Genomic DNA, 115343 nt, shown 5'->3' with positions numbered 1-115343 from the left:
ATTCAGATGAAGCTGGAGTATTTATCCTATCTAATTTAGATGGAAGGGAAATATATATAACAGGACATCTTGAATACGATAAAGATACTTTAAAAAATGAATATATTAGAGATAGAGAAAAGGGAATGAATATAGATGTCCCTAAAAACTATTTTTTAGATGATGATCCAAGGAACTCTCCTATAGTAACTTGGCGTGGAAGTGCTAATATTGTATTTTATAATTGGTTAAATTACTGCGTATATCAAAATACACCATTTGATATTAATGATATTAAATAAATTTATTGTATAAACTATAAAATTTACGTATAATTAGGAATTGTGACAAATTATTATTTTAGGGGGACAAATGATCAAACAAAGAAATTTTTGGATTCTTATACTTTTAAATTTAGTGACATGTGGAATATATGGAATAGTATTTATGTACCAGTACACACAAGATTTAAATAGAGTATGTAAGAATACAGGTAAAGAAAGTATTAACTACTTATTAGTGATATTATTATCAATAATAACTTGCGGAATCTACAATTATGTATGGATATTTCAACAAGGTAATAGAATGCAAGAAACTGGATTTAAAAATCATTTAAATATTCAAGAAAATGGTTCAATATTAGTGCTTTGGAATATACTAGGTTCATTCTTATGTGGAATAGGACCATTTGTAGCTATGTATATTATGGTTAAAAATATGAATATATTAGCGGATGCATATAATGATGGGATATTAATATAAAATAAGATAAGGCATTGCCTTATCTTATTTTTTCTCTATACGAATGGAAAGTTTTAAAAAATATATAAAAAAATTATAACAATTAATAAAAAAGAGGTGTTTTTTTGCAAAAAATAAAAAAGATTTTCGAAAAACATACGATAATTATAATTATGGCACTTACAATTTTTTTAACAGGTGGAAGATGCTTAATTAAATCTACTATAGGGATACCTTGTCCAAGCTGTGGACTAACAAGAGCATGGAAGGCATTTTTATCTTTTGATTTAGAAAAAGCATTTTATTATAATCCACTATTTTTGTTTATACCTATAGTTTTGCTTATATTTATATATTGCAAAAAGCCTTTGTTTGGAAGTGAAAAGTTTCAATATATATTTATAATAATCGTATGCTTAATAGTACTAGGGGTTTACGCATACAGGATGTATTTATATTTTCCAAATGTTTCACCTATGGATTTTAATCATAATTCAATCTTAGGAAGGCTTTTGGATAAAATATCCATGATAAAAAGTTAAAATAAAAGAGATAATTTATAAATATTGATATATAAAACATTTACGAATAAACAAAATTAAATAAATTAGCTGTAATTGTCAAAATGATTGAAAATACGACAAATTTCGTTATATAATCATTAAGTGATTTTAAAAAAGATGGGAGAGGATGGCATGGAGCCAAATAGAGAGAAATTTTCCTCAGGACTTGCAGTGTTTTTTGCAACATTAAGTTCAGCAGTTGGTCTAGGTAACATATGGATGTTCCCGTATGTTGTTGGAGAGAACGGTGGAGCAGCATTTATAGTAGTTTATTTAATTTGTATTGCACTTATAGGATTACCAACATTAGTAAGTGAGTTTGCATTAGGTAGAAATTGTAGAAAAAATATTTACGGGGCAGTAGCTAGTATAACTGATAAAAAGTTTTTTAGACTTATAGGTTTTATAGGAATTACAGCATCTTATAGTATGTTATTTTTCTATACTGTAGTTGTAGGTTGGGTTTACTCATATGTTTTTAAAGCAATTACAGGAGCTTTTAACGGGATAACAGCTAAAGGGGCAGCTGAAATGTTTAATAGCGCAAGCCTTGGACCTGTATCGCCGGTTTTATGGCAGTTTGTTGCACTTGTTGTAGCTTGTGGTATTTTAGCTATGGGAGTTAAAAGTGGGATAGAGAAGTTAACAAAGACTTTAATGCCTGTTTTAGTTATACTTTTAGTAGTTTGTGCTATAAGAAGCGTTACATTACCTGGAGCTTTTGAAGGAGTTAGTTTTTTATTAAAACCTGATTTCACGAAAGTTACATTTAGTGTAATACTATCAGCACTTGGACTGGCTTTCTTTAAGTTATCAGTAGGAACTGGTTCGATGATTACATATAGTAGTTATTTTACAGATGATAATAATTTAATAGCAACAGGTGCTAAAGTATCTATAGCAGATACAGGGGTATCTTTACTTGCAGGACTTGCTATTTTCCCAGCTGTATTTTCATTTGGATTAACTCCAGGTGAAGGTCCTGGTTTATTATTTAATACAGTACCTTTAATATTTGGTAAGATACCAGGTGGAATGATTTTAGGTATAGTATTCTTTTTATTAACTGCTATGGCTGGAACTATGGCTATGATATCAATAATTCAAGTATCTATAGCAACATTTACAGAGCAGTTTAAAATTAGCACTAAAAAAGCATTAATAATAAATATAATTATAATAATGGTTATAGGATCTTTAACAGCTTTATCAGCTAATGCACATGGTTTACTTTCAGGATTTACAATTTGTCATATGACTTTATTTAATTTATTTGATGCTTTAGTATCTAAGATATTATTACCTATAAACGGAATTTTAGTTACTGTTATGATGGGACACTTTGTAAGTAATAAATTAGTTAAAGATCAATTAACTAATAACGGAACAATAAACGGAAAATTAGTTAATGTATTTATGATATTAATTAAGTATATTACGCCTGTTTTAATAGCTATAGTATTTATTAAATCTTTTATTTAGATATTAAAATTATGTTATAATATAAAAAGCCCTTTTATAGGGCTTTTTTTTAATGTAAAATTGACAGTAAAGAAAACAATTAGGGGTGATGTTTTTGACATATAAAATATTAGTATGTGATGATGAAAAAGAAATAGTAGATATTCTTTCAGTATACTTAGAAAAAGAAGGATTTGAAGTATTTAAAGTTTATGATGGAGTTGAGGCTTTAAATTTCTTAAAAGAAAATAAGGTTCACCTTGCACTTATAGATATAATGATGCCAAAGATTGATGGATATAGAGTAGTAAATGAACTTAGAAAAGACTCTAATATTCCAGTAATTATGATCTCAGCTAAAAGTAGAGATGATGATAAGATATTAGGACTTGATATAGGTGCAGATGATTATATAACAAAACCTTTTAATCCAAGAGAAGTATCAGCTAGAGTTAAGGCTATGATAAGAAGGGTATATAAATTATCAGAAAGCAATGAATTAAAAGATGAAATAATAGAAATAGGCGATTTAAAATTAGATAGCTATAACGTTAAAGTTCATTTAAGAGATGAAGAGTTAGAACTTACTTCAATAGAATATAAAATACTAAAATATTTAATGGAGAACTCAGGTAGAATACTTACTAAAAATCAAATTTTTGAAGCAGTTTGGAATGAAGCTTTTTTAGGTGGAGATAATACTATTATGGTTCACATAAGTAGACTAAGAGAAAAGATAGAAGATAACTCTAAGTCTCCTAAATATTTAAAAACTATAAGAGGATTAGGTTATAGATTTGAAAAAGAAAAGTGATAAATTAGTAGTTGCAGTTTTTAAACAGTATATAGTATTTGTACTTATACTTGGACTTATTTGTTTAGGGTCTTACGTATTTTTAGGCTTTAGACTTACAGAAGTCTTAAATAAAAATAGTATTCCACTTATGGATATAGTATCAGGAGATTATATTGACTACACAAAACTAAACGTAAATGATCTTGAAAAGATAGATGCAGAAGTAGAAATAGTCAATAAAGACGGAGAAGTTGTAAAAAGGATAGGAAAAGAAATTTCAACTAAAAACTCCTATACTCCAAAAGAATTATTAGATTTAGTAAGTACGAAAAACGAAGCGAAGTATCAAACTATAATAAATAACGTAAGTGATAACTCTAATAATGAATATTTAGCTATATTTAGAATTCCAAACGATAAAATAGAATTAAACGTAAATCTTTTAAAGGTTCCCTTTAGTGTTGGGAAACCTTTATATAAAGAATATGGAATAGTTATAGCCTTTGCAGCTATGATGGCTTTAATATGCATAATAATATATTCAGCTTGGACTGCAAGAAGGATTCAAAAACCTCTTAAAGAGATCGATAACGCACTTTTAAGCGTAATTAATGGTGACTTTGAACAAAGACTTAGGTTTGATGGAGAAGAGGAATTAGAAGGTGTACGTGATACCTTAAATTATCTATTAGTTAAACTTAAAGAAAGTGAAGATGAAAATAAAAGATTAGAAGAAAGTAAAACTAAGCTTTTATTAGATTTATCTCACGATATTAAAACTCCAATGACAACAATAAAAGGATATTCAGCGGCTCTTTCACAGCACGTTATAACAGACGAAGAAACAAAGGAAAAATATTATAACATCTTATACAAAAAATCAGAGAGAGTAAGTGAACTTATAGATGATTTCTTTGAATTTGTAAAACTTAGTAATAAAGAAAATAAAATAAATAAAGAAAAAACAGATATAACAGAGTTTTTAAGAAGAATAGTATTAGATTATTATGATGAAATAGAAAGTGCAGGACTTGATTTAGAAGTAGATGTTCCAGATGGACCTATATTTATAGGTATAGATAAAAGACTTTTTAAAAGAGTTATAGGAAATCTTATAGAAAACTCATTAAAATATAATGGCTCTGCTAAATATATAAAACTTAAAGCAAGAGAAGATAAGGGTTATTTTTATATAACTGTAAGTGATGATGGAGTAGGTATACCAAACCACATAAGATTAAATCTATTTGATGAATTTGTTAGAGGGGATGAAAGTAGAAAAAGCGGAGAAGGTTCAGGGCTTGGACTTTCAATAGTTAAAAAGGTTGTAGAGAGACACGGGGGAAAGGTTCAATTACTTAACACGAAAAAAGGTTGTTCTATTATGATTAAACTTAATAAATGATTAATAAGGTGATAAAATGATAAAACTATCAGTAATAAATAATATAGAAACGTTTAGGTCCCTTTCAGATAAAACTAAAGAATATATTTGTACTTTTGGAGAACTTTTAAGCTTAAAAAGAGATGAACATGTGTTTCGTGATAAAGATTACGTAGATTATCTATATATACTAGTAGAAGGTAAGGTAGCATTATATAAATTAAACGAGCATGCACATAAAAAAATAGTATTTATTTTAGGGAGTGGTGAAATACTAAACGAAGTTATATTAGATGATTTACAAGAGTCTATAAACTGCTAAGTATTCGAAAAATCTAAAATAATATCTATAAAAAAAGATAAGCTAAAAGAAATAATGGAAGAGGATTTTGAATTTTCAATGATGATTATAAGCTCTCTTTCAAGAAAAACTAGAAGGCTTTATAGACAAATTAAAAACACTACTCCAGTTAAAGTAGAAAAAAAGCTTGCAGCAAAGCTCTGGAAACTTGGTAAAGATTATGGAATAGAAACAGAAGAAGGTCTTAAAATTAATTTAAAATTAAGTATTACATACCTTTCAGATATGTTTGGAATGCCAAGAGAAACTATTTCAAGGGCTTTTAAAATTTTAGTTCAAAAGAAATTAATAAAAAAAGAAAAAAGCTTTATTTATATAATAGATAAAGAGGCTTTATCTATATACTTTAAGTCATTGTGATAATTATCACAGACTAAATGCTCCTTCGTAAATATAATTGTTTATATATTAACAATTAAGTTTACGAAGGAGTTTTTTTATGGGAATAAAGTTAAGAGTGAGTGACCTTAATAGTGTGTTTAATAAAATGTCACCTAAATTTAAAGTTTTTGCACCTAAAAATTTTGAAGGAAAAGGAAGAAGTTCTGATACTGATATGGTAAGATACGGTGAAGTTAAAGATGTATCAGAAATAGTTTTTGATAAAAAGTCAGCATTTTCACCAAAGGAAGTTTTACTTCCTATAACTCAAACCATTTTCTTTTTTGCAGAAGATAAATGTTTAGAGCCAAATGAGGAAACTCATGCACCTATCATATTTTTAAGAAGCTGTGATATACACGCACTTAAAAGATTTGATGATATATATTTAAGAAATGGATTTGAAGATCCATATTATAAAAGAATTAGAGAAAAAGCTAAATTCATTTTAATTGGATGTAATAAAAGCTTCGATTCATGTTTTTGTGTTTCTATGGGGACAAATAAAACAGATGAGTATGATGCATACATCAAAGTAGATGAAGATTTTGCTTATTTAGATATAAAAGATAAAGAGTTACTTTCATATTTTGAAGATATAAAAAAGGTAGATGAAGAAGTTATACCTGAAATAGTGACTTCTAATGATGTTAAAGTTAATGTTCCAAGTGATTTAGACCAAAGGATATTTAAATCAAAAATGTGGGATGAATACTCAGAAAGATGTATAGCTTGCGGTAGATGTAACTTTGTTTGTCCTACTTGTACTTGTTATAGTATGCAAGATATATTTTCAGACGATAACCCAAAAGTCGGTGAAAGAAGAAGGGTTTGGGCTGGATGTCAAGTTCCAGGATTCACAAGCATGGCTGGTGGACACGAGTTTAGAAAAGCAAACGGCGAAAAGATGAGATTTAAAATAATGCATAAAGTATATGATTATAAAAAGAGATGGGGATACCATATGTGCGTAGGCTGCGGAAGATGCGACGATATATGCCCAGAATATATTAGTGTAGCTGGATGTATTAATAAATTAAAGGATGCAATGGACGAGGTGAAAAATTATGACTAATCATAATGAATATATACCATTTTCATCAAAGATATTAGAAATAACTAAACATACTGATATAGAGTATACTTTCAAAATGGAATTTAAAGGTGATGTAAAACCAGGTCAATTCTTTGAAGTATCAATACCAAAGTTTGGGGAAGCTCCTATATCAGTTAGTGGAATTGGCGAAGGCTTTGTAGATTTAACTATTAGAAGAGTTGGTAAAGTAACTAACGAAATATTTGAAAACTACGAAGGTGATTCTTTATTTATGAGGGGGCCTTACGGAAATGGCTTTGATATAGAAAATTATAAAGGCAAAGAACTTGTTATAGTAGCTGGAGGAACAGGACTTTCACCAGTTAGAGGAGTAGTTGATTATTTTGCAAGAAATAGTAAAGAATCAAAAGGAACAACATTAATAACAGGATTTAAAAGCCCTACAGATATGTTATTTAAAGATGATTTAAAAAGATTTGAAGAAACAATAGATGTAATAGTTACTGTAGATTCAGCAAAAGAAGGATATGAAGGACATACAGGACTTGTTACAAAGTTTATTCCAGACCTTAAAATAAAAGATATGGAAAATGTTCAAGTTATAGTTGTTGGACCACCTATGATGATGAAGTTTACCGTTTTAGAATTCTTAAAAAGAGGATTAAAAGAAGAGAATATTTGGATATCACAAGAGAGAAAAATGTGTTGTGGTATAGGTAAATGTGGTCACTGTAAAATAGATGATACTTATATTTGTCTTGATGGACCAGTATTTAATTATACTAAAGGTAAGCTTTTAATTGATTAGGAGGACAAGTTTATGCAAATGGATATTAATACAAAAAAGCTAAAAAAGAATGCTTTTAGAGTTACTAAGCATAGAGGAATAACAGCATCTAGAGTAAGAGTTCCAGGCGGACATTTAGATGTTAAATATATGGACTTAATTAGCGATATTGCTAAAAAGTATGGAGATGGAAATGTACATTTAACTACTAGACAAGGTTTTGAAATTACAGGAATCGATATGAAAAATATCGATAAAGTAAATGAAATGCTTCAACCAGTAATAGAAGGCCTTGAGATAAATCAAGTAGATAAAGGGACAGGATATACAGCAGCTGGAACTAGAAATATTGCAGCTTGTATCGGAAATAAGGTTTGTCCTTTTGCAAACTATAATACAACTAAGTTTGCAAAAAGAATAGAAAAAGAGATTTTCCCAAATGATCTTCACTTTAAAGTTGCATTAACTGGTTGTCCAAATGATTGTTTAAAAGTAAGACAACATGACTTTGGAATAATTGGTATGACAGAACCACAATATGAATACTCAAGATGTGTAAGCTGCGGCGCTTGTGTTAAAGCGTGCAAGGCAAAAGCTACAGGTGCTTTAAGTGTTAAAAACTATAAAGTAGTTCGTGATGCTTCAAAATGTATAGGTTGTGGAGAGTGCGTTATGCAGTGCCCAACTAGCGCTTGGACTAGAAGTGAAAAGAAATATTATAGATTAGCTATAATGGGAAGAACAGGAAAGAAAAACCCAAGACTTGCAGAAGATTTCATAATTTGGGCTGATGAAGATAGTATAGTTAAGATTATAAACAATACTTATGACTATGTTAAAGAGTATATAGATAAAAATGCTCCAGGTGGAAAAGAGCATATAGGATATATAATAGACAGAACAGGATTCATGGAATGGAAAAAATGGGCTTTAAAAGATGTAAATCTAGATGATAAAGCTATATTAAAACATAATGTTTACTTTGGTGGAATAAAGTATCCTAATACACAAAATTATTAATTTATAAGGTGTTTCATAGTTTATGAGACACCTTTATTTTGAATATAAGAAAAAATAATAGGAATTATAATGAATTTATATTTAAAAATCTCATATTAATATAAATCTTTTAACAAGATGTGATAAAATAAAGGTTATAAAAATAATATGGAGTGAGATAATGTTAGGACTAGTCGGGATAAAGAAAAGTGTTCCAGTAAACATAAGAGAAAAATTTTCTATTAATAATGACAATAAAGAAAAAATAGAAAAAAAATTAAAAGAAAACTTTAGTGAATTTCTAATATTAAATACATGTAACAGAACAGAAATATATTTTAATCATTCATTAAAAGAAGATGAAGCATTAAAAAAGATTTTTAAACTTTTAAATTGGGATATAAATCTAAAAGATTGTATTTTCTATTTTAGTGAAGAAGATGCAGTAACTCATTTATTTAAGGTTTCTTGCGGATATCACTCAAAAATATTTGGTGAAGATCAGATTTTAGGTCAGATAAGAGACTCTTACTTTTATTCAAAGGATAAGGGATTTATAAAGAAAAAATTTACTAGACTATTTGAAGACGCTATAGCTTGCGGGAAAAAATTTAGAAAAGAATCAAAGCTTTATGAAATTCCGGTATCATCCTCTTCAATAGTAGCAAGAAAGATTTCAGATTTAAGGCTAAATAATATAGTTATATTAGGTTTTGGAGAAGTAGGTAAACTTATATTTAAATACCTTTATTCAAAACATATAGAAAACATAACTATAGTAGTTAGAGATAAAAATAAAGTTATTATTGAAGATTCAAATGTTAAAATAATAACATTTAATGAGTTAAAAGAAAATATAAAAAAAGCAGATTGCATTATAGGTGCAACATCATCACCTAAAGCTATACTTTATAAAGATGATTTTAAAGATATAAAATCAAAAATAAAAATATTTGATCTAGCTATTCCAAGGGATATAGATGAAAAAGTATCTAAATTACCTAATATAGAGATACTAGATATAGATGAAATAAGTAAGATAGATGATGAAAACAAAGAACTTAGAAAAGATAGAATGAGAAAGTATAAGTACATAGTAAAAGAAGCTATAGATGAATATATAGCTTGGGAAAAATTAAGAGATCTATCTAATGTTATTAAGGAATTAAATATAGCTGGAGATGAGATTTATAAAAAAAGATATACTTCTTATAAAAATAAAGCAAATGAATCTAATAAGCACGCAAAAAAAATGATGAAGAGCATATCAGATGCTTATGTTCATAGTGCTATAGAGGTTTTAAAATCAGAAACCCTAGAAGGTAGAGGAAAAGAATGTTTAAGTATAATAGAGAAGATATTTTTAAAAAAGAATTAAATAGGATGAATTTAAGTGTCTTTAGCTCTAAGATAAATACTTGTATAATAGGGGGCGGAAAAGGCGCTTTAATTAAGCTTAAGGGGTTACTAGATAGGGGCTGTAAAGTAACTTTAGTTTCAAAAGATATAATTAAAGAAATCTATGAAATTAAAAATCCGAGTCTTAAAATAATTAAAGATGAATATAAAATAGAATATATTTATGATAAACATTTAATTTTAATCGCTATAGACAATGATTTAGATAGAGAATTAATAAAAAAAGATCTAGATAAAAATTATAAATTATATATAGATTGCAGTAATTTTAAAGAAGGAAATACTATCATTCCTATGCAAGGAAATGAAAAGGGAATAAATATATCTATAAGCACTTCAGATGGAAACCCAAAGGGTGCAAGGTTTCTATATTCAAAAATTACAGAGACTATTTTAAAGTATGGGGATTTTATAGAATTTTCAAGCAAAATAAGAAATTCTATAAAAAATAGAGAAGAAAAAAATGAAGTTTTAAACTTTATTTTAAATGATGATTTTAAATTTTATTTTGATAAGAAAAAAGAAAAAACAGTACTAAAAATGTTTTACAAAAATTTGTTTAGGTAAGGTGGATTATGAAATATATTATAGCTACTAGAAAATCAAAATTAGCAAGAGCGCAGACTGAAACAGTTATGGGCTTACTTAAAAATAAAGGAATACAAAGTGAAAAACTTCTTCTTATGACAGAAGGGGATAGAAGGCTTGATGTATCTTTAAATAAAATAGGTGGTAAAGGACTTTTTATAAAAGAAATCGAATATGCACTTTTAGACGGGCGAGCACACCTTGCAGTTCACAGTATGAAAGACGTACCTTATGAGTTAGATAAAGCTTTTAAGCTTATAGCTATGCCAGAAAGAGATGATATAAGAGATGTGTTTGTAAGTTCTAATGAAGTTCACTTTGATGAATTAAAAAGTGGAGCTAAAATTGGAACTAGCAGCATAAGAAGAGCTGCTATGCTTAAAGAAATAAGAAGTGATTTAGAAATAGTTCCTATAAGAGGAAACGTAAATACTAGATTAGAAAAGATGCATAAAGAAAATATGGATGGAATAATCTTAGCAGCGGCAGGTCTTAAAAGATTAGATATGGAAGATATTATAACTGATTATTTTGACCCTGAAATATTTTTACCAGCGGTTGGACAAGGGGCACTTGGAATAGAGTGTTTAAGTGACTTTAAAGATAAAGAAATAATAAAAGAATTAGATTCTATTGAAGTTAGAAGAAGAGTTATAGCAGAGAGAAGTTTTATGAAAGAATTAAACGGAGACTGCCATAGCTTAATTGGAATTTTCTCAAAAGAAGAAGGAAGCGATTTATACCTTAAGGGAACTTACAGCATAGCTGGAGAAATAATAACAAAAGATATTATAGGTGATAAACTAAATGGCGAAGAATTAGGAAGAGAATTAGCTAAAAAAATAATAGCTAGTGGGAGGTAAGTTATGAGTAAGGCTTATATAATTGGAACAGGTCCAGGAGACGAGGAATTATTAACTTTAAAAGCTGTTAGAGTTTTAAAAAAATGTACAGCTGTAATGTATGATAGGTTAGGTGCTTCTAACATATTAAATCATATAAATGATGATTGCTTAGTTTATTACTGTGGTAAAAAGCCAGGTGCTCATTCTATGAAACAAGAAGAGATAAATGAGCTTTTAGTTAAACTAGTAAAAGAAGGCCATACAGTTGGAAGAATAAAAGGGGGAGACCCTTATGTATTTGGAAGAGGTGGAGAAGAAGTACTATCTTTAAGAAAAGAAGGATTAGACTTTGAAGTAGTGCCTGGAGTTACATCACCTATATCAGTATTAAATTATGCTGGGATTCCAATTACTCATAGAGGTATTGCACAAAGTTTTCATATAGTAACTGGAATGTCAGCTAAAAGCTTGAATGTGGATTTTGAAGCTTTAGCTAAAGAAACTGGAACATTAGTATTTATGATGGGTCTTGAAAATTTAGAATTTATTAAAGATAGCCTTATAAAAAATGGCAAAGATAAAAATACTAAAAGTGCAGTAGTTATGAAAGGTACATCATCTAAACAAAAAAAGGTTGTAGCTACTTTAGAAAATATAGTAGAAAAAGTTAAAAAAGCAAAGCTTGAATCTCCTTGTATTATTTGTGTTGGAGAGGTTGTTTCTTTAAATGAAGATTTAGATTGGTATGAAAATAAGCCTTTGTTTGGTAAAAATATCTGTATAACTAGATCTAAAAAACAATCAAAATCTTTAAAAGAGAAGCTTTGGGATTTAGGTGCAGAAGTTACTGAAATTAATACTATAAAAATAGAGAAAAATTTAGAAGAGCTTAATAAATTAAAAGATTTAGATAAATATACTCAAATATTATTTACATCAGCTAATGGAGTAGATATATTTTTCGATTATCTAATATCAAAAGAAATTGATTTAAGAAGTATAAAGGCATCTATTTCCGTTATAGGAAATGGAACTAAAAAAGCTTTAATTAAGAGAGGGATATTCCCAAACATAGTTTCTAAAAGATTTATTCAAGAGGGACTTTTTGAAGCTGTAAATGATATAATTAAACCTACAGATAAAGTATTATTACCTACATCTAAAAAGGCAAGAAATTATCTAAAAGAAGAGATAGAGACTTTAGGATGCAAAGTAGATAGAGTAGATATATACGATACTGTTTCAGGTTCATTTTATCAAAATGATAGATTTAATGAAGTTGATTATATATTATTTACAAGTCCAACTACAGTTATTAATCTAATAGAGATGGTAGGATTAGAATCTATTAAAGAGAAAAATATTATAGCTATAGGACCTCAAACTGCAAGAGAACTTGAAAAAAATAATATTAAGCCTATAGTTTGCAAAAAACACTCAGAAGATGGGTTTATAGAAGAAATTAAAGACATTATAAAATAGATAAGGAAGTGTGTACCGTTGTTAAAACGTGGTAGAAGATTAAGAAGAAACGAAAGTGTAAGAAGTTTAGTTAGGGAGACTGTATTAACTCCAGATGATTTTATTTTACCTTTATTTGTAGTTGAAGGTGAAGGAATAAAAAGAGAAATAGAATCAATGCCAGAAGTTTATCATTATTCATTAGATAAATTAGAAGAAGTTATAAATGAAGTTTTAGATTTAGGAATAAAGGGAGTTATACTTTTTGGAATACCAGAAAATAAAGATTGTTTAGGTTCTGAAGCTTATAATGATTTAGGAATAGTTCAAAAAGCTATAAGAAAAATTAAAGAAATAAATAAAGATTTATTAGTTATAACAGATGTTTGTATGTGTGAATACACAGACCACGGTCACTGTGGAATTTTACACGGAGAATACGTAGATAACGATGAAACTTTAAAATATCTAGATAAAATTGCAGTTTCTCACGCTAAAGCTGGGGCTGATATGATAGCACCATCAGATATGATGGATGGAAGAGTTCAAACTATTAGGGAATCTTTAGATAATGCAGGATTTAAAGAAGTTTCAATAATGAGCTACTCAGCTAAATACTGCTCAGCGTTTTACGGACCATTTAGAGTAGCTGCAAATTCAGCACCAAGCTTTGGAGACAGAAAAACTTATCAAATGGACCCAGCAAATAGAAGAGAAGCTTTAAGAGAAGTTTTTGAAGATATTGAAGAGGGTGCAGATATAGTTATGGTTAAACCTGCTATGTCTTATATGGATATTATTAGAGAAGTTAGAGATAACACTGATATGCCAGTTGCAGCTTATAACGTAAGTGGAGAATACTCAATGGTTAAAGAGGCAGCAAAAAAAGGTTTAGTAGATGGAGACAGAATAATAATAGAGTTATTAACTTCAATGAAAAGAGCAGGCGCAGATATAATTATTACTTACCATGCCCTTGAAGCTAGTAAGCTTTTAAAAAGATAGGAGTTTTTAAGGATGAATAATCAAAAGATATTTGAAGAATCAAAAAAATATATGCCAGGTGGAGTTAACAGTCCAGTTAGATCATATAACGGAATGGATATAGACCCTCCAGTTATAAAATCAGGTAAAGGCGTAGAAATAGTTGATGAAGATTTAAAAAAATATACTGACTTCGTTTTAGCTTGGGGACCTATGATACTTGGTCATTCAGATTATGATGTTGTAGAGGCTATCAAAACTGCATCAGAAGAATCTATAGCTTTTGGTGCACCAACTAAAAGAGAGTTAGAAATGAGTAAATTTCTTTGTGATAATTTAGATGCAGTTGAAATGGTTAGAATGGTTAATTCAGGTACAGAAGCTACAATGAGTGCAATAAAACTTGCTCGTGGTTATACTAAAAGAGATAAAATAGTTAAATTTGCAGGTTGTTATCACGGACATTTTGATGGTTTCTTAGTTGAAGCAGGTTCAGGAGTTTTAACAGAAGGGATTCCGGGGTGTCTTGGCGTTCCAGAAGGAAGCGTATCAAACACTTTAATTGGAAGATATAATGATTTAAATCAAGTTACAGAGTTATTTAGAAAGTACGGAGACGAGATAGCTTGCGTAATTATTGAACCTGTAGCTGGAAATATGGGAGTAATTAAAGCAGAAGATAGTTTTATGGAAGGCCTTAGAGACTTATGTGATAAATATGGTTCACTTTTAATTTTTGATGAAGTTATGAGTGGATTTAGAGCTGCATTTAAAGGTGCTGAAAGTTTATTTAAAGTAACGCCAGATTTAATTACTTATGCAAAGATTATAGGTGGAGGACTTCCTTGTGGCGCTTATGGCGGAAAAAGAGAAATAATGGAATGTTTATCACCTTTAGGAGGAGTATATCAAGCTGGAACTATGTCAGGAAATCCTATAGTTATGGCAGCTGGTATAGAAACTTTAGAAAAGCTTAAAGCTAACAAAGATACTATTTATCCTAAAATAGAAAAACTATCTAAAATGCTAAAAGATGGTGTTTTAGAATTAGGTAAAAAATATAATGTTCCTCTTTCTGTAAATAGAGTTTGTGGAATGATGACTATTTTCTTTGTAGGCGGAGAAGTTAAGTTTTATGAAGATGTTAAAAAGGCAGATGAAGGTAGGTTTAAAAGATACTTTAAACATATGTTAAATGCAGGATTTAACATACCACCTTCACAATATGAAGCTTTATTTTTATCTTCTTGTCACGAAGAAAAACATATAGAAGAGTTTTTAAAAGCCTTTGAAGAATTCTTAAAAAAAGAAAATTAAAATAATAGACGCACTAAATTTAGTGCGTCTATTACTTTTATAAATCATCTGCATCTTGTTCTTCTCCGTATCTAACAGTTCCTTCTTGCGAAAAAGAACTGTCACTTGGAGAGATAAAAGTTCCATCGTTTGGAACTTTAGATTTAAGTTCGTTGTCATTTTTACAAGTGCAGCCTTTAGTTTTCTTTTTATTTTTCATAACAAATTACCTCCTTTAGCTTTATGAAAATAGTTTGTACGAAAGGTTTTACTATTATACATAAAGTAAAAACATAAAGACAAATTAGGGATAATATGTTAATATAATGTAAAGGGTTAATAGTGCTATAAAGATTGTGGAGGGATTAGTTTTAATGAGTATTGAAATGATGATATATTCAGCTATCATGATGATAGGGAATTATGTATTAATGGGACTAGCTATATATAAAATAGCTACAATTCAAAAGCAAGAAAAACCTTGGCTTGCTTGGATTCCGATAGGGAATGTATATATGTTAATTAAAATATCTAAAGGTAAGATGTGGTTTTTAGCTGCACCTATAATACTTTTCTTTGTTGCAGGGTACCAAAATATCATAACACAAGTGATTACAATAATTGCAACTATTGTATTTGTATTAACGCTATTATATATGTATAAAACTCTATGTGAAGAGTATGACGGTAGCTTTTGGATGCTTGTTGTAGGATTATTTCCACCTGTTTTTTTCATTAACCTATATGGACTTTGGAAATTATATAAAGGTGCTGTAGAAACTGAAAAGAATCCAAATAAAAGAAAGATTCATTCAGAAGTTAGAATTAAAAAAAATAAAAAGAAGAAATAGAAAGTGGCTTATGCCACTTTTTTTACGTTAAAAAAAGCAGATATAATTAAAATAAGTATTAAGGAGGATCAGAGGAGAAAGTATTATTTTAAAAAGTTATTGAAAAAATTATTAAGTAGTATATAATTATCAAGGAATAATAATTATTAACAGGAGGAAAGTTATGTTAAAAAAACATAAAATAATTGCACTTTTAACTACAGTTTTTGTAGCTTCAACTATTTTTATAGGATGCAAAAAAGAAACAGAACCTGTAACTTTAAATTTCTTTAACTGGGCTGAAAACATACCTCAGTCAGTAATAGATGACTTCACAAAAGAAACAGGGATAAAGGTTACGCAATCTACTTATGCAGATATGGGAGAAATGTATACAAAACTTACATCAGATGCTGTAAATTATGATTTAGCTGTACCGTCTGATTATATGGTAGATAGATTAATTAAAGAAGATAGACTTCAAAAATTAGATTTTAATAATATACCAAACTTCAATAAAATAGATGATAGTTTTAAGAAGACCTCAGTAGACCCTAAAAATGAATATTCAGTTCCATATATGTCAGGGACTATTGGGATTTTATATAATAAAGATCTAGTAAAGGGCAAAATAGATAGTTGGAATGACTTATGGGACCCTAAATATAAGGGTGAAGTATTTATGCTAGATGATAAGAGAGATGCTTTAGGGGCAACTTTAAAGAGCTTAGGTTATTCTTTAAATACAACTAATAAAAAAGAATTAGATGAAGCTTCAAAAAAACTTAAAAACCTTAAAACATCAGGGAACCTTTTAGCTTACGGAAGCGATGACCTTTTAGATAAGATGGTAGCTAAAGAAGCAAGTCTTTGCGTTTTATGGTCAGGAGAAGGATTAAACTTAGCTGATGAATATGATTATTTAGATTTTGTAGTTCCAAAAGAAGGGGCAGATTTTTGGGTTGATTCTTTAGTTATTCCCAAAAATGCTCCTCATAAAAAAGAAGCTGAAATGTTTATAAATTATTTATGCAAAAAAGACCAGGCTTTAAAAATAGCAAATGAAATAGGATATACTACTCCTCAAAAGGAAGCAAAGGAAGAGCAAAAGGATTCTATTAAAAATAATCCAAATGCATATATGCCAAAAGAAATACTAGAAAAATGCGAAACTTATAAGTTTTTAGGTGATAAAGAAAAACTTTATGAAGAAGCTTATATGAACGCTAAAGATAATTAAATTAAGTTAAGCTATTCTCCATTGTAGTTTAAGGTTATTTTTTATATAATATAGAAAATAGGGAGAAGAAAAGGAGAGTGTTTATTATGTCAGATGAAAGAATAATTGATTTTAATGAATTAAAAAATAGAGTTAATGAAAAAGATATAGATAAATTTGAAGGTTATATGTATGATTTATTTTATAAAACTCAAACTGGTGCTATGAATATGGCTGACTTTACAAGAGAGATAACTAAATACATGCAAGAAAATAACGTTTCAGAGTCTAAGCTTCTCCAAATCCAAAAAAAGATGATGGAGAGATATGGATTTGACACTTCTAATATGGAAGAAAGCTTAAAATCATTAGGAATAGATATGAGTAATATCAAAAACGCAAACGAAGGATATGAAGATATCAGAAAAAAGATGAGCTTTAGAGATAAGTATAATGGAAAAATAAAAGAAAAATTAAATGAAGAGTATTTTATAAGTAACGATAGAAATGATGTAAGAATCATATTAGAAAAAGAGAAGGTAACTTTAATTAGTGAAAAAAATATTGACTTAACAGATAATGAGTTAAATGAATTTTTATGTTCATATAAAAAGATGTTTGAAGGTAAAACTTTAAATGTAAGTATTTCAGAAAATATAAAGATTTATGAATATTAGAAGGTAGATTAATTTCTACCTTTTTTCTTTTTAAAATAATTAATGTATAGTAGAATGTAATTAATAAAAATGATATAATAAATCCTTAGATGAGGTGATTTAATGAGTAATATAGCGGGAAGATGCGAAAGGCTAATTCCATCAGAAGAAAAAAAACCTTTAAAAGAGATTGAAAGAAGTATAGATAAAAAATATAGAAAACATCTTTGGTCTAAATTCGTAAAGGCTGTAAAAAAGTATGAACTTATAAAAGAAGGAGATAAGATTGCAGTTGCAATTTCTGGAGGAAAAGATTCACTTCTTATGGCAAAACTTTTACAAGAATTACAAAAACATGGACAAATAAAATTTGAATTAGATTTTATAGCTATGGACCCTGGTTATCATCCAGAGATTAAAAAACTTTTAATCGAAAACTGCGAGCACTTAGGGATACCGGTATACATATATGAATCAGGAATATTTAACGTTATAGATGAAAAGGCAAGTGATTATCCTTGTTATCTTTGTGCTAGGATGAGAAGAGGTTCTCTTTATGCAAAAGCACAGGAGCGAGGCTGTAATAAATTAGCTCTAGGGCATCACTATAACGATGTTATAGAAACAACTCTTTTAAATATTTTATATGCAGGAAACTTTAAAACAATGCTTCCTAAACTAAAATCAACAAACTTTGAAAACTTAGAACTTATAAGACCTATGTATCTTATAGAAGAAGAGTGGATAAAAAGATTTATTAATAATAGCGGAATTTGGCCACTTAACTGTGCTTGTATGGTTGCAGCTAAAAAGGTTGGTAATAAGAGATTTGAAATTAAAGAACTTATAGGAGAACTTAAGAAGAATTTTGATGGCGTAGATAAATCAATATTTAAATCAGCTGAAAATGTTTCTTTAGATTCTATTATAGGTTGGGAAAAAGATGGAGAAAAGCATTCTTATTTAGAATACTTTGACGACGGATTTGAAATTAATAAATTAGATTAAAAAACTTTCCAAAGTTTAACTTTGGAAAGTTTTTTTTATAAGTGATAATCTATAGCATGAGCTACGCCATGATTATTATTATCTAAAGTAACAAAAGATGCTATTTCTTTAATATCTGAATGTGCATTACCCATAGCTACACTGATTTTTGATTTTTTAAGCATAGATACATCATTAAAGTTATCTCCTATAGTCATTATCTCTTTAAGAGAAACACCTAAACTTTCAGCTACAATCTCTAGTGCATTTCCTTTTGAACAATTTTCATTTATTATTTCAAAGTTATTTGTATTAGATGAAAAAATAGAAATACCAGGAATATCTCTAAAGGCACGTTTACCTTCATTTAGCTTATCTATATCAAAGGATACAGAAACTAAATTAAATACATCTTCATTTAACTTAAAAAATTCATCTAAAGAATCGAATTTGTGAATTTCAGATTTTTGCTCCTTATTAAAAAAATTTAATAAATCATCTAATTCTTTTTCAGGAATATCTTTTTTTATCTTTGATTTATAAAAATCAGCAATAATCCTTTCGTTTGAATCCTTTGGTTCAAAAAGCTTTGTAGCACCAAATAAAGCATAGTAATAATTATTTCTTTGAAGGAAAGGTAAAACCTTTTTTAAAACATCCTTATCTATAGGAAAAGAATGAATTTCCTCACCAGAATAATTATGAATCATAGAGCCGTTAGAAGATATTATATATGGAATATCTAAATCAATATCTTTAAATATGTTTTTAGCGTCATTAAACATTCTTCCTGTAGCTAATACTATCTTTACCCCTTTTTCTTGTGCCTTTAATAAAGCTAATTTGTTTTCACGGCTTATCTCACTTTTTGAATTTAATAAAGTACCGTCTAAATCAGTTGCAATTAATCTCATAAAACCCCTCCCTAAATACAAGATAATATTACCAAAAAAATAATATTATGTATATAGTTGTGGAATTATTGAAAATATAAGTAATAAAATATATAATTTAGTAAAATAAAAAAGATAATATAGGGTTTAGAATTTTTTTGGAGGAAAGATGGATAAAAAAGTTGATTTACTAAAAGATGATTTATTTTCTCTTATAATTAAATATATGGTTCCTAGTATATTTGGAATGCTAGGGCTAGCTTCTTGCATATTTTTAGATACTATGTTTATAGGATGGGGAATAGGTAATTTAGGACTTGCATCTTTAAATATTGCAATTCCAACATTTAATCTGTTTAACTCTATAGGTGCAATTTGTGGAGTTGGAGGTGCGACTGCTTTAGCTATAAGTATAGGGAGAAAAAAGTATGAAAGCTTAGATGAAATATTTACTTTATCTATTTTTATTGCAACAATCATAGGAATTTTGTTAACTATTTTTGGAACGGTATTTATTGATGATATAGTAAATATATTAGGGGCGTCTTCTGATACTTTTTCCTATGTTAAAAGTTATCTTTTAGTCGTTTTAAGTGGAAGTTTAGGATTTATATTACAAAATGCTATGAACGTATTTGTACGAAATGATGGAAATCCTAAATTATCGATGTGGTCTATAATTTTTTCAAATTTAACTAATATTGTATTCGACTATATATTTATTTTTCCATTAGATATGGGAATGAAAGGCGCAGCACTTGCAACTGTTATTGCACAGTTTGCAGGACTTTTTGTTTTATCTTTTCACTTTATAAAAAAGAAAAATACTATAAATTTTAAATTTAAGAAATTAAAATTTAGATTTTTGAAAAGAATAATAACAAACGGACTTCCAAGCTTCGTTTTAGAAATATCATCAGGTCTTGTAATATTTATGTTTAATATAAAAATTGGAGAAATAAGTGGGGATTTAGCATTATCAGCCTATAGCATAATTGCAAATGTTGCACTTATATTTATTGCAATATTTAATGGTATCTCACAAGGGCTTCAACCTATTTTTGGTGTGAACTTTGGGGGAGGCAAAACTCATAGAGTTTTAAATTCTTATAAAATTGGAAGAAATATTACACTTGGATTTGGATTATTATTCTTCTTAATTGGATTTTTAAAGCCAGAGTGGATTGTAAATATTTTTTCTAAAGATACAGAAACTCTTATGGAAATTTCAGTTAATGGAATTAGAATTTATTTTATAGGTTTTATTATTATGGGAGTTAACATACTAAACGTTGGACTTTTACAAGCTATTGAAAAATCAAAAATATCAACTATTCTATCTCTTTTAAGAGGACTAGTTTTGATAGTTATTATTTTAAACTTATTTAGTAAATTTTTTGGGTTAAATGGTGTTTGGATGACTATACCTATAGTTGAAGGAATCACTTTTATTATATCTACGTTACTTATAAAGAGAGATAGAGAAATATACGGCATAAATTAATAAAAAGTGATATAATTAAAATGATTACAATAGATAAGGGTTAGGAGAGGGATTATTTATGAAATTAATTATTAATGCAGATGATTTTGCACTAACTAACAAAGTTACAGAGGGAATTATAAAAAGCATAAAATTAGGTGTAGTTAGGGATACTACTATAATGGTAAACACTGATTCTTTTAATGAAAGCGTAAGACTCTCTAAAGAAAATGGTATTTTTAAAATGGGTATTCACCTTAATTTAACTTGTGGAAAGCCTCTTTTAAAGAGAGAAGAAGTTAAAACTATTTGTGATGAATCTGGAAACTTTTTTAGAAAACCTAAGCTTATTCCAAAGGATATAAATCTTTTAGAAGTAGAAAAAGAGTATAGAGCTCAAATTAAAAGGTTTAAAGAAAGTGGTTTAAAATTAAATCACATAGATTCACATCATCACACGTATATCTTTAATGATTCACTATTAGATATAGTAATTAAACTAGCACTTGAAGAAGGCGTTCCAATTAGATGTCCTTTAAATGAAAAGCTAGATTACATAAGAAAAAAGGGAGTTAAGACTCCAGATTATTTTGAAAAGAGTTTTTATGGAGATAGTTTAGATGGAGACCATCTTATAAAAAGAATAGAGGAATTAAAAGAAAAATATGATGTAGTTGAATTTATGGTTCACCCAGCTATAGTAGATGAAAAGTTAAAAGAGATAAGCTCTTATAGCGATCCCCGCGAAAAAGAACTTGAAATATTAACTTCAAAGGAAGTTAAAAATTATATAGATAATAATAATATAGAATTATGTTCTTTTGACATATTAAAGGAGGACTAAAATGGACGTTTTAAATATGGATCCAAATATTTTACTTAGTATTATAAATTTAAAGCTTAGAGATTATTATAGTAATTTAGATTCTTTATGTGAAGATATGGATATAAATAAAGAAATTTTAGAAAAAAGATTAAAAGAAATAGATTATATCTATGATAGAGATAAGAACCAATTTAAATAAGAGGAGTGATTTTTATGAATTTAAAAAAGACTGGGAAATTAGCGGTTTTATTAGCTGCAAGTACTGCATTAGTTGCAAGTTTATTAAATGATAAAAAAAGAAAAGAAGAAATGAATAAAAGTGAATAAATAAAAAAGACTTATCTTAAAGGTAAGTCTTTTTTATTTGAAATTTAAAGAGTTTTTTATGTATTTATGAAAAAAAAAATTTACGAAGAATTAATGGGAAAAAGTGTAAAAAACTAGCAATTCAAAGATAATGCTAGTAATTTAAAGCTTTTAAGGAATAAAAGATATGAACATTGTAATTTAAGGTTAAAAAGACAAATATTAAAGTAAAAGGGAATTTAAAACAAAAGATAAATACCTAAAATTATTATATTATAAATATATAATAATTAAAGAAAGGAGAGAGTCTTATGAAAACAGGAACAAAGGCGCTTTTTATAATAGAAGGAATTCTATTAGCAATTGTAGGAATTTTATTTTTTGCATACCCAGCAGAGTCATTAATTAATTTTACGCAAGTAATTGGTGTACTTATAATTATTTCAGGGGTAATATCTTTATTTAAAGGTGGAGAGTTTGATAGAAGAGGATTATTTATACTTATGGGGATAATTAATATCCTTTTTGGATTATTATTAGCGTTTAGCCCTATAACATCTATAGAAGCTTTAGTATTGTATTTTGGTATTTGGTGCATAATTAGAGGAATTATCCTTTTATGCGGAGAATTTAAATACGGTTCATTTGGATTTAATATTAGGACTATATACACTATACTTTTAGTTGTTGCAGGTGTAGTTATAATAATATACCCAATCACAGCATTAATAATAACACCTTATATAATAGGAGTTTACTTTATTTTAACTGCTGTATTTGAAATAGGTTTAATGTTTGAATTATAAGATAAGAGCAGGTCTAAATAAGACCTGCTTTATTTTATGTAGTGGTATAACTCTTTAGTGTCAGAATTAATAGTTTTGAATTTGTAGTTATTATCTTTATAGTATTTAATTATTTCTTTAAGGGCTTTAGGTGAATTTTTATTTGCAGTTCCACAGTGCATTAAAAGAATTATTGAATCTTTTTTTGATTTAGAATTTTTTATAAATAAACTTTCGTTTGCATTATAAAATTCTCCATCTTTACTATCTACATTCCAATCGTAGATTTTTAAATTATTTTTGTGAAGTAAATCTACTAAAGATTCTTTTAGTTTATAGGTGTTATTATTACAGCCAAAAGGAAATCTAAGTGCAGTTGGCTTTATTCCAACAGTTTTATATATTAATTCTTGAGTAGTTAGCATCTCTTTTAAAAATTTATTGTTGTCATTATAAAGGTTATTCCTTTCGTGAGTAAAACTATGAAGCCCTAAACTATGCCCTTCTTCGTAAATCCTTTTTAAAATATCCTCCCTACCATTTATTTCTTTTCCGACTATAAAAAAGGTCCCCTTAACATCTTCTTCTTTTAAAATATCTAAAATTTCTGAAGTGACATTTGTTGAAGGTCCATCATCAAAGGTTAAATAAATTTCTTTATCTTTTTCACTTAAGTTAAAAACATTTAAATCAGTAGATACGTTAAAAAAGATAGAGGTAAAAAAACTTAAAAATAGTATAAAATATCTCATAAAATCTCTCCTTAAAATCAAATTTTATTTATTTTGCCCAAATTAAATTATAAATATATAAAAAAACATAGATTTAATATTTTGAATATGTTATAATTTAAAAAAATAAATCTCTTTAAATTAGTCCAGAGAGACTAGTAAGAAGTTAATTGTGATTTAGAAATATTTTATATATTTCTTAAAAGTTTAAGATAATTAATTCAAGTTTGTACGTAACTTCTTACTTAAAAGTAAGAAGTTTTTTATTTTTTTAAATACAAAAAATAAAAAGAGACCTTTTAAATGCAGTCCAGAGAGGCTGACAAAGGGAGAGTAAAAGCTCTCCTAAAATAGGAGTGATATTTATATGGAATTATTCGTAAAAGAAGAAACTTTAGAAAAGAGAAGTTTAAAAGAAAAGGTTATAAGAGGGGTGCTTGCACTTCAACACTTAATAGCTATGTTTGGAGCGACGGTTTTAGTGCCGATGCTTACAGGGTTAGACCCGTCAGTTGCATTATTTACAGCAGGAGCGGGAACGTTGATATTTCATATATGCACAAAAGGTAAAGTACCAGTATTTTTAGGTTCATCATTTGCATTTATTTCAGTTATAAACGCTGTAAAAGCAGATTATGGAGATCTAAGGTATGCACAAGGTGGAATGCTAGTTGCAGGGTTACTTTTTGTAGTAGCATCATTTGTTATTAAAAAAATAGGTGTAGATAAGGTTAAGAGAATACTTCCAGCACAAGTTGTTGGACCTATGATTATGGTAATTGGTTTAAATCTAATTCCAACTGCTATAGGAATGGCTCAAAAAGGAGTACTTCTTGCAGCTATAACTTTAGGAACGGCATTAATTGTAAGATTCCTTGGAAGAGGGTTTACAAGACAAATATCTATATTAATCGCAGTTGGGGTAGGATATATTCTTGCACTAATTATGGGATACGTAGATACAAACGCTATAGGGGAAGCAGCATTTTTTGCAACTCCAAACTTTACACTACCTAAATTTAATATAGGGGCAATAATGATAATTGCACCAGTAGTTTTAGCAGTTTTTATGGAACACGTAGGAGATATAACAACTAATGGAACAGTAGTAGGTAAAAACTTTATAGAAAACCCAGGATTAAATAGAACTTTCTTAGGAGATGGACTAGCTACTATTATGGCATCATTTCTTGGAGGACCTGCAAATACAACTTACGGTGAAAACACAGGAGTTCTTGCAGTTACTAAAAACTATGACCCATCAATACTTAGAATAACAGCATTATTTGCAATAGGACTAAGCTTTATTTCAAAGTTTGGAGTAGCAATTAGAACAATACCAGAACCAGTTATGGGTGGAATTAGTATTATGTTATTCTCTATGATAACAATAGTTGGACCAAAGACTATTAAAAGCGAAAAAGTAAAAATGAATTTGAAAAATATAATAGTTATGGGATCTATAATATTTGTAGGACTTATAGCACCATACTTAAATCCAATGTTACAAGAAAATTTTGGGTTTATAGTAGGAATAAATATTACAGATACAGTTTCAATTTCAGGGCTAAGCTTAGCTGCAATAGTTGGAGTAGTTATGAATTTAATTTTAAATGGAATAAATAAAAAATAAAATAGAAAAATATCACCACGCTTTAATAAGCGTGGTTTTTTTATTTTTATATAAAGATTATACATAACGATAAACCAAAATATATATATATTCAATAAAATATGGTAAAATATAGGTAAATAAAAGGGTAAAGTAGGGGGATTATGAAATCAAGATTTATATATAAAAGAAAATATAAAAATTTAAAGTTCTTATTATTGGTTAGTGTAATAGTTTTATTATCTGTAATTATAAAATTAGAGGATTATATATATATAGTATATTCAGCGCTATTACTTTTAATTATAGTTATAAAGAATGAACAGGTAGAATCACTACTAGAAAACGAACTAGAATCTTCACTCCATAAACAAAGATATAAATTAGCCGTTGAAATTCTTGATGCTGCTATTTGGGAGTGGTATGAGGATGAGGGGTTGCTTTATTTAAGTAGTAGAATGAGAGGGATATTAGAAACAGATGAGGTTATAGATAACTTTAAAAAATTAGAAAAGTATATTTTTTCGAAAGATTTAGAGAAGGCTAAGAAAATATATTGTGAATTTATTAAAAGCAATAAGATTGGTGATATTGAGTTTGAACTTAGATTGCAAAGCCTAAGTGGGAGAATAATTCCATACAAGATAACAGGTAACTCAAAGATAGATGTAAAGGGATCATATTTTATAAATGGGGTAGCGATAGATCAATCTTATAGAAAAGAACAAGAAAAGAAATTAGAAGAGAGTGAAAAAAATTATAGAAGAGCACTTTTAGGAACAAAAGATATAATGTTTTGTTTAGATATAAAAACTGAAAATATGATATTAAACGGAAATGTATTTAGTTTATTTAATAAAGGCGAAAAAGCGTTAAGTAAAAAAGAATTATTAAAATACATTTTAGAAGGTGATAGAATTAAAATAAAGAAACTTTATAATTCCTTTGATGAAAAAGAAGGGGCTTATTATGAAACTGAATTTAGAATTAGAGTAGAAGATAAGATTAAGTGGGTAAGCCTTAGAGGAAAAACATTTATAGAGGATAACAAATTTTTAATATTTGGTTCTTTAAGCGACATTAGTGATAGAAAAGAAAAAGAAGATAAAATAAATTTTATGAGTTATTATGACGAAGTTACAGGTATTCCAAATAGAAGATATTTTAATGAAAAGGTAAAGAGAAGAATAAGTATATGTTTAGAGAAAAAAAGAAATTTAGCTATAGTATTTATAGATTTAGATAATTTTAAATATATAAATGACACTTACGGTCATGATATAGGAGATGAACTGTTAAAAAATATATGCAATTCAATATATAAAATTATTGGTATAGACTCAGTTATAGCAAGGTTTGGAGGAGATGAATTCGTTTTATCAATTGAAAACTTCAAAACTAAAGATGAACTAGAAGGTATTTTAGATAACATTATAAAGGTCAGTAATATAAAGGTATCTATAGATAATAGAAATATATATTGTACTTTAAGCATGGGGGTAACTGTACTTAGAGTAGATGGATACGAACTTAAAACATTACTAAAGAAAGCTGATGTTGCTATGTATAATGCTAAATCTTTAGGTAAAAATCAGTATAATTTCTTTGATCGCGATGTGTCGGAAAAAATTGATAGAGAGTTTAAGATTAAAGAAGGTTTAATACATGCAATAGAGGAAAAGGAACTTTACGGAATGTTACAACCTAAATATTATTCTAAAGATCAAACTATTGAAGGATATGAATATCTAGTAAGGTGGGAAAGCTCTGAACTTGGAATAGTACCCCCTTTTGAGTTTATTCCTATAGCTGAAAGCTTTGGTCTTATAAATGAAATAGGGGAATATGTTATAGAAGATGCTTTTTCTATGATAAAAGAATTAGGTAGACTATCTAATAAAGATTTCAAAATAGCAATAAATATATCAGAAGTTCAAATAAGGGATGACGCTATAGTTAACTTTATTAGAAAGAAAATAGAGGAATATAATATTGATACAAGATATATAGAAATAGAAATTACTGAAAGCGTAATAATGAAATGTGCAGAAAAAAATATAGATACACTAAGAAAATTAAAGTCTCTTGGAATTACAATAGCTTTAGATGATTTTGGGACTGGATATTCTTCTTTAAGTTATTTAAGGGTATTACCTATAGATGTCTTAAAGATAGATAAAAGCTTTGTTGATTATATAAATAAAGAAAAGAAAAGTGAATATATAATAGAAAAAATTATAGAACTTTCTCATAGCTTAAATTTAAAAGTTGTAGCAGAAGGAGTAGAAACCAAAGAACAATTTAAGTATTTAAAAAATGTAGGATGTGATTTAATTCAAGGGTATTATTTTTCTAAGCCTAAATCTTATGGAGAAATACTACAAAATGAAAAAGATATTATAAAAAAAGTTAACGTTTAACTGATGCTTGAAGGGTGAATGGTATAAATTATGAGAGTTATAAATGGTAAATATAAAATAATTGATAAGATAAGAGAATATGGGGGAGTTTCAGAATATAAAGTGTCTGATACAGAAAAAGATACTTATTGTACTTTAAATATTTGTAATAATGAAATAATGAATTTAAATTTAAGAAATTATCTTTGTAAGAACTTTAAAAGTATAAGGAATTTAAATTGTGTAGGTGTTTTTAATATTATTGACTTAATAAATATTAAGTCAATAGACGGTATAGCACTTGAAAATAAGCAATATGGCTTTTTAGGTGAATATTTTTCAGATATTATAGATGTAAATGAGAGATTAAGTGTTTGCACTAAGGAAGAAAAGATAAAGGTGTTTATGAAGGTAGCTGCAAATTTAAATACTATAAATAGAAAAGGGTATGTTTATAAAGACATAACTTTAAAAAATATCAAGATGGTAAGTTTAGACGATAAAAGATATATTATAAAACTTCCAAGCGTATTATCAGTTGAATTAAACAATATGGAAAATCTGATTTTAGAAAATTCAAGTAATGACTTTAGAGAAAATATAATACTTAGAGAAAAAGAAAATAACCTTTTAGAGTTAATGAAAATATATAAAGAGATATTTATAAATGAAGAGATAGATAGGGAGTTAGATAATATTATAAAAGATCAAATAAATGATAAATATAATATTGACAGGTTTTATACAATAGATGAGTTTATAACATTTATAAATAAAAAGCTCGGTAAAAGGTTTCCAAGATTTCATTATAAAAGCATAAATAAAATAATAGAAGATATAGACGTTGCAGGTAGAAATATTGAGATAGATAATATAATGAAAAAGTTTTTAAACTCAAGTGAAAGCGGATTTAAATCAAAATTTATGATATATAACGGAGTTTTAGGAATTGGTAAGACTAAATTTTTAGAAGAAATAAAAGATAGACTTAAATTTGTTTATAATATACCAGTTCTCCAAATCCCTAAAAAGAAGAACTTAGAAGAGATGCAAAAAACAAAAAAGGCTATAATAAACGAAGTGGATAGAGTTTTAAATATAGATATAAAAGATAATATAATAAGATTTGTAGATAATCTAAGTAATAAAAATGAAGATTACAATTTAGAGGAAACTAGAACAAATTATCAAATAATGAATGATGGAATTAAACTACTTGAAAAATACACTAAAAATTCAAAAGTTGTAATTCTTATAGATAATTTAGAAAAACACAATATGTTTTTAAAGATGTATGTAAAGCATCTAGCATCTAATTTAAATAGAATAAATAATATTTTAGTTATAGCAACTATTGAAAGCTATGAAAGAGATACTGAACTTGAAAGAATGGTAGCTAGCTTAAAATCAGAAGTTGATATTTCAGAGTACAAATTAGATTTATTTAATGAATATTACACAAGAGATATGGTATCTAAGATGCTAAACAGCAATAAAGATATTGATAAAATATCAAAACTTATACATGAAGAGAGTCTTGGAAATCCAGGGATGATTTCAGAGAGAATAAAGGATTTATTCTCTAAAGGAAAACTTTATGTTTCAGGAAAAACAGGATATTGGATAAGTGAATTTGGAAGAGAAATTGAAAGGATACCAAAAAGGTTTGAAGTAGATTATAAAGATAAACTAAATATTATGGAAGAAGATGAATTTTTAGTTTTAAAAAGACTCTCAACATTTAACTTTCCAATATCAGAAGAACTTATTTTAAATGATATCTTACCTAGAAAGGAAGAGTATGTTTATGCATACTATAGAATTAAAGAAGAAAATATATTAATTCAAAACTTTACAGATTTAGGCGTTACAATTGGATTTAAAGATTATTTTTATAAGAGAATGATTTATAAAAATATTGATAAGATTGGAAGAAAAAAAATACATAGACTAAACTTACTTTCCTTAAAAAATTATGAAAATAGCAACAATTATTATATAGAAGAAGTTATATATCAATTAGAACAAGCTGAAGAGTTTGAGTCTATGGTAGAAAAAGGTTTAGAGTATGGTGAAAAACTTTCAAAAGAAGGTGATGAATCTAAAGCTATAGATGTCTATAAAAATATATTAACCCACACTAAAGATAGGGAGAGGTGTATTTTATGTTATAAAATAGCAGCACTTTATAGAAAGGTTGAATATTATAATGAATCATATATTTTCTATAGTGACTCAAGAAATTTAGCTAAAGAGCATGGGCTTAAAGATATAGAAATAAAATCTATTATATTCATGGCTTATATTCAAATAGAGAGAAGAAGATTTGAAAAGGTAAGCGGACTTTTAAATGATATAAAATACCTTTTAAATGGGTATGATTACCCTTTAGGGAAAGCGTATGTTTATTATATTAAAGCACTTTATATGTATAATTTAGGACTTAGAGAAGAGGCTTCTGATATATCTAAGATAGGACTAGAAGTCATAAAAGGAGATGGACTTGAAGTAGTTAGAGCTAGGTTATGTTCATTTTTATTTAGATATAATATAGAGTCTTCTAGAAATGAGAGAACTTTAAAAGATATGGAATATTGCTTAGATATATTCTTAAAAAATGGTGATTGGCAGGAGTATTTAAGTGCGCTTATAAATACTGGAATATATTTAGCGGAAGTATCTAGAGATTTTAAACAGGCAGAAATGATTTTTAAAAAGGCAAACAAAGAAGGAAAGAGTAGAAATATTATAAGAGTTCAGTTTAAAGCCCTTATTAATTTATCTCATTTAAAAATTTATGAAGGTGATTATAAAGAAGCTGAAAATCTCACAGAAGAAGCTATATCTCTTATAAAGTCCTCTAAGGTTTTAGAAAATTATATATTAGTTGCGTATTGGAACCTTATTTATATTTCAGCATTATCAGGTAAGATAATAAGAATGATAAAGCTTAGAAAAATGGTAGAAGGACAAGAAGATATAAATAAATTAACTAATAGATATGTGATTAATCTAGAATTAGTTAAATCTAATTACTACTTTTATTTAGGTGACTTTGAAAAAGCTAGATTAGAAGCTAAAAAACTTTCAAATGAGGATAGCCTTAATACAGTTAGTAATATTTTATATAATTTAAAATATAAATTAATGCAAATAACAGAAGAAACAGATGAAGAGGAAATAATTGAGACTGTTAAATCTATTATGACTTTAAAAGAAGATGACACTTTAAAAAGAATAATAGCTAGATATTTCTCAGAAGTAATAGTAAATTTATATAAATTAAATAGGATTGATTTAGCAAAGAAATTAATAAGTATAATAGGAAGACACTCTATAGATATAACAACACTTGATGAAGCAAAATACGTAGAAATTCAATTTGTTTATAGAGAATATGGACTAAATACTTTAATAAATAGAGCCCTTAGGATAATTGGATTTACTAAAAGTGAAAATGATAAATTGAATTTAAATTATATGATTGGTAAATGCTATGAAAATATAGGCTCAAGTAGAAAATCAATTTATTATTACTATGAAGCCTTTGTTATTATTACTAAAAGAATAAACAGTCTTAATGATAGCAAGCTTAAGTTTATAAATTTAAAATCTAATCTTAATATATTTAATTCTTTAATTTTATGTATTAAAAATGTTTTAGGGAAAGATTTTAAAATGGTTGAAGTAGATGAATTTAGAAGTCTTAATGATTATTATGAATTTATAAACGAGATGAGTGTAAATAATCTATTTAAAATAAAGAATTTTAGAGAAACCGTAATAGAGGATTATCAAAACACTTATTACAATTATAATAATGATATTAAATATGTTTTAAATTCATTTAGTGATAATATTTTAAACAATATAGAATTGATTTTAAAATATATTGCAAATAAAACCTTAGGAACCTCAGCACTTTTAACTTATAACGATTCAAATGGAGAAAATAAAGTATTAGCTTCTTATAGAATAAAAGAAGAAAAATTTTTAGAAAAGAAATTAAATAAAACTATAAAGGTTGATGAAGTAATAGTTAATGAAAGTAGTTTAACAGAAGAATCATTAGGAGCATATACATTAAACGATGATATAAAATCTTGCCTTTATATAAATATAAAAAGTAAGATAGGAAGTAGAAATAAACACGTAGGCCAGCTTTTAGTTTTAGCTGATAAAGCTATAAATAACATAAACTATGAAAGCAAAAAAGAGATAAAAGAACTTGAAGCTGTATTAATATTTTTAATAGAACAATATAAAATAAACTTAGCATCAACTAGAGACAAGCTTACAGGGGCATATAATAGAGCTTATTTTGAAAAAGCATACTCTGATATTATTGATTATTCAAATTATAAAAATTCCTACTTTTCTTTAGTTATATTTGATATAGATAATTTTAAAGGGGTAAATGATAAGTATGGTCACCCTGTAGGAGATGTAGTTTTAAAAAAGATTTCAGATATTGTTCGCAAAAATAAAGCTAAAGACGATATTTTCTGTAGGTACGGGGGAGAGGAGTTTGTGCTTATACTTCCTTTAAAAGATGAGAAATTAGCCTTTAGTCAAGCTGAACTTATAAGGCATAAAATAGAAGAAGCTGATATTTTAAAAGGTAAGAGAGAATTAACTATAAGTCTTGGAATAGCAACATATAATGTTCATTCAAAAAACAAAAACGACCTAATTAAAAGGGCTGATGAGGCCTTATATGAAGCAAAGAAGACTGGGAAAAATAAAGTTAAGGTTTGGGAAGCTGAATTTAGTAAGCAATCTGAATACAATGACAAACTTGCAGGGATACTTACGGGAAATGCAGCTTATGATTATGATAAAGTTTCTTCTATGATTGAAATGCTAAATATAACAAAGAGTAAAAATGATAAGATAACTAAAATATATGAAATGATGAAAAAGTTAATTATTAAAACTGATTCTACAGAGTCTTATATATTCTTTGTAGAACATGATAGGATTTTAGATATGAAAAGGGTAGTTAAAGATTTTGAAGGGTTTTCTGAAATCGGATACTTTAACAAAGATATAATAAGAGAAGTTAGAATAAATAGAGAAGGGATCTACACTATAGATTGGGAAGAAATAAAAGAAGTAGGTTCTTTAGAAACTATTCCAAAATGGCACTCAATTTGTGTGTTGCCTTTAATAAATGGTGAAAAACTTAAAGGTATTTTATACTTTTCAGCACCAGCTTATATAAAGGAATTTGATTTTAAAGATTTTAACTATATCCAAACACTTTCAGATTATATATCTATTTTATTATAACGTATAACAAAAAAACCTCCTTAAACATAGGCTATATAGTGCTTAAAATTTAAGGAGGATTTTTTTATGGAAGCTCAAAATAAAAATAGTGGCAAAATAAAGGTTTACACAGTTTTAGATTCAGTAGATGGGGAAAAGCTTAAAGGAATTAAAATAAATTTATATAGAATAAATGGAGTTTCACCTAGTTTAGAAGAAAGTAAATATACAGATGAGAATGGATATGTAGAATTTACTTCTATTCCTGATGGTAATTATAGAATTATAGAAATTATAGATAAAAGGAAATTTTTAAAACCTTCTTATAGAAAGTGGAATGAAGTTAATATATCTAAAGCTTTAAGAGAAGCAGAAATTTTTATAATAAATAAAATTAGATAATATTAAATATTTTTGTTATACTTTAATAAAAGTTTTAAAATAGAGAAGGAATTGATACAAGATGGAAATTAGAATAAAATATTTCGAAGGTGCAGTTAGACTTAAAAAAATAGCTAAAGGAAACTGGATAGATGTATATGCAAACAAAGATATGTTCATAAAAGAAGGGGAAAGAGCTATGATACCTTTAGGCTTTGCTTTAGAATTGCCAAAAGGGTATGAAGCTCATTTAGCACCTAGAAGTTCAACATTTAAAACATGGGGAATAATTCAAACAAACAGTGTTGGAGTTGTTGATGATACTTATATTGGGGATAATGATCAGTGGCATATGCCAGTTTTTTGTCTTCAAGGAAAAGATTTAAATGAAGACGTTAAAGGTACATTTATAAAAAGAGGAGATAAAATAGGCCAATTTAGAACTATGGAAGTTATGGGAGATATAGAACTTTTAGAAGTAGACTCTTTTGGAAATGAAGATAGAGGTGGTTTTGGAACTACCGGGAAAAAATAATAGGAGCTAAATTTAGCTCCTATTCTTCACTTAATGCTTCTGTTAGTTCTTCCCATTCATTATAAAGTTCTTCTATTTTATTTTGAGTTTCTGATATTTCATTATTTACCCTTACAGATTCAGGAGGGTTTGAATAAACTTCTTCTAAACATAAACTGTTAGTTAATTTATCTAAAGTTTCTTCACTTTCTGAAATTTCTTTTTCAACTTCACGAAGTCTAGTTCTCTTTACTCTTATTTCTTTTTGTTGTAGTTTTACTTTTTTCTTTTCCTCTTTTAATTTTGTTTTAGTTTTGCCATTTTGGATTGCATCTAAAGTTTCGTATCTTTGAGGATTTTCTTTTTTATCCATATAATAAGAATAATTTCCAAGGTATTCAGAAATTCCATTTTCTTTAAGTTCAACTATTTTATTTATTACCTTATTTAAAAAGTATCTATCATGGGAAATTATAAGCATACTTCCATCATACTCTAAAATAGCATTTTCTAAAGCTTCTCTAGATATTATATCTAAGTGGTTTGTAGGTTCGTCAAGAAGTAGAAAGTTTGATTTTGAAAGCATAAGCTTTAAAAGATTTATTCTACATTTTTCTCCACCACTTAAAGTTTCTATCTTTTTAAATACATCATCACCTGTAAATAAGAATGAGCCTAGTGCAGTTCTTATATGAGTTGTAGTAAGTTCAGGGTATGTATCCCAAATTTCATCTAGTATGCTTTTATCAGGGTCTAAATAAGCTTGTTCTTGATCATAATACCCTATTTCTACGTTTGCGCCTAAAACTACGCTACCTGAATCAGCTTTTATTTTATTCATTATTATATTTAATAAAGTAGTCTTACCTCTACCATTTTCACCTATTAAAGCTATCTTTTCTCCTCTTTTTAAATCGAAGTTAACATCGTTAAAAAGGTGAGTGTTTCCAAAAGACTTACTTAATTTTTCTACATGCAATACATCATACCCGCTTTTAACAGTAGTATTAAAAGATATTTTAGAAGCTCCCTTTTCTTTGTCGGGGGCATCTAGTTTTACCATCTTTTCTAATGCTTTTTCACGGCTCTCAGCTTTTCTAATGCTTTTTTCACGGTTAAAAGATCTAAATTTTTCGATTATTTCTTCTTGTCTTTTAATTTCTGATTGCTGAAGATTATAAGCTTTTAATTGAGTTTCGTAATCTTTTTTTCTAAGGTCAAGATATTTAGTATAAGATGCGTTATAGCAGTTAACGTGTCCGTTTATAACTTGAAAGGTTCTATTAGTTACAGCATCTAGGAAAAATCTATCGTGGGATATTAAAAGAAGAGTTCCTTTATAAGAGTTTAGGAATTCTTCAAGCCATTCGATAGCTTCTAAATCTAGGTGGTTTGTAGGTTCGTCTAGTAGTAGTATATCAGGAGATTGAAGTAATAATTTACTTAAAGCAATCCTTGTTTTTTGACCACCGCTTAAATTTGTTATGCATTTATTAAAATCTTCTTCTAAAAATCCAAGCCCTTTTAAAACCCTAGATATTTCACCTCTAAAGGTATAACCACCTCTATGTTCATAAAGGTCTTGAGAAGTTGTATATTTTTTAATAAGCTCATCGTGGTATGAGGAATTATTTTCATCATACGGTTCATTAAGCTTCCATTCTAAATCCTTTATTCTTTCTTCAAGCCTAAGTAAATCAACAAAAACTGTAGAAGCTTCTTCATAAATAGTGTTAGAAGTTTCTAAGTTTAAATGCTGGTCTAAATAACCTAAAGTCTTATTTTTATCTAAAAATATTTCTCCATCATCAAAAGAAAGTCTTTTTGCTAATATTTTAAATAGAGTTGATTTACCTTCTCCGTTTGGTCCGATAATACCAACCTTATCACCTTCATTTACAGCAAGAGTAACACCTTTTAAAATTTCATCTATTCCATAGCTTTTTTTTATATTTTTACAACTTAAAACTATCATTTTTATCCTCGCTTTATCCTTTTCTTAAGTCTTTAGTTTCTATTATACTATGTAAAAAAATTCTTATCAATTTTAAGATAAATAAAGAGAAGCTTAGACTAAGATTATAATCTTAATATAAGCTTCTCTTTAAAAATAAAATATTTTAACCGTCAGTTTGCAAAAGATATCCAAGTTGAGGTTCTCCATTTAATAAACCAATTACATAAAGTGATTGAAATTCTCCTGGAAGTAAAACTACATCTTTTATAGTTTTACTAATTGCATTTGCCCCTGAAAAACTTATTTTAAAGGTATAAACACCAGGGGATAGAGGATAATAACCAGTTGTTTCAACGTATTCAACATCTTTAAATAATACTTTAATATTTTGAAGGCTTAAAGTCATTAAAGGAGCGTTTGGCGAAATATTTAAAAATCTTAAAAAAGAAATTTCTTTTCCACCTTTACTACTAGAATCTTTTAACTTAAAAAGATCTGTCTCCCCATTATTTTTTACTAATGAAAGAGTTTCTATAGAATTTGGAACAACTTCTATATTTTTTTTGAAAATAGGAGAGTCGTATGTTCCACTTTTAAACACTTCTAAAATATAAGAAGAAGGGCTAAAGGTATTGTAATTTGTTATATCTCCAAACTCTATATTTGAGCCAACTAAGTTACCACTTACATATATGTCTACAGAACCTAAACTTGGGTTTCCATGAAGAAATCTAAGCTTTGAGTCAAATTTAGGTAAGCTATCTCTAAGTAACATCTTTTTCACCTACTCTCTATCTTTATTACAATAGTTAATAGTTGAATTAACTATTCTATTTATTATTCTCTTAGCTATTGGAATTGGGATTTTATAAGCTTTTAAAACATTTAAAATTTGTGGTTCTTCATTAATTATCTTTTCTAAAACTTCATGAGGATTACATTTTTTCTTATTTCTGTTTTGGTCTAAATCATCTAAATTAATTTCATCAAATTCAGCTTCACTAAGTTCTATAGTTCTTAAAATATCTGTTTGAAGCTCATTTGTTTTATCTTCTCTTAAATAATTATTTTTGTTATATGAATAAAGAGTGTCATCACTTCTAAAACTAGAGATATTAAGAGTATCAGAAATGTTTTTAAAAGAGTATTCAATATCTACAAAAGAATTATTTAATTCTAATGGTATAAAGTCTAAATCATCATTGTCTTTTAACATATATTTTCTATCAGGTTTCATAACTTACCTCCAAACCTTAGTACTATAGTATAAAGTATATGAGCGCAAAACATTCTTGTTACTTATTATTATTCATATTTATATTCCTTTAGAACTAAGAAGAACACTAAGAATTAGTGGTGAATATAATAAAGTGGAGGAGATACTAATGGTTAAAAATAAAGATACTTTAAGAGATAAATTTGTAGGCGTTGATTGCGATATTAAACTTCCTAGCGGGATTTTAGTTAAAGCTTGTAATTTTGACAATGCAGCTACTACACCTCCGATGAAAAATGTAATTAGGAATACATCAATCCTTTATAAGTGCTATGGGTCTATAGGTAGAGGAACAGGACAAAAGCAATCTATGACAACTCATTATTTCGAAGAAGCAAGGGAGTATATTTTAGACTTCTTTAATGCAAGATATGAGGATAAATATACTGCAATATTTGTAAATAATACTACTTGTGGAATAAATAAAATAGCTAGTACACTCTTATATGATAAAAGAGTTATTTTAACAACAAGGATGGAACATCATTCTAATGATTTGCCTTGGAGGAAAAAGGCAGTTGTAGATTATGTTGAAGTTTTAAAAGATGGAAGAATCGATTATGAATCCCTTAAAGAAAAGCTAAAAGAACATGAAGGCAATATTAGATTTTTATCTATTACTGGCGCTTCAAATGTTACAGGATATATAAATGATATCCACAAAATAGCTAAGATGGTTCATAGAGCAGGCGGTAAGATTGTAGTTGATGGAGCGCAATTAGTTCCTCATAAAAAGGTTCAAATGTGCGTTAGTGACCCAGAAGAAAATATAGATTTTCTCGTATTTTCAGGACATAAACTTTATGCACCCTTTGGTAGTGGTGTGATTGTTGGATTAAAAGATGAATTTAATAAATGCTGTCCTGAAATGGAAGGGGGAGGAACTGTTAAATTAGTTAATGACTTTAGCGAAGAGTATTTAAATTCACCTGAAAAAAATGAAGCTGGAACTCCAAATTTTTTTGGTGCTATGGCTTTAATGTATGCCTTAAAAGAAATTGAGAGCATTGGGTATGATACTTTACTAAATCATGAGAAAAGTCTTTTTAAAGATCTATTAAATGGATTAAGGCGTTTAGATAAAATAACAAATTACGGAGATATAGAAAATATAGATGATAGACTTGGAATTGGAGTTTTTAATTTAGATGGAGTATTTCATGAAGATTTAGCTAAAGCTCTAGCTGATAGAAGAGGAATTGCAGTAAGGCACGGCTGGTTTTGTGCTCACCCTTATTGTAGAAGACTTATGAATTTAACAGAAGAGGAAAGTTCTAGATTTTTATATGATGAAAACTATAAAATGTATGGAATGGTTAGGGTAAGTATAGGTCCATACAACACAAAAGAAGAAATAGATATATTATTAAATGAATTAGAATATTTAAATAAAAGGTAATTGATTTAAAGTATTTTTTAAGGTGGTAATAATGAAAAGATGCGTTTATTGTGATAGAGAAATTACCTATGAATATTTAGAAAAACAAAAAAACAAGGAAGAAATAAGGTGTCCTATCTGTTATAAAAAACTAAAGGTAAATGAAATTAGTAGATTAGAATTTGTATCTATAGTCTCACTAATATCAATATTACTTCTATTATTACCACTTAAAATTTTATCTAGGATAATAGTCGTAAGTTTATTTATATATCTTTCTTTTAAATATTTAAAGGTTAGGATATATAAATACGAGGAAATAAAAAAATAAAGCAAAGAGAAATTTTTCTCTTTGCTTTATTTTTTTGATCATATAAACAAGTTAATTATTAAAAACATTATACTTTGGAAGATTATCTTCAAAGCATAAAGAAGGATTACCGTTTAATAATGGGTTAAAGTAAGAGATAGCTTCTTCTTTTATGTTATTACCTTCTTCATTTACCCATTCAGTTGGAAGATATTTTACGTTGTTTGCAACTTTAGAAGCTTCGATTTCGAAGAATTCTGTAGTATATTTAGAATCTTTATAAACTCTCTTTATAGCTACCATATAACCATTCTTGCCATCTTTTGCATATTTTAAAGCTTCATAGCCTGCATTATATGCCTCCTCAATATCAATATCAGAAGCGCAGTGCATAGCACATCTTTGTAAAATACCAAGTTCTAAAGCTTTTACTCTAGTTGAAATACCAGAGTCTAAAATTATTTGTCTTAAGTAGTTACTAACTCCACCTAATTGTGCATGTCCAAAATTATCTTGTGATACACAATCAAACTCAGAGACAAATCTACCAGAAGAATCACGAATACCTTCTGATACTACTATGTATACTTTGTTATTTCTTTTAAATCTTTCACGTACATCTTCTATAAACTTGATTTTATTAAATGCAACTTCTGGTACATATATAAAATCAACTACAGATTTTCCGTTTAACTTAGCTGCGCAAGCTGATGCTGCAAGCCAACCTGTATCTCTTCCCATAGTTTCAAGAATGAAAATACCATTATTTATATAAACAGAAGAGTCTAGGTATGTTTCTAAGATTGTTGTATTTATAAATTTAGCAGCGCTACCAAAACCTGGAGTGTGATCTGTATGCATTAAATCATTATCTATAGTTTTTGGTATTCCAATAAATTTTATATCTAAATTATTTTCTTTTGAATATTTTGAAAGCTTTGCTATAGTATCCATTGAATCATTTCCACCTACATAGAAGAAAGCTTCAATATTTAATTCTTTAAGAATATCTAAAAGCTTATCGTATTCCTCAGTTGATTCTTCTAAAGGTTTTAATTTATATCTGCAAGAACCTAGTCCTGATGAAGGTGTGTATTTAAAAGTATTTAAATCTTCGTCTGAAACATTTGAAAGATTTATTATATTTTTATTTAAAATACCTTCAACGCCATTAACACCTGCATAAACAGTATCATATAATTTAAAATCCTTATTTGCTTTTATTAGTCCTACTACACTTGAATTTATAACTGAAGTTGGTCCGCCCGATTGAGCTATTATACAATTTGCCATTAATATACTCCTTTATTATGTGAAATTTACTAATTATGATATACTAATTAGATATTTGATATACTCTATTTAATATAATACAACACTTTTTTATGTAAATAAAGACTTTTTTTCATATTTGGAATAAAAAATTTACCTTTACATCATATTAATATGGAGATATGATTTAAATGTTATATTTTAAAAAAAGGAGAATGTTAATGAGTTTAAGTGTAGTTGTTTTGTTTGGAATAGCACTTGCTATGGATGCTTTAGGTGTTACCCTTGGAATTGGTTTAAATAATAAAATCAAATTAAAAGAAAAGCTTATGTACATATTATCTTTTGCTTTCTTTCAATTTCTATTTACTTTTCTTGGTGGGAGTTTAGGTAACTTTTTTACAAGTAAGTTTATAGCCTTATCTAATGTAATAGGAGGCCTTATAATAATAGGTGTAGGGCTTTACATGATTTTTTCAGGTGAAAAGAAAGAAAATGAAGATGATAGCAAACTTATAATAGGTAAAAAGTCTGCTTTGCTTCTTGGGATTTCGGTAAGTATTGATGCTTTAGTCGTAGGGTTTACAGCTTTTAATTCATTTGGAATGTTTCATTTAACTTTTTATTCTTTTATTATAGGAACTGTAACACTTTTAATATGTTACATAGGGTTTATACTATCTGATAAAGTTAAAAAGCTAAGTATAGTTGAATCATATTCAAATTACATAAGTGGAATTATACTTATAATAATTGGTATAAAAATAATATTATCACTATAAAGACAAAGGATGTTTAATTACTTTAATTAAACATCCTTTATTTTTATAAATTTATAATTTTAAAATTTTCTTTTGATTCTATAATTGAGTGAGTTTCTTTAAGTAGAGGTATAAAGTAGTCATAGGCTTTGGAATTTATATTATTATTTTCTTTATTGATCCAATTACTTGGTAAGTATTTAGTTTTATTTGAAACCTTATAAGCTTCTACCTTTTCTATTTTAGTTTTGTATGGATAACTTGAAATCCTATTTAAAGCTACCATAAACCCATTTATATCTTCATTAGATAATTTTAAAGATTCAAAGCCTAATTTAAAAGATTCTAAAATATCTATTTCTGAAACGCAGTGCATAGCACATCTTTGAAGGGTACTAAGTTCAAGGGATCTTATTTTAGATTTAACCCCTGCTTCTGTAAGTAGAACTTTTAATTTATTTGAAACTCCTCCAAGTTCTATGTGACCGAAGGGGTCATTTTCTGCATATTTAAATTTTGATATTAAATTGCCGTTTTTATCTTTAATTCCTTCTGAAACAACTATATAAACTTTATGCTTAGTTTTTAAAAGGGACTTTACAGAAGTTATAAAATCTATAGAGTCAAAAGGAACTTCAGGTACATAAATTAAATCTACTATAGGGTTTCCTAAATAACTACAAATACAAGTAGAAGCTGCAAGCCAGCCTGTATCTCTTCCCATAGTCTCTAATATAAAAATACTGTCATTATCGTAAGAGTTAAAATCTAAAAAGGTTTCAACTATTGAAGTATTTATATAATTACAAGCACTTATAAATCCAGGGGAGTGGTCCATATAAAATAAATCATTATCTATAGTTTTTGGAATTCCAATAAACTTAATATCATAATTATTTTCTAGTGCGTATTTTGAAAGTTTAGCTACAGTATCCATAGAATCATTTCCGCCTATATAAAATACAGCTTTAATATCTAATTTATTTAAAGTAGATATTAACTTTTCATAAATCATAGGTGAAGTTTTAGAACATGGCATTTTATATCTGCAAGTTCCGAGAAATGATGCAGGTGTATGTTTAATTTTTTCGATTTGTAGTTTATTTAAGTTTGTTAAATCAACTATAGAGTTATTTAAAATACCTTCTATTCCATTTAAACCCCCGTAAACCTTATCATAAAGTTTAAAAAATTTATTACCTTCTAAAACTCCACAAAGGCTTGAGTTAATAACTGATGTAGGACCACCAGATTGAGCAATTATACAATTTTTCATAAAAACCTCCTAATAGTATATACTAAATATAAATATAATGTATATTAATAGTATAATAATTGATTAAAGTATATACAATTAACAAATTGTAAACAATAGCTTTTAAGGATAGTTCACAAAGGTATTTTAAAATGATATTATATAATTAAATACAGAAAATATGAGCATTTGTGGAGATGAGCAAAATGAATAGCACAAATTTTTTAAAAGATAAAAAATTAAAAGTCACTAAGGGTAGGGAAATTATCTTAGATATAATTTTTGAAAGTTCAGAGAGTTTAAGTGCAGAAGAGATTTTTAATAAATGCAAAAGAAAAGGACAAAACATTAATTTAAGTACGGTATATAGAACTATAGATATTTTTTTAGAAAATAATATTATAGATAAGTTTATCTTAGAAAATGGAATATCTACATATAAACTCCACAAAAGAAATCACAATCATAAACTAGAATGTGATCTTTGTCATAAAGAAATTGAACTAGAATGCCCTATAAAACAAATTGAAGAAATTATTTTAAAAGAAACTGGATTTAAAGTAACAAATCACAGTTTAAAAATAAGTGGAATATGTAAAAAATGCGAAAAGGAAACTCAAAAATAAAATTCTTGAGTTTCCTTTATCTTTTAGAAAAATTTTTAATTAAGATTACTAATAAAAGTGTTGTTACAGATATTATTGCAATAGTTCCGCCTGGTGCTGTATTTAAATAGTATGAAGAAACTAATCCAAACATTATATCTATAAATCCAAAAATAATCGAAAATACTAGTGTCTTTTTAAAACTTTTATTAAGTTGAAGGGCCGTAGCTACAGGAACAACTATAATAGAAGAGATTACTAAAATCCCCATTATTCTTATAGACATCGAAATTGTAGCACCTACTAATATTGTAAAAATATAATTTATAAATTTTACTTTAACTCCAGAAACTTTAGCACCTTCTTCATCAAAAGTTACATAAAGTAAATCATTATAAATAAAAGATAAAATAATTACAGATACTATACCAGTTATTGCAATTATTAAGATATCTGCTTTAGTTACAGTTAGCATACTTCCAAATAAAAATGAGTTAACATTTGCAGAAGCTTTTCCGCTACTTATAAGTATTATTGCTATACCTAAACTTAAAGTTAGAACTATAGACATAACAAGCTCTGCGTATCTTTTATAATATCCTCTTAAAAATTCAATTATTATTGCACAAATAGTAGTAAATAAAAATGCTGTTATAAGAGGGTTTACTCCAATTACAAGTCCAATTGCAACACCAGCAAAAGAAGAGTGTGATAGGGTGTCGCCTATCATAGAATTTCTTCTTAAAACTAAGAAAAGTCCAATTAATGGACAAAGGACTGAAATAATGGCACCTGCAAAAAAGGCATTTCGCATAAATTCAAATTCAAACATAAAGTGTCACCTTTCTATATTACAAGCTTATTACTTTTTTTAAGCTCTCTGTTCTATGTTTCATATATTCACTTGTCGTATAAAGCGTAGGGGTTCCATCTACTACTTCAACTATATGAGATGAATATTTTAAAGCTAAATCTATATTGTGTTCAACTGATATTATAGTTTTCTTGCAGCTTTTATTTAATGTATATAATAAAGAATAGATTGAATGTTGATTTTTGTGATCAACTCCAGTTGAAGGCTCGTCTAAAATAATAAGTTCTGGGTCTCCAATTAGGGCTCTAGCTATAAAAACTCTTTGCTGTTGTCCGCCTGAAAGACCACCGATTAGCCTATTTTTGTAATTTAACATATCTACATGTTTTAAAGCGCAAGTTATATCAGATGCATCTTTAATTCCAATTGCACGGCTGTGCATTTTTAATACTTCATTTACTGTTATAGGAAACTCTGAATTAAATCCTTCTACTCTTTGAGGAACATAACCTATTTTGTTAGAATTAATATCTATACTTCCTTTAGAAGGTTTTAATAGGCCAAGTATTAGTTTAAGTAGAGTCGTTTTACCACTTCCGTTTTCACCTACTATAGATAAATAAACACCTCTAGGGATATCTAAATTAATATTATCTATAAGATAAGGTGAAGTTCCAGTATATGAAAAGCATAAATCTTTGATATTAATCAAAATAATCAACTCCTAAAATTATCTATCTAACATTATACACATATTCGCAAATGATTTGCAACATCTATAAAAAGAACATTATAAATTTATAATAAAAAATATAGTTATAAAAAGTATTATAGAAGAAGTGAAAATTATAGATAAATTTTTTTTCTTTTTAGTTTTTAACCTTCTTATTCTAGTTACTCTTCTTTTCAATGTATTTTCCATAAAAAAACCTCCAAAACTAAATTATAGGATAATATTACCATATATTTCCAAATAATAAAACATAAAAGATATTTTTTAGTATAAAATAATAGGTAAGGTTGATATTTACATAGTTTTCAAACTATAATTGACTTATAATATTTGAAAGACAAAGGAGAAGATAAAAATGGATTTTTCAAGCTTAGTATTAATGGAAAGAGAAAATGAAACAGGATTTGTAAAAAAAGAACTAGGAAGCTATAAAGTTTCAGAGGGAGCTTTATTTATTAAAAAGTTATATATGATAGATGGAGTAGTAAACGTATTTTTTGATACAAACAAAGACGTAGAAGAGTGGGAATACTCAGCTATATATGATTTGTTTAATGTAGATTGCTTTAAAGAAAAAGGTTATGAAATTACAGAAGAATTAGAAGAATATAACCCAAGCTTCATATTAAAATTTGAGTACGTAGACGATCATAACGTAATGCAAGAGAAGATATCAGAAGTTGTTGATTTAATAGATCAAAGCATGAATAAAGTATTTAAAGATATAGAAGGTAAAGAAGAAGAGTATAAAGAAGATTAAATTAGAGTATAACTAATTTAAGAGAATATAGGAGGTGTATAAATGAGTACAGAACTTAAAAGTAGAGAATCTATAAAAGAAGAGTTCAAGTGGGATATAGAAAAGATTTTTAATTCATCTAAAGAATGGGAAGAAGAATTTGAAAATATAAAAAAAGATAGTTTAAAGCTTAAAGAGTATAACGGAAAATTAAATAAGCCTAAAGAATTACTAGATTTTTTAAACCTTGACGAAAATATAAGTAGAAGGTCAGAGAAATTATACGTATATGCTCATTTAAAAAGCGATGAAGATACACAAAATAACGAAAACCAAGGAAGAATGAATAGAATAGATAGTTATATATCTGAAATTTCGTCTTATAGCGCTTTTTTTGTGCCTGAAATTTTAGACCTTGGTGAAGATTATATAAAAGAAGCTATAGAAAAAGAAGAAGAATTAAAGATGTATTCTTTTATGTTTTTAAACATTTTAAACGAAAAGGAACACGTTTTAACTAAAGAGATGGAAGAATTACTAGCACAAGTTTCAGATTGCTTAGATTCGCCATCTAATATTCAAGGAATCTTAAGTAATGCAGATATGACTTTTCCTAAAACTATAAATGATGATAATGAAGAGGTTACTTTAACAGAAGCTAATTATTCATCTTTTATTAAGTCTAAAGATGTAAAGGTTAGATCCTTCGCCTTTAAAAAGTTATTTAAAGAATACGACAAATTAAAAAATACCTTTGCAACAACTTTAACTGCATCTTTAAAAAATTATATATTTTTATCGAAAACTAGAAAATATAAAGATTCTTTAGATATGGCACTAAAACCAAATAAAATACCAAAATCAGTTTATGAAGGTGCAATAGAAACTATAAACAATAACCTAAAATCCCTTCATAGATATGTGAATATAAAAAAGAAACTTTTAAACTTAGATGAAATTCATATGTATGATTTATACGTCCCTGTAATAGATACTCCAAAAGAAGAGATAGATTTTAATTCTGGTGTAGAAACTATACTTAAAGCATTAAAACCTCTTGGAGAAGAATATTTAGATATATTTGAAAGTGGAATAAAAAATAGATGGATTGATATATATCCAAACAAAGGTAAAAGAGGTGGTGCCTATTCTTGGGGATGCTACGATACTATGCCATATGTTCTTTTAAATTACACTAAAGAATTAAATGACGTATCAACTCTAGCACACGAGATGGGTCACTCAATTCATAGTTATTATTCAAGATTAAGTCAGCCTTATATTTACGCTGGATATACTATATTTTGCGCAGAAATAGCATCAACTACAAACGAAAAGCTACTTATTAATTATCTTATAGAAAATGAAAAAGATAAAAATAAAAAGTTATATCTTATAAACCAAGAACTTGAACAAATCAGAACTACAGTATTTAGACAACTAATGTTTGCAGAGTTTGAGCTTTGGTCACATAGAGAAATCGAAAGTGGAAATTCTTTAACTGCAAGTGAGTATTCTAATAAGTGGTTAGAACTTAACAAAAAGTACTTCGGTGAAGATATAATAGTAGACGATGATATAAAAGTTGAGTGGGCTAGAATACCACACTTTTATTCAGATTTTTATGTTTATCAGTATGCTACAGGATATGCAGCTGCATCAGCTTTTTCTAATTCTATATTAAATAATAAAAAGAATGCAGTAAATAAATATATCGATTTTCTAAAAAGTGGTGGAAGTGATTATCCTATAGAGATCCTTAAAAAAAGCGGAGTGGATATGACAACTTCAAAACCTCTTTTAGAAACAATAAAAAGATTCGATGAACTTTTAGATATGTTAGAAGAGTTATAAAATTTTAGGCGCATTTTGCGCCTAATTTTTATTAATAAAGATTATTTATAATATTTACGTTTAATTTAAAAGTAAATATTTAATGCTATGATATAATTTATATTAAATATTTTAAATTTTAGAGGGTTTTGTATGGTAGAAAATAAAGAACTTTATTCATTTTTAGTAAAGAATGAAGGCTTTTATATGAATCAATATGAAAGTGAAATATATAAAGAAGAAAAATGGATATGTATTAAAAGGCTTAAAGAAGGTTTATATACGTTTATAATAACAAATGAAAATGAGGAAGATATAAATATAAAAGAAGCTAAGGATTTTTTAAATAAATTAAACCAGCCTTATATTTTAAATGTTTTAGTTTTAACTAAGGGAGGGTATATAGAAGGAATAGATAAAAATGTATCTAGAGTTATATATAATCCTTATAGTGATTCAATTTTAAGGGTTGATGAAGGCTCGATAAATATAGCTAATATAATAAAATATTTAAATGGTATTTCAAAAGAAAATGAAAAAAAATCAAAGTTTAGTTTTTTAAAAGAATATCCTGTTACTTCCCTAATAATACTAATAAATGTTTTAGTATTTTTAATTACAGCAATATTTTCAAGAAGTATTTTAGATATTGACCCTAGAGTGCTTTTAATATTTGGTGCAAAAGAAGGATATCTTATAAATAATGGAGAAGTTTATAGGCTTCTTACAGCTGCATTTTTACACGGGGGATTAATTCATTTAGTTGTAAATATGTATTCTTTATATGCTGTAGGATGCATAGTTGAAAAAGTATATGGATATAAAAAGTATATAGGAATATATTTATTTTCAGCTATCACTTCAAGTTATTTAAGTTATAAATTAGACCCTTTAACTATTTCAGTTGGAGCATCTGGTGCTATCTTTGGTGTTTTAGGTGCAGTTTTAGTCTTTGCGATTAAAGAAAAAGACCGTTTAAATAAAGGGTTTATGGGAAATATCGTATCTGTTATCATATTAAATTTATTTATAGGTATGACAAATTCTAATCTTGATAACTTTGGGCACATAGGAGGATTTATAGGCGGGTTTATAATTTCTTTATTACTTTACAAAAAGGACAAGAGGAGCAAAAGTATATGAAAAAGATAAGTTATGACAGATTAATTACGTTTGCATTTTATATTTTACTAATCGGAACTGCAATTTTTGATGGAATTTATAGAGATGGAGTAAAACTACCTAGAATTGCATTAATATTTGTAACTATAATAGGGCTTAGAATTTTGTTTACGCAAACATTTTTAAAAAAGAGTAGAGCTATGTATGTTGCAATTTTAGTGTTTGTATTTTTATCTATGTATCTAGCTAATGTTATGAATTTTTACAATATAGAATATTATGATAAAATGCTTCACTTTGCATCAGGTTTTTTAATAGCTATACTCGGCTTTATAGTATTTGTATATTTATTTAAAGATAATAGAAATAAGGCTATAAAACCAATTTCAGCTTTGATTTTTGTGATTATGTTTTCAGCATCTTCAGCTGCTATTTGGGAGATTTGGGAGTTTACAACAGATAGCCTTTTTAATCTTCAAGCACAAAACGGTTTAGTAGATACTATGTGGGATATAATTCTTGGGACTTTAAGCGGAGTAATAATGAGTATACCAATTTATATGTACGCTAAAGGAAAAAATATAAAATTTATAGATAAAATAGCAAAAGAAATATTAGAATAAAAAGGAACCTTAGGGTTCCTTTTTTATTTAAAAGAGATGAAAATAATATGAAGATAAAAGGCTTTGAATTTCTTTTTTTAATGCTAAGGTAATTAAATATTTCTTTGCTTTAAAATAATCGTTTGTTTTAAGGTACTTGTTATAATGGTTTATTTCAGATGGTTTTAAATAAGGAGATAATTTTAAATAAGCTAAATTTAAAGCTTCCTTAAAAGAATTTAAATCACCTTCTTCATAAAAAACAGAATCTAAGTAACTATAAAATTCTTTTAAAGAAATAGAAGCTTTTTTTAATGCATTATCATAAATAGAGTTTCCCTTTTCAATTAAAAAAAGCTTATATCTTTCTATTTCAGTTTCTATTAAACTAGTATCATTTTTAAAAAGGTTTATAAGCTTTATAGAAGAAAAATCCTTATCTTTTACTTCTGTCATTATATCAATATCATAATCTAAAGAGCTTATATCATTTAAATAACTTAAAAATGAGTTTGTATTTATAGTTTTTGAATGTGAGCCTATCCTTTTAAAGGGGTCTTGCTCGCTATAATGGACCTTTATATTTAAAGAGTCTTTTTTCCAAGTGCTTTTTATTTCGTTTAATACTTTAATTGGATTTGGCTTTGATTTTTCAAAACAGGCGTAGTGCAGGTTATCAAATACTATTGGAACATCTATTTTTTCACTTATTTTTAAAAGATCAGAAATATTAAAGTTTTTCTCATCATTTTCTATAACTAATCTTTTTTTTATATTAGAATTTAAAGACTTATAATTATCTATAAATCTATTTATAGATGCTTCTTTATCATTATAGATACCTCCAACGTGAAGGATTATTTTTGATGAAGAGTCTAAATTAAGTGCATCTAAAAACTTACAGTGATATTCTAAATCTCTTATTGAATTTCTTACTATATTTTTATCTAAGCTGTTTATTATAGTGTATTGTCCAGGATGCATTGATAAACGTGTATTACTTTTTTCTATTATAGATTGTAAATCTTTAAAATCTTCTTTAAATAAAGATTCAAAATCAAAAGTATTATCTTTATGGCTTCCAAAAGGTATAATATCTGAACTAATTCTAAAAAGATCTATATTATTTTTAGAATTATAGATAAGTATTTTTTTAAAATCATCTAAGTTGCTTTTTGAAGCTTTATAAAAATTATCATAATTAAGATTTTTTAATAAAAACTTTCTAGTTGTTTTATATGAAACTCCAAGAGGAGTACAAGCATAACCAATTCTCATAAATATCACTCCTATTATTTTTAATTTATTATAATATTATTTGTAGAATTATGAAAAAAATTACCCTTTGAAAAGGTTAAAATTAATAAAATGTTAATAAAGTGGAGTAATGAAGGACAAATTGATAAAAAAATCTATGTATTATAAAAAATATAGAAATGCTTTGGAAAAAGATGTATAATAAGAACAATTAAAAAAAGGGAGGTTATTATTTATGAACGGAAAGCAATATGTAGAAAAAGTTTTAGAAGAAGTTAAAAAAAGAAATAATGGTGAGGTAGAGTTCTTAGATGCAGTTACAGAAGTAATGGAATCATTAGTTCCTGTATTTGACAAAAATCCGAAATTCATAGAAAGTGGAATTTTAGAGAGAATTACAGAACCAGAGAGACAAATATTCTTTAGAGTACCTTGGGTAGACGATAATGGTGATGTTAAAGTAAACAGGGGATTTAGAATTCAATTTAATAGTGCAATAGGACCTTATAAAGGTGGATTAAGATTCCATCCTACAGTTAATCAAAGTATTGTAAAATTCTTAGGGTTTGAGCAAATATTTAAAAATTCTTTAACTGGACTTCCTATAGGAGGAGGAAAAGGGGGTTCTGATTTTGACCCTAAAGGAAAAAGTGATAACGAAATTATGAGATTTTGCCAAAGTTTTATGGCAGAACTTTATAAGCATATAGGAAGCGATATTGATGTTCCAGCTGGAGATATTGGAGTAGGTGGAAGAGAGATTGGATACCTTTATGGATATTATAAAAAGATAAGTGGTCAAAACACACCAGGAGTTTTAACAGGAAAAGGCTTAACTTTTGGAGGAAGCTTAATTAGAACAGAAGCTACAGGATATGGATTAGTATATTTCACAGAAGAGATGCTTAAAGCAAACGGTACAAGCTTTAGTGGAAAAGATGTAGTTATATCAGGTTCTGGTAATGTTGCAATTTATGCACACGAAAAAGCAACTGAACTTGGAGCAAAAGTTATAGCTATGAGCGATTCTAGTGGATATATCGTTGATTTAAATGGTATAAACTTAGATGTTATTAAAGATTTAAAAGAAGTAAAGAGAGCTAGAATTAAAGAGTATGTTAATATAGTTAAAGATTCTAAATTCGTAGAAGGACATAGAGGAATTTGGGAAGTTAAATGTGACATAGCACTACCTTGTGCAACTCAAGGAGAAATTAATAAAGATTCAGCAGAAATATTAGTTAAAAATGGTGTTGTTGCTGTTTCAGAAGGGGCTAATATGCCATCTAGCTTAGAAGCTGTTAAGGTATTCCAAAGCGCAGGAGTTTTATTTGGACCAGCTAAAGCTGCAAATGCAGGAGGAGTTGCATGTTCAGCTTTAGAAATGTCTCAAAATAGTATGAGATTATCTTGGACTCGTGAGGAAGTAGACGAAAAGTTAAAAGATATAATGGTAAATATCTATAAAAATTCAAGTGATGCAGCTAAAGAATATGAAATGGAAGGAAATATTTTAGCTGGTGCTAATATTGCAGGATTCTTAAAAGTTGCAGAAGCAATGCATGCACAAGGGATAGTATAAAAAATAGAATATATATTTAAACTTTAGAGCAAAATAAAGGTGATACTAGAATTAGTATCACTTTTTTTTTAGAAATAGCAAATTTATAAATTAAAGTTATCATAAATTAAACTATATCTTTAAAATAAAATTTTCTTAAGTTAAAAAAGTAGGTGATTAGTTTTTTAAAATTTAAAATCAAGAGTTTATTTTTAAAATTAAATTAATAAAGTAAAAATTACAAAATTCTTTAAAAATAAGCTGTATACTTAATTCAATTTATAAATAGATTAAAGGGAGCAAAATCAAAAATTTAAATCTTAATGAAATTTAAGGTTTAACTACTTGATTTTTAAATCCTATTGAATTATATTAAGAAGGACGTACTTAAAAAGAGAAAATAGATATGAATGGGGAATAATTTCCATTTGTCATTATTAGGAGTGAATTTAATGGGAAATGTTATTTTTGCCGTAACAGCTGTATTTCAATTCTTTGTATTCTTTATTACAATGTACTACTTAGTACTTGCAATATTTGGATTATGGAATAAAAAAGAAAAGAAAAATTATACACCTAGCAAAAAATACGCTATGGTAGTAGCAGCTCATAACGAAGAAGTAGTAATAGGCAAATTACTAGAGAGTATGCTTAAATTAAACTATCCGAAGGAATTATACGATGTGTTTGTTATCGCAGATAACTGTACAGATAAAACAGCAGAGATTTCAAGAGAGTATGGAGTTAATGTTTATGAAAGATTCAGCGAAAAAGAAAGAGGTAAAGGCTTTGCTTTAGAGTGGATGTTTGATAAATTATTTAAAATGGATACTCACTATGATGCAATATGTATCTTTGATGCTGATAACTTAGTGCATGAAGACTTTTTAAAAGAAATCAATTCAAAAATGTCAGAAGGATATAAAGTTGTACAAGGATATATAGATTCTAAAAATCCAAACGATTCTTGGATTGCTACAGCTTATTCAATAGCTTTCTGGTCACAAAATAGAATGTTCCAATTAGCAAGAAGAAACGTAGGTTTATCAAACCAACTTGGTGGAACAGGTTTTGCTATAGGAACAGATATACTAAAGGAATTAGGATGGGGTGCAACTTGTCTTACAGAAGACTTAGAGTTTACTTGTAAACTTGTAGCTAATGGAGAAAAAGTAGGTTGGGCACACGATGCTAAAATATTTGATGAAAAACCACTTACTTTAAAGCAATCTTGGTCTCAAAGAAAGAGATGGATGCAAGGTTTTGCTGATGTTGCAACTAGATATTTCTTTAAGCTTACTAAAGCTTCAATAAAACAAAGAAAATGGTATATGTTTGATTGTGCTTTATACGTAATGCAACCTTGTGTAACGTTATTATTAGCAATATCAGTGCTTTTAACATTTGTTCAAGGTCATATAGTAGGTTCAGATATATTTGTAATTAGTAGTGTTTTTAGTGATATAGGGTGGAAAGTATTCCTTATAGCACAATTTTTAATTACACCATTAGTTTTAAGATTAGAGAAAAAGGTATCAAAGAGTTTCTTTGTTGTAATATTCTTATATTCTCTAAATGTATTTATATTACCTATAGTTGCAAGTTATATAAATCAACCTTATGGTTTTACTTTAGCAACTGTAATATATAATGTAGTATTTTTCGTAGCAACTTTCTTGTTACTAGGTAAAAAGAGCGTTATATTATTATTTAGATTCTTATTATATGGATTATACACATTAACTTGGATTCCAATTACTATCCAAGGTATACTTAATAAGAACAATAAAGAATGGAGTCACACAAAGCACGTACGTAGTGTAGAGATTTGTGATTTATAGATAGAATACAAAAGACCTGCTGGAGTTAAAATAACTCTAGCAGGTCTTATATATTTGTTTTTTTACATATTTATTTTTTGTGATAAAATAGAAGAGTTAATAAAATTGTAAGTTGAGGGATTGTTATGTTTAATATAGTTGATTATGAAGAATTAGTAGATGATAATAGTTGTATATTTGTAGATGTTAGAAGTCCAAAGGAATTCAAAGAAGCTACAATTAAAGGAGCTATTAATATTCCAGTTCTACTAGATGAAGAAAGAGAAGAAGTTGGAACAGTTTATGTAAGAGAAAATACAGAAAAAGCAAAAAAAATAGGTATAGAATATATTTCAAAAAGACTTCCAGAAATATTTGAACAAGTACAAGAGCTTTACTCACAAAAAGGTAAGAAGATAGTATTCTTTTGTGCTAGAGGTGGAATGAGAAGTGGAACTGTATATTCTCTCTTTTATTCACTAGGATATAAAGTTTACAAACTTAAAAATGGATATAAAGGATATAGAAAATACATAAATGATAACTTTAAAAAATTAAATGAAGAAGTTAAATACATAGTTTTATACGGAAAAACTGGGGTTGGAAAAACTGAATACTTAAAAGAACTTAGAAAAAGAGGGTATAATGTAGTTGATTTAGAAGGCGCTGCAAATCATAGAGGGTCTATTTTAGGTGGAGTTGCACTTGGTGGTTGTAGAAGTCAAAAAGCCTTTGAAACCGAAGTTTTTGAAGAACTTAAAAATAAAAATTCAAACATAGTATTTATAGAAGGTGAAAGTAAAAGAATAGGAAATATAATTTTACCGACATTTTTATCAGATGCTATGCAAAAAGGTATAAAAGTATGTATGGATGATACTATAGAAAATAGAAGGGATCTTTTAGTTAAAGAGTACACAAAAGATGAAAAGAGTGTAGGAGATATACTAAGATGCCTTGAATATATGTGTAAATATATCAGTAAAAAAAGAATAGAAGAATACAAAACTATGGTTACAGAAGGAAACTTTGATGAGGTATGCGAAGCCTTAATGGTTGAATACTACGATCCGTTATATACAAATGGATTTAAAGAAAAAGATTTCTATAAAGAGCTATTTTGCGATGATAAAGAAAAAACTATAAAAGAATTAATAGATATATATAACGAATTTGTTTAGTTTGGAGGAAAAGATGGGAAAAGAAATCAATGCTTCATATGACGTAAACGCCTTAACTTCTCTAGAAAAACTAGAGCCAGTTAGAGTTAGGCCTGGTATGTATATAGGTTCAACTGGAACTAAGGGTTTACATCATTGTGTATGGGAAATATTAGATAATGCTATAGATGAAGTATCAAATGGATTTGGTACAAAGGCAACTATAATACTAAATAAAGATAAAAGTGTTACTGTTATGGATAACGGTAGAGGTATACCTACAGGAATACATCCTATCAAAAAGAAAAGTGGAGTTGAAATGGTTTATACAGAACTTCACACAGGGGGAAAATTTGATAACAAAAACTACAAAACATCAGGTGGTCTTCACGGAGTTGGAGCAGCTGTAGTTAATGCCCTTTCTAAATGGGTAGAAGTTGAAGTTCATCAAAACGGGAATATATACAAACAAAGATTCGAATATGCGTATGATAAAGAACTTAAAAAAGATATGCCAGGAACTCCTGTAACTCCTTTAGAAGTAGTTGGAAAATGTAAAGATACTGGAACTATGGTTACATTTATGCCAGATAAAGATATATTTTCAACTATAGACTTTAAAGGTGATGTAATAGATGAAAGACTTCAAGAACTAGCATTCCAAAATAAAGGAATGATGCTAGAGTTTATAGATAGAAGAAAAGATGAAGAAGTAGTTAAAGAATATTACTCTAAGAGGGGACTTTTAGATTTTATAGATTACTTAAACGAAAGTAAGACACCTCTTCATAAAGACCCTATTATTTTTGAGGGGGAAAAAGAATTAAATGGATTAAATATGTTTGGTGAAGTTTGTATGCAATTTACAGATTCAACAACAGACAATATTGCAAGTTATGTAAATAATATCCCAACTACAGAAGCTGGAACTCACGAAACTGGATTTAAAACAGGTATGACTAGAGCTTTTAAAGAATGGGGTAGAAAACTTGAACTTATGAAACCTAAGGATAAAGAATTCGAAGGTGATGATTTAAGAGAAGGTATGACAGCTATCGTTAGAATAAAAATCTCAAATCCTGAGTTTGAAGGTCAAACTAAAACTAAGCTTGGAAATAACGAAGCTTATACTATGATGAATGAACTTGCATACACTAAGCTTTCAGAGTGGATTGAAGATAATAAAGACCTTGCATCAAAAATAATAAATAATGCACTTCAAGCAGCACAAAGAAGAGAGAAAATTAAAAAGATAAATGAAGCTGAAAAGAAAAAGATAGGTAAAGGGGCTGCGCCTTTAGCAGGTAAGGTAGCGGTTTGTACTGGAAAAGATAAATCATATAATGAATTTATAGTAGTCGAAGGAGATTCTGCCGGTGGTTCAGTAAAAATGGCTAGAGACAGAAGATTCCAAAGTATAATGCCATCTAAAGGTAAGATAATGAATACTGAAAAGCAAAAACTTGAAAATGTACTTGCTTCAGAAGAATTAAAAATATTTAATACTGCTGTAGGGACTGGGACTTTAGATAATTATAATGAAGATGATTTAAGATATAACAAAATAATAATTATGAGTGATGCTGACGTTGATGGTTATCATATTAGAACATTATGGATGACATATATCTATAGATATATGAGACCTCTTATAGCAAATGGACATCTTTATTTAGCTCAGCCTCCTTTATATAAAGTTTATAAAAAGGTTAAAGGAAAAGAAGTATCTGAATACGCTTATTCAGATGAAGATTTAGATGAAGTTAAAGAAAGAATTGGAAAAGGTGCATTAATACAAAGATACAAAGGGCTAGGAGAGATGAATCCAGACCAGCTTTGGGATACTACTTTAAATCCAGAAAGTAGAACACTTTTCCAAGTTACTATAGATGACGCTGCAAAGGCAGAAAAAATGGTATCTCTTCTTATGGGTGATATAGTAGAACCTAGAAGGAAATATATGTATAAATACGGTGAATTTTAATTAGAAATAGAAAGGAAAAGATTTATGGCTAAAAAAGTTAGTAGTATACCTGTGGATAAAAATATTATAAGAATTCCACTTGAAGAAGCTATGCCAGATAACTATCTGCCATATGCAATAGAAGTTGCTAAAGAAAGAGCACTTCCAGACGTTCGAGATGGGTTAAAACCAGTTCATAGAAGGATATTATATGGGGCATATCAATTAAAGGCATTTCCAGATAGACCTTATTATAAATCAGCTAGAATAGTTGGGGATATTTTAGGTAAGTATCATCCTCACGGAGATACGTCAGTATATGATGCTATGGTTATACTAGCTCAAGATTTTTCAACTAGAGAGCCTTTAATAGATGGTCACGGAAACTGGGGTTCTATAGATGGAGATGGGGCAGCTGCTATGAGATATACAGAAGCAAGACTTGCACCTATTGCTATGGAAATGATGAAAGATATTGAAAAAGATACAGTAGATATGGTTTTAAACTATTCAGATAGTGAGTTAGAACCAAAGGTATTACCAAGTAGATATCCAAACCTTTTAGTTAATGGAGCTTTTGGTATAGCAGTTGGACTTGCAACTAATATACCACCTCATAATTTAGAAGAGGTAACAGATGGAGTTTTAGCGTATATTGACAATAACGAAATAACAACAAAAGAACTTATGGAACATATTAAAGGTCCAGACCTTCCGACAGGAGGAGTTCTTATTGGTAAGAATTCTTTAATATCTGCATACGAAACTGGAAACGGAAAGGTAACATGTAGAGCAAAAACTTCTATAGATAAGTTAGAAAACGGAAGATTTGGAATAGTAATTACTGAGTTCCCATATAGAAGAAATAAGTCAAGAATACTTCAAACAATTTCTGAAATGACAGCAGATAAAAGACATGCTAAAGTTTTAGAAGGAATTACTGATATAAGAGATGAATCAGATAGAACAGGTATTAGAGCTGTTATTGAATTTAAAAAAGCATCAACTGAAGAATCAGTAGATAAGGTTCTTAAATACCTTTTTAAAAAGACAGATCTTCAGTGTAACATAAGTTTTAATATGGTTGCACTAGCTGATGGTAAACCAGAAACTATGGGTCTTAAAACAATAATAGAGCATTACGTAAACCATCAAAAAGAGATAGTAACTAGAAGAAGTAGAAAAGAACTTGAGATAGCTGAAAAAAGATTTCATATAGTTGAAGGATTTATAAAAGCTATTGATGTTTTAGATGAAGTTATAAAAACTATTAGAAGTTCTAAATCTAAAAAAGATGCAAGCGAAAATTTAATAGCTAAATTTGGATTTACAGAAATTCAGTCTAGTGCAATACTTGAACTTATGCTTTATAGATTAACAGGACTTGAAATAGATGTATTTAAAAAAGAGTATGATGAACTTCAAAAGATAATAGCAAAGCTTAAAAAGATATTATCTAGTGAAAAGGAACTGCTTAAAGTAGTAAAAAAAGAGTTACAAGAAGTAACTAAAAAATATAAGAATCCAAGAAGAACTAAGATAATAGAGGATGATAGTAAAGCTAAAATTGATATAGAAGAACTTATAGTTATAGAAGATATAATGATAACTTTATCAAAAGATGGATTTATTAAAAGAATTCCTTATAAAAATTATATAAGATCAAACTCTGACTCTAAAGAAATAGAATATAGAGAAGGAGACGAACTTAAATTCTTAATAGAATCAAATACTTGTGATACTTTGCTTATTTTCACAGATAAAGGTTATATGTATAAATTAAAAGGAATTAACACTCCAGAAGGTAAGTGGAAAGAAAAAGGTGAAAGAGTTGATACTCTAATTAGAGGGCTTAATTTAGATAACGAATCTATAATTAAAGTTATATCAGTTAAATCACTTCACCCAAATAAATATATTCAATTTATAACTGATAAAGGATATATTAAAAAGACATCTTTAGATAATTTTGATACAGCATATACTAAGCTTCAAGCTATAAAGCTTAAAGAAGGGGAAGATGTTATAGATATAACTATGCTAGTTTCAGATGAGAAAAAAGAATTCCTAAAGGTAAGTACAAAGCTAGGATTAACTTTCTCATTAGAAATACCAGAAATAGAAAACAGTCAAAGAAACATCCTTCCAATTCAAATGTTTAACTTATCTTTAAAAGATAAGATAACAGAAGCATCTTATATAGACAGATTAGAAGTAGTGCAATTTAATATTGGAATAACAAACAAAAAAGTAATTAAATCATTAAGTAGGGTAGCCAAAAATGATGATTTAAAAGTCCATACAGATTCTTTAAGTGATTTATTATTATTTACTGATAAAGGTAACTTAATTAAGCTTAAGTCATTTATGCTTAGCGGTGTTTTAGAAAAGGATATAAAACTTGAAGATATGGTTGATTCTTTAGAAAAAGATGAAGAAATTATAAAAGCAATTTCTGTAAATGGATACAATGAGAATCTAGGACTTTATACAATTACAAAAAACGGATTAGTTAAAAAGACTTCATTTAAAGAATTCGAAGGAGAATATTTAAGCGCTCCATATTATAAATTAAAAACTAAGGAAGATAGAGTAGTTAGCACTTTCCTTGGAGATTTAAATTTTGGTGAAATATTACTATTTACTGAAAAGGGAATGGGGATTAGGTTTAGCGTAGATAATGTAAGTTTAATGGGTAAATTTACATCTGGAGTTACAGGAATAAGCTTAAAAGATGAAGATAAAGCTATATGCGGTAGGTATGTAACAGAAGAGGCGGAAAAGTTTAATTTAATATTCCATAACAAAGAAGTTAAAACTTTAGAAGTATCATCTATAAAACTTCAAAACAGAGCAGGAAGAGGAACAGACCTTTTAGTTGGAGAAGTTATAGATATAATAAGAGGGGTACAATTTTTATAAGAAAGAAGGTTTTTTTATGAGTAAAGTATGTGTTTTATTAGCAAATGGATTTGAAGAAATTGAAGCGTTAACAGTTGTTGATGTTTTAAGACGTGCAGATGTTACTTGTGATGCAGTTTCAATATTTGAAGAAGAAGTAACAGGTGCTCACAATATGGTTATAAGAGCAGATAAGTTAATTAAAGATATTAGTGAATATGATGCTGTAGTTTTACCAGGTGGAATGCCAGGAAGCACTAATTTAAGAGATAATTCTGAAGTTATAGATTTAATAAAAAAGATGAACTCTTCAAAAAAAATAGTAGCTGCAATATGTGCAGCACCTATAGTTTTGGCTAAAGCAGACGTAATAAGAGGAAAAGATGTAACTTCTTATCCTGGCTTTAAAGAAGAACTAGGAGATGTTAATTATATAGAAGATAGAAGAGTAGTTATAGATGGAAATATAATAACAAGTAGAGGACCTGCAACTGCATTAGAATTTTCATTTGAAATACTAAAAAAATTAGGAAAAGTAAAAGAAGCAGAAGAAATAAGAAACGGAATGCTTTATAACTTTTAGAAAATAGGTGAATTATGAAAGAGAAGTGGCTTATAAGAGAAAAAAGAGAAGATTTTAAAAGATTAGCTAATAATTTAAATGAGGATAGTCTAATATTAAGACTTTTAGCTAATAGAAAAATATCTGATCCTAAAGCAGCTTCTCTTTTCCTATATGGAGATTTAAATAGTTTTCATGATCCATTTTTACTAAAGGATTTAAATCTTGGAGTAGAAATAATAAAAAACGCAATAATAAATAATAAAAAAATTGCTATATATGGAGATTATGACTGTGACGGAGTATGTAGTACTTCAATACTATATAAAGGACTAAAAAAATTAAATGCAAACTTTATATATCACATTCCAAATAGGGAAAGTGAAGGGTATGGGATGAACAAGGAAAGAATAAAAATCCTAAAAGATTCTGGGGTAGATATAATCTTAACTTGTGATAATGGAATTTCAGCTTTTGAAGAAATAGAATATGCTAAAGAATTAGGTTTAACTGTAGTAGTTACAGACCATCATGATATACCTTTAAAAGAAGTAGATGGAAAGCTAATAAAAGTTATGCCAAACTCTGATGCTTTAATAAATCCTAAAAGAGAAGACTGCCCTTATCCATTTAAAGACCTTTGCGGAGCGGGAGTAGCTTATAAGTTTGTTTTAGGATTATATAAAGAGTTTTCTATAGATATAAAAGAAGCGGAGGAACTTTTACAATTTGCAGCTATCGCTACTGTTTGCGATGTAGTTAATTTAATTGATGAAAATAGGATTATAGTTAAAAAAGGATTAGAACTTATAAATAATACTAATATTATAGGATTAAAAGAATTAATTAAGGTTAAGAATTTAGAAGAAAAAACTATAAATGAAGGTCACTTTGGATTTAGTATAGGTCCTTGTATAAATGCAACAGGAAGGCTTGAAATTGCAGATTATTCTGTAGAACTTCTAATCTCAGAAGATAAGGATAAAGCATTAAACCTTGCACGTAAGTTAAACGAATTAAACGAAAAAAGACAAGAGCTTACTATAGAAAGTGTTGAAAAGGTTGAAGCTTTAGTAGAAAGTGAAATAAAATCAGGGGATAAAGTTATAGTAGTCTATGAAAAAAGTATTCACGAAAGTATTGCAGGAATAGTTGCAGGAAGAATTCGTGAAAGATATAATCTTCCAACTATAGTAATAACTAAAGGAAAAGATATGCCAAAAGGCTCTGGAAGGTCTATAGAAGGATATAATATGTTTGAAGAACTTAGTAAATGCAAAGAATATTTAGAGAAGTTTGGTGGACATCCTATGGCAGCTGGTCTTTCCTTAAAGGAAGAAAACATAGAGAAATTAAGAAAAGAATTAAATTCAAACTGTAAATTAACAGAAGATGATATTACACCTAAAGTTTTAATAGATGCAGCTATACCTCTACAAAACTTAAATTATAAAATAATTGATGATTTAAATGTTATGAAACCTTTTGGAAAGGGAAATAGTACTCCTGTAATTGCTTGTAAGGATGTTTTAGTTAAGAGAGTGATGTTTATGGGTAAGGAAGGTAAATTTTTAAGATTTAAAATGGAACTTCCAGGAGGAAAGACTATAGATGGAGTGAATTTTAATAAGTACGATTTTTTTAAAGAGTCTTTTGAAGAAAAATATGGGGAAGAGGCATTTACTAAACTATTACTAGAAGGATATACTAATTTTAAGATGGATATAATATATTATCCAGAGATTAATGAATTCAGAGGAGACAAAAATATTCAAGTCTCAATTAAGAATTTTAGATTGTAAGGAGAGATAATTTTGAGTAAATATAAAATTATAATGACAGGGGGAGGAACAGCAGGGCACGTTACTCCAAATCTTGCATTAGTTCCAAGACTAAAAGAAGAAGGTTTTGATATAAAATACATAGGAAGTAAAGATGGGATAGAAAAAGATATTATAGGGAATGCTAATATTCCATACTTTGGTATATCATCTGGTAAACTTAGAAGATATTTTGATATTAAAAACTTTACTGATCCTTTTAAAGTATTAAAAGGAATAAATGAGGCTAGAAAAATATTAAATAAAGAAAAGCCTGATGTTATATTTTCAAAAGGTGGATTTGTAACAGTACCTGTAGTAATTGCAGCATCTATGAAAAAGATACCTGTTATAGCACACGAATCAGATATAACTCCAGGTCTTGCAAACAAATTAGCATCACCATTTTGTGATAAACTTTGCGTGACATTTAGAGAAAGTTTAAATTATGTAAGCAAAGAAAAAGGTGTTTTAACAGGAAGTCCTATAAGATCTGAAATATTAGAAGGGTCAAAACTAGTTGGAAAGAAAATATGTGGCTTTGATGATGATAAAGAGATTATTTTAGTTATGGGTGGAAGCTTAGGGTCTAAAGTTATAAACGATGAGATAAGAGAAAATTTAAATGAATTGCTTAAAGAAAACAACATAATTCACCTTTGTGGTAAAGGAAATTATAAAAAAGAATTAGAAAACTTAAAAGGTTATAAGCAGTTTGAGTATGTAAGTGAAGAACTTAAAGACTTACTTAAAGCTTCAGACTATATAATTTCAAGAGCTGGTGCAAACTCTATTTTTGAGTTTTTAGCACTAAAAAAACCTACACTTTTAATTCCATTATCAAAAAATGCTAGTAGAGGAGACCAAATTTTAAATGCAAATTCATTTAAAAAAGAAGGTTTTGCAAATGTTATAGAGGAAGAAGAACTTTCAAATACTGGAATACTAACTGAAATAAAAAGATTAAAGGAAGATAAAGAAACTTTAGTTAAAAATATGAAGTCTAGTAAGATGAATAATGGAGTAAATGGAATAATGGACGTGATAAAGGGTTCTATAACAAGTAAAATGTAGTAGAAAAAGAATATTTATCGTAAATAAGGAAATTTAAAACTTAAATAAGCTTTGAAAACTTGCAAAATATTAATAGTAGTATATAATGAAAGAGATGGACTTTGACTTTTTAATAATATTAAAAAAGGTTTTGTTAATCTCTTTTTTAAAGCTTAAAATCAAAGTCGAAATTTGTAATATATTTTTTGTAGGGGTATGTTAAATAAAAGACAATCTTTTATTATGATTTACCTCATTTAATGTGTAAAAGTGTAAGACACTTTAATTTAATCGATTTAAATAAAATTATATTTCTCACTAATTTTATTTATATATATTGATGTAAAAAGTTTTAATTGTGGAATCTGTATTAAAACTTTTTATATTAAAAAATTTCTTATTTTTTAATAATAGAAAGAGGGGTCACACGATGAGAAAAATGAAAACAATGGATGGAAATACGGCTGCTGCTCATATTTCATATGCATTCACAGAGGTTGCTGCAATCTATCCTATAACACCATCATCACCAATGGCTGAACACGTAGACGAGTGGGTAGCACAAGGAAAGAAAAACATATTCGGTCAACCAGTTAAGATTATGGAAATGCAATCAGAAGCTGGAGCTGCAGGTGCAGTTCACGGATCATTACAAGCTGGAGCATTAACTACAACTTACACTGCTTCACAAGGTTTATTATTAATGATACCAAATATGTATAAAATTGCTGGAGAATTATTACCTGGAGTATTCCATGTATCAGCTAGAGCATTAGCTACATCATCTCTAAGCATATTCGGAGATCACCAAGATGTTATGGCTGCAAGACAAACAGGATTCGCTATGCTTGCAGAAGGTTCTGTTCAAGAGGTAATGGACCTTTCAGCAGTAGCTCACTTAGCAGCTATAAAAACTAGAGTTCCATTCTGTAACTTCTTCGATGGATTCAGAACTTCACACGAAATACAAAAAGTAGAAGTTATAGAACACGAAGAATTAAAAGACTTAGTAGATATGGAAGCTTTACAAGCATTCAGAGATAGAGCATTAAACCCTAACCACCCAGTAACTAGAGGTACTGCTCAAAACCCAGATATCTACTTCCAAACTAGAGAAGCTGTAAACAAATTCTACAACAGCATTCCTGATGTAGTTGAAAACTATATGGCTGAAATCACTAAAATAACTGGTAGAGAATACCACTGTTTCGATTACTATGGAGCAGCTGATGCTGACAGAGTAATAGTAGCAATGGGATCAGCTACAGATGTTTGTGAAGAAACTATAGATTACTTAAACGCTAACGGACAAAAAGTCGGAGTAGTTAAAGTAAGATTATACAGACCTTTCGATATCGAAAGATTAAAGAAAGCTATACCTAGCACAGTTAAGAAAATTGCTGTTTTAGATAGAACTAAAGAACCAGGTTCAGCAGGTGAACCATTATACTTAGATGTTAAGAGCGCTTACTATGGAGAAGAAAATGCTCCTGTAATAGTTGGTGGAAGATTCGGATTAGGATCAAAAGACCCTAACCCAGGACACATCGCTGCAGTATATGAAAACTTAGCTAAAGACGAACCAAAAGATGGATTCACATTAGCTATAAACGATGACGTTACAAACACTTCATTAGAAGTTCACGAAGATATAGATGCTACTCCAAAAGGAACTACAGCTTGTAAGTTCTGGGGATTAGGATCAGATGGTACTGTTGGTGCTAACAAAAGTGCTATCAAAATCATCGGAGACCATACAGATATGTATGCTCAAGGATATTTCTCATATGACTCTAAAAAATCAGGTGGTATAACAGTATCACACTTAAGATTTGGTAAACAACCAATAAAATCACCTTACTTAATAAACAAAGCTGATTTCGTTGCTTGTCACAACCAATCATATGTTTACAAATACAACGTATTAGAAGGATTAAAACCAAACGGAACATTCCTTTTAAACTCAATCTGGACTCCAGAAGAAGTTGAAGAAAACTTACCAGCTTCATACAAAAGATATATAGCTGAAAACAACATCAAATTCTATACTTTAAACGCTGTTAAGATAGCTCAAGAAATAGGATTAGGTGGAAGAATCAACATGATAATGCAATCAGCTTTCTTCAAGTTAGCTAACATTATCCCAGTTGAAGATGCAGTTAAATACTTAAAAGACGCTGTTGTTACTTCATACGGTAAAAAAGGTCAAAAAGTTGTTGATATGAACAACGCTGCAATTGACAAAGGTGTTGACTCAATAGTAGAAATCACAGTTCCAGCTTCATGGAAAGATGCTAAAGAAGAAGCAGTAGTTGAAGCTAGACCAAAAACTGATTTCGTTAAAAATATAGTAGATCCTATAAACAGACAAGAAGGATTCGATTTACCAGTTTCAGCATTCAACGGAATGGAAGACGGTACTTTCGAAGCTGGAACAGCAGCTTCAGAAAAAAGAGGAATAGCTATAAACGTTCCTGAGTGGGAAGCAGATAAATGTATCCAATGTAACCAATGTGCTTACGTTTGTCCACATGCTGCAATTAGACCATTCTTATTAACTGAAGAAGAATTAGCTAACGCACCAGCAGGATTCAAAGCTGTAGACGCTAGAGCATTAAAAACAGAAACTCCTGTTAAGTTCACAATCGGAATTACTCCATTAGATTGTACTGGATGTGGAAACTGTGCTCAAGTTTGTCCAGCACCAGGAAAAGCTTTAGTTATGAAACCAGCTGCAACTCAAGATGTTGAAATAGCTAACTGGGATTACGCTATAGAAAAAGTTTCACCAAAAGCTAACCCAATGAACAAGAAAACACTTAAAGGAAGCCAATTCGAGCAACCATTATTCGAGTTCTCAGGAGCTTGTGCAGGTTGTGGAGAAACTCCTTACGCTAAGTTAATAACTCAATTATTCGGAGACAGAATGATGATAGCTAACGCTACTGGATGTTCATCAATCTGGGGTGGATCAGCTCCTTCAACTCCATACACAGTTAACCACAAAGGTCACGGACCAGCTTGGGCTAACTCATTATTCGAAGACAACGCTGAATTCGGATTAGGTATGTTCTTAGGTGCTAACGCTATAAGAGAAAGAGTTAAAGAAAACGCTCTTAAAGCTATCGCTGACGGAGTTGCTGTAGAAGAATTACAAGCATTCGTTGACGGATTCACAACTGGTGAAGGAACTAGAGATAGAGCTGACGCTGTAGTTGCTGCTTTAGAAGGATCAGATAACGTACACGCAAAAGCTATCTTAAACGAAAAAGACTTCTTAGTAAAACCATCACAATGGATATTTGGTGGAGACGGATGGTCATATGATATCGGATTCGGTGGAGTAGACCACGTATTAGCTACTGGAGAAGATGTAAATATATTTGTATTTGATACAGAAGTTTACTCAAACACTGGTGGTCAATCATCAAAATCAACTCCAACTGCTGCAATAGCTAAATTTGCTGCATCAGGTAAGAAAACTAAGAAAAAAGACCTTGGTATGATCGCAATGAGCTACGGATACGTATATGTTGCTCAAATTTCAATGGGAGCTGATAAGAACCAAACTCTTAAAGCTATCGCTGAAGCAGAAGCATACAAAGGACCATCACTAATCATAGCTTACGCTCCATGTATAAACCACGGAATTAAGATTGGTATGGGTAACAGCCAAGTTGAAGCTAAAAAAGCAGTAGATTGCGGATATTGGGCAATGTACAGATTCAACCCAGAAGTTAAAGAAGCTGGAAAGAATCCATTTGTTTTAGATTCAAAAGAACCAACTGGAGACTTCAGAGAATTCTTAATGGGAGAAGTTAGATACGCTTCACTTGCTAAAGCATTCCCAGAAGCTGCAGATGCATTATTCGAGAAAACTGAAAAAGATGCAAAAGAAAGATTAGCAGGATACAAAAAACTAGCTGCTGATAACTAAAATTCATCTTTAATATAAAAGAAGACTCAGGCTTTGCCTGGGTCTTTTTTATTTATCTTACAAAATATTAAAGAAACTCAATTATAAGTAAGAGAATAAAGAAAATTCGTAGAGAATGAGTGAATAAATTAAAAAAAATAAAGAATTTGCTTTTAATTTAGATAAAATAAGGGTAGAATGAAAATAGACAATACACAATTGAAGGAGGAAAAAGAAATGGATAAAGATTTAAACAAATGTGGATGTGGAAGCCACGAAGAAGGTAATGGATGCGGATGTGGAAGCCACGAGCATGAACACGATCACGAATGTGGATGTGGATGCGGTGAACACGAACATGAACATTTCGTAGTTGATTTAGTAGACGAAGAAGGTAACGAAGTTGCTTGCCCTATTATAGATGAATTTGAATATAACGGTGGAGAGTATTACTTAGCTCAAAATCCTACTGATGATTCAGTATATATGTTCAGATTAGTAGAGGAAGAATTAGTAGTTCCTGACGAAGATGAATTTAATGAAGTTGCTAAATACTACAACGAAGTATTAGTTGAAAACTAAAAATTATGGGAGAGTGAAATTTCACTCTCCTTTTGTGAATATAATTATATTGAATAATTTACTTTAATAGACAATAATGGTATATTCATTATGTGAGTTGGAAGGTGATTAATATGAAATTTTGTGATTTACATATTCATTCTTCCTTTTCAGATGGCAAGTTGACACCAGAAGAGATTGTAAGTACTGCAAGGAGTAAAGGTGTTAAATGCATATCTATAACCGACCACGATACTTTAGACGCTCAATACATTACAAATAACAAATACGAAGATTTAAGTATTATTCCTGGAATTGAACTTAGTACAGAAGTAAATGGAATAGAGATTCATATTTTAGGATATTTTATAGATATTAAAGATGAAAATTTAAATAAAGTCTTAAGTGAACTTAAATTTTATAGAAAAGAGAGAGCTAAAAGTATAGTTTCAAAGCTTAACAAAATGGGGATTGATATTGATATATCAGAAGTTTTAAAAAATGGCAAAGAAACTGTGGGAAGAGCAAATATTGCACTGGAGATAGTTAAAAAAGGCTACGAGTGCAATTATAAGAGTGCATTTAATAAGTATTTAGTTCAAGGGAAACCTGCTTACGAAAAAGGGAAGAAGCTAACTTATAAAGAAGCTATAAAATTAATTCAAGCTTCAAATGGAATAGCAGTGTTAGCGCATCCTGGAAAAATTTATAAAGCACGTGAGATTGAAAATATAATTAAAGAACTAAGGTGTTATGGTTTAAGAGGTATCGAAGTATACCACAATAGCCACACTAAAGAACAGATAAATAAATTTTACAACTTGAGCAAAAAGTACAAAATGGTTATCACTGGTGGAAGTGATTTTCACTGCTGCCTATCTGAATGCGAGATTGGCTCTGAAGGAATAGATAGCGAATTATATGAAAAATTTATAGGAGCAAAGAATAAATAATTAAAGGGGCGAAATAAATATGAACTTATCAAAAAAAGCTAAAGATATAGCGCCGTCAATAACTCTTGAAATAACAGCGAAAGCTAAGAGTCTTAAAGAATCAGGAGTTGATGTAATAAGCTTTGGGGCAGGTGAGCCAGATTTTAATACACCTAAAAATATTATAGATGCAGCTTATAAAGCAATGCTTGATGGTAAAACTAAGTATACTCAAACTTCAGGAATATTAGAACTTAGAGAAGCTATATGTAAAAAGTTTAAAGAAGATAACGACTTAGAGTATAAAGTAGATCAAATTTTAGTAAGTACTGGAGCGAAGCAATCTTTAGCAAATGCTTTTTTAGCTATTTTAAATCCAGAAGATGAAGTAATAATGGCAACGCCTTATTGGGTTAGTTATCCGGAACTAATAAAATTAGCAGATGGAAAACCTGTATTTTTAAATAATTCAAAAGATAATGGATATAAACTAAACAGGGAAGAATTAGAAAAAGCATTAACTTCAAAAACTAAAGCTTTTATAATAAATAGCCCAAACAACCCAACTGGAACTATATATACTAAAGAAGAACTTTATGACCTTGCAAAATTTGCAGAGGAAAATAATCTTATAATAATTTCTGATGAGATTTATGAAAAACTTATTTATGATAATGAAAAGCATATAAGTATTGCAAGCTTAAGCCCTTATGCTTATAAAAATACAATAGTTATAAATGGTTTTTCAAAATCCAGTGCAATGACTGGATGGAGAATAGGATATGCAGCAGCTAATAAAGAAATTATTAAGCTTATGACAAGTATTCAAAGTCACACTACTTCAAATACTTGTTCTGTAACTCAATACGCAGCACTTGAGGCTTTAAACGGTCCTAAAGATGAACTTTTAAAAATGGTTAAAGCTTTTGAAGACAGAAAAAACTTTATGGTCAAATTATTAAAAGGTTTAAAAGATATAGATATAATTGAGCCAAAGGGAGCTTTTTATGTTATGGTTGATATAACAAAATATTTAAATGATGATATAAAAGACTCTCTAGAATTTTCTAAAGAGCTTTTAGAAAAGGAAAAGGTAGCTGTTATTCCTGGGATTGGGTTTGGGTTAGAAGGATATATAAGACTTTCTTATGCGATTTCTAAAGAGCAAATTGAAGAAGGAATAGAAAGAATTAAAAACTTTTTAAATATAATAAAATAATTTATTAAAAAAGCTAACTTTTTTTGAAAAAAGTTAGCTTTTTTTTAGTAAAACTGATTAATATATTATATAATAAATTATATAAATAGATTTTGGAGGATTAGATGGAGAAATTAGCAATATTTGACGTAGATTTTACAATTACAAGAAAAGAAACTTTAATGCAATTTTTTAAGTTTATGATTCATAAGGATAAAAAGAATATTAAATTTTTACCTAGAGCAATATTTAGTGGAGCTTTATATGGACTTAAAATATATGATGAAAAAAAAGTAAAGCAATCTTTCTTAAAATTTATTGATGGAATAGAAGAAAAAGATTTAGAAAATACAGTTAAAGAATTTTATGAAGAAGTTTTAGAAAAAATTTTATATAAAGATGCAATAGATATGATAAAAAAACTTAAAAAAGAAGGATATAAGATATATTTAATATCTGCATCTCCAGAATTTTATTTAAATGAATTTTACAAAATTAAAGAAGTAGATAGAGTGATAGGAACTAAGTTTAAATTTTCAAGTGGAAAATTTACAAGGATGATGGATGGTTCAAACTGCAAAGGTGAAGAAAAGGTTATAAGGTTAAAAGAAGTGTTAAAAAAAGAAAACATCCAAGTTGATTTTAAAAATTCATATATGTTTTCAGATTCTTTAAGTGATAAACCTTTATTAGATCTAGTAGGAAAACCATATTTAATAAATTTTAAAAAGAAAAATGATATTGAAATTCTAAAGTGGAAATAACTACATAAGGGGGATGGCTATGGTTGTTGAGGGGAAGACTATTGATGAATGTTTAAATATAGCATCAAAGGAATTTGGGTTAGACAAAAAGGAAATAGAATATAAAATGCTTAAGATGGATAAGCGTGATGATGGGATTGTGTTTAAGGTTGATATATTAAATGAGGTAAACATTTATGATATTGAGTTAGACGATTTTGACTGTGAAGAAATAGAAGTTATTTCAGATGAAAATGTAATGGTTATTGTAAACGGTCAAAAGATGAAAGATAAAGTTGTAGTATCTAAAATGGATTCTGTAAAGGCGAGGGTTTTAGAAGATGATAATAGCCTTACAATCAATTTAAAGGTATCGAAGGATAATTTAGAAGGGACTCTGGAAGTGAATGGGGGAAATAATAGATTTTCTACGCTTAAAAAAGATAAATTAAAAGATAAGCTTATTTTAAAGAGGGACTTTGGTGATTATAAAGAAATAGATTTTGATAAAAAGAAAGAAGATATTTTAAATTTTATAAAGTCTAAAAATATAATTTTTGGATTAGATTTTGAAGCTATAAACTCAATTATCTTATCTAAAGAAGAGTCTGTAACAAAAGTTATAGCTAAAGGCATCGAAAAAGTAGATGACGAAGAAGATGTTATAGAACTTTTATATAAAACTAAAGAAGATAAAAATAATATAAATTATAAAGTAGATTTTAGAAATTTAAATAAAATAGATAACGTAAAGGCAGATTCAGATTTAGCTATAATACATATCGGAAAAATTGGATCTTCTGGAAAAGATATTTTTGGAAAAGATATCAAAAAGAGAGATAAAAAAGGACTACCTATAAAATTAGGTGAAGGTGTAATAAGAGAAGGCGATATTTTAAGATCTTTAAAAAATGGTAGAGTCGACTTATCAAATGGAACTATAAAGATTATAGATAGTATGGATATTTCTAAAGATATTGATATAGAAAGTGGAAATGTTAATTTCATAGGAGATATAAATATTAATGGTAATGTTAGCATGGGGATGACTGTTTCAGGAGGTAATTTAATAAATATTAATAAAAATGTTGAATCAGCTATTATTAAATCGGGCGGAGATACGATAATAAAAGGTAGTGTATTAAATTCTAAGGTTATTGCGGGAGTAGAAAACGAAGATTTCTTAAAATATGTTGAAAGTCTTAAAGAATTAAATAGTGATATAGAAAAAATTATTATTGTTTCTAAGCAACTTAAAAATTCTAAAAAAGGATCTTTTGAAGCGGGAAAAGCGATAAAGCTTATCATAGATCAAAAGTTTAAAGGACTTCAAAAAAAGATTTTTAGAGTCTTAGCATATAAAGTTGCATATAAAAGTTTATTCCCAAATGACGACGGCTTAATTGAATTACTAAGAAATAAATTAGCAGGTCTAGGTCCATTAAATATAAAGGAACTAAATGAAGTAGATAATATTTACGATATTATAAATAGAGAAATAAAAGAAGTAAATAAGACTATGCAAAGATCATCTAATATATTTATGTCTTACTGTCAAGATAGCACCTTAACTGCAAGTGGAGATATTGTTTTTAATGGAAAAGGGCAATATGTATCTGAAATTAGCGCAGGAGGAGACATAATATTTGATGGAGATAATTGTGTCTGCAGAGGCGGAACGATTTATGCAAATGGAAACATAAGAGCAAAAGTTGTAGGAAGTCCAGCTGGAGTAACTACAGTTCTTAGTGTTTCTGATAAAGGGAAGATTGATGTAGATGAATTTTATCATAATACAACTATAAAGGTTGGAAACAGAAAAAGTGTTTTAGACACTAAGGGTAAAGATTTACATGCATATCTAGATAAAGATGGAGAGTTAATTATTGAAAAATTGAATTTTTAGGAGGATGTAATCTTGGAAGGTAATAATTTAAAAATCTTAATATTTAGTCTTAATAATGAATATTTTGCAACTGATATAGGACAAGTTGAAAGAATTATAGGGTATGAAAAACCTACTGTACTACCTGATTCACCAAACTATATTGATGGTGTTATAAAGCATGAGGGTAAAATATTACCAATACTTAATTTAAATAAGCGTTTTAGCTATATTGATGAAGAGAATGAAGGAAGAAAAATAATTATAGTAAAAAGAGATAATAGACAGTTTGGAATAGTAGTAGATAATGTATATGAAGTTAAAACTGTAGATTTAAATTTACTAGAGGGAGTACCTCCTATAACAAATGGGTTAAGAGAAGAGTATATAAGTGGACTTGTAAAATTAGAAGACAGAATAGTCATTTTATTAAACCTAGACAGGGTACTTTCAGAGGATGATGAGACAAAAATATTTTAGGAGGCATTATAGTGATTGAAGATGTAAAGGTAGGGATTGCTGACTTAAATGTTGTACGAGCGCCTGGAAAGATAATGACTATAGGCCTAGGTTCCTGTGTCGGAATAGCTATATATGATAGGCGAAATAAAATAGCAGGTTTAGCGCACATTATGTTAGCTGATAGTTCTCAATTTAAGAAGATTACTAATACAGCAAAATACGCGGATTTAGCAATTCCAGAACTTGTGAAAAAGATGATTAATACAGGATCATTAAAACGGGATATGACAGCTAAAATAGCTGGAGGAGCTTCTATGTTTAACTTTAGTGATACTAGTATGATTAGTGATATTGGGAAACGTAATGGAGAAGCAGTTAAGAAAGCTTTAGAAAAAGAAGGAATTAGATTGATTTCTGAAGATATAGGTGGAAGTAAAGGGAGAACTATGATTTTTGATGCTGAGAATGGAGAGGTTACATTAAAAATTGTAGGACAGGGAGTGAAGATAATATAATGGGAAGTGGGATTAAAATAAAAGTTGCAGTAGTTGATGACTCTGCATTTATGAGAAAGCTAATATCTGAGATTATTGAATCAGATGAAAGTTTTGAAGTTGTAGCAAAGCTTAGAAATGGAAATGAGCTTATAAAAAGAATAGATGAATTAAACCCAGATGTAGTAACTTTAGATTTAGAAATGCCTGAATTAGATGGTATCGATACTCTAAAGGAACTTAAAAGAAAAAATATTGATGTTCCTGTAATGATGATAAGTAGTAATACTGAAGAAGGTTCAAGTAAGACTATGGAATGCCTTTATAATGGAGCTGTCGATTTTGTAACAAAACCATCAGGTGCAATTTCATTAGATATAAAAAAAGTTTCAGACCAATTAATTGAAAAGTTAAAAGTAGTTGCAACTAAAAGTAGAAATGTATCAAGACCTAGTAAAAGTGTAAAAGTTATGGAAGATGATTTTGTTAATCTTAAAAGAGAAGTTAAGATTAATAAAAACAAGATAGATGTAATCTTAATAGGTGCATCTACTGGAGGACCAAGAGCTATACAAAAAGTTATAGAAGGACTTGATAATAGTATAAATAAACCAATATTAATAGTTCAACATATGCCGGTAGGATTTACAAAAGCTTTTGCAGATAGATTAAATAGAGTTTGTAGCCTTAAAGTTTTAGAAGCTGAAGAGGGTATGAAAATAGAAAATAATACAGTCTACATTGCAAGAGGCGGAGTACATATGCTAGTTGATAAAAATAAGAGAATAGCATTTTCAGAAGCGCCTACAATGTGGGGCGTAAGACCTGCTGTAGATAAATTATTCCAATCAGCAGTAGATGTTTATGGAAAAAATATACTAGCATGTCTTTTAACAGGGATGGGAAGAGATGGTGCAGATGGGATTAAAACAGTTAAAAATGCTGGTGGAGTTACAATTGCACAATCAGAAAATACATGTACTATATTTGGGATGCCAAGGGCAGCTATATTAACAGGAAAGGTCGATTATATATTAGATATTGATAAAATATCTGGCGGTATAAAAGACTTAATTTAACTTTAAATGGAGGGCAATATGAATTTTGATGATTTTCATAAATGGGTCTATAGAGAACTTGGTATTAACCTTGCATCATATAAACCAACTCAATTAAATAGAAGAATTGATAGCTTAATGTCAAGAATAGGGGTAAAGTCTTTAGAGGAATATACGAAACTAATAAAGACTAACTATGAAGAAAGACAAAGATTTTTAGACTTTATAACTATAAATGTTACAGAGTTTTTTAGAAATCCAGAATTATTTAATGAATTAGAAGGATTATTAAAAGAAAAAGTAAATAAAGAAAAGAGACCTTTAAAAATATGGAGTGCTGCTTGTTCTATAGGGTGCGAGCCATATACTTTAGCTATGATTTTAAAGGAGATAAATCCTAGTTACAAACATAAAATTTTAGCAACAGATATAGATAGCACTATTTTAGCTAAAGCAAAAGCGGGAGTTTATACTAATGTTGAAATGAAAAATGTTAAAAAAAATATTATGGATAAATATTTTACTAAGCAAGAAGCAAAATATTTAATAAGTCCTGAGATAAAATCTCTTGTAACATTTAAAAAGCATGATTTAATACTAGACAGATATGAAAGTGATTTTGATTTAATAGTTTGTAGAAATGTAGTAATATATTTTAAAAATGAAGTTAAAGCTGAAATATTTAAAAATTTCTCAAAAGCACTAAGACCTGGAGGGTTACTATTTGTCGGAGCTACAGAAAGTATTTATAACTATAAAGAATATGATTTTTCTAAAGCTTCAACATTCATATATAGAAAAGTTTAATAGATGGGAGGAAGTAAAATGGATACATCACAATATATGACTATGTTTTTAGAAGAGTCTATGGACAACCTTCAAACTTTAAATGAGTCATTATTAGACCTAGAAAAAGATCCAGATGATGTAGATAAACTTAATCAGATTTTCAGAGTTGCACACACTATAAAAGGTATGGCAGCAACAATGGGATTTAACGATATAGCAGAACTAACACATAAAATGGAAGACGTTTTATCTGAATTTAGAGAAGGTAAAGTAAAGGTAACACAAAAAGTTGTAACAATACTATTTGATTGCTTAGATACTTTAGAGAGAATGGTTAATTCTATTGAAGAAGGAACTGATGAACAAATTGATGTAAAGCCAATAATAGATGCTTTGCATAGCATAAATGGTTCAGAAGAAGTAGTAGAAGAAACTTCAAAAGAAGATTCTAAAGAATTAGTTAAAGAGTCAAATGAAGATTTAATTGAATTAAATGAATATGATATATCAGTTATAAAAGAAGCTAAAGAAAAAGGCTTTAATGCAGTTGATATAAAAATAACTTTAAGTCAAAATACTTTATTAAAATCTGCTAGAGCATTTTTAATCGTTAAAGATTTAGAGGAAAAGGGTGAAATAATTAAATCTAACCCATCTACAGAAGAGATAGAAAACGAAGAATTCGATTTTACACTTCAATTTTTAATATTAACTACAAATGGTGAAAACGAGATTAATGACTTAGTAAAAGGCATATCAGAAGTTGAATCTGTTGTAGTTAATTTAAGAGGGATAACTGAAGAACTAGAATCTTTAGATGAAAAAGAGGAAGTTAAGAAAGAAAAAGAAGAGGCTAAAATAGAGCCAAAAGAAATAGAAAAAAAGGAGCAGGTGGTATCTAAAACTCCGCAAAAGAAAAAAGAAAAGCCTAAAAAAGCTCACCAATCAGTTAGGGTTGATTTAGAAAGAATTGATAACCTAATGAATATGGTATCAGAGCTTGTAATTTATAGAACTAGACTTGAACAAATAGTTATTGATAATAAATCTACTGAACTAAACGAAACATTAGAACAAGTGGGTAGAACTACATCAGATCTTCAAGATTTAGTTATGAAAATAAGAATGCTTCCTTTAGATGTAGTATTTAATAGATTCCCAAGAATGATAAGAGATGTATCTGTTGAACTTGGCAAAGAAATAAACTTTGTAGTTGAAGGTGCTGATACAGAACTTGATAGAACTGTAATAGATGAAATTGGAGAACCTTTAATACATTTACTTAGAAATGCAGCTGACCATGGTATAGAGTCAACAGAAGATAGGATTAAAGCAGGTAAGAATCCTGTAGGTACAATTAAACTTACAGCTTACCAAGAAGGAACTAAAGCTTTAATTAAAGTTGTAGACGATGGTGCAGGGATAAATGTTGAAAGAGTTAGGGCAAAAGCTGAGAAAAATGGTATAAACACTGAAGGAATGTCAGAAAGTGATATCAAAAATCTTATATTTGCTCAAGGCTTTAGTACAAATGAAGTAGTTACAGATATTTCAGGAAGAGGAGTTGGAATGGATGTTGTTAAAACAAAAATTGCATCTCTTGGAGGAAGTGTTGAACTAGTTTCAGAAGAAGGAAAAGGTTCAGTATTTACTATAAGACTTCCATTAACGCTTCAAATTATTCAAGCTCTTCTTGTAAAGATAGGCGAAGAGACATTTGCAATTTCACTTGGCTTTATAGATAGAGTTATAAGTTATAATGAGGAATCAATTAAAAAGACAAATGGGAAAGAAGTTATAGTTTATAGAGATAACGTAATTCCACTTGTTAGATTAAATAATAGATTAAATATAGAAAGTGCCCCAAACGATAAAAAGTTTGTTATAATAGTTAACGTAGGCGACAAGACGTTTGGTTTACTAGTTGATTCACTAGTTGGACAACAAGAAATAGTAATTAAGCCTTTAGGAAAAACGCTTAAAAATATGAGGGAATATATTGGAGCTACAATTCTTGGAAATGGATTAGTTACATTAATACTTGATGTAGGTGCTCTATATTAGTACCGCCTAGGAGGGGGAACACATGGAAGCAATGAATTATACTCCACTGCAAATGGATGCTTTAAGAGAAGTTTCAAACATAGGAGCTGGTAATGCAGCAACTTCAATATCTATGATGTTAAATAAAAAAATAGATATGACAGTTCCAGCAGTAAATATCTTAGCTTTTGAAGAACTTTATGAAGTAACTAGTGATGAAGCGGTATTTGGAGTAATAGTTAGAGTAATTGGAGATATCCCAGGCAATGTCTTAATCGTTATAGATAGAGAAGTTGCTTTTGATATGATAAAAGCTATGACTGGCATTGAAACTGAGGAGATAAATGAACTTGGAGCTTCAGTTTTATGTGAGTATGGTAACATAATTTCAGCTGGTTATTTAAATTCAATAGCTGAGTTTACAAGACTTAGCATTCAACCATCTGTACCTGCTATGGCATTTGATATGATAAGTGCCATACTTTGCACAAGCTTCGTTGAAGCTGGGCAACACGATGAATATATCTTAGATATAGAAACAATTTTTAAAGGTGAAGACAATAAAGATTTAGGTGTTCACTTTTACTATATACCAGCACCGGGTTCATTAGACAGAATATTAAAGTCAATAGGTGTAAATTAATATTTAAAATTTTGGAGGTATTTATATTATGGCAAAAGTATTAGTTGTTGATGACGCAGCATTTATGAGAATGATGATAAAGGACATATTAGAAAAGAACGACTTCGAGGTTGTTGGTGAAGCGAGCAATGGTTTAATTGCAGTAGATTTATATAAAAAAGAAAACCCAGATATAGTTACAATGGATATAACTATGCCAGACATGGATGGAATAGAAGCAGTTAAAAAGATAAAGGAATTTGATCCTAATGCAAAAATAATCATGTGTTCAGCTATGGGACAACAATCAATGGTTATGGATGCAATAAGAGCGGGAGCTAAAGACTTTATAGTAAAGCCTTTCCAAGCTGATAGAGTTATAGAAGCTGTTAAAAAAGTATTAGGTTAATATAATAAAAGCTTAGGAGGTGCAAACTATGCAAATAGTAGTATTTAAATTAGGAGATGAGCATTTCGCTGTAGAAACAGAAAAGGTTCAAGGTATAAATGACATCATGGGAATAACAAAGGTTCCAAATGCACCAAGCCACATTAAAGGATTAATTAACTTAAGAGGAAGTATAAAATCTTTAGTTGATATAAACTTACTATTAAATATTCACTCAAGTGATGAACAAGAAAATGTAATAATTATATCAGTTGATGGAGAAGAAGTTGGTATATCTGTAGATAGAGTAGAAGAAGTACTTTATATAGATGAAAAAGAGGTCCAACCGGTTGGTGATGAAAAGCAAGAAAGCTACATTAAAGGAATCATAAAGCATGAAGATAATCTATTAACTATAATAGATATTGAAAAGCTATTAAATTAATAAGGAAATGAGGGGACAATATGTCAGATGTTTTATCGCAAAATGAGATAGATGCCCTATTATCTGCATTATCATCTGGTGAAATAGAACCAGAGCAAGTGGCAGAAGAAGAGGAAAAGCAAAAGGTAAAAGCCTATGACTTTAGAAGTCCTCAAAAATTCTCTAAAGAGCATATTAGAACACTTGAACTTGTTCATGACAACTTTGCAAGGGTTGTATCTAATTATTTAACTGCTCAACTTAGAAAGAATGTTAAAATGAGGATTGAAACTGTTGAGCAGGTTACATACGATGAATTTATACATTCAATTCAAAACCCTACAATGATGACAGTTTTTAAATTGCCACCGCTTAGTGGAACTATTTTATTTGAATGTAATCCACAGTTTTCTTTTGCAATAATTGATATGCTTCTTGGCGGTAGCGGAGATCGTGTTAAAGTAAATAAGGAATTTACTGATATTGATAAAAACATAATGTTAAATATGACAACTGGAATGCTTTCAAATCTTAAGCTTGCTTGGGAAGATATTTTAAAAGTTGAACCTGAAATAGAAGCTCTTGAAACAAATCCAGCAGTTAACCAAACACTAGCGCCAAACGAGCCAGTTGCATTAATAACATTTTCAGTAGAGATAGGTAAGCTTGCAACATTTATAAATATGTGTATCCCTTATCTATCAATTGAAAAAATATTAGATAAATTAGTAGTTCAATACTGGTTTAACAGTGATGATGATGGTAGAGATGAAGAGGTAGAAGCTAAGTTAAGAAGAGAAGTTGAAAAAGTAGATGTAGATGTAGAAGTTGAACTTGGTGAAGCTACATTAACTATCAACGACTTCTTAAAATTAGGAAATGGTGATGTAATAAGGTTAGATGACAAATCTTCAAGCCCTATAACGGTTTATGTAGAAGGAGAGAGCTGTTTCTACGCGAAGCCTGGAACAATTGGCAAAAACAAGGGTGTCTCTATCCTAGATATAATAGATAAGGATGTGGACAATTATGAGTAATGGATTTCTGTCTCAAGAAGAAATAGATTCACTATTAAATGGTGGAGACGATAGAAGTGCAGAAGCTTCAAGTGCTAATTCAAATGATGATGGCTTAACTGAAGTAGAAAAAGATTTACTAGGTGAAATAGGTAATATTTCAATGGGATCTGCATCTACTGCACTTTATCAAATAATAAATCAAAAAGTTAATATAACTACTCCTGTTGTATCTATAACTAACTTAAAAGATATAAAAGAATCGTTTGAAACTCCAAATGTAGTTCTAGATGTTGAGTATGTTAGTGGTATAGTAGGAAGAAACCTATTAGTGATTAAAACTGATGACGCAGCTGTTATTGCAAACTTAATGATGGGTGGAGATGGAAAAATTACATCTCACGAATTATCAGAAATAGAACTTAGTGCTGTAAGTGAAGCTATGAACCAAATGATAGGTTCATCAGCCACTTCAATGGCAACAATGTTTGCAAGAGAAGTTAATATAAGTCCACCTATATCTAAGATATGGAGTAATAAAGATGAAATATTAACAGATAAAATAGCAGAAGATGAAACTATAGTTCAAGTTTCATTTAGAATGACTATTGGGGATTTAGTAGATAGTAATATAATGCAAGTTCTTCCTCTTCCAACTGCTAAAAAGATCGCATCTATTATGATGGGAACAGAGGAAAAAGAAGAAGAACAAAAGGTTTCAGAAACTAAAGAGGTTAAAGAAGAGCCGAAAGTTCAAACTGTAAAAGAAGAAGTTAAAGCTAAAGAAATAGCAAATAACGTAGAACAAGTTGAATATAGTTATGAGGAGCCGGTTATGCAAAGAAGAGTTGAACCTGTAGAGGTAAGCACAGCTAATTTCGAACCTTTAGCGCCTTCTAATAATGTTTCAGGAAACAGAAATATGGATTTAATTATGGATGTTCCTTTAAATGTATCTGTTGTTTTAGGTAGAACTAAAAAGAGTATAAGAGATATATTATCACTTGGAACAGGTTCATTAATTGAATTAGAAACTTTAGCAGAAGAACCAGTTGAAGTTTTAGTAAATGGCAAAAAGATAGCATACGGTGAAGTTGTAGTTGTTGATGAAAACTTTGGGGTTAGAATAACAAGTATAATTTCAGGTGCAGATAGAATAAAATCATTAAAATAATTTATAATAAAGAGTAGGGAATTTCCCTACTTCTTTTATATTTAAGGCTAAATATTTAATTTAAGAGTACGATAATATAAGTAATCAATGATAACACGGAGGGGTTAAAGATGAAAATTGGTGGAATGAAAGTACAAAACCTTTATAATAATTACAACAATAAGGTTAAAGACGATCAAAACGTAAGTAAAAACAAAATCAAGGACAGAATAGAAATATCAAATGAGGCTAAAAAACTTAGCAGTTTCGAAAATTCAAAGAGCGTGGACAACTCTAAGAGAATCGAAGAATTAAAAACTATGATTAAAAATGGAACTTACAAAGTTGATGCTAAACTTACTGCAGAAAGTATGATGAAATCTATTAAAGAAAATAGGAGATAATTTATGATTAGTGAATTAATTGAAATCCTAAAAAGAGAAGATGAAGCTTTAAATAAGCTTTTAGGGTTATTAGATAAGCAATTTACACTTATTATGGAAAAGGACACATTTAAGTTAGATGCTATAGTAACTGAAATTCAATTATGCAATAAAGAAGTGGCTGAAGCTGAAGTTGAAAGAAGAAAATTAACTGGAAAAGCTACTATGAGTAATATCATAGAAAATGCTTCTTCAGATGAATTAGATAATAGTTTTAGAAAGATTAAAAAAACTATAGAAGCAATCAAGCTTCAAAAAGACACTAATGAAATGCTAATAAAACAGGAGCTTGGATTCACAACAAGGATGTTAAGTATGCTGACTCCTAAAAAAGAGGCAAAGACGTATAGTTCATATGGTACGATTAGGAGGTAGTTAAATGACAGGATTATTTGGAAGTTTTAATATTGCAAAAAGAGGAATAGGCGTTGCTCAAAGTACAATAGATGTAACTTCTCATAATATTACAAATGCAAATACACCAGGATATTCAAGGCAGAGAGCCAAAATAGAGACAACTAGGCCTTATGGTGGCAATGGAAGGTTTGATACTGTAGTTCCAGGACAAGTTGGGACAGGGGCGCAAGTTCAAGCTATAGAAAGAATTAGAGATAATTTCTTAGATTACCAAGTTAGAGGAGAAACAAGCTCCCTTGGTAAGTATGATGTTAGAAGTAAGTACTTAAGTGAAATAGAAAGTATTTATAATGAACCATCAGATACAGGTATATCAACTTTAATTGGAAAGTTTTTCGATGCTTTTCAAGAGTTATCAAAGCAACCTCAAAGTTCAAATGCTAGAACAGTAGTAGCACAGCAAACATTAGCTTTAACTGATGCATTAAATCATACATACTCTAAACTTGAGGATTTACAAAAGAATGTAAAATTAAACTTAAAGAATAATGTAACTGAAGTTAATAGTTATTTAGATCAAATAAATCAATTAAACAAAGAAATAATTCAAGTAAGTTCATCTGGAATGACTCCAAATGATTTAATGGATAAAAGAGATTCGTTATTAGATGAATTAAGTTATAAGTTTAATATAAAAATAAATAAATCAGATTTTAATGGTATAGATGTAGCACCAACTGATGCTAATGGAATGAAATATCCAAACCTTGTAAACTCAGCTCCAGATGGAGAAGTTTCAAGATTATCATTTATATCTGAAATCAAACAAGATCCTAAAAACCCTGGAGTTCACGTTATTACTTATTATAAAAAGGGTGATACTAGTAGTTCAAGTAGCGTTCAAACCTTAAGAGTAAGTGGTTTATCAGACGAACAAGTTAAAGGACTTGAAGCTAGTAGAATACTTTGGGGAGATGGATCTGGACAAGCTGTTAAAGGTGATGGATACCCAATCGGAGATGGTGACTTAGTAGATGCAACTCAACTTATGGTATTTGCACCAACTCAAGGAGAAATTTCAGGAAATGTATCTGTTCAAAAAGATATAAATAGATATATGGATGAATTAAATAGTTTAGCAAAATCTATAGCATTTTCAGTAAATGCAGTTCATAGTGGATTAGATACTGCAAATGCAGGAACAGGTAATCCAAATAAAGATTATATGCCTTTCTTTGTAAATAAAGATGTTGCATCATATAATTCAAGTCATATATTAAATAACTTAGATGATACTTTAAATAATGAAAATGAAATTACAGCTAAAAATATTACAATCAATGAAGAAATATTAAATGATGTAATGAAAATAAAAACAAAAACTCATGATTCAAACTACGCTTACACTAGTCAAAACACAGATGATGGTGAAACAGATGGTGCTAGAGCATTAGCAATTGCATCTCTTAGAGATAGAATGATTAGAATACAAGATTTTGGAACTAAAATAAAATCTAGAGAAGATATGTTTAAACAATCTAACGGTGGTTCAACATTTGATAGATTAAATATAGGTGATGCTACAAGTGGTATGACAATGGATTCTTATTTTAAAGATTCTATAGATAGACTTGGAGTACAATCACAAGAAGCTCAAAGAATGGTTAAAAATCAAGAAGACCTTTTAGGAAATTTAGAACAAAGTAGAGATTCAGTTTCTGGTGTTTCTTTAGATGAAGAGATGGCAAACCTTATTCAATATCAACATGCATATAGTGCTAATGCAAAAGTTATATCAACTTTAGATCAGCTTTTAGATGTTGTTATTAATGGGCTTATAAGATAGGAGGAGTTTAAATTATGAGAATTACAAATAAGATGATGTCAAATAATTATTTAAGAGATATGGGGAAAAACTTAAATAATTTAAATAGATTAAATGGTCAATTAAGTAGTGGTAAAGAAATTAGAAAACCATCAGATGACCCATTTAGAGTTGCAAGGTCTATGCAACTACACACAGATGTAAATACAAACGTTCAATATAATGATAATATAAATGATACTATAAACTGGCTTGATGCAACAGACACAGCATTAAACCAATTAACTAATGTACTTCAAAGAACTAGAGAACTTATGGTGTCATCTGGTAATGCAGCTTATGGACCAGATGAAAAGAAGGCTATAAATGATGAGATAAATCAACAAGTAGAACAAGTAGCACAGATATTAAATACTAACTTTGATGGTAGATATATATTTGGTGGAACAAGAGGAACTGCAAAGCCAATAGGAACTACTGAAAATCCTCTAACTAATAATAGCGAACTTGTATACCTTGGAAGAGATGGAAGTCCTCTAATAACTGATGGAACTGACCAAAATGCAAATGCTGAATTAAACATGATAGATGGAAATTTAAATGTTGAGATTTCACAAGGTGTTGTAGTTAACTATAATGTTAATGCAATGCAAATATTAAACTTTAGAGGAAAAGATGGAAAAGACCAAAACTTTATGGATTTAATGAAGGATATAACAAATAACCTTCAATCAACAAATCCAGATGACGCATCTAAAGTTACTAAAGAAAATTTAACATCTATGGATGCAATGATTCAAAACTTAATGAAAGTTAGGGGAGAAGTTGGGGCAAAACAAAATAGAATGGAAGCTGCACTTCAAAAAAATGAATCAGAAAATTTAAATATGAAAGAAATACTTTCAAAAACAGAAGATATAGATTTTACACAAAAAACTATGGAATATTCAATGGCAGAAACAGTATATACAGCAGCACTTCAAACTAGTGCAAAAATATTACCGCAGACACTAATGGATTACATTAGATAGGAGGAAAGGTTTATGGAGTTAGTTTCAAAGATACATGGAACTATGGAATATACTTCAAAAGATGTTATAACATTTAAAAAAGGTATTCCAGGATTTCTAGAATATAAAAAATACGTTTTATTAGATTTAGAAGGAAATGAACCTTTTAAAATATTACACTCTCTAGAAAATGATGAGTTAGCATTTGTTGTTATATCACCATTTGAAGTTAAAAAGGAGTATGAAATTGAGTTAAAAGAAGATATTAAAGAATCTCTTAATTTAAAATCATATGAAGATGTATTGATACTTACTACTGTAACTTTAAATTCAAAGGTTCAAAACATAACTACAAACCTTTGTGCACCATTAATTATAAATATAAACGAAAATATTGGTGAGCAAATTATACTAGATAATAACAAGTATAAAATAAAGCAGCCTTTATTGGAGGTATAATCATGTTAGTGGTTTCAAGAAAGAAAGGTGAATCAATTCTTATTGGAGATGATATAGAAATATTAGTTTCAAAACTAGATGATGGTTCTGTAAAACTTGCTATAGATGCTCCAAAAAGCGTAAGTATATTAAGAAAAGAATTATATAAAGAAGTTAAAGATGAAAATGAAAATGCAACAAAAATAGATTTAGACTTATTAAAAAATCTTAAAAAATAGGGTGATTAAATGGATATAAATTTACTAGCTAACGGAATTAAAGGACTAGAAGTTTATGCAGATGATAAAAAAATAGAGCCTATTAAAGAAACAGATTTAAGTCACAAAAAAGAAGATCTAAAAAAAGATGATGAACTTAAGAAAAAGGAACTACAAAAATCAGTTTCTAAGCTAAATAAACTATTAAATAAAGAACATGCAAGAGCTGAATATAAAGTTCATGATAAATTTGGTGACATAATGGTTAAAATAGTTAACACAGATACTAAGGAGGTACTTTTAGAAGTACCTCCTAAGAAAATACTAGATTTAGTTGCAAAGCTTTGCGAATTAGCTGGTGTAGTATTTGATAAGAAGGCTTAGATTATGTTAAATAGGATAAACAAAATAGATGATGATGCTAGACGAAAAATCATAGAAAAAACTAAAGATGGAAAAGTTCACAAAGTAAAAAAGGCAGAACTTACAACAGAATTTACTAAAAATATAAAAATTCAAAATAATGCTATAAAAGTTAAAAGGCGCTATGTAACAGTAGATTGCGAAAAAAACAATGAAATGGACGTAGATGCTTTAATGGAAGTAAAAGATAAAGAAGTTTTAGGCTTTATCTTAGATAAGAGGAGGTAAATTATATGTACGGACAAAATGCATATAATACTTATAAAAATAACAGTGTAAATTATGCATCTAAAGAACAATTATTATTAATGCTAGTAGATGGAGCCGTTAAATTTTCAAAAATAGCTAGACAAGCTATATTAGATAATAATGTTCAAAAAGCTCATGAAAACTTAATGAAAACTCAAGATATATTTACAGAACTTATGGTAAGTCTTGATGTAAACGCAGGGGATTGGGCTAGAAATATGATGGCTATATATGCATTTATTAAAGAAGGGTTAATGGAAGCTAACTTTAAAAAAGATGTAAAAGAGTTAGATAAAGTTATTCCACTAATAGAAGATATAAGAAACACTTGGTACGAAGCTGAAAAAAAAGCAAGAAGTGTTAGATAGGAGAGTGTAATTATGAGAATACCAGGTTTAGCAACAGGTATGGATACAGATTCAATGGTAAAGGAAATGATGAAACCTTACCAAATGAAAGTTGATAGAGTAAAACAAGACAATTTAAGAATTAAATATCAACAAGACCTTTATAGAGATGTATTAAAGCAATCTCAAGATTTTTATAATAAATATTTTAGTATTAGCAGTAAAGATTCACTTATGAGTTCATCTAACTGGCAAACAGTAGGATTTACCTCAAGTAATGACAATGCAGTTACAGCAACTGGATCAGCAGGTTCTCAAGTTGAAAACTATAGTGTTAAAGTTAAAAGTGTTGCTACAAGTGCTACAGCAATACTAGAAGAAGGTCATTTATATGATGGACCTATAGAAATTCAAATGGATGGGAAAACTATAACAGTACCAGTAACAGATGCCAAAGGTAATAGGCCACAAAATGAAATTATTGATGATTTAAATAAGCAATTTAAAGATAACAAACTAGATTTAAAAGTTACAAAATCAGATTTCTATAAAGGGTTAGAATTTAAAACTAGTAAAACAGGTACATCTGCAAGTTTTAAAATAAATGGTACAGATGCAAAAGGAACTAATGCATCAGTTGAAATAACTAAAAATGGTGTTACAAAAGAGTTTAATGATTTAGAATCTAACACTTTAACTTTAGACGGTATTAAATTTGAGTTTCATGATGTTACAACAGAAGCAGTTAGGCTTACTGGTAAAAATGATGTTACTAAGACTAAGGATCTAATTGTCAATTTCGTAAATGATTATAATAAGCTTATAGAAAATATGAATAAGCAATTACTTACTAAGCATGATAAAAGTTATACACCACTTACTGACGAACAAAGAAAAGATATGTCAGAAGATCAACAAAAGCTTTGGGATAAAAAAGCTAAAGAAGGTCTTTTAAAAGGTGATATGAATCTTGATAGAATTAATGATAAATTAAAAGGTATAATGAGAACTAACTTTGGTGGAATGAACCTTGAAAAGATAGGTATAATTCCTGTTAATAACTATGGTGAACAAAACGGAATGTTTACTATAGATGAGTTTAAACTAGAAGAAGCTTTAGAAAAAAATCCAGGAGAAGTTAAAGATTTATTTTTAAGACAACCAGTAGATGATAAAGACCCATCAACTGGAGGAATCTTATCTAAGATGAAGGATACTTTATATAACGAAACTGTATCTGTTTCATCTCCATTAATGAAAAAGGCTGGAATGGAAGGTTCTGTAACTGCTTTTAATAACGAATTAACAACTACAATGGAGAAAAAACAAAAGATAATAGCAGAAATGGAAAGAGATCTAGCTACTAGAGAAAACAACTATTATCTTCAGTTCTCAAGACTTGAAACTCAAATGAATAAATTAAATAGTCAAAATGCTTACCTTATGGCACAACTTGGCGGTGGTAAGTAGTGGAACTTAGAGAACTTTTAGAAAAATATAATAACTGTACTCTTAAGGCTATGGAATTTATAAAAGAAGATAAAGATATTGAAGAGTTTGTAGTCATGCGTGAAAAGCTTTTAGAAAATTTTAAAGATTTAGAGTTCTCTAAAGAAGAAGGCTTAGGGATTGCAAATGAATTAAATATTTTTAAAAATGATGAAAAGTTAAACAAAATGATAATAGATAAAAAGATAGAAATAAAAAATGAAATAGAACTTATTAAAAAGAGAAGACTAGCTAGGCAAAATTATGGTAATTATGCAAGCAAGCCTGTTTATTTTAATAAGAAAATATAAGTGTAAGCTATCCTTTGGGGATAGCTTATTTTATTTATATTATAAAACTATTAGGAAATTTAGATATTATCAAATTTTTTCTTGTTTATAAATCAAATTAATAAAAATTAGAAAATGAGTAAAGTAAAAGAGAAAAAATACGATAATATAAAAGAAAATAAAGATGAACAAGGAAGTTCAGTTTAAAATCAGGGAGGAATTTATTATGATAATCAATCACAATATGAATGCTATGAACGCAAACAGACAAATGGGAGTAAACTCATTTAAACAAACTAAAGCTATGGAAAAATTAAGCTCAGGTTTAAGAATCAACAGAGCTGGAGATGACGCAGCTGGTCTTTCAATCTCAGAAAAAATGAGAGGACAAATCAGAGGGTTAGAACAAGGTTCAAGAAACTCACAAGATGGTATTTCTTTAATCCAAACTGCTGAAGGAGCTACAAACGAAACTCACTCAATCTTACAAAGAATGAGAGAACTTGCAGTTCAATCTTCAAACGGAACTAACATTTCAGAAGATAGATCTCAAATACAAAAAGAGTTCACTCAATTAAAAGATGAAATAACAAGAATTGGAGATCAAACTCAATTCAACAAACAAAATCTTTTAAAATCAGCTAAGAATGTAACTTTCCAAGTTGGTGCAAACTCAGGACAAACTATATCAATTAGTTTAAAAGATATGAGAACTAGTGCTTTAGGATTAAAAGATGCTTCAGTTTCAAGCCAAACAGGAGCTTCTACAGCTATAACTAACATAGATACAGCTATTCAAACTGTATCAGGATTCAGAGCAGACTTAGGATCAGTTCAAAACAGATTAGAATCTTCAATAAGATCAACTAACAACACAGCTGAAAACTTACAAGCTGCAGAATCAAGAATAAGAGACGTTGATATGGCTAAAGAAATGATGGAATTCTCAAAAGATAACATCTTAGCACAAGCAGCGCAAGCAATGCTAGCACAAGCTAACCAACAACCTCAAGCAGTATTACAATTATTAAGATAGTTTAATAATATTTAGGCACATCTTTAGATGTGCCTTTCTTTTATGAACAATATGTTAAATGTAAAAAAAACTATAAAGTAATTATAAAAAATATGCGATTATTAAATAGATATTTGAACAAGGAAGTTCAAATTTAAAATCAAGGAGGAATTTATTATGATAATTAATCACAATATGAATGCTATGAACGCAAACAGACAAATGGGAGTAAACTCATTTAAACAATCAAAAGCTATGGAAAAATTAAGCTCAGGTTTAAGAATTAACAGAGCTGGAGATGACGCAGCAGGACTATCAATCTCAGAAAAAATGAGAGGACAAATCAGAGGGTTAGAACAAGGTTCAAGAAACTCACAAGATGGTATTTCTTTAATCCAAACTGCTGAAGGAGCTACAAACGAAACTCACTCAATCTTACAAAGAATGAGAGAACTTGCAGTTCAATCTTCAAACGGAACTAACATTAAAGAAGATAGAGACCAAATAAATAAAGAGTTCACTCAATTACAATCAGAAATAACAAGAATTGGAGATCAAACTCAATTCAACAAACAAAGCCTTATTAAATCATCAAAAAGCGTTAGCTTCCAAGTTGGAGCAAACTCAGGACAAACTATAAAAATAAAATTACAAGACATGAGAGCTACTGCATTAAATATAGATGCAAGTAAAGCAAGTGTTGGAACTCAAACAGCAGCACAAAAAGCTATAACAAGCTTAGATACAGCTATCCAATCAGTATCAGGATTCAGAGCAGATTTAGGATCAGTTCAAAACAGATTAGAATCTTCAATAAGATCAACTAACAATACAGCTGAAAACTTACAAGCTGCAGAATCAAGAATAAGAGACGTTGATATGGCTAAAGAAATGATGGAATTCTCAAAAGATAACATCCTTTCACAAGCAGCTCAAGCAATGCTAGCACAAGCTAACCAACAACCTCAAGCAGTATTACAATTATTAAGATAATTCTTAGAGCATGTCTAATATTTAGACATGCTTTTTTGTATTTGCAATATTATGAATTAATTGTTAATAATGCTTAACTATCATAAAGAGAATAAAAAATAATGCGATTATTAAAATAAGAATTTGAACAAGGAAGTTCAGTTTAAAATCAAGGAGGAATTTATTATGATAATCAATCACAATATGAATGCTATGAACGCAAACAGACAAATGGGAGTAAACTCATTTAAACAATCAAAAGCTATGGAAAAATTAAGCTCAGGTTTAAGAATAAATAGAGCTGGAGATGACGCAGCAGGACTATCAATCTCAGAAAAAATGAGAGGACAAATCAGAGGGTTAGAGCAAGGTTCAAGAAACTCACAAGATGGTATTTCTTTAATCCAAACAGCTGAAGGTGCTACAAACGAAACTCACTCAATCTTACAAAGAATGAGAGAACTTGCAGTTCAATCATCAAACGGAACTAACATTTCAGAGGATAGATCTCAAATCCAAAAAGAATTCTCACAATTACAAGATGAGATAACAAGAATTGGAGATCAAACTCAATTCAACAAACAAAATCTTTTAAACGCTTCATCAAAAGTTAGTTTCCAAGTTGGAGCAAACTCAGGACAAACTATAACTATCAATTTAAAAGATATGAGAGCAGCAGCTTTAAGTGTTGATAAAACAAAAGCAAGTGTTGGAACTCAAACAGCTTCAGAAAAAGCTATAACAAGCATAGATAAAGCTATCCAATCAGTATCAGGATTCAGAGCAGATCTTGGATCAGTTCAAAATAGATTAGAATCTTCAATAAGATCAACTAATAATACAGCTGAAAACTTACAAGCTGCAGAATCAAGAATAAGAGACGTTGATATGGCTAAAGAAATGATGGAATTCTCAAAAGATAACATCCTTTCACAAGCAGCACAAGCAATGCTAGCACAAGCTAACCAACAACCTCAAGCAGTATTACAATTATTAAGATAATTATATTTAAGTAGGCTACCAAAATTTATTTTGGTAGCCTTTTTTATTTTAAAGTAATTAAATAACTTCTAGGATAGACTTAATAAGGTTTTTTATAAAAATAAGAGAGTAAATAATAAAATGAATATATACAATTACTATTCAGATAAAAAAATGCTATAAAAATTAAAAAAATGATAAAAAATATTAAAGTATAACTGAATTGGTTCGATAATTAATTGTAATAAAGAAGCAAAGGAAGCTTCAACAGGAATCAAGGAGGAATATATTATGATAATTAATCACAACATGAATGCTCTAAATGCAAACAGACAGATGGGGATCAACACATTCAATCAAGGAAAATCAATGGAAAAATTAAGCTCAGGTTTAAGAATTAACAGAGCTGGAGATGATGCAGCAGGACTATCAATCTCAGAAAAAATGAGAGGACAAATTAAAGGGTTAGAACAAGGTGCTAGAAACTCACAAGATGGTGTTTCTTTAATCCAAACAGCAGAAGGTGCTACAAACGAAACTCACTCAATTCTACAAAGAATGAGAGAATTATCAGTTCAATCTTCAAACGGAACTAACATTTCAGAAGATAGAGCACAAATCCAAAAAGAATTCTCACAATTACAAGATGAGATAACAAGAATTGGGGATCAAACTCAATTCAACAAACAAAATCTTTTAAACGCTTCATCAAAAGTTCAATTCCAAGTAGGAGCAAACTCAGGACAAACTATAACAATTGATTTAAAAGATATGAGAGCAAGTGCGTTAGGTGTTGCAAGTTGCGACGTTTCGACTCAATCAGGAGCTGAGGCTGCAATAACTAAAATCGATTCAGCTATTCAAAATGTTTCATCATTTAGAGCGGATTTAGGTTCAGTTCAAAACAGACTTGAATCTTCAATAAGATCAACTAATAACACAGCAGAAAACTTACAATCAGCAGAATCAAGAATCAGAGATGTTGATATGGCAAAAGAGATGATGGATTTCTCAAAATCTAATATTTTAGCACAAGCATCTCAAGCAATGCTAGCACAAGCTAACCAACAACCACAAGGTGTCTTACAACTATTAAGATAGTAAAAGATAAAAAGGGAGTGTCGAATTTTTTTTCGACGCTCTCTTTTTTTATAGAAAATAACTATTAAATTTAAATATGTACAAAAAGTTAAAAAAGCAAATAAAATATAAAAATTATTTTAAAATTATTATAAAGTGATAAATTTCATTAACGATAGTTAACTGTAAAAACATTAAACAAGGATGTTTAATTAAAATCAAGGAGGAATTAATTATGATAATTAATCACAATATGAATGCTATGAACGCAAACAGACAAATGGGAGTAAACTCATTTAACCAAAGTAAATCTATGGAAAAATTAAGCTCAGGTTTAAGAATAAACAGAGCAGGAGATGACGCGGCTGGTCTTTCAATTTCAGAAAAAATGAGAGGACAAATCAGAGGGTTAGAGCAAGGTTCAAGAAACTCACAAGATGGTATATCTTTAATCCAAACAGCTGAAGGTGCTACTAATGAAACTCACTCAATTTTACAAAGAATGAGAGAACTTGCAGTTCAATCTTCAAACGGAACTAACATCTCAGAAGATAGATCTCAAATCCAAAAAGAATTCTCACAATTACAAGATGAGATAACAAGAATTGGGGATCAAACTCAATTCAACAAACAAAGCCTTATTAAATCAGCAAAAAGCGTTAAGTTCCAAGTTGGTGCAAACTCAGGACAAACTATATCAATTAGTTTAAAAGACATGAGAGCATCAGCTTTAAGTGTTAACGGTGCTAATGCAAGTGTTGGAACTCAAGCAGCAGCAAGTAAAGCTATAACAAGTATTGATAAAGCTATACAAACAGTTTCAGGTTTTAGAGCAGATTTAGGATCAGTTCAAAACAGATTAGAGTCTTCAATAAGATCAACTAATAATACAGCTGAAAACTTACAAGCTGCAGAATCAAGAGTTAGAGATGTTGATATGGCAAAAGAAATGATGAACTTCTCAAAAAGTAACATCCTTTCACAAGCAGCTCAAGCGATGCTAGCACAAGCTAATCAACAACCACAGGGTGTTTTACAATTATTAAGATAATAAACATGGAAGTTTAATTAGAGTCAAGGAGGAGTTATTATGATAATTAATCACAATATGAATGCAATGAATGCAAATAGACAAATGGGAGTAAACTCATTTAATCAAGCAAAGTCTATGGAAAAATTAAGCTCAGGTTTAAGAATTAATAGAGCTGGTGATGATGCAGCTGGTCTTTCAATCTCAGAAAAAATGAGAGGACAAATCAGAGGGTTAGAACAAGGTTCAAGAAACTCACAAGATGGTATTTCTTTAATCCAAACAGCTGAAGGTGCTACAAATGAAACTCACTCAATTCTGCAAAGAATGAGAGAACTTGCAGTTCAATCATCAAACGGAACAAATATTAAAGAAGATAGAGATCAGATTAATAAAGAGTTCACTCAATTACAATCTGAGATAACAAGAATCGGAGATCAAACTCAATTCAACAAGCAAAGCCTTATTAAATCATCAAAAAGTGTTAGCTTCCAAGTTGGAGCAAACTCAGGACAAACTATAAAAATAAAATTACAAGATATGAGGGCTACTGCATTAAATATTGATGCAAGTAAAGCAAGTGTTGGAACTCAAACAGCTGCACAAAAAGCTATAACAAGTATAGATACAGCTATTCAATCAGTTTCAGGATTCAGAGCAGACCTTGGATCAGTTCAAAACAGATTAGAGTCTTCAATAAGATCAACTAATAACACAGCTGAAAACTTACAATCTGCAGAATCAAGAGTTAGAGATGTTGATATGGCTAAAGAAATGATGAACTTCTCAAAAAGTAATATCCTTTCTCAAGCAGCTCAAGCAATGCTTGCACAAGCTAATCAACAACCACAAGGTGTCTTACAATTATTAAGATAGCATAAAGAATTACGTATAGCTTAGCTATACGTAATTTTTTTTATGGTATTATATCTGTATAAAGAAATACTAAAAATAATCGATAATTAAATAAAAATATTTCTAAGAAAGAGGATATCATGGGGAAAGTACAAATAGAAAAGAGCAAGGACAATTTTAATATATTAAAAATAAATAAAGATAATAAAAACTGCTATTTAGGAAGTAAGTACTCTCAAAGTAGAGAATTAGATAAATTTATGAAATCTGTTGAGCCTTTAACGGAAAAGGATAACTATATTGTACTAGGTGCTGGGGCGTTAGAACATATAAAATTACTTTTAGATAAAAAAGATAAGAACTCTAAAATACTTGTAGTAGAAGCTATTGATTACATTTTAGAAGAAGTGAAAAAATTAGAAATATATAATGAACTAATAAAAAATGAAGATATAGTAATAACAAATTCTATAGATGAAATAAAAGAGTTTATGAACGAAAATATAGATGATCTAAATTTAGAATATGCAAAACTTGTAACCTTTTCTAACTATAATAAAATATTCACAAACGAACTTATGGAAAGCTACAAAGAAATTAAAGAACATCTTATTAATATGGCACTTGAAAGAAACACAAAATTACAATTTAAAGACGAATGGGTTGATTCAAGTTTAATCAATTCAAAATATCTTTTTGAATCTGAAAAAATAAACGAGTTTAAAGATAAATATAAAGATATACCAGCTATAATAGTTTCAGCAGGACCATCTCTTCAAAAAAACATTAATTACATAGATAAAAATAAGGCACTTATAATAAGTGGAGGTAGAACATTAAAACCGCTTTTAGGGGTTAATATAGACCCTGACTTTATGGCGATTATAGATGGAAGTCAAGCATCTTATGAATTAGTTGAAAATTATTTAGATAAAACTAACACTAACCTTATTTATAATGAAATGACAAACTCTAAAATTTTAGATAATTATAAAGGTCCTAAAATATCTAGTGCTCAATCAGGTTTTATGAAAGAAATTTTAGGGGAAGATATAGTAGATATAATAAAAGGTGGTTCAGTTGCTAACGCGATGACTTTTATTGCTGCATTTATGGGATGTAACCCTATTATATTTGTAGGTCAAGACTTAGCTTATACAGATAATAAGGGTCACGCTGAGTGCGCGAAAACTGATAGTGTATCAATAGATGCTAAAGAAAATTACTATAAATCAAATGATGTGTATGTTGAAGGGATAGATGGAAAAGAAGTTAGGACAAGTTTATCTTTAAAAGCATATAAAGAATCTTTAGAAGATATAGTAGAGAGTTTTAAAGATATTAAATTTATAAATGCAACTGAAGGTGGCGCAGCTATTAGAGGAACAGAGGTTAGGAAATTAAAAGAAGTTTTAGAAGAATTTGAAGATATAAAAGAAAAAGATACAAAAGTAAAAAATATATCGGATAAAGAAATACTTAAAAAGACAATAGATGGGTTAAAAGATAATTTAGAAGCTTCAAATAAGGTTATTTCTCTTACATCTAAAGCGATGAAAAGTTTAGAAAGATTTAAAAAAGCATATTTTAAAAATGATAACTCCTCTGTAAATAGAATTAACCAGGAGTTAAACAGGTACGAAAAAGAGATAAATGAAGAAATACCAAAGTTAAGTATAGTAAATAGTGTGATTTACGATTTAAGTTATAATATAGAGTGTAGCGAACAGTTTGTTGTAAATAAGTCAGATTCTAAGAAGAGAGTTGTAGAAAAGAAATTAGATTTAAACACAGAGATATATAAAGGTATGAATAGAATTTGTAAAGACAGCATTAAAAAAATAGAAGACACTTTAAATATTATGGAGAAAAAATATGCTAAACTTAGTTAAATCAAAAAGTGGATTAAATACTTTAAAGTATAAAAATAAATATATCCATAGTAGATATGACCCGCTTAGAGAAGCTAAAACATTTATATTAAATAATAAGGAATCATTAAATAACCATAGTGTTGTTATAATAGGGCTTGGGCTTGGATATAACGTAAATCAAATTCTAGAGAATTTTAATAATATAAATAATATATATGTTTTCGAGTATTCAAAAGAAATAGTAAGTTTATGTATTAAAGAAAATGATGAATTAATTAAAAATGATAAAGTAACTATTATTTCAAGAGATGATGATTTTTATAATGAATTAAATGATAAGCTTAAAAAGGTTGAAGATGTAATTATACATAAGCCGTCTTTAGATATACTAAAAGATTTAAATATTAAATTATATGATGTTTTAAAAAGATTCCAAATTAATAAAGAGTCTATAAATCAAAATAAAGAATTGCTACTTGAAAATAAAGAGTATAATGAAAGTTTATATTTAGAAAATATAAATTCTTTTGTAGATAAAAAAATATTTAAAAATAATAAAAAGACACTTATATTAGCTGCCGGACCTTCTTTAGACTTTGATATAGAAAATATATTAAGTCATAAAGAAGAATTTAATATTATAGCAGTCGGCTCTGTATTTAAAAGAATTATGGAAAAAAATATAGTTCCAGATTTTGTTGTAATTATTGATGGCAATGAAATAGTAGTTAAACAATTTTTAGATAATTTAAATTCAAAAGTACCTTTATGCTTTTTAAATACAGCATCAAGATGGACTATAGAAAAATATAATGGCCCTAAATATATTTTTTATAATGATACAGAAGATGACTATGAAATAAAAACAGGCAAAACTGTTGCAGTTGCGGCTATTAACCTTGCTATTAAGTTTGGTGCTGAAAATATTGCCCTACTTGGACAAGATTTAACTAGCATTAACGGAAAAACTCATATTGAATCTTATTGTAAAATTTATGATATAAAGGGCGAAGAAAACTTAAATGACAAAGTCTTAGATAAAGACATAAATGGTAATAAAATAACTACAGTTAGAACGTATGTATATTTTAAAAAGAAAATAGAAGAAACAATAAAAGAAAATAAATCAGTTAAATTTTATAATTGTAGTAAAGGGCTTTATATAAATGGAGCTACCCATATAGAATTTAAAGAATATTTGAAAAGAGGATTATAAAAATGAAAAAAGAAAAATTAGAGGCTATAGTAACAGCAAGTGAATATATAAAAAACTTAATAAAAGCAATAAAAGATATGAGTGAGATGATGTATTCAGGAAATGAAGCTGAAGGTATGAATATGATATCTCAAGTTGTAGATGGATTAGATTATATAAATAAAGTTGTTTATTTAACAGATAATGTTTTTGGAAGAATCGAAAATATAGACGGATTAAACGAATATCTAGATGAAATAGTTAATGCAATTGAAGGTGAAGATTATATATTAGTTGGTGATTTATTTAATTATGAAGTAACACCTATCTTAGAAGAAGTAGAAAATGCTTTTATAGATGCATTAGAAAATGAAGCAGAATAAGGAGGAAAAGTTAATGAAAGTTTTAGTAACAGGTGCAGATGGATTTATAGGAAGTCATTTAACAGAAGAATTAATAGATAGAGGATATGATGTAAAGGCTTTTGTTTATTATAATTCATTTAATTCTTGGGGATGGTTAGATTCACTTCCTAAAGAAAAATTATCAAAGCTTGAGATTTTTGCAGGTGATATTAGAGATCCAAACGGAGTTAGAGAAGCTATGAAAGGTGTGGATGTAGTTTATCATTTAGCTGCACTTATAGCTATTCCTTTTAGTTATCATTCACCAGACTCATATGTTGATACAAATATAAAAGGAACATTAAATGTATTACAAGCTGCAAGAGATTTAGATACAAAAAGAATATTAATAACTTCAACTTCAGAAGTATACGGAACTGCAAAATATGTTCCTATAGACGAAGACCATCCATATCAAGGACAATCACCTTATTCTGCAACTAAAATAGGGGCAGATAGGCTTGCAGAATCATTTTACAGAAGTTTTAATATGCCAATAACTATAGTTAGGCCATTTAACACATTCGGTCCAAGACAATCAGCAAGGGCTGTAATTCCTACAATAATCGCTCAGCTTTTAGAGGGAGAAACAGAAATCAAATTAGGTTCTCTTACACCTACTAGAGATTTTAACTTTGTTAAAGATACTGTAAATGGATTTATAGAGATTGCAAGTTCAGAAAATACAATAGGTGAAGAAATAAATATAGCAACTCAAAGAGAAATTACAATTGGAGAACTTGCAGAAGAGTTAATTAGACAAATAAATCCAAATGCAAAAATTGTTTGTGATGAAGAAAGATTAAGACCAGAAAAAAGTGAAGTTAATAGACTTTTAGGTTCAAATGAAAAAATTAAAAAATTAACATCTTGGGAACCTAAATATACTTTTGAAGAAGGATTAAGCGAAACTATAAAATGGTTTAAAGATAAAAATAATTTAGTTCAATATAAATCAGATATTTATAATATTTAAATTGGAGGGGTGAAAAATGAATTTTATACCACTTTCTGTACCAAACTTAAAAGGAAATGAAAAAAAATACGTTTTAGATGCAATTGAAAAAGAATGGGTATCAACAGGCGGAGAATATATAAATAAATTTGAAGAAAATATTGCAAAGTATGTAGATGTACCTTTAGCTGTATCTTGTCAAAGCGGAACGTCTGGAATTCATTTATCACTAATTGAAGCTGGAGTTAAATCAGGGTGTGAAGTTATAGTTCCAACATTAACTTTTATAGCAGCTGTAAATCCGGTTAAATATTTAAATGCAGAGCCTATCTTTATGGATTGCGACGATTCTCTAACTTTAGATCCTATAAAACTAAAAGAGTTTTTAGAAAACGAATGTGTATTTGACGGAGATACTTTAATAAATAAACATTCTAATAGAGAGATAAAAGCAATAGTAGTTGTACATATTTTTGGAAATTTAGCTAATATGGAAAAAATAATGGAGCTTTCTAAAAAATATAATCTAAAAGTTATAGAAGATGCAACAGAAGCTCTAGGAAGTAAGTTTACTTTCGGAAAATATAAAGGAAAACATTCTGGGACTATTGGAGATTTTGGAATATATTCTTTTAATGGAAACAAGATAATAACAACAGGTGGGGGAGGTATGATAGTATCAAACGATTTAGAAAAACTAAATCATATAAAATACCTTTCAACACAAGCTAAAGATGATACTCTTCATTATGTTCATAATGAAATAGGATATAACTATAGAATGACTAATGTACAAGCTGCTATAGGGCTTGCACAACTAGAAGAATTAGATTCTTTAATAAAGACTAAAAAAGAAAACTTTTTTAAATATAAAAAAGAAATAGAAAAAATGGATAAGTTATCTTTAATAGAATTTTCAAAAGATATAGAGCCAAATTATTGGTTTTATGGATTAAATGTAGAAAAATCAAAATACGATGTAGATACGTGGATAAAGCTACTACACGAAAATAATATTCAAACTAGACCTATTTGGGGTCTTATACACGAGCAATTACCTTATAGAGATAATTATAGTTATAAGATAGAAAAGGCAAAGTACTATGTGAAAAATATTATAAACATTCCATGTAGCAGTAATTTAAAATCTGAAGAGGTTGATTATGTTTTAGAAAAGCTAAATCAAATAGAGGAGAATTAATATGGATGTTAAAGATATTATAATTGATGAAAGTTACACTATAAGTGAAGTTATTAAAAAAATAGATAAAACTGCAAAAAGAATCCTTTTAGTTGAAAGAGATGAAAAATTAGTAGGTGTAATAACTGACGGAGATATAAGACGTTTTATTTTAAAAAATGGTGATTTAAAAGAAAACTGCAAGGATATAATTAATAGAAATCCTGTAACTATAAAAAGTGAAGATAGAGATAAGGCATTAAAGATAATGAAAAAATATTCTATTAATTCTGTCCCAGTTGTAGATAAAAATAAAAAGATTAAATCAGTTATTTTTTGGGATGAGAGCGAAATGTATCTTCCTATGTTTAAAAACGGTGAAAAGATTCCTGTAGTTATTATGGCAGGAGGGCTTGGAACTAGGCTTTACCCATACACTAAAATTTTACCAAAGCCTCTTATTCCTATTGGAGATATACCGATAGTAGAGAGAATAATTAATAAATTTCAGAAGTTTAATATAGATAAAGTATATTTAACTGTTAATCATAAGAAAAATATGATTAAGTCATATTTTAATGATCACGAAATGGAATATGATATTAAATTTGTTGAAGAGGAAAAACCTTTAGGTACGGGCGGAAGCTTATATCTACTAAAGAATCAACTTAAAGAAACATTCTTTTTAACTAACTGTGATATTTTAATAGATTCAGATTATAGTGATATATATAGAATGCATAAAGAAAGTGGAAATGCTGTTACTATAGTTGCAGCTATGAAAAATACTACAATACCCTATGGTGTTATTAAATTAAATGGCAAAGGTGAAATAGAAGAAATGGATGAAAAGCCTGAAATGTCATTTATGGTTAACACAGGGATGTATGTTGTAGAACCAGAAGTTTTAGATTTTATAAAAGAAGATGAATTTATAGGTTTTCCAGATATAATCGAAAGGTGTAGAGAAAAGGGTTTTAAGATTTCAGTTTATCCTGTAACAGAAGAGAGTTGGATGGATATGGGAGAACTAGACGAGATGCAAAATATGATAAATAAATTAGGTGTGAAATAGATGGAGAAAATAGTTCTAGTTGGCGGTGGCGGACACGCTAAAAGTGTAATAGATACAATTATTAGAAATAATGAATATGAGATTGTAGGAATACTAGACACTAAAGAAAAGATTTCAGAAACTATTTTAGGAATAGAAATAATAGGAACAGATAAATTAGCAAAAAAACTTTTTGATGAAGGTATAACTAATGCATTTATTTCTTTGGGCAGCGTTGGTAATACGGATTTAAGAATAAGTGTTACTAAAAAAATAAAAGAAATAGGATTTTCTTTTCCTAAGATTATAGATAAAAGTGCTATAGTTTCTAGCTTTTCAAAAATTGAAGAGGGTGTTTTTGTAGGTAAGGGAGCTATTATAAATGCAGATGCAGTTATTAAAAGTTTTTCAATTATTAATACAAATTCTGTTATAGAACATGATTCTATAATAGGTGAATTTTCGCACATATCACCTAGTGCAACTTTGTGTGGCGAAGTTAAAGTAGGAAGTAGATCGCACATCGGTGCAAATGCAACAATAATCCAAGGAATAAAAATTGGTAGTGATGTTTTAATAGGAGCTGGAAGCACTATTATAAAAGATATAGAAGATTCAAAAGTTGTAGTTGGTAATCCAGGGAGGGATATACATGTTTAAAAATACATTTATTATTGCAGAAGCTGGAGTAAATCATAATGGTAATTTAGATATAGCTAAAAAAATGATAGATGAAGCTTCTAAAACTGGAGTTGATGCAATTAAGTTTCAAACATTTAAAACTGAAAATTTAGTTTGTAAGGGTGCAAAAAAAGCTGAGTATCAAAAGAATAATACAGACAATAAAGAAAACCAGTTTGAAATGCTTAAAAGATTAGAATTTTCTTATGAGGATTTTAAAGAGTTAAATGAATATTGCAAACTTAAAGATATTATGTTTTTATCTTCACCTTTTGATTTAGAAAGTATAGAAATGCTAAAAAAATTAGACATAGAAATATTTAAAGTTCCATCAGGCGAAATAGAAAATGTACCTTATTTAAGAGAAATTTCAAAGTGTAATAAAAAGATAATTTTATCAAGTGGTATGTGTAATCTATCTGATATAGAATTTGCAATTGGTATACTTGAAAAAGAAGGTGCAAAAGATATTTCAATACTTCATTGTAATACTGAATATCCAACTCCTATGGAAGACGTTAATTTAAAAGCTATGGAAACTATGAAAAAAGCATTTTCTTATGAGGTTGGTTATTCTGACCACACAGAAGGAATTGAAATTCCAATAGCAGCTGTAGCACTTGGTGCTAAAATTATTGAAAAACATTTTACTTTAGATAAAAGTATGGAAGGACCTGACCATGCTGCAAGTTTAACGCCTAAAGAACTTAAAGATATGGTTTGTGCTATAAGAAATATAGAAAAAGCTTTAGGAAATGGAAGGAAAATACCTTCAAAATCTGAATCTAAAAATAAAGATATAGCAAGAAAAAGCATTGTTTCTAAAAGACCTATAAAAAAAGGTGAAATTTTTAGCTTAGAAAATATAACTACTAAAAGGCCTGGAACTGGAATTAGTCCTAAGAGATTTGATGAGATTATAGGAAAAGAAGCTTTTAAAGATTTTAATGAAGATGAGATGATTAAATTATGTTAAAAAAAGTTTGCATAGTAACAGGAAGTAGAGCAGAGTACGGGCTTTTAAGACCAGTTATTAAAAAATTATCAAAAGAGAATATAGATTTAAAAGTAGTAGTTACCGGGATGCATTTATCTAAAGAGTTTGGAAATACTTTTAGAGAAATTGAAAAAGACGGGATAAAAATAGATAAAAAAATAGAGATTTTAGTAAGTTCTGATACTGCATCAGGAAACTGCACCTCTATGGGGCTTGCACTTATAAAGTTTGGTGAATACTTTGAAGAGGAAAAACCGGACCTTTTATTAGTTTTAGGTGATAGGTATGAAATAGCAGCAGTTTCTTTAGCTGGAACTATAAATAATATACCTATTGCACATATGCATGGGGGAGAACTTACAGAAGGCGCATATGATGATGCACTTAGGCACTCAATAACTAAAATGAGCACGCTTCATTTTGCAAGTACCTCAGAATATAGAAAAAGAATAATACAGCTTGGAGAAAGCAAAGAGAGAGTTAAAAATGTAGGTGCAATAGGCGTTGAAAATATAGAAAAGCTTAAATTGGTTTCTTTAAAAGAAATAGAAGAATTCTTAAATTTTAAATTAGATAAAAAATTTGCTTTAGTAACATTTCATCCAGTAACTTTAAAAGATGGTAGCAGCATAGAAGAGGTCTTAGAACTTTTAAAGGTTATAAATGATTTTAAAGAATATAAATTTATAATTACAAAAGCAAATGCTGATAAAGAAGGAATTGAGATTAATAAACTTCTTGAGAAGTTTGAAAAAGAAAACGCAAAGAGAATTAAATTAGTTAGTTCAATGGGAGTTATTAATTATTTATCGAGTATGAAGTATGCAGAAGCTGTAATTGGAAATTCTTCAAGTGGAATTATTGAGGCCCCAAGCTTTAATATTCCAACAGTAAACATTGGAGATAGACAAAAGGGAAGAGTTCAGTCAAAAACTACTATTAACTGTAAACCAAATTATTTAGAAATAAAAAAGGCATTTAATAAAGCTTTCAGTAAAGAATTTAAGGAAGAGTGTAAAACTTACCAAAATCCTTATAAAAAAGAAGGCACAAGCGATTCTGTAGTAAAAGAAATTATGAATTACTTGGATGAAAAAGATAAACAGTTAAAAAGATTTTATGATATAAATTGGAGTGATAAAGATGTATAAAGATAAAAAAATATTAGGAATCATTCCAGCTAGAAGTGGCTCAAAGGGAATAAAGGATAAAAATATAAAACCTTTATTAGGTGAGCCTTTAATAAAATATACTATAGATGCAGCACTAAATAGTAATATGATAGATGATTTAATAGTATCAACTGATAGCAAAACGTATGCAAATATTTCTAAAGAACTTGGAGCGAAGGTTCCATTTTTAAGAGAGGATTACTTAGCATCAGACGAAGCGAAAACATCTGATGTGATAATCGATATATTAGAAAAGATAAATGAAGATTATGATTATTTTATACTTCTTCAACCAACATCACCTCTTAGAAATGAAAATCACATAAAAGAAGCTATAAAATTAGGTGTAGATAGCGAGTGTGATTCTGTAGTTAGTGTTTGTGAGGTTGACCACTCACCTATGATAATGAATACATTAGATGAAGATTTAGGTTTGTTTAATTTTATTAAAAGTTCAAATAGAAGACAAGATAATGAAAAGTTTTATAGGATTAATGGTGCTATATATATATCTAAAGTAAACCATTATAAAAAAACTAAAGATTTTTATCTTGAAAATTCTAAAGCATATATTATGGATAGAAGAGATTCTATTGATATAGATGATATATTAGATTTTCAAATTGCAGAAGCGATTATGAAAAGGAAATAAAGGGAGGGAAGAGTTATGGATATAGGAAGTATGTCAATGGCAATGAGTCAAAATTCACTAAAAACAGCAGTTTCTTTATCGCTTATGAAAATTCAAATGAATACAAGTAAAGAAATGGCAACTGGAATGAACGATATGATAAAAAACATGGCAGTAGATCCAGTTAGAGGTCAAAAAATTGATGTAAAAGCTTAAAGTATAAACCAGCAGCTAAAGTTGCTGGTTAATTTATTTTTTTCTACAAAATTAATTAAAGTTTTGAAAAATAATTACGATAATAACTAAAGAAATGAAAATTGGAGGGGAAGATATGAGGTTAAATATCAACGTAAACTCTTTAAATATATATAGAAGTTATTCAAAGAATCTTATAGATAATAAATCTGCGCTAGAGAGAATTTCATCGGGAAAGAAATTAAATAGTGCAAAAGATAATCCAAATAAGCTTGGGCAAAGCGAAACTATGAGGATTAAACTTAGAAGTCTTCAAATGGCAGAGAGAAATGTTCAAGATACAAACTCGATGCTTCAATCGGTAGACGGGTCTTTAGATAGTATAAATAACTCATTAGTAAGAATGAAAGAATTAGTAGTAAAAGCGGCTTCAGATACTAATTCTTTAGAAGATAAAAAAATAATTCAAGAAGAGATAGATTCAATTAAGGACGGAATTGATGAACTAGTCGGAAAAAGTGAGTTTAACGGGGTAAACTTACTTAAAGATGATGGGGTTAAAAATAATTACACTCCAAAATATATGGAAACTATGATTGGTGCAGATAGTGGGGAAACAGTTTTTATTCCAAAATATAATGCAAGCACGGATAAGCTTACAGATAAAGATGGTAATAAACTTAGAGATTTATCAGTTCTAAATGATAAGGATGCACAAAAGGCTATAAGCACTGTAGATGATGTGATAGAGCAAGTTACTTCTATGAGAAGTAAATACGGTGCTATAGCATCTAGATTAGAGACAACTGGGAATGGTTTAGGGGAACTAGAGGGGATGACAACGAAAGCACAAAGTCAATTATCGGACGCTGATATAGCGAGTGAAATAGCAGAACTTTCAAGAACCCAAATTTTAAATAATTCTTCATTAGCACTTATGGTTCAAAGTAATAACTTACCAAAAGATGCATTAAGAGTACTTGAGAGAATGAGATAATTGATTCATAATAATGTTTTAAACGAGCTATACAAAATTTGTATAGCTCGTTTGATTTTATTTGGAAAATATATTAAAATGGTATATATGTTAAAAAGATGCAAATTTAATGAATAATTAGTTAATATTCAAATAAAATTAAAAAATAGTGATAAAATAAATCGTATGTTGTAAAAGAAGGGAGTTTTAATGGCATTTTTAATTCAATATAAAAACTTTTTTAAAACAACGTAGAAAAAATAAAATTATTACATTATAATATATAAAGTGAATAAATTATGATACAAATAAACACTTTTAGAAAATTATGTTAAAAAATATAGAAGTAATATTGGAGAGATAAATATGAGGATAGGAAGTACGTATGACCTTATAAAAGAAGGTTTAGATGCAGCTAGTGTTAGAAGTAAGGCTATAGCTAATAATATAGCTAATATAAATACAAAAGACTACAAAAGAGATGTGGTATCTTTTGAAGAAAATTTAAAAAATGAGACTATGAAATTATCTTTAAAAAAGACTAACCCAAAGCATTTTGGCGATTCTAATAGTGAAGGTAATATAACAGTAAGTAAAGATATGACAACAAGTATGAGATCAGATGGTAATAATGTTGATTTAGATATAGAAAAAACAAACCAAGCGGCAAATCAATTAAAATATAATGCTTTAGTTGAGATGGCAAGTGGGAAATTAAATAATTTAAACCTAGTGATACGTGGTGGGAGGTAATAGATAATGAATGCATTTTCAGCTATGAGAATTAGTGCAAGTGGACTTTCAGCAGAAAGACTTAGAATGGATACTATAACAGCAAATGCAGCAAATGCTATGACAACTAGAGGGGAAGATGGAAAACCTTATGTTAGAAAGGTTGCTGTGTTTAAAGAAGCGTTAGATCAAAATATGAATAGTATAGGTGTTAAAGCAGTAGGAATAGAAAAAGATAAATCACCTCTTAGAAAAGTTTATGATCCAGGTCATCCAGATGCTGATAAAGATGGATATGTTACTATGCCAAATGTAAATATCTTAAATGAAATGGCAGATATGATTGCGGCATCAAGGTCGTATGAAGCAAATGTAGACACATTAAATGCAAATAAAAATATGTTTTCAAAAGCATTAGAGATAGGCAAATAGATAGGAGAGTTATAAATGATAGTTAATAATTTTACACCAAGTCCTTCGGTGTTTCAGACTGATATTTTAAATAGTAATAAAGGGATAAAGGAAAGTGAAAAGTCAGGAGAAAGTTTTAAAGGGATATTTGAAAAAAGTTTAGACCAAATAAACCAAAAGCAAATAGAAGCAGAGAAATCACAAGAAGCTTTTATTAAAGGTGATAATGTAGATATACATGATGTAATGCTTAAAGGAGCAGAAGCAAAACTTTCATTACAATTTGCAGTTGAAGCTAGAAATAAACTTCTAGATGCATATCAAGAAATAAATAGAATCCAATTATAAAATACTGTAATGGAAGGGGAAGCAAATGGATAAAATAAAAGAACTATTCAAGAAAATATGGGAAAAGTTTAAAACTTTTTCAAAAGGTCTTAGAATAGCAATTTGCATTGCAATAATAGCTTTTATAATAGCAATAATTACTTTCTTTGTTTATAGTGCTAAAAGTAAATATCAGGTGTTATTTTCAGATTTAGACCCTCAGGATGCACAAGTTATAACTAATGCCCTAGAGCAAAAGAAAGTCGAAACTAAAGTTGAAGGAAATTCAATTTTAGTAGATAAAAATAAAGTAGATGAACTTAGACTTGAACTTGCACCACAAATAACTGGTGGTAGTAAAGGATATGAACTTATGGATAATGCAAGTTCTTTTGGAATGACAGACGAAGAATTTGCTTTAAAAAAGCAAAGAATGCTACAAGGGGAACTTGAAAAAACTATAAAAAGTTTTCCACAAGTTAAAAATGTTAGAGTACATATAACACCTGCAAAAGATTCAGTCTTTGTTGAAGACAAAGAGCCTGGTAAAGCTGTTGTAATTTTAGATTTAGTTCCAGGAAACACTATGACTCCTGAACAAGTTAAATCTATAGTAGCTTTAGTTTCAGGAAGCTGTGAAAATATACCGCAAAAGAATGTACAAGTTATCGATCAAAATATGACACTTTTAAGTTCTCAATTAGACTTAGGTGATAATAATAACGGAACTGGAGTAACTGGAGGTTCTATTGCAAATCAACAAAAATTAGAAACCGACTATGAAGGAAAACTACAAAAACAAATAGTAGAACTTTTAGAGCCAGTAATTGGACAAGGTAAAGTTAAGGCTAATGTAAATGTTGATATGGATTTTGATTCAAAGCAAAAGACAGAAACAGTAATAGATCCAAATAAAGTTATAGTTAGCCAAGAAACTATAAAAGACATAAATAAGGCAAAAGATGGAGCTGTTAGTGAAAGCCCTGTAGATAATAATATGAGTAATACTATAGATGATTCAAACGGAAGCTCATCATCACAAAGAGAAGAACAAAAAACAAACTATGATACAGGAAAAACAGAAACAAAAGTTATAAGTGCACCTGGTGAAGTTAAGAGAATGACAGCATCTGTAATAATAGATGGAGATCTTCAAGTTGGACTTCAACAAACTGTACAACAAGCTGTAGAATCTGCTATAGGATTTAATACAGAAAGAGGAGATCAGCTTTCAGTTGTAGGAATGAAGTTTGATCCAACAGCAAAAGCAGAACAACAAAAACAATTAGATGAATTTAATCAGCAAATACAAACTGAAAAGAGAAATAAAATAATTATGTATAGTGCAATAGGTGCAGCTGTACTTATAGGAATAATAGTTCTAATAATTATTTTAAGAAAGAAAAAGCAAGATGAAGAAGATAGAGAACTTGATGTTATGGTCGGTGGAGATGATTATAAAGAGGAAGTTCAAATGTTTAAAAATATGAATTTAGATACTACAACAGAAAAAGAGCATAAAGAAAATCAAATAAAAGATTATGCAAAAGAAAAACCTGAACAGGTTGCAGATATAGTTAAATCATGGCTAAAAGAAAACGAGAGGTGATAATATTTGGCTAAAAATAAATTGACTGGGGTACAAAAGGCGGCTATTTTATTTATAACTCTTGGGCCAGAAGCATCAGCAGGTATACTTAAAAAGTTACCTGAAAATGAGATAAAGAAAATAACTTACGAAATAGCAAACATGGCTACAGTCAAATCAGAATTAAAAGAAGAAATATTAGAAGAATTCCTTCAAATGAATAAAGCTAAAGACTATATTATTGAAGGTGGAATGGATTATGCAAGAGAGCTTTTATCAAAAGCTCTCGGAAATCAAAGGGCAGCTGAGATTTTAGAATCTGTATCAGAAGCTACTCAGCAGTACAGTCCTTTCTCAATTGCAAGAAAAGCTGATGCTCACCAGTTATTAAATGTTATAAGTACAGAGCATCCACAAACTATTGCGCTTATACTTTGTTACTTACAACCAGAAAAAGCAGCACAAGTTTTAGCTGAACTTCCAGAAGATGTACAAAGTGAAGTGTCCTATAGGGTTGCAACTATGAGTAATACATCTCCTATGGTTATAAAAGAAATAGAAAAAGTTTTAGAATCTAAGTTATCATCTGTTGTAAGAACAGAAATGACAAGCTTAGGTGGAGTAGAAACTTTAGTTGGAATCTTAAACCAAGTTGATAGATCTACTGAGAAAAATATTACACAAGAACTTGAAAAAGAAGATGCTGAACTTGCAGATAAAATTAAAAGCTCTATGTTTGTATTTGAAGATATCGTACTTCTTGATGATGTATACATTCAAAGAATGCTTAGAGAAATTGATGCAAAAGATTTATCTCTTGCACTTAAAGGCTGCTCTGATGAAGTTGCAAATTCTATTTACAAAAACCAATCAAAGAGAGCTGCAGCTTCATTAAAAGAAGATATGGAATTCTTAGGACCAGTTAGATTAATAGATGTAGAAAAAGCACAACAAAAAATACTAAACATTATAAGAAGATTAGAAGATGCAGGAGAAATAATTATTTCAAGAGGTGGCGAAGATGCAATCATCGTATAATCTTATAAAAGCTAGTAAATCTCTTGAAGGAAATGAAAAAACTATACAAACAACCTATATAAGAGAAAATGGGGCTTGCGGTATAGGAACTGATGATTTAGATATAGATCCAAAAGAAATAGTAACTCAATATAAAGAGATGGCAAATAACATCTTAGAGGAAGCCCAAAAAACAAGAGAGAGAATGCTTGTAGATATAATGGAAGAATCTAAGAGACTTGAAAAAGAAGCATATGAAAATGGATATAGACAAGGCTATGATAATGGAATTGAAGATGCAAAAAAAGAAGCATATGAAAATATAATTCCAAATGCAAACCTTGAAGCTTCAAACATTATAAATAATGCCCACGAAATTTTAAAAAATGCAAATTCAGAATATAATACTTATCTTGAAGATAAAAAAGAAGAAATAGTAGATTTAGCTTTTAGTATTGCAGAGCAAATACTAAAAAGAAAAATAGAAGTTGATAACTCTATAAGTGATATTGTAGATGAGGCTATAAAGGATGCTAAAGGTGAAAATAGTTTATTAATTAGAGCAAATGCATTAGATGTAGATGAACTTAAAAGTAACATAGATAGATGGAAAATCAGCAAAGGAATAAGGGACGGGATTTTTGTTATTGAAGATAATATAGATAGAGGAAATGTAATTATCGAAAAAGACAGTGGGATTATAGAAGCTGGAATAGAAGTTGGACTTAGAAAAATAAAGGAATCACTAAGGGGGTAATTCATTATGCTTGATATAAATTTTGATGAATTAATCCAAAAAGTATATAGCACAAACACCTTAAAAACTGAAGGTGTAGTTGATAAAGTAATAGGCCTTACAATAGAAGTAAAAGGGATTAAAGCTTTCGTAGGTGAACTTTGCATTATATATAATCAAATGAAAAAACCTATTAAATGCGAAGTTGTTGGATTTAAAGGTGATTCTGTTATACTTATGCCCCTTGGAGATTTAATCGGAATATCTCCAGGATGCAAAGTAATACCAACTGAAAAACCATTAAACGTAAAATGCTCAGATGAGTTACTCGGAAAGATTATAGATGGACTAGGTAATCCTTTTGATACTAGTCTACTTTTAAAAGGAGATGAATACCCTTTAGAAAATTCACCTCCAGACCCTATGAGTAGAAAAAGAATTAGAGACATTATGCCAACAGGCGTTAGAGCGATTGATGGTTTTTTAACTTGTGGTGAAGGGCAAAGGATAGGTATTTTTGCAGGTAGTGGTGTTGGTAAAAGTACAACCCTTGGAATGATAGCTAGAGAAGCTAAAGCTGATATTAATGTTATTGCATTAATCGGTGAGAGGGGAAGAGAGGTTCTTGAGTTTATTCAAAACGACCTTGGAGAAGAGGGCATGAAAAGAAGTGTTGTTGTTTGTGCAACATCAGATAAACCTGCACTTATAAGATTAAAGGGAGCACTTACAGCAACGGCTATAGCAGAGTACTTTAGAGATAAGGGTAAAAAGGTAATCCTTATGATGGACTCAGTTACTAGATTTGCAATGGCACAAAGAGAAGTTGGACTTGCAATAGGAGAACCACCAGCTCAAAAAGGATATACTCCTTCAGTTTTTGCAATGCTTCCAAAACTTATGGAAAGAGCAGGAACATCAGATAAAGGTTCTATAACAGCTTTTTATACAGTTTTAGTAGATGGTGATGATTTTAATGAACCAATTGCAGATACTGTAAGAGGTATTTTAGATGGGCATATAGTGCTTTCAAGAAAACTTGCCCACAAAAACCATTACCCAGCTATAGATATATTAAATAGTGTAAGTAGACTTATGTCACAAATTTGCACAGATGAGCAAAAAAAGGCAGCATCAATAGCTAGGGATTTACTTTCAACATATAATGATTCAGAAGATTTAATAAATATCGGAGCTTATGTTAAAGGGTCAAACCCCAAAATTGATAATGCTATAAAATATCATGATTATATTGAAAATTTCTTAAAGCAAGGAATTACAGAAAAGTCTGATTTTAATGATAGTGTAAATAACTTAACATCAGTATTTAGTTAAAGAAGGTAGAAGATGAGTAAAGGATTTGTTTTTAGACTTCAAAAGGTTTTAGATATAAGAGAAGAAAAAGAAGAAGAAAGCAAAAGATTTTTTAGAGAAAGTCAAAAAGCATTAAATGAAGCTAAAATAGAACTTTCAAATATGGAATCAAATGCTAGTAAGTATAAGGGAATAAAACCAAATGAGGATGTAGTTTATCAAAAAATAAAACGTACATATTTAAAGGCTTTAGAACTTGGGATAAAAGAGAAAAAGAAAGAAGTTATAGATAAAAAAGAAGAAGTTGAATATAGAAGAAATGATCTTTTAAATAAACAAATAGATAGAAAAACAGTAGAAAAATTAAAAGAAAAAGAACGTGAAGCATTTTTCAAGGAAATAGATAGAGTAGAGCAAATAAATAACGATGAATTTGCACTTTATGCATATATGAGGAACTTGAAAGGAGGTGAGATATAAGAAATGATAAATACGAATTTAAAAATTAGTATTAAAGATTCTACTCCTAAACCTAAAATAAATGAATCAAGTGCTAAAGATAATTTTAGTGAAGTTTTAAATAAGGTATCAGGAGATAAAAAAGAACCTAAAAATACTAAACAAGAAGAAAATATAAAAAATGAAGTAGTAGATACTGAAAAACCAAAAGATATAAAAAAGGATACTATTTCAAATAATGATTCTACAAAAGAAATCAAAGAATCAAATGAAAATAATAAAGAGAATAACGAAGTAAAAGGTACAAAAAATCAAGAATCTAACGATAATAAAGAGAATAAAGTTAAACCGGAAGATTTAGAAGGTCTACTAGAACTTTTAAACGGTTTAATGAATGTAAATTCAAAAGATTCGATGAAAAATATATCTAAAGAAGATATAAAAGCAATTCAAAGTTTAATGTTAGATTTAGAAAGCTTATTAAAAAAAGATAAGGGTTTAGAAAAGCTAAATCTAAAAGAACTGGGAGTTGATTTATCTAAACAATTAAATAAATTAATGGAAAATGATGAATTTAAAAATAAACTAACGAAAAACAACCTAGATCTTTTAGATAATGTTATAAAAGAAATTTCAAAAGAAATTAAGGACTCTTCTGTAATATTAACTAAGGATGAAGAAAAAAGTTTTAAAGAAGTTATAGAAAAACTTCAAACAGAAATTCAAAAACAAAAACCAAGCGAAAATAGTAGTAAATCAATAAAGAATTCGGACAAAAATATATCTTTAGAAGATGAAACTACTCTTAATAGTAATAATGTAGATAAGAAAATAACTAATGTATCTAATGATAAGAATTTTAAAGAGAATAACCAAGGTGAAAAAGAAAAACCAAAAGATTTAATGGTTAAAGGGGAAAAGGAAATTCAAACAAAAACCGCATCAGAAGATAAAGTATTAGATAAAATATTAAAAGGTGATGGCGATAATCTTGATAAGTTTTCATTATTCCAAAGAAGATTAGATATTTCTAAAAGTATGGAAGTAAAACCAGAGGTTAGAGCAGTTGACGCAAGAAATTTAAGAGAAGATATAATAAGAAATGTTAAATTCATGGTTACAAACACTATGAAAGAATTAACAGTAAAGGTTTATCCTAAAGAGTTAGGTGCTATAACAATTAGCTTAACTCAATCAGAAGGAGAGATGAAGGCGATATTAAAACCAACATCAAAGGAAACATATTCAATGCTTATGCAAAACTCTGATGAGATGAAAAAGATTTTAGGAGATCAAAATATAAAAATATCTTCAGTTCAAATAAGTCTATATAACGATGACACAACTTTTTATAAAGATTCTGAATTCGCTAATGGATTTATGAACGATGGTGGTAATAAAAGTGGGGAAGAGAGACATAATAATAAGGCTGTAAACAATACGGCAGTTAGTGAAGACGAGCTATCAGATGAGGCTTCAAGAGATAGAAACGTCGATATGTTAGCTTAGAGGAGGTATAAAAATGCCAAATAATATTTCTTTAAGAGATGCAAACAATAATGGAAGTGCAACTGATAGAGGAACTAAAATTGTGCAAAAAGGCGATGACTTAGATAAAAATGCATTTTTAAAGATCTTAGCAGCACAGTTAAGTAATCAAGATCCAACTCAAAATGTAGATTCAACGCAATATGTTTCGCAGATGGCACAGTTTACATCTATGGAGCAAATGAATAACTTAAATAACACTATGAGTAACTACGCTATGCAAAACTTAGTAGGTAAGGGAGCTACAGTTAAGCTTTTAGACCCAAACGGTATGCCATACACTGGAGTTATTAAAAGTGTAAACCAAGATTCAAGCGGAACTACTATTTCTTTAGAAGTAAGTGAAGATGGTAAAAATACTTATAAAGAAGTTAAATATGAAGATATTATATCTGTAGTTGATGTTCCAGATTATTCATTACCTGCAATTAATAATCTAAATGGTAATATGTCATTTTTACTTGCTTCATCATTTATCGGTAAAAATGTTGAGATAAAAGATAAAGGTGAAGATGGAAAAGATATAACTTTAAACGGGGAAGTAAAAGGCACTTTTAAAGAAGATGGAACTATTAAAGTTAGAGTTTTATTAGATTCAGGTGAAATAAAAGAATTCTCTTACGATAAGATATCAAAAGTTGGAGATTTTACGGGAAAAGAAGACGATAAAAACACTGAAAGTAAAAAGTAGGTGGAATATATGGGCTATAGGATGATTAACGGAAAGGCATGTAGAGTAAATAATATTGCCGAGATACAAGGAAGTAAACCGAATCATATAAAAAATAAGCTACAAGATAACGGTAGTAGTTTTAGCCAGATATTAAATGAAAAACTTAGAAAAACTGAAAACTTAAATATCTCAAAACACGCAGAGAGAAGGTTAAAGGAAGTAAATTTTTCAGAAGTTGATTTCAAAGCAATTCAAAAAGGTTTTGATATTGCGAAAAGTAAAGGTTCTAAAAACTCAGTAATGTTATACAAGGACGTAGCTATAATTACAAGTATTGAGAACAATACAGTCATAACAGCTATAGAAAAAGATAGAGCAAAAGAAAATATTTTTACAAATATAGATAGCGTTGTGATTTTATAGGCTGGACCTAAATAGATAGGAAGCCTAACTCTTACGGAACGATAGAAGTAAGAATTTTTATTTAGATTTGGGAGGAAAATTTATGTTAAGATCAATGTATTCAGGGATTAGTGGAATGAAGGCTAATCAAACTAAACTAGACGTTATAGGTAACAATATTTCAAACGTTGGAACAACAGCATTTAAATCATCAAGAGTAACTTTCTCAGATATGATGAGTCAAAATATATCAGAAGCAATGTCACCATCATCAAACCAAGGTGGTAAAAACGCAGCTCAAGTAGGTCTTGGAACTCAATTATCAAGTATAGATAAAGTAATGACTCAAGGTATGATGCAACCTACAGGAAGATCACTAGATTGTGCTGTAGATGGAGACGGATTCTTTATGGTAAGTAAAGGGCCAGCAGTTTATGGAGACCAATTAAAGGTTAACCACAGCCCTGGAACTCACACTTTAGAACACGGAAATAGCTCAAGTGAAATGATGTATTCAAGAGATGGATCATTTATATTAGATAGAGATGGAAATCTTTTAACTAAAGATGGATATAGAGTTATGGGTTACTCAGTAACTAACGATGATAACACTATGCCACCTACTGGTAAAAAACCAACTCCAGTTTCTGCATCAGGATTCGATTTCCAATTTGGACCTGGTACTCAGTTAAACGGATATAAAATAGCTTTAGGTGCTATAGGACCAAACACAGTTACTTCAGCAACTATAAATAAAGATGAAAAAACTATAATAGTTAATGCAGATTTATCAAGATCTGGTGCTGTAAATTCAGAGCAAGTTTCTAACGCTATAAATAAAGCTTTAGGTGCAGAAGGAATATCACAACAAGTTATGGTTTCAGGTAAACCAAACGTAGTTACAGGATTAGGTACAGATAAAGTTGTAGGAGGTTCAGATGCAACTAAACCAGATAATATTCCATTCCTTGGATTTAATATGGAATTCGATGAAGGAAGTCAATTAAACGGTTATACTTTTGAAGTAAATGAAGTTGGTGCTGGAACTTCAACAAAAGCAGAGGTTAAAGGAAATGTAATTAAAATTGATGTAGATTTAACATCTCAAAGTCCAAACAGAGATAGTCTACAAAATGCAATAAATAAAGCATTAAGTGATGCAAAAATAGAACAAAGAGTTACATTAACAGGTACTGGTACGACTCTTTCAATGCTTTCAGGACAAGCTTCTGATAATGGATTAGATGCAAAAGCACCAACAGCTAAAGTTATTAAAAATTCAGATTCACCAACAGATACTTTTGGAGGATTAACATTAAACTTCGATAAGGGTGGACAACTTAACGGTTATGAAGTAGTTTATGG

Annotated in this window: 115 protein-coding genes (1 of these 115 running past the window's edge); 103 read left to right on the top strand and 12 right to left on the bottom strand. The window is 28.8% G+C overall.

Going from position 1 to position 115343, the window contains the following annotated elements; all coding sequences use genetic code 11:
* From metA to hemL, 17 genes are all read left to right on the top strand, one after another.
* Positions 1-281, top strand: partial view of a homoserine O-succinyltransferase gene (metA, locus tag M4I33_RS02090; protein ID WP_257915218.1) — the end only. 637 nt of this gene lie to the left of the window's left edge; only the last 281 of its 918 coding nucleotides appear in the window; its start codon lies beyond the left edge, outside the window; its stop codon occupies positions 279-281.
* 70 nt (positions 282-351) lie between these two features.
* A complete protein-coding gene (locus M4I33_RS02085; RefSeq protein WP_257915217.1) occupies positions 352-744 on the top strand; it encodes a DUF4234 domain-containing protein in 393 nt (130 codons plus the stop codon).
* A 104-nt stretch (positions 745-848) separates the two neighbouring features.
* Complete coding sequence (locus tag M4I33_RS02080) at positions 849-1265, top strand: DUF2752 domain-containing protein (RefSeq protein ID WP_257915216.1); 417 nt, start codon at positions 849-851, stop codon at positions 1263-1265.
* Between the two features lie 153 nt (positions 1266-1418).
* On the top strand, positions 1419-2768 hold the full coding sequence (locus M4I33_RS02075) for a sodium-dependent transporter (RefSeq protein ID WP_257915215.1): 1350 nt from the start codon (positions 1419-1421) through the stop codon (positions 2766-2768).
* Positions 2769-2862: 94 nt separating this feature from the next.
* Positions 2863-3561 carry a response regulator transcription factor gene (locus M4I33_RS02070; protein WP_257915214.1) on the top strand — a complete coding sequence of 233 codons (699 nt, stop codon included), beginning with the start codon at positions 2863-2865 and terminating at the stop codon, positions 3559-3561.
* Positions 3545-4948: a HAMP domain-containing sensor histidine kinase gene (locus tag M4I33_RS02065; RefSeq protein ID WP_257915213.1), complete on the top strand. Its 1404-nt coding sequence runs from the start codon at positions 3545-3547 to the stop codon at positions 4946-4948. Before M4I33_RS02070 ends, M4I33_RS02065 begins: the two co-directional genes overlap by 17 nt.
* A 16-nt stretch (positions 4949-4964) precedes the next feature.
* Positions 4965-5249, top strand: a complete 285-nt coding sequence (locus M4I33_RS02060; RefSeq protein WP_257915212.1) for a cyclic nucleotide-binding domain-containing protein — start codon at positions 4965-4967, stop codon at positions 5247-5249.
* 78 nt (positions 5250-5327) lie between these two features.
* Entirely contained in the window at positions 5328-5648 is a 321-nt protein-coding gene (locus M4I33_RS02055) for a Crp/Fnr family transcriptional regulator (protein WP_257915211.1), read from the top strand.
* Positions 5649-5727: 79 nt separating this feature from the next.
* Positions 5728-6744 (top strand): anaerobic sulfite reductase subunit AsrA, encoded by a 1017-nt coding sequence (gene asrA, locus M4I33_RS02050; protein WP_257915210.1) that lies wholly within the window; start codon positions 5728-5730, stop codon positions 6742-6744.
* Positions 6737-7534, top strand: coding sequence for an anaerobic sulfite reductase subunit AsrB (gene asrB / locus M4I33_RS02045; protein ID WP_257915209.1), 798 nt, complete (start codon positions 6737-6739; stop codon positions 7532-7534). The genes asrA and asrB overlap by 8 nt, the downstream gene beginning before the upstream one ends.
* 18 nt (positions 7535-7552) lie before the next feature.
* Positions 7553-8533: a sulfite reductase subunit C gene (asrC, locus tag M4I33_RS02040; protein ID WP_257915224.1), complete on the top strand. Its 981-nt coding sequence runs from the start codon at positions 7553-7555 to the stop codon at positions 8531-8533.
* Between the two features lie 160 nt (positions 8534-8693).
* A complete protein-coding gene (gene hemA, locus M4I33_RS02035; protein WP_257915208.1) occupies positions 8694-9890 on the top strand; it encodes a glutamyl-tRNA reductase in 1197 nt (398 codons plus the stop codon).
* On the top strand, positions 9848-10498 hold the full coding sequence (locus M4I33_RS02030; RefSeq protein WP_257915207.1) for an NAD(P)-dependent oxidoreductase: 651 nt from the start codon (positions 9848-9850) through the stop codon (positions 10496-10498). The genes hemA and M4I33_RS02030 overlap by 43 nt, the downstream gene beginning before the upstream one ends.
* 8 nt (positions 10499-10506) lie before the next feature.
* Positions 10507-11382, top strand: a complete 876-nt coding sequence (hemC, locus tag M4I33_RS02025; protein WP_257915206.1) for a hydroxymethylbilane synthase — start codon at positions 10507-10509, stop codon at positions 11380-11382.
* A 3-nt stretch (positions 11383-11385) separates the two neighbouring features.
* Positions 11386-12846, top strand: a complete 1461-nt coding sequence (cobA, locus tag M4I33_RS02020; protein ID WP_257915205.1) for a uroporphyrinogen-III C-methyltransferase — start codon at positions 11386-11388, stop codon at positions 12844-12846.
* Positions 12847-12864: 18 nt separating this feature from the next.
* Positions 12865-13830, top strand: a complete 966-nt coding sequence (hemB, locus tag M4I33_RS02015; RefSeq protein WP_257915204.1) for a porphobilinogen synthase — start codon at positions 12865-12867, stop codon at positions 13828-13830.
* Between the two features lie 12 nt (positions 13831-13842).
* The gene (gene hemL, locus M4I33_RS02010; protein ID WP_257915203.1) at positions 13843-15126 is read left to right on the top strand and encodes a glutamate-1-semialdehyde 2,1-aminomutase; all 1284 of its coding nucleotides are present in this window, start codon (positions 13843-13845) and stop codon (positions 15124-15126) included.
* Positions 15127-15163: 37 nt separating this feature from the next.
* On the opposite strand, the gene M4I33_RS02005 is transcribed toward hemL, so the two are convergent.
* Positions 15164-15325, bottom strand: a complete 162-nt coding sequence (locus M4I33_RS02005; RefSeq protein ID WP_257915202.1) for a hypothetical protein — start codon at positions 15323-15325, stop codon at positions 15164-15166.
* Positions 15326-15479: 154 nt separating this feature from the next.
* Here M4I33_RS02005 and M4I33_RS02000 point away from each other — a divergent pair, with 154 nt between their 5' ends.
* The 4 genes from M4I33_RS02000 (at position 15480) to M4I33_RS01985 (ending at position 18818) form a co-directional block, all read left to right on the top strand.
* The gene (locus M4I33_RS02000; RefSeq protein ID WP_257915201.1) at positions 15480-15956 is read left to right on the top strand and encodes a hypothetical protein; all 477 of its coding nucleotides are present in this window, start codon (positions 15480-15482) and stop codon (positions 15954-15956) included.
* A gap of 163 nt (positions 15957-16119) precedes the next feature.
* Positions 16120-17175 (top strand): PotD/PotF family extracellular solute-binding protein, encoded by a 1056-nt coding sequence (locus M4I33_RS01995; protein ID WP_257915200.1) that lies wholly within the window; start codon positions 16120-16122, stop codon positions 17173-17175.
* An 86-nt stretch (positions 17176-17261) separates the two neighbouring features.
* Positions 17262-17831 carry a DUF3867 domain-containing protein gene (locus tag M4I33_RS01990; protein ID WP_257915199.1) on the top strand — a complete coding sequence of 190 codons (570 nt, stop codon included), beginning with the start codon at positions 17262-17264 and terminating at the stop codon, positions 17829-17831.
* Between the two features lie 102 nt (positions 17832-17933).
* Entirely contained in the window at positions 17934-18818 is an 885-nt protein-coding gene (locus M4I33_RS01985; RefSeq protein ID WP_257915198.1) for an ATP-binding protein, read from the top strand.
* 35 nt (positions 18819-18853) lie between these two features.
* Here M4I33_RS01985 and M4I33_RS01980 read toward each other — a convergent pair whose 3' ends face one another.
* The gene (locus tag M4I33_RS01980) at positions 18854-19711 is read right to left on the bottom strand and encodes a Cof-type HAD-IIB family hydrolase (protein WP_257915197.1); all 858 of its coding nucleotides are present in this window, start codon (positions 19709-19711) and stop codon (positions 18854-18856) included.
* A gap of 148 nt (positions 19712-19859) precedes the next feature.
* On the opposite strand from M4I33_RS01980, the gene M4I33_RS01975 reads away from it, so the two are divergent.
* The 4 genes from M4I33_RS01975 to M4I33_RS01960 all read left to right on the top strand — a co-directional run bounded on the left by M4I33_RS01975 (position 19860) and on the right by M4I33_RS01960 (position 23111).
* Positions 19860-21194: an MATE family efflux transporter gene (locus M4I33_RS01975; RefSeq protein ID WP_257915196.1), complete on the top strand. Its 1335-nt coding sequence runs from the start codon at positions 19860-19862 to the stop codon at positions 21192-21194.
* A 58-nt stretch (positions 21195-21252) separates the two neighbouring features.
* On the top strand, positions 21253-22017 hold the full coding sequence (locus M4I33_RS01970; RefSeq protein WP_257915195.1) for a carbohydrate deacetylase: 765 nt from the start codon (positions 21253-21255) through the stop codon (positions 22015-22017).
* A gap of 1 nt (position 22018) precedes the next feature.
* Positions 22019-22198, top strand: coding sequence for a DUF4250 domain-containing protein (locus M4I33_RS01965; RefSeq protein ID WP_257915194.1), 180 nt, complete (start codon positions 22019-22021; stop codon positions 22196-22198).
* Positions 22199-22616: 418 nt separating this feature from the next.
* Positions 22617-23111 carry an HdeD family acid-resistance protein gene (locus M4I33_RS01960; protein ID WP_194192292.1) on the top strand — a complete coding sequence of 165 codons (495 nt, stop codon included), beginning with the start codon at positions 22617-22619 and terminating at the stop codon, positions 23109-23111.
* A gap of 29 nt (positions 23112-23140) precedes the next feature.
* Here M4I33_RS01960 and M4I33_RS01955 read toward each other — a convergent pair whose 3' ends face one another.
* Complete coding sequence (locus M4I33_RS01955) at positions 23141-23842, bottom strand: polysaccharide deacetylase family protein (protein WP_257915193.1); 702 nt, start codon at positions 23840-23842, stop codon at positions 23141-23143.
* Between the two features lie 340 nt (positions 23843-24182).
* Here M4I33_RS01955 and M4I33_RS01950 point away from each other — a divergent pair, with 340 nt between their 5' ends.
* The 5 genes from M4I33_RS01950 to M4I33_RS01930 all read left to right on the top strand — a co-directional run bounded on the left by M4I33_RS01950 (position 24183) and on the right by M4I33_RS01930 (position 34019).
* Positions 24183-25454, top strand: a complete 1272-nt coding sequence (locus M4I33_RS01950) for a uracil-xanthine permease family protein (RefSeq protein WP_374707685.1) — start codon at positions 24183-24185, stop codon at positions 25452-25454.
* Positions 25455-25597: 143 nt separating this feature from the next.
* Entirely contained in the window at positions 25598-27853 is a 2256-nt protein-coding gene (locus M4I33_RS01945; RefSeq protein ID WP_257915191.1) for a GGDEF domain-containing phosphodiesterase, read from the top strand.
* A 30-nt stretch (positions 27854-27883) separates the two neighbouring features.
* Complete coding sequence (locus tag M4I33_RS01940; RefSeq protein ID WP_257915190.1) at positions 27884-33124, top strand: GGDEF domain-containing protein; 5241 nt, start codon at positions 27884-27886, stop codon at positions 33122-33124.
* Between the two features lie 66 nt (positions 33125-33190).
* Entirely contained in the window at positions 33191-33505 is a 315-nt protein-coding gene (locus M4I33_RS01935; RefSeq protein WP_257915189.1) for a collagen binding domain-containing protein, read from the top strand.
* 61 nt (positions 33506-33566) lie between these two features.
* Complete coding sequence (locus M4I33_RS01930) at positions 33567-34019, top strand: dUTP diphosphatase (protein ID WP_257915188.1); 453 nt, start codon at positions 33567-33569, stop codon at positions 34017-34019.
* 19 nt (positions 34020-34038) lie between these two features.
* Here M4I33_RS01930 and abc-f read toward each other — a convergent pair whose 3' ends face one another.
* The 3 genes from abc-f to M4I33_RS01915 all read right to left on the bottom strand — a co-directional run bounded on the left by abc-f (position 34039) and on the right by M4I33_RS01915 (position 37192).
* Complete coding sequence (gene abc-f / locus M4I33_RS01925) at positions 34039-35973, bottom strand: ribosomal protection-like ABC-F family protein (protein WP_257915187.1); 1935 nt, start codon at positions 35971-35973, stop codon at positions 34039-34041.
* 145 nt (positions 35974-36118) lie between these two features.
* Positions 36119-36730 (bottom strand): DUF4397 domain-containing protein, encoded by a 612-nt coding sequence (locus M4I33_RS01920; protein WP_257915223.1) that lies wholly within the window; start codon positions 36728-36730, stop codon positions 36119-36121.
* 9 nt (positions 36731-36739) lie between these two features.
* Positions 36740-37192 carry a hypothetical protein gene (locus M4I33_RS01915; RefSeq protein ID WP_257915186.1) on the bottom strand — a complete coding sequence of 151 codons (453 nt, stop codon included), beginning with the start codon at positions 37190-37192 and terminating at the stop codon, positions 36740-36742.
* Between the two features lie 148 nt (positions 37193-37340).
* Here M4I33_RS01915 and M4I33_RS01910 point away from each other — a divergent pair, with 148 nt between their 5' ends.
* Together M4I33_RS01910 and M4I33_RS01905 are read left to right on the top strand one after the other, a co-directional pair.
* A complete protein-coding gene (locus tag M4I33_RS01910; protein WP_257915185.1) occupies positions 37341-38630 on the top strand; it encodes an aminotransferase class V-fold PLP-dependent enzyme in 1290 nt (429 codons plus the stop codon).
* A gap of 31 nt (positions 38631-38661) precedes the next feature.
* Positions 38662-38940, top strand: a complete 279-nt coding sequence (locus M4I33_RS01905) for a hypothetical protein (RefSeq protein WP_257915184.1) — start codon at positions 38662-38664, stop codon at positions 38938-38940.
* A gap of 51 nt (positions 38941-38991) precedes the next feature.
* On the opposite strand, the gene M4I33_RS01900 is transcribed toward M4I33_RS01905, so the two are convergent.
* The gene (locus M4I33_RS01900) at positions 38992-40212 is read right to left on the bottom strand and encodes a 6-phosphofructokinase (RefSeq protein WP_257915183.1); all 1221 of its coding nucleotides are present in this window, start codon (positions 40210-40212) and stop codon (positions 38992-38994) included.
* Positions 40213-40412: 200 nt separating this feature from the next.
* Between M4I33_RS01900 and M4I33_RS01895 the strand changes: the two genes are divergently transcribed.
* Complete coding sequence (locus M4I33_RS01895) at positions 40413-40973, top strand: manganese efflux pump (protein ID WP_194192279.1); 561 nt, start codon at positions 40413-40415, stop codon at positions 40971-40973.
* Positions 40974-41016: 43 nt separating this feature from the next.
* On the opposite strand, the gene M4I33_RS01890 is transcribed toward M4I33_RS01895, so the two are convergent.
* Complete coding sequence (locus M4I33_RS01890; RefSeq protein ID WP_257915182.1) at positions 41017-42228, bottom strand: 6-phosphofructokinase; 1212 nt, start codon at positions 42226-42228, stop codon at positions 41017-41019.
* Between the two features lie 185 nt (positions 42229-42413).
* Here M4I33_RS01890 and M4I33_RS01885 point away from each other — a divergent pair, with 185 nt between their 5' ends.
* Positions 42414-42833 (top strand): Fur family transcriptional regulator, encoded by a 420-nt coding sequence (locus M4I33_RS01885; protein WP_257915181.1) that lies wholly within the window; start codon positions 42414-42416, stop codon positions 42831-42833.
* Between the two features lie 16 nt (positions 42834-42849).
* Here the strand turns inward: M4I33_RS01885 and M4I33_RS01880 are convergent, their stop codons facing one another.
* From M4I33_RS01880 to M4I33_RS01870, 3 genes are all read right to left on the bottom strand, one after another.
* Positions 42850-43644, bottom strand: coding sequence for a metal ABC transporter permease (locus M4I33_RS01880; RefSeq protein WP_257915180.1), 795 nt, complete (start codon positions 43642-43644; stop codon positions 42850-42852).
* A 19-nt stretch (positions 43645-43663) separates the two neighbouring features.
* Entirely contained in the window at positions 43664-44338 is a 675-nt protein-coding gene (locus M4I33_RS01875) for a metal ABC transporter ATP-binding protein (RefSeq protein WP_257915179.1), read from the bottom strand.
* Between the two features lie 78 nt (positions 44339-44416).
* On the bottom strand, positions 44417-44548 hold the full coding sequence (locus M4I33_RS01870; RefSeq protein WP_257915178.1) for a hypothetical protein: 132 nt from the start codon (positions 44546-44548) through the stop codon (positions 44417-44419).
* 166 nt (positions 44549-44714) lie between these two features.
* Between M4I33_RS01870 and M4I33_RS01865 the strand changes: the two genes are divergently transcribed.
* The 4 genes from M4I33_RS01865 to M4I33_RS01850 all read left to right on the top strand — a co-directional run bounded on the left by M4I33_RS01865 (position 44715) and on the right by M4I33_RS01850 (position 48676).
* Entirely contained in the window at positions 44715-45119 is a 405-nt protein-coding gene (locus M4I33_RS01865) for a DUF6762 family protein (protein ID WP_257915177.1), read from the top strand.
* Between the two features lie 42 nt (positions 45120-45161).
* Positions 45162-46952: an oligoendopeptidase F gene (gene pepF / locus M4I33_RS01860; RefSeq protein ID WP_257915176.1), complete on the top strand. Its 1791-nt coding sequence runs from the start codon at positions 45162-45164 to the stop codon at positions 46950-46952.
* Positions 46953-47084: 132 nt separating this feature from the next.
* The gene (locus tag M4I33_RS01855; RefSeq protein ID WP_257915175.1) at positions 47085-48074 is read left to right on the top strand and encodes a rhomboid family intramembrane serine protease; all 990 of its coding nucleotides are present in this window, start codon (positions 47085-47087) and stop codon (positions 48072-48074) included.
* Positions 48071-48676: a DUF2238 domain-containing protein gene (locus M4I33_RS01850; RefSeq protein WP_257915174.1), complete on the top strand. Its 606-nt coding sequence runs from the start codon at positions 48071-48073 to the stop codon at positions 48674-48676. The genes M4I33_RS01855 and M4I33_RS01850 overlap by 4 nt, the downstream gene beginning before the upstream one ends.
* A gap of 27 nt (positions 48677-48703) precedes the next feature.
* Here the strand turns inward: M4I33_RS01850 and uvsE are convergent, their stop codons facing one another.
* A complete protein-coding gene (gene uvsE, locus M4I33_RS01845) occupies positions 48704-49933 on the bottom strand; it encodes a UV DNA damage repair endonuclease UvsE (RefSeq protein ID WP_257915173.1) in 1230 nt (409 codons plus the stop codon).
* A 214-nt stretch (positions 49934-50147) separates the two neighbouring features.
* On the opposite strand from uvsE, the gene gdhA reads away from it, so the two are divergent.
* From gdhA to M4I33_RS01520, 65 genes are all read left to right on the top strand, one after another.
* The gene (gene gdhA, locus M4I33_RS01840) at positions 50148-51494 is read left to right on the top strand and encodes an NADP-specific glutamate dehydrogenase (protein WP_257915172.1); all 1347 of its coding nucleotides are present in this window, start codon (positions 50148-50150) and stop codon (positions 51492-51494) included.
* 431 nt (positions 51495-51925) lie between these two features.
* Complete coding sequence (locus M4I33_RS01835; RefSeq protein ID WP_257915171.1) at positions 51926-53314, top strand: glycosyltransferase family 2 protein; 1389 nt, start codon at positions 51926-51928, stop codon at positions 53312-53314.
* Positions 53315-53439: 125 nt separating this feature from the next.
* Positions 53440-54474 carry a tRNA 2-selenouridine(34) synthase MnmH gene (mnmH, locus tag M4I33_RS01830; protein WP_257915170.1) on the top strand — a complete coding sequence of 345 codons (1035 nt, stop codon included), beginning with the start codon at positions 53440-53442 and terminating at the stop codon, positions 54472-54474.
* A gap of 13 nt (positions 54475-54487) precedes the next feature.
* Positions 54488-56437 carry a type IIA DNA topoisomerase subunit B gene (locus M4I33_RS01825; RefSeq protein WP_257915169.1) on the top strand — a complete coding sequence of 650 codons (1950 nt, stop codon included), beginning with the start codon at positions 54488-54490 and terminating at the stop codon, positions 56435-56437.
* A 24-nt stretch (positions 56438-56461) separates the two neighbouring features.
* The gene (locus M4I33_RS01820) at positions 56462-59338 is read left to right on the top strand and encodes a DNA topoisomerase IV subunit A (protein WP_257915168.1); all 2877 of its coding nucleotides are present in this window, start codon (positions 56462-56464) and stop codon (positions 59336-59338) included.
* Between the two features lie 16 nt (positions 59339-59354).
* Complete coding sequence (locus M4I33_RS01815; protein WP_257915167.1) at positions 59355-59900, top strand: DJ-1 family glyoxalase III; 546 nt, start codon at positions 59355-59357, stop codon at positions 59898-59900.
* A 14-nt stretch (positions 59901-59914) separates the two neighbouring features.
* A complete protein-coding gene (gene recJ, locus M4I33_RS01810; RefSeq protein WP_257915166.1) occupies positions 59915-61681 on the top strand; it encodes a single-stranded-DNA-specific exonuclease RecJ in 1767 nt (588 codons plus the stop codon).
* A gap of 12 nt (positions 61682-61693) precedes the next feature.
* Positions 61694-62773: an undecaprenyldiphospho-muramoylpentapeptide beta-N-acetylglucosaminyltransferase gene (locus tag M4I33_RS01805; RefSeq protein ID WP_257915165.1), complete on the top strand. Its 1080-nt coding sequence runs from the start codon at positions 61694-61696 to the stop codon at positions 62771-62773.
* A 409-nt stretch (positions 62774-63182) separates the two neighbouring features.
* Positions 63183-66689: a pyruvate:ferredoxin (flavodoxin) oxidoreductase gene (nifJ, locus tag M4I33_RS01800; RefSeq protein ID WP_257915164.1), complete on the top strand. Its 3507-nt coding sequence runs from the start codon at positions 63183-63185 to the stop codon at positions 66687-66689.
* Positions 66690-66905: 216 nt separating this feature from the next.
* Positions 66906-67250, top strand: a complete 345-nt coding sequence (locus tag M4I33_RS01795) for a DUF1292 domain-containing protein (protein ID WP_257915163.1) — start codon at positions 66906-66908, stop codon at positions 67248-67250.
* A gap of 113 nt (positions 67251-67363) precedes the next feature.
* Positions 67364-68182: a PHP domain-containing protein gene (locus M4I33_RS01790; protein WP_257915162.1), complete on the top strand. Its 819-nt coding sequence runs from the start codon at positions 67364-67366 to the stop codon at positions 68180-68182.
* A 19-nt stretch (positions 68183-68201) separates the two neighbouring features.
* On the top strand, positions 68202-69380 hold the full coding sequence (locus tag M4I33_RS01785; protein ID WP_257915161.1) for a pyridoxal phosphate-dependent aminotransferase: 1179 nt from the start codon (positions 68202-68204) through the stop codon (positions 69378-69380).
* 104 nt (positions 69381-69484) lie between these two features.
* Positions 69485-70123: an HAD-IB family hydrolase gene (locus M4I33_RS01780; RefSeq protein ID WP_257915160.1), complete on the top strand. Its 639-nt coding sequence runs from the start codon at positions 69485-69487 to the stop codon at positions 70121-70123.
* Between the two features lie 19 nt (positions 70124-70142).
* Complete coding sequence (locus tag M4I33_RS01775; protein WP_257915159.1) at positions 70143-72008, top strand: FapA family protein; 1866 nt, start codon at positions 70143-70145, stop codon at positions 72006-72008.
* Positions 72009-72020: 12 nt separating this feature from the next.
* On the top strand, positions 72021-72467 hold the full coding sequence (locus tag M4I33_RS01770; protein WP_257915158.1) for a chemotaxis protein CheW: 447 nt from the start codon (positions 72021-72023) through the stop codon (positions 72465-72467).
* Positions 72468-72475: 8 nt separating this feature from the next.
* A complete protein-coding gene (locus M4I33_RS01765) occupies positions 72476-72964 on the top strand; it encodes a chemotaxis protein CheD (RefSeq protein WP_257915222.1) in 489 nt (162 codons plus the stop codon).
* Entirely contained in the window at positions 72964-74022 is a 1059-nt protein-coding gene (locus M4I33_RS01760) for a chemotaxis response regulator protein-glutamate methylesterase (protein ID WP_257915157.1), read from the top strand. Before M4I33_RS01765 ends, M4I33_RS01760 begins: the two co-directional genes overlap by 1 nt.
* A gap of 18 nt (positions 74023-74040) precedes the next feature.
* The gene (locus M4I33_RS01755; RefSeq protein WP_257915156.1) at positions 74041-74808 is read left to right on the top strand and encodes a protein-glutamate O-methyltransferase CheR; all 768 of its coding nucleotides are present in this window, start codon (positions 74041-74043) and stop codon (positions 74806-74808) included.
* A gap of 18 nt (positions 74809-74826) precedes the next feature.
* Positions 74827-76854, top strand: coding sequence for a chemotaxis protein CheA (locus M4I33_RS01750; protein ID WP_257915155.1), 2028 nt, complete (start codon positions 74827-74829; stop codon positions 76852-76854).
* A gap of 22 nt (positions 76855-76876) precedes the next feature.
* Positions 76877-77476 carry a chemotaxis protein CheC gene (locus M4I33_RS01745; protein ID WP_194192251.1) on the top strand — a complete coding sequence of 200 codons (600 nt, stop codon included), beginning with the start codon at positions 76877-76879 and terminating at the stop codon, positions 77474-77476.
* Positions 77477-77504: 28 nt separating this feature from the next.
* Positions 77505-77864, top strand: a complete 360-nt coding sequence (locus M4I33_RS01740) for a response regulator (protein ID WP_194192250.1) — start codon at positions 77505-77507, stop codon at positions 77862-77864.
* Positions 77865-77892: 28 nt separating this feature from the next.
* The gene (locus M4I33_RS01735) at positions 77893-78288 is read left to right on the top strand and encodes a chemotaxis protein CheW (RefSeq protein ID WP_194192249.1); all 396 of its coding nucleotides are present in this window, start codon (positions 77893-77895) and stop codon (positions 78286-78288) included.
* Positions 78289-78308: 20 nt separating this feature from the next.
* Positions 78309-79304 carry a flagellar motor switch protein FliM gene (gene fliM / locus M4I33_RS01730; RefSeq protein ID WP_257915154.1) on the top strand — a complete coding sequence of 332 codons (996 nt, stop codon included), beginning with the start codon at positions 78309-78311 and terminating at the stop codon, positions 79302-79304.
* Positions 79297-80457: a flagellar motor switch phosphatase FliY gene (gene fliY / locus M4I33_RS01725; RefSeq protein WP_257915153.1), complete on the top strand. Its 1161-nt coding sequence runs from the start codon at positions 79297-79299 to the stop codon at positions 80455-80457. The genes fliM and fliY overlap by 8 nt, the downstream gene beginning before the upstream one ends.
* Before the next feature lie 110 nt (positions 80458-80567).
* Complete coding sequence (gene flgM, locus M4I33_RS01720; RefSeq protein ID WP_257915152.1) at positions 80568-80840, top strand: flagellar biosynthesis anti-sigma factor FlgM; 273 nt, start codon at positions 80568-80570, stop codon at positions 80838-80840.
* Positions 80841-80843: 3 nt separating this feature from the next.
* Complete coding sequence (locus M4I33_RS01715) at positions 80844-81254, top strand: flagellar protein FlgN (RefSeq protein WP_257915151.1); 411 nt, start codon at positions 80844-80846, stop codon at positions 81252-81254.
* Positions 81255-81258: 4 nt separating this feature from the next.
* On the top strand, positions 81259-83082 hold the full coding sequence (gene flgK / locus M4I33_RS01710) for a flagellar hook-associated protein FlgK (RefSeq protein ID WP_257915150.1): 1824 nt from the start codon (positions 81259-81261) through the stop codon (positions 83080-83082).
* A 14-nt stretch (positions 83083-83096) separates the two neighbouring features.
* On the top strand, positions 83097-84092 hold the full coding sequence (gene flgL, locus M4I33_RS01705; protein ID WP_257915149.1) for a flagellar hook-associated protein FlgL: 996 nt from the start codon (positions 83097-83099) through the stop codon (positions 84090-84092).
* Positions 84093-84104: 12 nt separating this feature from the next.
* Positions 84105-84530 carry a flagellar assembly protein FliW gene (gene fliW / locus M4I33_RS01700; protein ID WP_257915148.1) on the top strand — a complete coding sequence of 142 codons (426 nt, stop codon included), beginning with the start codon at positions 84105-84107 and terminating at the stop codon, positions 84528-84530.
* A gap of 2 nt (positions 84531-84532) precedes the next feature.
* Positions 84533-84748 (top strand): carbon storage regulator CsrA, encoded by a 216-nt coding sequence (csrA, locus tag M4I33_RS01695; protein WP_257915147.1) that lies wholly within the window; start codon positions 84533-84535, stop codon positions 84746-84748.
* Positions 84749-84757: 9 nt separating this feature from the next.
* Positions 84758-85111 carry a flagellar protein FlaG gene (locus M4I33_RS01690; protein ID WP_257915146.1) on the top strand — a complete coding sequence of 118 codons (354 nt, stop codon included), beginning with the start codon at positions 84758-84760 and terminating at the stop codon, positions 85109-85111.
* Positions 85112-85114: 3 nt separating this feature from the next.
* Positions 85115-85378 carry a hypothetical protein gene (locus M4I33_RS01685; protein ID WP_257915145.1) on the top strand — a complete coding sequence of 88 codons (264 nt, stop codon included), beginning with the start codon at positions 85115-85117 and terminating at the stop codon, positions 85376-85378.
* Between the two features lie 5 nt (positions 85379-85383).
* Positions 85384-85767: a flagellar export chaperone FliS gene (fliS, locus tag M4I33_RS01680; RefSeq protein ID WP_257915144.1), complete on the top strand. Its 384-nt coding sequence runs from the start codon at positions 85384-85386 to the stop codon at positions 85765-85767.
* 12 nt (positions 85768-85779) lie between these two features.
* Complete coding sequence (fliD, locus tag M4I33_RS01675; protein ID WP_257915143.1) at positions 85780-87216, top strand: flagellar filament capping protein FliD; 1437 nt, start codon at positions 85780-85782, stop codon at positions 87214-87216.
* Positions 87216-87545 (top strand): hypothetical protein, encoded by a 330-nt coding sequence (locus M4I33_RS01670; protein WP_257915142.1) that lies wholly within the window; start codon positions 87216-87218, stop codon positions 87543-87545. The genes fliD and M4I33_RS01670 overlap by 1 nt, the downstream gene beginning before the upstream one ends.
* Positions 87546-87750: 205 nt before the next feature.
* Positions 87751-88560 carry a flagellin gene (locus M4I33_RS01665; protein ID WP_257915141.1) on the top strand — a complete coding sequence of 270 codons (810 nt, stop codon included), beginning with the start codon at positions 87751-87753 and terminating at the stop codon, positions 88558-88560.
* 156 nt (positions 88561-88716) lie between these two features.
* Positions 88717-89532 (top strand): flagellin, encoded by an 816-nt coding sequence (locus M4I33_RS01660; protein WP_257915140.1) that lies wholly within the window; start codon positions 88717-88719, stop codon positions 89530-89532.
* 165 nt (positions 89533-89697) lie between these two features.
* Entirely contained in the window at positions 89698-90513 is an 816-nt protein-coding gene (locus M4I33_RS01655) for a flagellin (protein ID WP_257915139.1), read from the top strand.
* 270 nt (positions 90514-90783) lie between these two features.
* Positions 90784-91593, top strand: a complete 810-nt coding sequence (locus M4I33_RS01650) for a flagellin (protein WP_257915138.1) — start codon at positions 90784-90786, stop codon at positions 91591-91593.
* 214 nt (positions 91594-91807) lie between these two features.
* Positions 91808-92623, top strand: a complete 816-nt coding sequence (locus tag M4I33_RS01645) for a flagellin (RefSeq protein ID WP_257915137.1) — start codon at positions 91808-91810, stop codon at positions 92621-92623.
* Between the two features lie 39 nt (positions 92624-92662).
* Positions 92663-93478: a flagellin gene (locus tag M4I33_RS01640; protein ID WP_257915136.1), complete on the top strand. Its 816-nt coding sequence runs from the start codon at positions 92663-92665 to the stop codon at positions 93476-93478.
* 119 nt (positions 93479-93597) lie between these two features.
* On the top strand, positions 93598-95349 hold the full coding sequence (locus M4I33_RS01635) for a motility associated factor glycosyltransferase family protein (RefSeq protein WP_257915135.1): 1752 nt from the start codon (positions 93598-93600) through the stop codon (positions 95347-95349).
* Positions 95333-96547 (top strand): motility associated factor glycosyltransferase family protein, encoded by a 1215-nt coding sequence (locus M4I33_RS01630; RefSeq protein ID WP_257915134.1) that lies wholly within the window; start codon positions 95333-95335, stop codon positions 96545-96547. The genes M4I33_RS01635 and M4I33_RS01630 overlap by 17 nt, the downstream gene beginning before the upstream one ends.
* A 2-nt stretch (positions 96548-96549) precedes the next feature.
* Positions 96550-96909 carry a hypothetical protein gene (locus M4I33_RS01625; RefSeq protein ID WP_257915133.1) on the top strand — a complete coding sequence of 120 codons (360 nt, stop codon included), beginning with the start codon at positions 96550-96552 and terminating at the stop codon, positions 96907-96909.
* 13 nt (positions 96910-96922) lie between these two features.
* Complete coding sequence (locus M4I33_RS01620; protein WP_257915132.1) at positions 96923-97906, top strand: NAD-dependent 4,6-dehydratase LegB; 984 nt, start codon at positions 96923-96925, stop codon at positions 97904-97906.
* A 16-nt stretch (positions 97907-97922) separates the two neighbouring features.
* Positions 97923-99086, top strand: coding sequence for a LegC family aminotransferase (locus tag M4I33_RS01615; RefSeq protein WP_257915131.1), 1164 nt, complete (start codon positions 97923-97925; stop codon positions 99084-99086).
* Between the two features lies 1 nt (position 99087).
* Positions 99088-100140, top strand: coding sequence for a sugar phosphate nucleotidyltransferase (locus M4I33_RS01610; protein WP_257915130.1), 1053 nt, complete (start codon positions 99088-99090; stop codon positions 100138-100140).
* The gene (locus M4I33_RS01605; RefSeq protein WP_257915129.1) at positions 100141-100779 is read left to right on the top strand and encodes an acetyltransferase; all 639 of its coding nucleotides are present in this window, start codon (positions 100141-100143) and stop codon (positions 100777-100779) included.
* Positions 100772-101776, top strand: coding sequence for an N-acetylneuraminate synthase (gene neuB / locus M4I33_RS01600; protein ID WP_257915128.1), 1005 nt, complete (start codon positions 100772-100774; stop codon positions 101774-101776). The genes M4I33_RS01605 and neuB overlap by 8 nt, the downstream gene beginning before the upstream one ends.
* Complete coding sequence (gene neuC, locus M4I33_RS01595; protein WP_257915127.1) at positions 101770-102948, top strand: UDP-N-acetylglucosamine 2-epimerase; 1179 nt, start codon at positions 101770-101772, stop codon at positions 102946-102948. The genes neuB and neuC overlap by 7 nt, the downstream gene beginning before the upstream one ends.
* Positions 102941-103621 (top strand): cytidylyltransferase domain-containing protein, encoded by a 681-nt coding sequence (locus tag M4I33_RS01590; RefSeq protein ID WP_257915126.1) that lies wholly within the window; start codon positions 102941-102943, stop codon positions 103619-103621. The genes neuC and M4I33_RS01590 overlap by 8 nt, the downstream gene beginning before the upstream one ends.
* Before the next feature lie 15 nt (positions 103622-103636).
* A complete protein-coding gene (locus M4I33_RS01585; RefSeq protein WP_194190928.1) occupies positions 103637-103816 on the top strand; it encodes a YjfB family protein in 180 nt (59 codons plus the stop codon).
* Positions 103817-103931: 115 nt separating this feature from the next.
* Entirely contained in the window at positions 103932-104792 is an 861-nt protein-coding gene (locus M4I33_RS01580; protein WP_257915125.1) for a flagellin, read from the top strand.
* Between the two features lie 345 nt (positions 104793-105137).
* Entirely contained in the window at positions 105138-105524 is a 387-nt protein-coding gene (gene flgB / locus M4I33_RS01575; RefSeq protein WP_257915124.1) for a flagellar basal body rod protein FlgB, read from the top strand.
* A 6-nt stretch (positions 105525-105530) separates the two neighbouring features.
* The gene (gene flgC, locus M4I33_RS01570) at positions 105531-105935 is read left to right on the top strand and encodes a flagellar basal body rod protein FlgC (RefSeq protein WP_194190925.1); all 405 of its coding nucleotides are present in this window, start codon (positions 105531-105533) and stop codon (positions 105933-105935) included.
* A 15-nt stretch (positions 105936-105950) separates the two neighbouring features.
* Entirely contained in the window at positions 105951-106262 is a 312-nt protein-coding gene (gene fliE / locus M4I33_RS01565; protein WP_257915123.1) for a flagellar hook-basal body complex protein FliE, read from the top strand.
* Between the two features lie 25 nt (positions 106263-106287).
* On the top strand, positions 106288-107850 hold the full coding sequence (fliF, locus tag M4I33_RS01560; RefSeq protein ID WP_257915122.1) for a flagellar basal-body MS-ring/collar protein FliF: 1563 nt from the start codon (positions 106288-106290) through the stop codon (positions 107848-107850).
* Between the two features lie 6 nt (positions 107851-107856).
* Positions 107857-108867 (top strand): flagellar motor switch protein FliG, encoded by a 1011-nt coding sequence (gene fliG / locus M4I33_RS01555; protein WP_194190922.1) that lies wholly within the window; start codon positions 107857-107859, stop codon positions 108865-108867.
* Entirely contained in the window at positions 108851-109603 is a 753-nt protein-coding gene (locus M4I33_RS01550; RefSeq protein ID WP_257915121.1) for a FliH/SctL family protein, read from the top strand. The genes fliG and M4I33_RS01550 overlap by 17 nt, the downstream gene beginning before the upstream one ends.
* A gap of 6 nt (positions 109604-109609) precedes the next feature.
* Positions 109610-110917, top strand: a complete 1308-nt coding sequence (gene fliI, locus M4I33_RS01545) for a flagellar protein export ATPase FliI (protein WP_257915120.1) — start codon at positions 109610-109612, stop codon at positions 110915-110917.
* Positions 110918-110929: 12 nt separating this feature from the next.
* The gene (gene fliJ / locus M4I33_RS01540; RefSeq protein WP_257915119.1) at positions 110930-111376 is read left to right on the top strand and encodes a flagellar export protein FliJ; all 447 of its coding nucleotides are present in this window, start codon (positions 110930-110932) and stop codon (positions 111374-111376) included.
* 3 nt (positions 111377-111379) lie between these two features.
* Entirely contained in the window at positions 111380-112864 is a 1485-nt protein-coding gene (locus tag M4I33_RS01535) for a flagellar hook-length control protein FliK (protein ID WP_257915118.1), read from the top strand.
* 13 nt (positions 112865-112877) lie between these two features.
* The gene (locus M4I33_RS01530) at positions 112878-113594 is read left to right on the top strand and encodes a flagellar hook assembly protein FlgD (RefSeq protein ID WP_257915117.1); all 717 of its coding nucleotides are present in this window, start codon (positions 112878-112880) and stop codon (positions 113592-113594) included.
* 9 nt (positions 113595-113603) lie between these two features.
* A complete protein-coding gene (locus M4I33_RS01525; protein WP_257915116.1) occupies positions 113604-113999 on the top strand; it encodes a TIGR02530 family flagellar biosynthesis protein in 396 nt (131 codons plus the stop codon).
* 82 nt (positions 114000-114081) lie between these two features.
* The coding region (locus M4I33_RS01520) for a flagellar hook-basal body complex protein (RefSeq protein ID WP_257915115.1) at positions 114082-115343 on the top strand (1262 nt) is incomplete at its 3' end.

The sequence above is a fragment of the Clostridium sp. LY3-2 genome (genome assembly GCF_024705715.1).
GTDB lineage: Bacteria > Bacillota > Clostridia > Clostridiales > Clostridiaceae > Clostridium.
The sequence above is the reverse complement of the archived record's forward strand: the minus strand, read 5'-3'. Positions and strand labels throughout refer to the sequence as shown.

What these genes read in the sequence shown, in the direction of transcription:
- M4I33_RS01715 (WP_257915151.1), top strand. Translation starts at nt 80,844, where the DNA reads ATGATTAGTGAATTAATTGAAATCCTAAAAAGAGAAGATGAAGCTTTA.
- fliD (WP_257915143.1), top strand. Translation starts at nt 85,780, where the DNA reads ATGAGAATACCAGGTTTAGCAACAGGTATGGATACAGATTCAATGGTA.
- M4I33_RS02000 (WP_257915201.1), top strand. Translation starts at nt 15,480, where the DNA reads ATGAGTATTGAAATGATGATATATTCAGCTATCATGATGATAGGGAAT.
- M4I33_RS01620 (WP_257915132.1), top strand. Translation starts at nt 96,923, where the DNA reads ATGAAAGTTTTAGTAACAGGTGCAGATGGATTTATAGGAAGTCATTTA.
- hemC (WP_257915206.1), top strand. Translation starts at nt 10,507, where the DNA reads ATGAAATATATTATAGCTACTAGAAAATCAAAATTAGCAAGAGCGCAG.
- M4I33_RS02030 (WP_257915207.1), top strand. Translation starts at nt 9,848, where the DNA reads ATGTTTAAGTATAATAGAGAAGATATTTTTAAAAAAGAATTAAATAGG.
- csrA (WP_257915147.1), top strand. Translation starts at nt 84,533, where the DNA reads ATGTTAGTGGTTTCAAGAAAGAAAGGTGAATCAATTCTTATTGGAGAT.
- M4I33_RS01865 (WP_257915177.1), top strand. Translation starts at nt 44,715, where the DNA reads ATGGATTTTTCAAGCTTAGTATTAATGGAAAGAGAAAATGAAACAGGA.
- hemL (WP_257915203.1), top strand. Translation starts at nt 13,843, where the DNA reads ATGAATAATCAAAAGATATTTGAAGAATCAAAAAAATATATGCCAGGT.
- M4I33_RS01660 (WP_257915140.1), top strand. Translation starts at nt 88,717, where the DNA reads ATGATAATTAATCACAATATGAATGCTATGAACGCAAACAGACAAATG.
- M4I33_RS01755 (WP_257915156.1), top strand. Translation starts at nt 74,041, where the DNA reads ATGAATTTTGATGATTTTCATAAATGGGTCTATAGAGAACTTGGTATT.
- M4I33_RS01910 (WP_257915185.1), top strand. Translation starts at nt 37,341, where the DNA reads ATGGTTAAAAATAAAGATACTTTAAGAGATAAATTTGTAGGCGTTGAT.
- M4I33_RS01665 (WP_257915141.1), top strand. Translation starts at nt 87,751, where the DNA reads ATGATAATCAATCACAATATGAATGCTATGAACGCAAACAGACAAATG.
- M4I33_RS01995 (WP_257915200.1), top strand. Translation starts at nt 16,120, where the DNA reads ATGTTAAAAAAACATAAAATAATTGCACTTTTAACTACAGTTTTTGTA.
- nifJ (WP_257915164.1), top strand. Translation starts at nt 63,183, where the DNA reads ATGAGAAAAATGAAAACAATGGATGGAAATACGGCTGCTGCTCATATT.
- M4I33_RS02005 (WP_257915202.1), bottom strand. Translation starts at nt 15,325, where the DNA reads ATGAAAAATAAAAAGAAAACTAAAGGCTGCACTTGTAAAAATGACAAC.
- M4I33_RS01550 (WP_257915121.1), top strand. Translation starts at nt 108,851, where the DNA reads ATGCAATCATCGTATAATCTTATAAAAGCTAGTAAATCTCTTGAAGGA.
- M4I33_RS01745 (WP_194192251.1), top strand. Translation starts at nt 76,877, where the DNA reads ATGGAAGCAATGAATTATACTCCACTGCAAATGGATGCTTTAAGAGAA.
- flgL (WP_257915149.1), top strand. Translation starts at nt 83,097, where the DNA reads ATGAGAATTACAAATAAGATGATGTCAAATAATTATTTAAGAGATATG.
- M4I33_RS01585 (WP_194190928.1), top strand. Translation starts at nt 103,637, where the DNA reads ATGGATATAGGAAGTATGTCAATGGCAATGAGTCAAAATTCACTAAAA.
- hemA (WP_257915208.1), top strand. Translation starts at nt 8,694, where the DNA reads ATGTTAGGACTAGTCGGGATAAAGAAAAGTGTTCCAGTAAACATAAGA.
- M4I33_RS01985 (WP_257915198.1), top strand. Translation starts at nt 17,934, where the DNA reads ATGAGTAATATAGCGGGAAGATGCGAAAGGCTAATTCCATCAGAAGAA.
- M4I33_RS01735 (WP_194192249.1), top strand. Translation starts at nt 77,893, where the DNA reads ATGCAAATAGTAGTATTTAAATTAGGAGATGAGCATTTCGCTGTAGAA.
- M4I33_RS01825 (WP_257915169.1), top strand. Translation starts at nt 54,488, where the DNA reads ATGGGAAAAGAAATCAATGCTTCATATGACGTAAACGCCTTAACTTCT.
- fliW (WP_257915148.1), top strand. Translation starts at nt 84,105, where the DNA reads ATGGAGTTAGTTTCAAAGATACATGGAACTATGGAATATACTTCAAAA.
- M4I33_RS01965 (WP_257915194.1), top strand. Translation starts at nt 22,019, where the DNA reads ATGGACGTTTTAAATATGGATCCAAATATTTTACTTAGTATTATAAAT.
- M4I33_RS01815 (WP_257915167.1), top strand. Translation starts at nt 59,355, where the DNA reads ATGAGTAAAGTATGTGTTTTATTAGCAAATGGATTTGAAGAAATTGAA.
- fliF (WP_257915122.1), top strand. Translation starts at nt 106,288, where the DNA reads ATGGATAAAATAAAAGAACTATTCAAGAAAATATGGGAAAAGTTTAAA.
- M4I33_RS01945 (WP_257915191.1), top strand. Translation starts at nt 25,598, where the DNA reads ATGAAATCAAGATTTATATATAAAAGAAAATATAAAAATTTAAAGTTC.
- asrA (WP_257915210.1), top strand. Translation starts at nt 5,728, where the DNA reads ATGGGAATAAAGTTAAGAGTGAGTGACCTTAATAGTGTGTTTAATAAA.
- M4I33_RS01880 (WP_257915180.1), bottom strand. Translation starts at nt 43,644, where the DNA reads ATGTTTGAATTTGAATTTATGCGAAATGCCTTTTTTGCAGGTGCCATT.
- asrC (WP_257915224.1), top strand. Translation starts at nt 7,553, where the DNA reads ATGGATATTAATACAAAAAAGCTAAAAAAGAATGCTTTTAGAGTTACT.
- M4I33_RS01655 (WP_257915139.1), top strand. Translation starts at nt 89,698, where the DNA reads ATGATAATCAATCACAATATGAATGCTATGAACGCAAACAGACAAATG.
- M4I33_RS01920 (WP_257915223.1), bottom strand. Translation starts at nt 36,730, where the DNA reads ATGTTACTTAGAGATAGCTTACCTAAATTTGACTCAAAGCTTAGATTT.
- flgK (WP_257915150.1), top strand. Translation starts at nt 81,259, where the DNA reads ATGACAGGATTATTTGGAAGTTTTAATATTGCAAAAAGAGGAATAGGC.
- M4I33_RS01760 (WP_257915157.1), top strand. Translation starts at nt 72,964, where the DNA reads ATGGGAAGTGGGATTAAAATAAAAGTTGCAGTAGTTGATGACTCTGCA.
- gdhA (WP_257915172.1), top strand. Translation starts at nt 50,148, where the DNA reads ATGAACGGAAAGCAATATGTAGAAAAAGTTTTAGAAGAAGTTAAAAAA.
- M4I33_RS01535 (WP_257915118.1), top strand. Translation starts at nt 111,380, where the DNA reads ATGATAAATACGAATTTAAAAATTAGTATTAAAGATTCTACTCCTAAA.
- M4I33_RS02085 (WP_257915217.1), top strand. Translation starts at nt 352, where the DNA reads ATGATCAAACAAAGAAATTTTTGGATTCTTATACTTTTAAATTTAGTG.
- fliJ (WP_257915119.1), top strand. Translation starts at nt 110,930, where the DNA reads ATGAGTAAAGGATTTGTTTTTAGACTTCAAAAGGTTTTAGATATAAGA.
- M4I33_RS01525 (WP_257915116.1), top strand. Translation starts at nt 113,604, where the DNA reads ATGGGCTATAGGATGATTAACGGAAAGGCATGTAGAGTAAATAATATT.
- M4I33_RS01785 (WP_257915161.1), top strand. Translation starts at nt 68,202, where the DNA reads ATGAACTTATCAAAAAAAGCTAAAGATATAGCGCCGTCAATAACTCTT.
- M4I33_RS01530 (WP_257915117.1), top strand. Translation starts at nt 112,878, where the DNA reads ATGCCAAATAATATTTCTTTAAGAGATGCAAACAATAATGGAAGTGCA.
- M4I33_RS01890 (WP_257915182.1), bottom strand. Translation starts at nt 42,228, where the DNA reads ATGAAAAATTGTATAATTGCTCAATCTGGTGGTCCTACATCAGTTATT.
- M4I33_RS01855 (WP_257915175.1), top strand. Translation starts at nt 47,085, where the DNA reads ATGGTAGAAAATAAAGAACTTTATTCATTTTTAGTAAAGAATGAAGGC.
- M4I33_RS02075 (WP_257915215.1), top strand. Translation starts at nt 1,419, where the DNA reads ATGGAGCCAAATAGAGAGAAATTTTCCTCAGGACTTGCAGTGTTTTTT.
- M4I33_RS01915 (WP_257915186.1), bottom strand. Translation starts at nt 37,192, where the DNA reads ATGAAACCTGATAGAAAATATATGTTAAAAGACAATGATGATTTAGAC.
- M4I33_RS01905 (WP_257915184.1), top strand. Translation starts at nt 38,662, where the DNA reads ATGAAAAGATGCGTTTATTGTGATAGAGAAATTACCTATGAATATTTA.
- M4I33_RS02055 (WP_257915211.1), top strand. Translation starts at nt 5,328, where the DNA reads ATGATGATTATAAGCTCTCTTTCAAGAAAAACTAGAAGGCTTTATAGA.
- M4I33_RS01935 (WP_257915189.1), top strand. Translation starts at nt 33,191, where the DNA reads ATGGAAGCTCAAAATAAAAATAGTGGCAAAATAAAGGTTTACACAGTT.
- M4I33_RS01685 (WP_257915145.1), top strand. Translation starts at nt 85,115, where the DNA reads ATGTTAAATAGGATAAACAAAATAGATGATGATGCTAGACGAAAAATC.
- M4I33_RS01780 (WP_257915160.1), top strand. Translation starts at nt 69,485, where the DNA reads ATGGAGAAATTAGCAATATTTGACGTAGATTTTACAATTACAAGAAAA.
- M4I33_RS01975 (WP_257915196.1), top strand. Translation starts at nt 19,860, where the DNA reads ATGGATAAAAAAGTTGATTTACTAAAAGATGATTTATTTTCTCTTATA.
- M4I33_RS01795 (WP_257915163.1), top strand. Translation starts at nt 66,906, where the DNA reads ATGGATAAAGATTTAAACAAATGTGGATGTGGAAGCCACGAAGAAGGT.
- flgC (WP_194190925.1), top strand. Translation starts at nt 105,531, where the DNA reads ATGAATGCATTTTCAGCTATGAGAATTAGTGCAAGTGGACTTTCAGCA.
- flgB (WP_257915124.1), top strand. Translation starts at nt 105,138, where the DNA reads ATGAGGATAGGAAGTACGTATGACCTTATAAAAGAAGGTTTAGATGCA.
- M4I33_RS01645 (WP_257915137.1), top strand. Translation starts at nt 91,808, where the DNA reads ATGATAATTAATCACAATATGAATGCTATGAACGCAAACAGACAAATG.
- M4I33_RS01870 (WP_257915178.1), bottom strand. Translation starts at nt 44,548, where the DNA reads ATGGAAAATACATTGAAAAGAAGAGTAACTAGAATAAGAAGGTTAAAA.
- M4I33_RS01640 (WP_257915136.1), top strand. Translation starts at nt 92,663, where the DNA reads ATGATAATTAATCACAATATGAATGCAATGAATGCAAATAGACAAATG.
- M4I33_RS01850 (WP_257915174.1), top strand. Translation starts at nt 48,071, where the DNA reads ATGAAAAAGATAAGTTATGACAGATTAATTACGTTTGCATTTTATATT.
- fliM (WP_257915154.1), top strand. Translation starts at nt 78,309, where the DNA reads ATGTCAGATGTTTTATCGCAAAATGAGATAGATGCCCTATTATCTGCA.
- M4I33_RS01605 (WP_257915129.1), top strand. Translation starts at nt 100,141, where the DNA reads ATGGAGAAAATAGTTCTAGTTGGCGGTGGCGGACACGCTAAAAGTGTA.
- mnmH (WP_257915170.1), top strand. Translation starts at nt 53,440, where the DNA reads ATGTTTAATATAGTTGATTATGAAGAATTAGTAGATGATAATAGTTGT.
- M4I33_RS01650 (WP_257915138.1), top strand. Translation starts at nt 90,784, where the DNA reads ATGATAATTAATCACAACATGAATGCTCTAAATGCAAACAGACAGATG.
- M4I33_RS01740 (WP_194192250.1), top strand. Translation starts at nt 77,505, where the DNA reads ATGGCAAAAGTATTAGTTGTTGATGACGCAGCATTTATGAGAATGATG.
- M4I33_RS01635 (WP_257915135.1), top strand. Translation starts at nt 93,598, where the DNA reads ATGGGGAAAGTACAAATAGAAAAGAGCAAGGACAATTTTAATATATTA.
- M4I33_RS01835 (WP_257915171.1), top strand. Translation starts at nt 51,926, where the DNA reads ATGGGAAATGTTATTTTTGCCGTAACAGCTGTATTTCAATTCTTTGTA.
- cobA (WP_257915205.1), top strand. Translation starts at nt 11,386, where the DNA reads ATGAGTAAGGCTTATATAATTGGAACAGGTCCAGGAGACGAGGAATTA.
- M4I33_RS01630 (WP_257915134.1), top strand. Translation starts at nt 95,333, where the DNA reads ATGCTAAACTTAGTTAAATCAAAAAGTGGATTAAATACTTTAAAGTAT.
- abc-f (WP_257915187.1), bottom strand. Translation starts at nt 35,973, where the DNA reads ATGATAGTTTTAAGTTGTAAAAATATAAAAAAAAGCTATGGAATAGAT.
- M4I33_RS02060 (WP_257915212.1), top strand. Translation starts at nt 4,965, where the DNA reads ATGATAAAACTATCAGTAATAAATAATATAGAAACGTTTAGGTCCCTT.
- neuB (WP_257915128.1), top strand. Translation starts at nt 100,772, where the DNA reads ATGTTTAAAAATACATTTATTATTGCAGAAGCTGGAGTAAATCATAAT.
- M4I33_RS01610 (WP_257915130.1), top strand. Translation starts at nt 99,088, where the DNA reads ATGGATGTTAAAGATATTATAATTGATGAAAGTTACACTATAAGTGAA.
- pepF (WP_257915176.1), top strand. Translation starts at nt 45,162, where the DNA reads ATGAGTACAGAACTTAAAAGTAGAGAATCTATAAAAGAAGAGTTCAAG.
- M4I33_RS01980 (WP_257915197.1), bottom strand. Translation starts at nt 19,711, where the DNA reads ATGAGATTAATTGCAACTGATTTAGACGGTACTTTATTAAATTCAAAA.
- M4I33_RS01990 (WP_257915199.1), top strand. Translation starts at nt 17,262, where the DNA reads ATGTCAGATGAAAGAATAATTGATTTTAATGAATTAAAAAATAGAGTT.
- M4I33_RS01970 (WP_257915195.1), top strand. Translation starts at nt 21,253, where the DNA reads ATGAAATTAATTATTAATGCAGATGATTTTGCACTAACTAACAAAGTT.
- M4I33_RS01930 (WP_257915188.1), top strand. Translation starts at nt 33,567, where the DNA reads ATGGAAATTAGAATAAAATATTTCGAAGGTGCAGTTAGACTTAAAAAA.
- M4I33_RS01690 (WP_257915146.1), top strand. Translation starts at nt 84,758, where the DNA reads ATGGATATAAATTTACTAGCTAACGGAATTAAAGGACTAGAAGTTTAT.
- M4I33_RS01895 (WP_194192279.1), top strand. Translation starts at nt 40,413, where the DNA reads ATGAGTTTAAGTGTAGTTGTTTTGTTTGGAATAGCACTTGCTATGGAT.
- M4I33_RS01625 (WP_257915133.1), top strand. Translation starts at nt 96,550, where the DNA reads ATGAAAAAAGAAAAATTAGAGGCTATAGTAACAGCAAGTGAATATATA.
- fliY (WP_257915153.1), top strand. Translation starts at nt 79,297, where the DNA reads ATGAGTAATGGATTTCTGTCTCAAGAAGAAATAGATTCACTATTAAAT.
- M4I33_RS01960 (WP_194192292.1), top strand. Translation starts at nt 22,617, where the DNA reads ATGAAAACAGGAACAAAGGCGCTTTTTATAATAGAAGGAATTCTATTA.
- M4I33_RS01790 (WP_257915162.1), top strand. Translation starts at nt 67,364, where the DNA reads ATGAAATTTTGTGATTTACATATTCATTCTTCCTTTTCAGATGGCAAG.
- M4I33_RS01615 (WP_257915131.1), top strand. Translation starts at nt 97,923, where the DNA reads ATGAATTTTATACCACTTTCTGTACCAAACTTAAAAGGAAATGAAAAA.
- M4I33_RS01580 (WP_257915125.1), top strand. Translation starts at nt 103,932, where the DNA reads ATGAGGTTAAATATCAACGTAAACTCTTTAAATATATATAGAAGTTAT.
- fliS (WP_257915144.1), top strand. Translation starts at nt 85,384, where the DNA reads ATGTACGGACAAAATGCATATAATACTTATAAAAATAACAGTGTAAAT.
- neuC (WP_257915127.1), top strand. Translation starts at nt 101,770, where the DNA reads ATGTTAAAAAAAGTTTGCATAGTAACAGGAAGTAGAGCAGAGTACGGG.
- M4I33_RS01590 (WP_257915126.1), top strand. Translation starts at nt 102,941, where the DNA reads ATGTATAAAGATAAAAAAATATTAGGAATCATTCCAGCTAGAAGTGGC.
- uvsE (WP_257915173.1), bottom strand. Translation starts at nt 49,933, where the DNA reads ATGAGAATTGGTTATGCTTGTACTCCTCTTGGAGTTTCATATAAAACA.
- M4I33_RS01820 (WP_257915168.1), top strand. Translation starts at nt 56,462, where the DNA reads ATGGCTAAAAAAGTTAGTAGTATACCTGTGGATAAAAATATTATAAGA.
- fliE (WP_257915123.1), top strand. Translation starts at nt 105,951, where the DNA reads ATGATAGTTAATAATTTTACACCAAGTCCTTCGGTGTTTCAGACTGAT.
- recJ (WP_257915166.1), top strand. Translation starts at nt 59,915, where the DNA reads ATGAAAGAGAAGTGGCTTATAAGAGAAAAAAGAGAAGATTTTAAAAGA.
- M4I33_RS01955 (WP_257915193.1), bottom strand. Translation starts at nt 23,842, where the DNA reads ATGAGATATTTTATACTATTTTTAAGTTTTTTTACCTCTATCTTTTTT.
- fliI (WP_257915120.1), top strand. Translation starts at nt 109,610, where the DNA reads ATGCTTGATATAAATTTTGATGAATTAATCCAAAAAGTATATAGCACA.
- M4I33_RS01775 (WP_257915159.1), top strand. Translation starts at nt 70,143, where the DNA reads ATGGTTGTTGAGGGGAAGACTATTGATGAATGTTTAAATATAGCATCA.
- M4I33_RS01940 (WP_257915190.1), top strand. Translation starts at nt 27,884, where the DNA reads ATGAGAGTTATAAATGGTAAATATAAAATAATTGATAAGATAAGAGAA.
- M4I33_RS01900 (WP_257915183.1), bottom strand. Translation starts at nt 40,212, where the DNA reads ATGGCAAATTGTATAATAGCTCAATCGGGCGGACCAACTTCAGTTATA.
- asrB (WP_257915209.1), top strand. Translation starts at nt 6,737, where the DNA reads ATGACTAATCATAATGAATATATACCATTTTCATCAAAGATATTAGAA.
- M4I33_RS01885 (WP_257915181.1), top strand. Translation starts at nt 42,414, where the DNA reads ATGAATAGCACAAATTTTTTAAAAGATAAAAAATTAAAAGTCACTAAG.
- M4I33_RS01750 (WP_257915155.1), top strand. Translation starts at nt 74,827, where the DNA reads ATGGATACATCACAATATATGACTATGTTTTTAGAAGAGTCTATGGAC.
- flgM (WP_257915152.1), top strand. Translation starts at nt 80,568, where the DNA reads ATGAAAATTGGTGGAATGAAAGTACAAAACCTTTATAATAATTACAAC.